Source organism: Pseudoalteromonas luteoviolacea S2607, assembly GCF_001625575.1.
GTDB lineage: Bacteria > Pseudomonadota > Gammaproteobacteria > Enterobacterales > Alteromonadaceae > Pseudoalteromonas > Pseudoalteromonas luteoviolacea_E.
On record NZ_AUXV01000026.1, the window covers coordinates 57672 to 146594 of the forward strand.

General features: G+C 42.6%; 93 protein-coding genes, 2 tRNA genes and 1 riboswitch (1 of these 96 cut by a window edge). Of the genes, 65 read left to right on the forward strand and 30 right to left on the reverse strand.

Translation table 11 applies throughout. The features are described 5' to 3' along the window. The 3 genes in view from N480_RS14000 to N480_RS14010 are tightly spaced (at most 12 nt apart) and all read left to right on the forward strand, a layout consistent with a single transcriptional unit that may run on beyond the window. Nucleotides 1-2275, forward strand: partial view of a YdbH domain-containing protein gene (locus N480_RS14000; RefSeq protein WP_063373108.1) — the 3' portion only. Its footprint begins 278 nt before the window's first position; only the last 2275 of its 2553 coding nucleotides appear in the window; the start codon falls outside the window, past its left edge; it ends in the stop codon at nt 2273-2275. Between the two features lie 12 nt (nt 2276-2287). After that, nucleotides 2288-2467 (forward strand): YnbE family lipoprotein, encoded by a 180-nt coding sequence (locus N480_RS14005; protein ID WP_063359409.1) that lies wholly within the window; start codon nt 2288-2290, stop codon nt 2465-2467. 12 nt (nt 2468-2479) lie between these two features. Continuing rightward, nucleotides 2480-2800 carry a YdbL family protein gene (locus tag N480_RS14010; RefSeq protein ID WP_063373109.1) on the forward strand — a complete coding sequence of 107 codons (321 nt, stop codon included), beginning with the start codon at nt 2480-2482 and terminating at the stop codon, nt 2798-2800. A 51-nt stretch (nt 2801-2851) separates the two neighbouring features. Here N480_RS14010 and N480_RS14015 read toward each other — a convergent pair whose 3' ends face one another. Together N480_RS14015 and waaA are read right to left on the reverse strand one after the other, a co-directional pair. Then, nucleotides 2852-3397, reverse strand: coding sequence for a DUF1415 domain-containing protein (locus N480_RS14015; protein ID WP_063373110.1), 546 nt, complete (start codon nt 3395-3397; stop codon nt 2852-2854). After that, the gene (gene waaA / locus N480_RS14020) at nt 3398-4660 is read right to left on the reverse strand and encodes a lipid IV(A) 3-deoxy-D-manno-octulosonic acid transferase (RefSeq protein ID WP_063373111.1); all 1263 of its coding nucleotides are present in this window, start codon (nt 4658-4660) and stop codon (nt 3398-3400) included. A gap of 205 nt (nt 4661-4865) precedes the next feature. Between waaA and N480_RS14025 the strand changes: the two genes are divergently transcribed. From N480_RS14025 to hldE, 3 genes are all read left to right on the forward strand, one after another. Then, nucleotides 4866-6263: a capsule assembly Wzi family protein gene (locus tag N480_RS14025; RefSeq protein WP_231102264.1), complete on the forward strand. Its 1398-nt coding sequence runs from the start codon at nt 4866-4868 to the stop codon at nt 6261-6263. A gap of 62 nt (nt 6264-6325) precedes the next feature. Beyond that, nucleotides 6326-6919, forward strand: coding sequence for a D-sedoheptulose-7-phosphate isomerase (locus N480_RS14030; protein WP_063373113.1), 594 nt, complete (start codon nt 6326-6328; stop codon nt 6917-6919). Beyond that, nucleotides 6916-8364 (forward strand): bifunctional D-glycero-beta-D-manno-heptose-7-phosphate kinase/D-glycero-beta-D-manno-heptose 1-phosphate adenylyltransferase HldE, encoded by a 1449-nt coding sequence (hldE, locus tag N480_RS14035; RefSeq protein WP_063373114.1) that lies wholly within the window; start codon nt 6916-6918, stop codon nt 8362-8364. Before N480_RS14030 ends, hldE begins: the two co-directional genes overlap by 4 nt. Here hldE and N480_RS14040 read toward each other — a convergent pair. Further along, a complete protein-coding gene (locus tag N480_RS14040; protein WP_063373115.1) occupies nt 8361-9089 on the reverse strand; it encodes a 3-deoxy-D-manno-octulosonic acid kinase in 729 nt (242 codons plus the stop codon). The two genes, hldE and N480_RS14040, sit on opposite strands and share 4 nt — an antisense overlap. 129 nt (nt 9090-9218) lie before the next feature. Between N480_RS14040 and N480_RS14045 the strand changes: the two genes are divergently transcribed. The 6 genes from N480_RS14045 (at nt 9219) to glpG (ending at nt 14647) form a co-directional block, all read left to right on the forward strand. Continuing rightward, complete coding sequence (locus tag N480_RS14045) at nt 9219-10262, forward strand: glycosyltransferase family 9 protein (protein WP_063373116.1); 1044 nt, start codon at nt 9219-9221, stop codon at nt 10260-10262. After that, nucleotides 10259-10816, forward strand: coding sequence for a D-glycero-beta-D-manno-heptose 1,7-bisphosphate 7-phosphatase (gene gmhB / locus N480_RS14050; RefSeq protein ID WP_063373117.1), 558 nt, complete (start codon nt 10259-10261; stop codon nt 10814-10816). Before N480_RS14045 ends, gmhB begins: the two co-directional genes overlap by 4 nt. A gap of 305 nt (nt 10817-11121) precedes the next feature. Beyond that, nucleotides 11122-12318 (forward strand): glycine C-acetyltransferase, encoded by a 1197-nt coding sequence (locus N480_RS14055; protein WP_063373118.1) that lies wholly within the window; start codon nt 11122-11124, stop codon nt 12316-12318. 45 nt (nt 12319-12363) lie between these two features. Continuing rightward, nucleotides 12364-13392, forward strand: a complete 1029-nt coding sequence (gene tdh, locus N480_RS14060) for an L-threonine 3-dehydrogenase (RefSeq protein ID WP_063373119.1) — start codon at nt 12364-12366, stop codon at nt 13390-13392. Nucleotides 13393-13508: 116 nt separating this feature from the next. After that, on the forward strand, nt 13509-13826 hold the full coding sequence (glpE, locus tag N480_RS14065) for a thiosulfate sulfurtransferase GlpE (protein WP_063373120.1): 318 nt from the start codon (nt 13509-13511) through the stop codon (nt 13824-13826). Continuing rightward, nucleotides 13823-14647 (forward strand): rhomboid family intramembrane serine protease GlpG, encoded by an 825-nt coding sequence (glpG, locus tag N480_RS14070; protein WP_063373121.1) that lies wholly within the window; start codon nt 13823-13825, stop codon nt 14645-14647. The genes glpE and glpG overlap by 4 nt, the downstream gene beginning before the upstream one ends. On the opposite strand, the gene N480_RS14075 is transcribed toward glpG, so the two are convergent. Then, entirely contained in the window at nt 14625-15020 is a 396-nt protein-coding gene (locus tag N480_RS14075; protein WP_063373122.1) for a flagellar basal body-associated protein FliL, read from the reverse strand. The two genes, glpG and N480_RS14075, sit on opposite strands and share 23 nt — an antisense overlap. 154 nt (nt 15021-15174) lie before the next feature. On the opposite strand from N480_RS14075, the gene N480_RS14080 reads away from it, so the two are divergent. Both N480_RS14080 and ubiA read left to right on the forward strand, forming a co-directional pair. Next, on the forward strand, nt 15175-15708 hold the full coding sequence (locus N480_RS14080; protein WP_196761497.1) for a chorismate--pyruvate lyase family protein: 534 nt from the start codon (nt 15175-15177) through the stop codon (nt 15706-15708). Beyond that, nucleotides 15709-16572 (forward strand): 4-hydroxybenzoate octaprenyltransferase, encoded by an 864-nt coding sequence (gene ubiA, locus N480_RS14085; RefSeq protein ID WP_063373123.1) that lies wholly within the window; start codon nt 15709-15711, stop codon nt 16570-16572. 56 nt (nt 16573-16628) lie between these two features. On the opposite strand, the gene N480_RS14090 is transcribed toward ubiA, so the two are convergent. From N480_RS14090 to N480_RS14100, 3 genes are all read right to left on the reverse strand, one after another. Then, on the reverse strand, nt 16629-17537 hold the full coding sequence (locus N480_RS14090) for a LysR family transcriptional regulator (protein ID WP_063373124.1): 909 nt from the start codon (nt 17535-17537) through the stop codon (nt 16629-16631). A gap of 110 nt (nt 17538-17647) precedes the next feature. After that, on the reverse strand, nt 17648-19174 hold the full coding sequence (locus N480_RS14095; protein ID WP_063373125.1) for a DUF3369 domain-containing protein: 1527 nt from the start codon (nt 19172-19174) through the stop codon (nt 17648-17650). A gap of 57 nt (nt 19175-19231) precedes the next feature. Next, entirely contained in the window at nt 19232-19630 is a 399-nt protein-coding gene (locus tag N480_RS14100; RefSeq protein ID WP_063373126.1) for a DUF2721 domain-containing protein, read from the reverse strand. Nucleotides 19631-19665: 35 nt separating this feature from the next. Between N480_RS14100 and N480_RS14105 the strand changes: the two genes are divergently transcribed. The 3 genes from N480_RS14105 to tsaD are packed head-to-tail and all read left to right on the forward strand — an operon-like array spanning nt 19666 to nt 21658. Next, the gene (locus tag N480_RS14105) at nt 19666-20025 is read left to right on the forward strand and encodes a putative signal transducing protein (protein ID WP_231101554.1); all 360 of its coding nucleotides are present in this window, start codon (nt 19666-19668) and stop codon (nt 20023-20025) included. Continuing rightward, nucleotides 20009-20608: a YjaG family protein gene (locus N480_RS14110; protein WP_063373127.1), complete on the forward strand. Its 600-nt coding sequence runs from the start codon at nt 20009-20011 to the stop codon at nt 20606-20608. Before N480_RS14105 ends, N480_RS14110 begins: the two co-directional genes overlap by 17 nt. Nucleotides 20609-20641: 33 nt before the next feature. Further along, nucleotides 20642-21658, forward strand: coding sequence for a tRNA (adenosine(37)-N6)-threonylcarbamoyltransferase complex transferase subunit TsaD (gene tsaD / locus N480_RS14115; protein ID WP_063373128.1), 1017 nt, complete (start codon nt 20642-20644; stop codon nt 21656-21658). Here tsaD and plsY read toward each other — a convergent pair. Next, entirely contained in the window at nt 21655-22254 is a 600-nt protein-coding gene (gene plsY, locus N480_RS14120) for a glycerol-3-phosphate 1-O-acyltransferase PlsY (protein WP_155732855.1), read from the reverse strand. The genes tsaD and plsY overlap by 4 nt on opposite strands. A gap of 103 nt (nt 22255-22357) precedes the next feature. Here plsY and folB point away from each other — a divergent pair, with 103 nt between their 5' ends. Genes folB through N480_RS14135 form a run of 3 tightly spaced genes read left to right on the forward strand, consistent with a single transcriptional unit; the run spans nt 22358 to nt 24000 of the window. Continuing rightward, nucleotides 22358-22711: a dihydroneopterin aldolase gene (folB, locus tag N480_RS14125; protein ID WP_063373130.1), complete on the forward strand. Its 354-nt coding sequence runs from the start codon at nt 22358-22360 to the stop codon at nt 22709-22711. After that, the gene (folK, locus tag N480_RS14130) at nt 22711-23190 is read left to right on the forward strand and encodes a 2-amino-4-hydroxy-6-hydroxymethyldihydropteridine diphosphokinase (protein WP_063373131.1); all 480 of its coding nucleotides are present in this window, start codon (nt 22711-22713) and stop codon (nt 23188-23190) included. Before folB ends, folK begins: the two co-directional genes overlap by 1 nt. A 6-nt stretch (nt 23191-23196) precedes the next feature. Then, nucleotides 23197-24000 (forward strand): undecaprenyl-diphosphate phosphatase, encoded by an 804-nt coding sequence (locus N480_RS14135; protein ID WP_063373132.1) that lies wholly within the window; start codon nt 23197-23199, stop codon nt 23998-24000. Nucleotides 24001-24042: 42 nt separating this feature from the next. Here the strand turns inward: N480_RS14135 and N480_RS14140 are convergent, their stop codons facing one another. Next, nucleotides 24043-24579, reverse strand: a complete 537-nt coding sequence (locus N480_RS14140; protein ID WP_063373133.1) for a GNAT family N-acetyltransferase — start codon at nt 24577-24579, stop codon at nt 24043-24045. 68 nt (nt 24580-24647) lie between these two features. On the opposite strand from N480_RS14140, the gene N480_RS14145 reads away from it, so the two are divergent. Beyond that, nucleotides 24648-25319 (forward strand): tRNA-uridine aminocarboxypropyltransferase, encoded by a 672-nt coding sequence (locus tag N480_RS14145; protein ID WP_063373134.1) that lies wholly within the window; start codon nt 24648-24650, stop codon nt 25317-25319. Nucleotides 25320-25388: 69 nt separating this feature from the next. On the opposite strand, the gene N480_RS25380 is transcribed toward N480_RS14145, so the two are convergent. Next, the gene (locus N480_RS25380) at nt 25389-25529 is read right to left on the reverse strand and encodes a hypothetical protein (RefSeq protein WP_155732856.1); all 141 of its coding nucleotides are present in this window, start codon (nt 25527-25529) and stop codon (nt 25389-25391) included. A 500-nt stretch (nt 25530-26029) separates the two neighbouring features. On the opposite strand from N480_RS25380, the gene N480_RS14150 reads away from it, so the two are divergent. Genes N480_RS14150 through N480_RS14165 form a run of 4 tightly spaced genes read left to right on the forward strand, consistent with a single transcriptional unit; the run spans nt 26030 to nt 30649 of the window. Further along, complete coding sequence (locus N480_RS14150; protein ID WP_063373135.1) at nt 26030-27034, forward strand: Fe(3+) ABC transporter substrate-binding protein; 1005 nt, start codon at nt 26030-26032, stop codon at nt 27032-27034. After that, nucleotides 27034-28665 carry an ABC transporter permease gene (locus N480_RS14155; protein ID WP_063373136.1) on the forward strand — a complete coding sequence of 544 codons (1632 nt, stop codon included), beginning with the start codon at nt 27034-27036 and terminating at the stop codon, nt 28663-28665. Before N480_RS14150 ends, N480_RS14155 begins: the two co-directional genes overlap by 1 nt. Beyond that, nucleotides 28665-29696 carry an ABC transporter ATP-binding protein gene (locus N480_RS14160; RefSeq protein WP_063373137.1) on the forward strand — a complete coding sequence of 344 codons (1032 nt, stop codon included), beginning with the start codon at nt 28665-28667 and terminating at the stop codon, nt 29694-29696. Before N480_RS14155 ends, N480_RS14160 begins: the two co-directional genes overlap by 1 nt. Before the next feature lie 26 nt (nt 29697-29722). Further along, the gene (locus tag N480_RS14165) at nt 29723-30649 is read left to right on the forward strand and encodes a Dyp-type peroxidase (RefSeq protein ID WP_063373138.1); all 927 of its coding nucleotides are present in this window, start codon (nt 29723-29725) and stop codon (nt 30647-30649) included. Between the two features lie 2 nt (nt 30650-30651). Here N480_RS14165 and argR read toward each other — a convergent pair whose 3' ends face one another. Next, nucleotides 30652-31119, reverse strand: coding sequence for a transcriptional regulator ArgR (argR, locus tag N480_RS14170; protein WP_063373139.1), 468 nt, complete (start codon nt 31117-31119; stop codon nt 30652-30654). Between the two features lie 242 nt (nt 31120-31361). Between argR and mdh the strand changes: the two genes are divergently transcribed. Further along, complete coding sequence (gene mdh, locus N480_RS14175; RefSeq protein WP_063373140.1) at nt 31362-32297, forward strand: malate dehydrogenase; 936 nt, start codon at nt 31362-31364, stop codon at nt 32295-32297. A 126-nt stretch (nt 32298-32423) separates the two neighbouring features. Here mdh and serA read toward each other — a convergent pair whose 3' ends face one another. The 5 genes from serA to N480_RS14200 all read right to left on the reverse strand — a co-directional run bounded on the left by serA (nt 32424) and on the right by N480_RS14200 (nt 37375). Continuing rightward, nucleotides 32424-33653 (reverse strand): phosphoglycerate dehydrogenase, encoded by a 1230-nt coding sequence (gene serA, locus N480_RS14180; RefSeq protein ID WP_063373141.1) that lies wholly within the window; start codon nt 33651-33653, stop codon nt 32424-32426. A 12-nt stretch (nt 33654-33665) separates the two neighbouring features. After that, on the reverse strand, nt 33666-34319 hold the full coding sequence (gene rpiA / locus N480_RS14185; RefSeq protein WP_063373142.1) for a ribose-5-phosphate isomerase RpiA: 654 nt from the start codon (nt 34317-34319) through the stop codon (nt 33666-33668). A gap of 98 nt (nt 34320-34417) precedes the next feature. Then, complete coding sequence (locus tag N480_RS14190) at nt 34418-35050, reverse strand: 5-formyltetrahydrofolate cyclo-ligase (protein ID WP_063373143.1); 633 nt, start codon at nt 35048-35050, stop codon at nt 34418-34420. Next, nucleotides 35050-35586: a hypothetical protein gene (locus tag N480_RS14195; RefSeq protein WP_063373144.1), complete on the reverse strand. Its 537-nt coding sequence runs from the start codon at nt 35584-35586 to the stop codon at nt 35050-35052. The genes N480_RS14190 and N480_RS14195 overlap by 1 nt, the downstream gene beginning before the upstream one ends. A 265-nt stretch (nt 35587-35851) precedes the next feature. Continuing rightward, nucleotides 35852-37375: a S10 family peptidase gene (locus tag N480_RS14200; protein ID WP_063373145.1), complete on the reverse strand. Its 1524-nt coding sequence runs from the start codon at nt 37373-37375 to the stop codon at nt 35852-35854. Nucleotides 37376-37622: 247 nt separating this feature from the next. Between N480_RS14200 and N480_RS14205 the strand changes: the two genes are divergently transcribed. The 4 genes from N480_RS14205 to mrcB all read left to right on the forward strand — a co-directional run bounded on the left by N480_RS14205 (nt 37623) and on the right by mrcB (nt 43042). Next, nucleotides 37623-38891 carry a response regulator gene (locus tag N480_RS14205; RefSeq protein ID WP_063373146.1) on the forward strand — a complete coding sequence of 423 codons (1269 nt, stop codon included), beginning with the start codon at nt 37623-37625 and terminating at the stop codon, nt 38889-38891. Between the two features lie 131 nt (nt 38892-39022). Beyond that, complete coding sequence (locus N480_RS14210) at nt 39023-39361, forward strand: P-II family nitrogen regulator (protein ID WP_063359370.1); 339 nt, start codon at nt 39023-39025, stop codon at nt 39359-39361. Between the two features lie 11 nt (nt 39362-39372). Beyond that, nucleotides 39373-40602, forward strand: a complete 1230-nt coding sequence (locus tag N480_RS14215) for an ammonium transporter (RefSeq protein WP_063373147.1) — start codon at nt 39373-39375, stop codon at nt 40600-40602. Between the two features lie 109 nt (nt 40603-40711). After that, the gene (gene mrcB, locus N480_RS14220; protein WP_063373148.1) at nt 40712-43042 is read left to right on the forward strand and encodes a penicillin-binding protein 1B; all 2331 of its coding nucleotides are present in this window, start codon (nt 40712-40714) and stop codon (nt 43040-43042) included. On the opposite strand, the gene N480_RS14225 is transcribed toward mrcB, so the two are convergent. The 5 genes from N480_RS14225 to N480_RS14245 all read right to left on the reverse strand — a co-directional run bounded on the left by N480_RS14225 (nt 43043) and on the right by N480_RS14245 (nt 49642). Continuing rightward, nucleotides 43043-44884: a methyl-accepting chemotaxis protein gene (locus N480_RS14225; RefSeq protein WP_063373149.1), complete on the reverse strand. Its 1842-nt coding sequence runs from the start codon at nt 44882-44884 to the stop codon at nt 43043-43045. Between the two features lie 150 nt (nt 44885-45034). Beyond that, nucleotides 45035-46321: a glutamate-1-semialdehyde 2,1-aminomutase gene (gene hemL / locus N480_RS14230; RefSeq protein WP_063373195.1), complete on the reverse strand. Its 1287-nt coding sequence runs from the start codon at nt 46319-46321 to the stop codon at nt 45035-45037. 16 nt (nt 46322-46337) lie between these two features. Continuing rightward, nucleotides 46338-47354 carry an aspartate carbamoyltransferase gene (locus tag N480_RS14235; RefSeq protein ID WP_063373150.1) on the reverse strand — a complete coding sequence of 339 codons (1017 nt, stop codon included), beginning with the start codon at nt 47352-47354 and terminating at the stop codon, nt 46338-46340. Between the two features lie 151 nt (nt 47355-47505). Next, nucleotides 47506-47940, reverse strand: coding sequence for a CopD family protein (locus tag N480_RS14240; RefSeq protein ID WP_063373151.1), 435 nt, complete (start codon nt 47938-47940; stop codon nt 47506-47508). A gap of 19 nt (nt 47941-47959) precedes the next feature. Beyond that, complete coding sequence (locus N480_RS14245; RefSeq protein WP_063373152.1) at nt 47960-49642, reverse strand: chloride channel protein; 1683 nt, start codon at nt 49640-49642, stop codon at nt 47960-47962. 210 nt (nt 49643-49852) lie between these two features. On the opposite strand from N480_RS14245, the gene erpA reads away from it, so the two are divergent. Then, nucleotides 49853-50191 carry an iron-sulfur cluster insertion protein ErpA gene (gene erpA / locus N480_RS14250; RefSeq protein ID WP_063373153.1) on the forward strand — a complete coding sequence of 113 codons (339 nt, stop codon included), beginning with the start codon at nt 49853-49855 and terminating at the stop codon, nt 50189-50191. Between the two features lie 579 nt (nt 50192-50770). After that, on the forward strand, nt 50771-51016 hold the full coding sequence (locus N480_RS14255; protein ID WP_023399554.1) for a helix-turn-helix domain-containing protein: 246 nt from the start codon (nt 50771-50773) through the stop codon (nt 51014-51016). A gap of 45 nt (nt 51017-51061) precedes the next feature. Here N480_RS14255 and N480_RS14260 read toward each other — a convergent pair whose 3' ends face one another. From N480_RS14260 to N480_RS14275, 4 genes are read right to left on the reverse strand one after another with little or no spacing between them, the layout of a single operon-like run. Continuing rightward, nucleotides 51062-52441 (reverse strand): AmpG family muropeptide MFS transporter, encoded by a 1380-nt coding sequence (locus N480_RS14260; protein WP_063373154.1) that lies wholly within the window; start codon nt 52439-52441, stop codon nt 51062-51064. A gap of 8 nt (nt 52442-52449) precedes the next feature. Then, nucleotides 52450-53073 (reverse strand): peptidylprolyl isomerase, encoded by a 624-nt coding sequence (locus N480_RS14265; protein ID WP_063373155.1) that lies wholly within the window; start codon nt 53071-53073, stop codon nt 52450-52452. 16 nt (nt 53074-53089) lie between these two features. Then, nucleotides 53090-53653, reverse strand: coding sequence for a YajG family lipoprotein (locus N480_RS14270; RefSeq protein WP_063373156.1), 564 nt, complete (start codon nt 53651-53653; stop codon nt 53090-53092). 3 nt (nt 53654-53656) lie between these two features. Further along, nucleotides 53657-54811 (reverse strand): methyltransferase, encoded by a 1155-nt coding sequence (locus N480_RS14275; RefSeq protein WP_063373157.1) that lies wholly within the window; start codon nt 54809-54811, stop codon nt 53657-53659. A 39-nt stretch (nt 54812-54850) separates the two neighbouring features. Here N480_RS14275 and N480_RS14280 point away from each other — a divergent pair, with 39 nt between their 5' ends. The 21 genes from N480_RS14280 (at nt 54851) to ung (ending at nt 73437) form a co-directional block, all read left to right on the forward strand. Further along, entirely contained in the window at nt 54851-55432 is a 582-nt protein-coding gene (locus N480_RS14280; protein ID WP_063373158.1) for an alpha-ketoglutarate-dependent dioxygenase AlkB family protein, read from the forward strand. Between the two features lie 64 nt (nt 55433-55496). Further along, complete coding sequence (locus N480_RS14285) at nt 55497-55811, forward strand: BolA family protein (protein ID WP_063373159.1); 315 nt, start codon at nt 55497-55499, stop codon at nt 55809-55811. Between the two features lie 140 nt (nt 55812-55951). After that, complete coding sequence (fabV, locus tag N480_RS14290) at nt 55952-57142, forward strand: enoyl-ACP reductase FabV (protein ID WP_063373160.1); 1191 nt, start codon at nt 55952-55954, stop codon at nt 57140-57142. Nucleotides 57143-57511: 369 nt separating this feature from the next. Then, nucleotides 57512-58855 carry a Na(+)-translocating NADH-quinone reductase subunit A gene (locus tag N480_RS14295; RefSeq protein WP_063373196.1) on the forward strand — a complete coding sequence of 448 codons (1344 nt, stop codon included), beginning with the start codon at nt 57512-57514 and terminating at the stop codon, nt 58853-58855. A gap of 2 nt (nt 58856-58857) precedes the next feature. Then, the gene (locus tag N480_RS14300; protein WP_063373161.1) at nt 58858-60057 is read left to right on the forward strand and encodes an NADH:ubiquinone reductase (Na(+)-transporting) subunit B; all 1200 of its coding nucleotides are present in this window, start codon (nt 58858-58860) and stop codon (nt 60055-60057) included. Continuing rightward, the gene (locus tag N480_RS14305; protein ID WP_063359355.1) at nt 60050-60796 is read left to right on the forward strand and encodes a Na(+)-translocating NADH-quinone reductase subunit C; all 747 of its coding nucleotides are present in this window, start codon (nt 60050-60052) and stop codon (nt 60794-60796) included. The genes N480_RS14300 and N480_RS14305 overlap by 8 nt, the downstream gene beginning before the upstream one ends. After that, nucleotides 60796-61428, forward strand: coding sequence for an NADH:ubiquinone reductase (Na(+)-transporting) subunit D (locus tag N480_RS14310; protein ID WP_063359354.1), 633 nt, complete (start codon nt 60796-60798; stop codon nt 61426-61428). Before N480_RS14305 ends, N480_RS14310 begins: the two co-directional genes overlap by 1 nt. Nucleotides 61429-61438: 10 nt before the next feature. Continuing rightward, entirely contained in the window at nt 61439-62047 is a 609-nt protein-coding gene (gene nqrE, locus N480_RS14315; RefSeq protein WP_063359353.1) for an NADH:ubiquinone reductase (Na(+)-transporting) subunit E, read from the forward strand. A 19-nt stretch (nt 62048-62066) separates the two neighbouring features. Then, a complete protein-coding gene (gene nqrF, locus N480_RS14320; RefSeq protein WP_063373162.1) occupies nt 62067-63293 on the forward strand; it encodes an NADH:ubiquinone reductase (Na(+)-transporting) subunit F in 1227 nt (408 codons plus the stop codon). A 98-nt stretch (nt 63294-63391) separates the two neighbouring features. After that, nucleotides 63392-64420 (forward strand): FAD:protein FMN transferase, encoded by a 1029-nt coding sequence (locus N480_RS14325; protein WP_063373163.1) that lies wholly within the window; start codon nt 63392-63394, stop codon nt 64418-64420. Between the two features lie 134 nt (nt 64421-64554). Beyond that, nucleotides 64555-64767, forward strand: a complete 213-nt coding sequence (nqrM, locus tag N480_RS14330; protein WP_023399569.1) for a (Na+)-NQR maturation NqrM — start codon at nt 64555-64557, stop codon at nt 64765-64767. Between the two features lie 54 nt (nt 64768-64821). Beyond that, nucleotides 64822-65421, forward strand: coding sequence for a histidine phosphatase family protein (locus tag N480_RS14335; protein ID WP_063373197.1), 600 nt, complete (start codon nt 64822-64824; stop codon nt 65419-65421). Then, a riboswitch (cobalamin riboswitch) is annotated at nt 65412-65564 on the forward strand. Its footprint overlaps the gene before it by 10 nt. Before the next feature lie 86 nt (nt 65565-65650). Beyond that, a complete protein-coding gene (locus tag N480_RS14340; RefSeq protein WP_063373164.1) occupies nt 65651-66484 on the forward strand; it encodes an ABC transporter ATP-binding protein in 834 nt (277 codons plus the stop codon). Beyond that, nucleotides 66475-67467, forward strand: coding sequence for a FecCD family ABC transporter permease (locus N480_RS14345; RefSeq protein ID WP_063373165.1), 993 nt, complete (start codon nt 66475-66477; stop codon nt 67465-67467). The genes N480_RS14340 and N480_RS14345 overlap by 10 nt, the downstream gene beginning before the upstream one ends. Nucleotides 67468-67479: 12 nt before the next feature. Continuing rightward, nucleotides 67480-68535: a nicotinate-nucleotide--dimethylbenzimidazole phosphoribosyltransferase gene (cobT, locus tag N480_RS14350; RefSeq protein ID WP_063373166.1), complete on the forward strand. Its 1056-nt coding sequence runs from the start codon at nt 67480-67482 to the stop codon at nt 68533-68535. Between the two features lies 1 nt (nt 68536). Next, the gene (locus tag N480_RS14355; protein ID WP_063373167.1) at nt 68537-69313 is read left to right on the forward strand and encodes an adenosylcobinamide-GDP ribazoletransferase; all 777 of its coding nucleotides are present in this window, start codon (nt 68537-68539) and stop codon (nt 69311-69313) included. After that, complete coding sequence (cobU, locus tag N480_RS14360) at nt 69310-69852, forward strand: bifunctional adenosylcobinamide kinase/adenosylcobinamide-phosphate guanylyltransferase (protein WP_063373168.1); 543 nt, start codon at nt 69310-69312, stop codon at nt 69850-69852. The genes N480_RS14355 and cobU overlap by 4 nt, the downstream gene beginning before the upstream one ends. Next, nucleotides 69849-71318, forward strand: a complete 1470-nt coding sequence (locus tag N480_RS14365; protein ID WP_063373169.1) for a cobyric acid synthase — start codon at nt 69849-69851, stop codon at nt 71316-71318. Before cobU ends, N480_RS14365 begins: the two co-directional genes overlap by 4 nt. Before the next feature lie 9 nt (nt 71319-71327). Next, nucleotides 71328-71927 (forward strand): cob(I)yrinic acid a,c-diamide adenosyltransferase, encoded by a 600-nt coding sequence (cobO, locus tag N480_RS14370; RefSeq protein ID WP_063373170.1) that lies wholly within the window; start codon nt 71328-71330, stop codon nt 71925-71927. Continuing rightward, complete coding sequence (locus N480_RS14375) at nt 71927-72781, forward strand: cobalamin-binding protein (protein WP_063373171.1); 855 nt, start codon at nt 71927-71929, stop codon at nt 72779-72781. The genes cobO and N480_RS14375 overlap by 1 nt, the downstream gene beginning before the upstream one ends. Beyond that, the gene (ung, locus tag N480_RS14380) at nt 72778-73437 is read left to right on the forward strand and encodes a uracil-DNA glycosylase (RefSeq protein WP_063373172.1); all 660 of its coding nucleotides are present in this window, start codon (nt 72778-72780) and stop codon (nt 73435-73437) included. Before N480_RS14375 ends, ung begins: the two co-directional genes overlap by 4 nt. An 81-nt stretch (nt 73438-73518) precedes the next feature. On the opposite strand, the gene N480_RS14385 is transcribed toward ung, so the two are convergent. Beyond that, a complete protein-coding gene (locus tag N480_RS14385) occupies nt 73519-73710 on the reverse strand; it encodes a DUF3545 family protein (RefSeq protein WP_063373173.1) in 192 nt (63 codons plus the stop codon). Between the two features lie 463 nt (nt 73711-74173). After that, nucleotides 74174-75124, reverse strand: a complete 951-nt coding sequence (gene tal, locus N480_RS14390) for a transaldolase (RefSeq protein WP_063373174.1) — start codon at nt 75122-75124, stop codon at nt 74174-74176. Nucleotides 75125-75413: 289 nt separating this feature from the next. Between tal and yaaA the strand changes: the two genes are divergently transcribed. Further along, nucleotides 75414-76193, forward strand: a complete 780-nt coding sequence (gene yaaA, locus N480_RS14395; RefSeq protein WP_063373175.1) for a peroxide stress protein YaaA — start codon at nt 75414-75416, stop codon at nt 76191-76193. A 257-nt stretch (nt 76194-76450) separates the two neighbouring features. Further along, on the forward strand, nt 76451-77626 hold the full coding sequence (locus N480_RS14400; protein ID WP_063373176.1) for an MFS transporter: 1176 nt from the start codon (nt 76451-76453) through the stop codon (nt 77624-77626). Here the strand turns inward: N480_RS14400 and N480_RS14405 are convergent. Continuing rightward, nucleotides 77583-78377 (reverse strand): hypothetical protein, encoded by a 795-nt coding sequence (locus N480_RS14405; protein ID WP_231102265.1) that lies wholly within the window; start codon nt 78375-78377, stop codon nt 77583-77585. The genes N480_RS14400 and N480_RS14405 overlap by 44 nt on opposite strands. Before the next feature lie 125 nt (nt 78378-78502). Beyond that, nucleotides 78503-79735, reverse strand: coding sequence for an ATP-dependent RNA helicase SrmB (srmB, locus tag N480_RS14410; protein WP_063373177.1), 1233 nt, complete (start codon nt 79733-79735; stop codon nt 78503-78505). A gap of 67 nt (nt 79736-79802) precedes the next feature. Here srmB and N480_RS14415 point away from each other — a divergent pair, with 67 nt between their 5' ends. Both N480_RS14415 and N480_RS14420 read left to right on the forward strand, forming a co-directional pair. Continuing rightward, on the forward strand, nt 79803-80501 hold the full coding sequence (locus tag N480_RS14415) for a tRNA1(Val) (adenine(37)-N6)-methyltransferase (protein ID WP_063373178.1): 699 nt from the start codon (nt 79803-79805) through the stop codon (nt 80499-80501). Between the two features lie 52 nt (nt 80502-80553). Then, nucleotides 80554-81063, forward strand: coding sequence for a hypothetical protein (locus tag N480_RS14420; protein WP_063373179.1), 510 nt, complete (start codon nt 80554-80556; stop codon nt 81061-81063). A 63-nt stretch (nt 81064-81126) separates the two neighbouring features. Here the strand turns inward: N480_RS14420 and fldB are convergent, their stop codons facing one another. After that, nucleotides 81127-81648 carry a flavodoxin FldB gene (fldB, locus tag N480_RS14425; protein ID WP_063373180.1) on the reverse strand — a complete coding sequence of 174 codons (522 nt, stop codon included), beginning with the start codon at nt 81646-81648 and terminating at the stop codon, nt 81127-81129. 77 nt (nt 81649-81725) lie between these two features. On the opposite strand from fldB, the gene xerD reads away from it, so the two are divergent. The 8 genes from xerD to N480_RS14465 all read left to right on the forward strand — a co-directional run bounded on the left by xerD (nt 81726) and on the right by N480_RS14465 (nt 88909). Continuing rightward, complete coding sequence (gene xerD / locus N480_RS14430) at nt 81726-82652, forward strand: site-specific tyrosine recombinase XerD (protein WP_063373181.1); 927 nt, start codon at nt 81726-81728, stop codon at nt 82650-82652. A 64-nt stretch (nt 82653-82716) separates the two neighbouring features. Continuing rightward, a complete protein-coding gene (gene dsbC, locus N480_RS14435; protein WP_063373182.1) occupies nt 82717-83448 on the forward strand; it encodes a bifunctional protein-disulfide isomerase/oxidoreductase DsbC in 732 nt (243 codons plus the stop codon). Nucleotides 83449-83577: 129 nt separating this feature from the next. Next, nucleotides 83578-85311, forward strand: a complete 1734-nt coding sequence (gene recJ / locus N480_RS14440) for a single-stranded-DNA-specific exonuclease RecJ (RefSeq protein ID WP_063373183.1) — start codon at nt 83578-83580, stop codon at nt 85309-85311. Between the two features lie 201 nt (nt 85312-85512). Further along, nucleotides 85513-86611 (forward strand): peptide chain release factor 2 gene (gene prfB / locus N480_RS14445; RefSeq protein ID WP_141685386.1). Its coding sequence is split into 2 segments (ribosomal slippage): nt 85513-85587 and nt 85589-86611, totalling 1098 coding nucleotides; the frame shifts between segments, so codons are not numbered across the junction. Between the two features lie 27 nt (nt 86612-86638). Then, entirely contained in the window at nt 86639-88180 is a 1542-nt protein-coding gene (lysS, locus tag N480_RS14450) for a lysine--tRNA ligase (RefSeq protein ID WP_063373185.1), read from the forward strand. 249 nt (nt 88181-88429) lie between these two features. Then, a complete protein-coding gene (locus tag N480_RS14455; protein ID WP_063373186.1) occupies nt 88430-88609 on the forward strand; it encodes a hypothetical protein in 180 nt (59 codons plus the stop codon). Nucleotides 88610-88729: 120 nt separating this feature from the next. After that, nucleotides 88730-88822, forward strand: a tRNA-Ser gene (locus tag N480_RS14460). A gap of 10 nt (nt 88823-88832) precedes the next feature. After that, nucleotides 88833-88909: transfer RNA gene (locus tag N480_RS14465), tRNA-Arg, on the forward strand. Nucleotides 88910-88923 lie beyond the last annotated feature (14 nt).

Genomic DNA, 88923 nt, shown 5'->3' on the forward strand with positions numbered 1-88923 from the left:
AGATGCACAAGAAAGTGCAATGCAAACGCTAAACTTGCCACTTCCAGAACGCCGACCTCTGGTTAATGTCGTTCATCTAGATATTAACTCCCCGTTGTTGAAGCGACCTTTGCAGTTGTCGGTTAAAGAAACTCAGTTGAACCGATTTGAGGTAGCGGGAGAGCTCTTGGCGGGCATAGAAATCTCTCCTCAACGAGTGAAAGCTCAGTTTGAACTGCACAGTGCGGCCATTGCACATTACTTACCAGAACAAGTTAATCAGCTGGCAGGTACTTTCAACTTATCGACGGATGGTGTGATGGTTAAGTATGAAACTGAAGTTGAGCTGAGTGCTCACTATCAAAAAGACAAACAATGCCAAGTTGATGTTGTGAGTAAAGGTCAACTATCGGGGAGTTGGCACCTAAATGACACACAAGGTGGAATCGATGCGTCTAGGCTACCTTTACAGCTTGACGCTTCCCGCTGTGCCGATTTTATCAATGCGCAGTCGCATGTGCCTAATGGTACGTTCAGTAGCCAGTGGGTTGCAGCTTTTGATTCAAATCTCGAAATTAGCCAAGCAGAGGTATTGATTCCTCAACTAACTTTGTCTGATTCGAACAGTGATTCTGAGGTTCAAGTTCACGCTTTTACTTTCAATTATAACAACCTAGCTGCAAAAGGCCGTTTGGATGTTAACCATCACTCTGAGGTTTTTGGTTTGGTTGCATTACAATCCTCTTTTTTATATGAACCTCTATCGACACACATATCTGGTGATTGGATAGTAAGCAATGCATTTCTTGTAATACCAAGTAACCTAAAGCTTACTGACTTAGTTAGCCAAGGGGCATTTACATTAGCTGGTGACCCTTCACAGGCTCTTAACTTAGAAGTGAATGCGCAGTTTACTGCCAGTGAGGTTAATGTTCAGGATATACAGCTGGACAATACTGAATTAAACATTGATAGCGCATCAGTGATACACCTAACTCGTCTTAGCATGCAACATGCTCTTCCGATACAGATAAATGAAATAAACACCCAACTCAGTGCACAGAAATATAAACTACAGACACTATCGGGTAAGCATGTGCTCTTACAGACGCATGCAGAGCTCAGCGAATCAGGAGATCTTTTAGCTAATACTGAGCTAGACATAGGCTCGTTTAAAATGAGGGAGATAAGAGGAAAAGATATTAATCAAACGTCAATAATTTCGGGCAAAGTCACAAGTCAAAAGATTAATGCCAGTATCGATGGCGAGATGCATTTGGGGCTAATAGCAAATCCAAATCTGTCGTTTCGCGACGCCGTATTGACGACTTCCGGCAGTATTCAAGATGCTGTAAAACTCAAGCATATAGCTCATTTAGAAGATTTTGAGTTTAGCATTGACCACATTTTGGATGGAGAGCTGAACCAAGTGTTGTTAAATGTACCCGAGCAGAGCTTTATGACACTGCAACCTTTCGTTAGTCAGCTAGCACCTCAATTACAGCTGAGTGAAGGCTTTATATCTGCTGAGGTTGCTGGAGATTTGGCGACTCAAAGCTATCAGTTTAAAGCCGACTTGAAAGGTGGTGGGGTTTTGTATGACTCCCACTATCTGCATGGTATTAACTTACCTGTTATGGGAAAGTTCAATAATGGGCAGTTGGCACTTTCTGAGACTGTGCTCGATATAGAGGAAGTTCGTTCAGGTGCTGTCCTTACAGATGTGTCAGCAAAACTGTCATCAATGAATAACACGCTGATCCTAAGCGATGCTAGAGCGACAATTTTTGATGGCGAAATCACTGCACAAAAATTTAATTTATCTAAGGGTGATCAACGCTTTTTAATCGAGGCGCACAATTGGGACCTTGCACTTATATCAGAAGCCGGAAAAAACGCGGGTGTTGAGCTTCGCGGGCGTGTCTCAGGCAAGCTACCCGTTTCTATTGAGCAAAGCGCGTTTGAGATTACAAATGGTAAGTTAACTAACATTGATGTGGGCTTTCTAAGTATCGAAAATAATGAGTCAGTTGAAGCATTAAAGTCGCACCAAGCGGGTATAGATACCGCATTTAGTTTGTTAGAAAATCTAGAAATAGAAAAGTTATCGAGCGATGTTGCTTTGTCACCTGATGGTTGGCTAGATTTAGCTGTAGAAATTGTAGGTGTTAATGAGCAGGCACAGCAACCGATAAACTTTAATTACACACATAGTGAGAATATTTTTCAATTGTTTAGAGCATTGCGTTTAAGTGATGAGATAACGAATGAAGTAGAGAAAGCATTAAATAAATAGGAGCAAGAGAGCATGAAATGGATGCTAACCTTGATGCTGGTTGTGTTGACGTCAGCATGCACGCATAAAGTGCAAGTAGAGACGAAAGAGCCAATCACTATCAATTTAAATGTTAAAGTGGATCACGAAATCCGCGTAAAAGTAGATAAAGAGCTAGATGATCTGTTTAGCGAAGACAGTGAATTATTCTAAGGGAGCCTAAACATGAAAGCTAAAATGATTTTGACAACAATTGCGGCAGCCTGCTTGAGCTTTTCAGTGATGGCAATGACCATCAATGAAGCGAAAACGCAGGGCTTTGTGGGTGAGAACTCAGCAGGCTATTTAGGTGTGATCAAGGGTTCTGCTAGTGTGAAAAAACTTGTTGCGGACATAAATAAAAAGCGCAAAGCGAAATATCAACAACTCGCGAAGAAAAATAAAATTAGCTTGGCACAAGTTGAAAAGCTTGCTGCGGAAAAAACCTATAAAAAAACCTCATCAGGCCACTTTATTCAAGTCAATGGCAAGTGGGTCAAGAAATAAGCATACTGCAGCGCCCATGGGCGCTGTTTCTTTTTAAAGTTTGAAATACAGTTATTTGTGAGCGGTGCACTGCGATAGCAGCTGCTGCCAAAAAGCTTCACCTTTACGCCTTGCGAGTCGTATATTATTGTCGGGAATAGACTCAGGATCATCATATTGTTCTAAGGCCATGGCCATACTGTCTTCACGAATAAGGTGAAGTGTTGGATAGGGCGCACGATTGGTATAGTTGGCCGGATCGGCCTCATCGCTGTCAGCAAAGACATAATCAGGGTGAAAGTTAGCTATTTGATACTTACCTTCAAAACCTTGCGCACAGAGCATTGCATTGGCAAGATCAACAAGGTCTAAAAAGTCATCAAACAAGGTAAACCCCTCTGAAAATATTAACAGTGTAGTTTCTCGTTCAGGGAGAGTGTTTAGTTCAAAGCACTCTTGCAGCATTTCCATTACGGCATCCTCATGTGAGACCGCTGAACTCACTTGATAGTGAATGGATTGCTGTTCCACTTCCTTTTTTGCAAACGGGCAAAAGTTATACTTTACAATCACTTTACTTACCCAGTTTTGCATAGAATTAATAACGTGCTGAGACATTTACTGCTCCAAAAGTGCGTTGATAACTTTAAGGGTTCGGTTAATTGCCCCCTGGTTTTTTGCCAAACACGTAAACGCATTTTGGCCTAGTGTTTGAGCGGATTGAACATCGCCTAGATAAGAGGTGACCTGTGTTGCAAGCTCTTTTTCATTTTGGCACAGGATAGCGCCATTCATGGCCATCAGTTCCGGATAGATATGCGAAAAATTATAAGTGCTTGGTCCACTGATAACCCCAATTGCACTAGCTGCGGCTTCAAGCGGATTGTGGCCGCCGCGTTCAATTAAACTGCCGCCGATAAATGCAACCGATGCGCCACCATAAAGAAACTTGAGTTCACCTAGTGTATCGGCGAGCATAACTTGGCAGTCTTTTTCATACGAAGAACTGCGGCGGCTGTACTTAATGTTTTCGCTCGACAGAATATGAGCTACGGGGTCAAACTGCTCAGGGTGACGTGGCGCAATAATCAGTAAGGCGTTAGGATGCTTTTGCAGGATTAATTGATGAGCTGCAATGACTTGTTCATGTTCATTAGGATGTGTAGAGCCCGCTATCCAAACCGGTCTGTCACCAATTTGTGTTTTTAACGCATTTAGTTTGAGTTTGTCTGCATCGTCGATGTGAATATCAAACTTGATCGAACCTGTGAGCTGCACTCGACTAGCATCAAGCCCCAGAGCAATAAAACGGCGACTATCTTCTTCGTTATGACTGGCTAATACATCTATGTGTTTCATTAACTGGCGGCTCAAGGAGGCAAAGCGTTTATAACCTTGGTATGACTTTTCGGATAGGCGCGCATTTACCACGGTTACGGGGCATTGATTTTGCTTAGCGTAATAAAATAAATTAGGCCACAGCTCAGTTTCCAGAACAATAAGCAGTTTGGGCTTAACCATTTTAATGAACTTTCTTGCTGCGAACGCGATATCAAGAGGCAAATAGCACATATCAACCGTGTCGCCAAATTGCTTTTGGATCTCAGCTCTACCTGTTGGCGTATTGCAGGTGATCAGTAATCGCTCGTTTGGATGAGCATGTTGGATGCGCTTAATAAGTGGTGAGGCTGCAAGTACTTCCCCAACAGAAGCGCAATGCATGACAATTGAATTCTTTGTGGTTTTATTTTTTACACGGCCAAACCTTTCGCCAAAGTGCGCCCTATAACCGGTGTTTTTTTTTCCTCTTACTTGATACAGGTAAAAGGCAATAAATGGGCTGAGCAATAGCAACAGCAAGGAGTATAGGTATCTGGTCATAGCGATAGGTAAAAAATAAAAGAGTATTCTAACCCGCTAACGGGATAATGGAAATTGCTATAACAATTTTACACATAACCGCGCGTGCTCAAAAGCTGTAAATTTGCTAGTATTCGGGCCCTGTTGTGATTTCAAATGAATTAAAATGTTGTCAACTTATAAAAGAGTATTATTTGCTGTTTCTTTTTTAGGGCTTAGCTCGACAATGGCACTAGCAATGCCAACTGCTTATCTACCGATTGGCAAAGATAAGATACTTGAGTATCAAATTGAAAAAATGTTTACCATGACTGCTATTACCCCAATGAGCAAGCCATATCGCATTACAGAAATAAACCAACATATCGCTAAGCTTGGCAAGATTGATCCTGCGCTGCAAGCGAGTATTCGTGCTCGTATTGCACCTTATCTTGAAAGAGATGCCATTACCCGACGCGGCGTTAAATTACGTATCGATTCTGGCGAAGAACAAAAACTTGCCAATGATAGAGGTAACCACTCAAGTGAATATGCTGAACTCTCTCTAGATGGCATATATAGAGGAAGTGATAACTCTTTGATGCAGTTAGGTGCAGAGTATAGAGTCGAATCTGGCAAGCTCGTACCTTATAATACGTTTTACGCTGTGGGCGGGGAAAATCTACAACTTAACCTTGGATATAAGGAACATTGGTTTTCTCCATTCAAACATTCTGCAACCATACACTCTAATAATGCACAAGCGCCGCTATCAGCTTCTATTGGCTTGAATTCACCACTTAGAAATTGGTGGAACTTTGACTTTGAAGTATTTTACTCTGAGTTAGAGCATGTAGAAGATGGCATTCTATATCAAAAAGAAATGCATGATGGCACGCCTCGATTAGCCGGAACACATATTAGTATTGAGCCAATGCAGAATTGGAAGGTAGCTATTAATCGAGTGATGCAATTCGGTGGTGGGCCCAGAAAGGTTGGCTTTAAAGACGTAGTAAAGGCATATTTTGACCCTGCGGGCAATGACAACAGTGGGGTAACCGGTAGTAAAGATAATGAACTTGGCGACCAGTGGGCCAGTGTAACGACCTCATTTAAAACGAGTTGGTTGACAACGGTTGAGTGGTACCTTGAACATGGTGGCGAAGATACTCGAGAGCATAAAAACTATTTATTTGGTAATAACGTAACTAGCTTCGGTGTCTATCTACCAAGCCTTACCGACGACTTCTCTTTCAGATTCGAGCATACTAATCTGCACAGTCTATGGTATGTAAACGAAATTTATGCCAAAACAGGGAACAGTATCAATGGTTTTGTTATCGGAAATTCCTTGGCAAACAACAGAACATTTAATGATGGGGTACCTTCAACGAGCAATGTGCTAGAGGTAACCTATTCAGAGAGCTTAGATTCAATGTGGAATCTAAAGTTAACAAGTGTTCAAAATAAGAGTGGATATAAAAATGAGTTGGGTGGCGTAAGCGATAATTACGAGAATATGCGTGAACTCAAATTATCAAACTCGAGAAAAATTGACAGCTACCAAGTAGAAACAAGCCTGACTTTAGGTAAAGATGTGTATGGTGATAATTACACATGGCTTTCAGTCAATGTATACTGGTAAAACACGGGTAATCAAAGAAGTTAGGCCCAGTATTTGGGCTAATAACAATATTAAGGATCACTATGTCAGTTAATGACCAAATAGCAAATAGCTACTTAGACAGCTTGAACCGCCATATGGCACTGTTTACGAATATGGCAAACTACCATGAAGAGTCGGTGGAGTTGCTTAAACAATGTCAGAAAACATTGCAAGCTGGCGGGAAAGTCATTTGGTTTGGTAATGGCGGAAGTGCGGCTGATGCGCAACATTTGGCTGCAGAGTTTGTGGTACGTTATAAATTAGAGCGTGGGCCGCTGGCCTCAATTGCATTGACAACAGATACCTCTATCTTAACCGCGCACAGTAATGACTATCATTTCAACACTGTTTTTGAAAGACAAGTACAAGCACTTTGCAAGCCTGAAGACTTAGTGATTGGTCTAACAACCTCGGGCACAAGTGAAAATATTAATTTAGCTTTAGCTGCTGCTAATGAGATAGGCGCATACACAGTCGCATTGACTGGTCGTGAAGGTGGTGTTGTAAAAGATATTGCTAAGTTACCTATCATTATAAACTTCGATGAAACAGCGAGGATCCAAGAAGCGCACATGTTTATTGGACATTGGTTATGTGAAGCTGTTGACTTACTGATTGCGGAGCAAAGCAAATGAACCTAAGTGCCTTACAAAACCTTAACAATGCAAATGTATTAGTTGTTGGTGATGTGATGCTTGATCGGTATTGGCATGGTGATACGGGACGGATTTCTCCTGAAGCACCTGTGCCTGTGGTCAAGGTTAGTAGCTTAGAAGATAAAGCTGGTGGTGCTGCAAACGTTGCAAAAAATATCGCTCATTTAGATGGAAAAGTAGGCCTGTTAGGCCTCATCGGTAAAGATGACAACGGTGCTAAACTAAATGAAATCCTTCAATCTCAAAAGATTGACTCGCAGTTGGTTGTGATTGATGAGCTGCCAACCATTGCCAAAATGCGCGTTATTAGTCGACATCAGCAAGTTGTGCGCTTGGATCTTGAAGAGCCGTTTGAAGTTGAGCATAGTCAACTGTTAACCAAGCAGTTAGCGTCGGTGATAGAAAATTACGACTTTGTCTTGTTTTCTGACTACAACAAAGGTGCACTTGCTAACATTCAGGAAATGATCCAAATTGCTAAAAATGCAGGTAAGACCGTACTCGTAGACCCTAAAATGAGTGATTTGTCTTATTATAGAGGCGCTGACTTCATTACCCCTAACTTAAATGAATTTAAGTTAGTTGGTGGTGATGCAACGACCGAACAAACGTTAACAGACAGTGCTCGAAAGCTTATTTCAGAATCAGGCATCAAGGCGATGTTACTAACGCGCTCGGAGCAGGGGATGTCATTGATCACAGAAACTGAGAAGCACGACTTTGCGGCTCAAGTACTGGAAGTGAGTGACGTAACAGGCGCTGGCGACACAGTCATCGCGACTTTAACAACGATGTTAGGCGCTGGCATGAATGCCAAAGATGCGGTTGAGATGGCTAATCTAGCAGCAGGTATTGTGGTTGGTAAATTAGGGGCTGCTACCGTATCGCCTGAAGAGCTAAGTGCTAAGCTAGGGCAATATTTAAAAGATACTGGTGAGCACTACCAAACACCTTTCGAAGATGTGTTACAGCATATTGAGTTTGCTAAGCAAAATGGCGAAACAATCGTCTTTACTAACGGTTGTTTCGATATTTTGCATGCAGGTCACGTGAGATACCTTGCACAAGCAAAAGCGATGGGTGATAGGCTAGTTGTTGGCCTTAACAATGATGATTCTATAGCACGATTGAAGGGCGCAGACCGTCCAATAAACCCTCTAAATGAACGAGCGATGGTATTGTCAGCGTTGGCCTCTGTTGACTGGGTCATTCCATTTGGCAAGGTTGAAGAAAATGATACACCAGCCAAGCTTATCGCTTCTATCAGTCCTGACATTTTAGTGAAGGGCGGAGACTACAAGGTCGAGGAGATTGCAGGCGCCGACCACGTCTTGGGCCAAGGTGGTAAAGTAGAAGTGTTGTCTTTTTTGGACGGTTGTTCCACTTCTAATGTAATTCAAAAAGCGCGCTTAACTAAAAACTAGTGAGTCTCTAATGCAGTCTGGTAGGCTTTTATTAAAGTCTGCCAATCTGCATCTGTAAAAAAGAAGGTCGGCCATTTTCCTGCTTCTTTTTTAAAAGAACGATGTAGCCTGTCTATGTTAGCTTGTTGCCACTGCTTATCCAGCTCTCGTATTGCGCCTTTATCAAAATCGATTAGATAAACTTGACCTGTTTGATCAAAAAGGATGTTGTTGATGTTTAAGTCATCATGATAGACACCTTCGCGATGGAATTGTGCGATTGTGCGTCCAACAGAGGTTAAAACGTGTTCAGAGGGCGCTTGCTGTCGTAACATCTCACATAAGCTCTGCGCGCCGTGCACGGCTTCTGTAATAATATCTGCGCGATAAATGCCTAACTTTACTTCGACATATGCCGCGATGGGTGTTGGTACTGGTAAGTGTAGTGCATGTAGCTCTGACAACAGCAGGAACTCTTGATAAACGCGAGTATTCTCCAACCCCGTATAAAGGTACTGATCTGACAACAGCTTGCCGATTAAACCGCCGCGCCAATAGTGTTTTAATACAGCTATCTTGTCTTTGTGATAGTTGATAAACCATGCGGCTGCTCTGCCTTGCTTACTCGTAACAATTGCATTTTGGTTGCGCCAATATTGAGCTTTAAACCACTCAGAGTGGATATTTAGCGTGGAGTGTTCTGGCAAGAGCAAGTACTGGTTATTCGTTTTTTCTACCTTGAGCATGATTTATTTAACAACAGGAAATATGCGGCAAGTTTAGCGACTTTTTGCCCAGAGTAAAATGGACAAGTGTTGCAAATCAGGATGATTAATTTAAGATCAGGCGTTCATTCATTTATTTGGTAGGGCTGCGTGTCTAATTCAATCTCTTCTATTTGTATTCTAAGGTTATCAGCAATAGGCGATGTTTGCCATGCTGTCTCTGCCGTACAGGCAATTCAAAGAGCTCACCCGCAAGCAAAAATTACCTGGGTAATAGGTAAAGTGGAGGCGATGCTTTTGGCTGACTTACCTGGCGTTGAGTTTGTAATATTTGATAAAAAACGTGGCAAGGCCGCTTTTAAAGATTTAAAAGCGCACTTTAAAGGGCGTAAATTTGATGTACTGTTGCATATGCAGGTGGCATTTAGAGCTAATGTCGCTGCATTGCAAATTCCTGCAAAGGTAAAGGTGGGCTTTGATAAAGGCCGCTCAAAAGAATTGCATTCTTTATTTATAAATCAGCGTATCGCGCCTCAAAAAGAACCCCATGTGCTGGAAGGTTTTCACAATTTTGCGCGCGCAATAGGCGTGAGTGATGACCAAATTAGCTGGGATATGCCATATTCTGATGAAGATGAAGCTCGGGCTAAAGCGCTGTTAGGTGATCTAGAGAAGGTCTTTGTAATTTCGCCTGCCGCTAGTAAAAAAGAACGAAATTGGTTACCTGAGCGTTATGCAGCGCTGGCTGACTATGCGTCAGAACAGGGGTTCAGTGTTGTGATTACAGGCGGTCCAACAGAGATGGAGCAGTCTTTGAGTCGCGAAATTATTGAGCATGCAAACTGTGATATAGTTGACCTTGTAGGTAAAACGCAGCTAAAAGAACTACTTTGTGTGTTAAAACAAGCCAAACTAGTATTAGCGCCAGATACGGGACCTGCCCACATGGCTGTGACAGTAGGCACTCCGGTCATTGGCTTGTATGCCCACTCGAACCCAAAACGCACAGGCCCCTATCTTTATCAACACTATGTTGTCGAGGTTTATCATCAGAACCTACTTGCCCAAAAAGGCAAGTCAGCCAATGAATTACCTTGGGGAACGCGCGTTAAAGGCGCTGATTTAATGGCACAAATAGATGTTGAGCAGGTGAAGTCCATGTTTGACAAAGCAGTAAAGCAAGAGCAGTTATGAAGTGTAAAGCCGTCTTTTTAGACCGTGACGGGGTGATCAATCATGATCATGCCTATGTACATAAAATTGAAGAGTTTGAGTTTATTGATGGTGTATTCGAGGCGTGTCAGCGTTTTACCGAGCAAGGCTATAAAATAGTGGTGGTGACAAACCAGTCGGGAATTGGTCGAGGTTACTATGACGAAGCACAGTTTCAGACCTTAACGGATTGGATGTGTGCGCAGTTTTTAGCAAATAACGTTGAAATAAATGGGGTATATTTTTGCCCACATCATCCGAAAAAAGCACAACCTGAATACTTGAAGGAATGTAATTGCCGTAAACCACATCCCGGCATGCTGCTACAGGCAATCGAAGAGCACGATATTGATCCTGCCCAAAGCATTATGGTTGGTGATAAAGGGTCAGATATGAAAGCCGCTAAAGCTGCTGGTGTGACGACTAAAGTCTTAGTGAGATCAGGGCAAACATTTGACGAAAAAGACATGTTAGCTGCTGATTTAGTGTGTGAATCCCTTTCGGGTGTGCCAGATCTTGTACTCAAAGATGCTTGATTATTTACAGTTGAACAAAACAAGCTAATTACAATTCGTGCATTTAGCTTGCGAACCTTTTAAAATATACTCAAGTTATGTAATGCATTCATACAAAACTAAGCAACACGCTTGGGTATGACTTTTCATTTGGTGTGTATCCGTTTTTTGTTGATTTACTTTCAACCCTTGCGTCTAACGAGTTTTTGATTAAATTCGAGCGGATAGCTTATTAGCTAGCGACGATAAGACGAGTTATTTTTGAGGGTGTCAGTGTTACGACAATCAGATGTTTACACACTCCGTGCAACCAATGGAGACTCTACATGAGAGCAGCGGCATTTTACAGCCAACTTCAACAACAAATAGAAGAAGTAAAAGCTGAAGGTTTATATAAAAAAGAACGTATTATCACTTCACAACAGCAAGCTGAAATTGCGGTTTCAACAGGTGAAAGTGTAATCAATTTTTGTGCAAACAATTATTTAGGTTTAGCTAATCATCCAGAGCTGATTGAAGCTGCGCAACAGGGGCTTTCTGATCACGGTTTTGGCGTTGCCTCAGTACGTTTCATTTGTGGTACACAAGATATCCATAAAACGTTAGAAGAAAAAATCAGCAGCTTCTTAAAAACAGAAGATACGATTCTTTATTCTTCTTGCTTTGATGCCAATGCAGGTTTATTTGAGACGATTTTAGGCCCAGAAGATGCCATCATCTCTGACTCACTAAACCATGCGTCAATCATTGATGGTGTACGTTTGTGTAAAGCGAAACGTTTCCGCTACGCGAACAACGACATGGCTGACCTAGAACAACAGCTAATCGCTGCGACTGAAGCAGGCGCGAAAACCAAGCTAATTGCGACAGATGGTGTGTTTTCAATGGACGGTGTGATCTGTAACTTGAAAGCGGTGTGTGATCTTGCTGACAAGTATGATGCACTGGTAATGGTCGATGACTCACACGCAGTTGGCTTCGTTGGTGAAAATGGCGCTGGTACGCCTGAGTACTGTGGTGTAATGGACCGTGTTGATATTATCACCGGTACTTTAGGTAAGGCGCTTGGTGGTGCATCAGGTGGTTATACCTCAGGTAAGAAAGAAATCGTTGAGTGGTTGCGTCAGCGTTCACGCCCATACTTATTCTCAAACTCATTGGCCCCGTCTATTGTAACAGCGTCTATCAGAGTATTAGATATGCTCAAAGATGGTAAAGCGTTGCGTGAAAAGCTGTGGGAAAACGCGGCATATTTCCGCAATGAGATGGAAGCTGCTGGCTTCACTTGCGCAGGTAAAGACCATGCAATTATTCCTGTAATGTTGGGTGACGCTAAAGTTGCGGCAGAAATGTCGGACAGATTACTCGCTGAAGGCATTTACGTGATTGGTTTTTCTTTCCCTGTTGTGCCAAAAGGTCAAGCACGTATTCGTACACAGATCTCGGCTGCCCATACTAAAGAGCAACTAGATAAAGCGATTGCTGCGTTTATCCGCATTGGTAAAGATTTAGGTGTGATTTAATAGTTTGGTGCCACTTTGGCACCTACTTTCTAACGAGTGAGTATTATGAAAGCATTATCCAAGTTGAAAGCTGAAGAAGGGATCTGGATGACCGATGTGCCAAAACCAGAAATGGGGCACAATGATCTGCTTATCAAGATCCGTAAAACAGCGATCTGTGGTACGGATGTCCATATTTACAAATGGGATGAGTGGTCGCAAAACACCATTCCAACACCTATGGTAGTAGGCCACGAATATGTGGGTGAAATCGTTGATATGGGGCAAGAAGTACGTGGATTTTCGATAGGTGACCGTGTATCTGGTGAAGGCCATATTACTTGTGGACATTGCCGTAACTGTCGTGGCGGACGTGTTCATTTATGCCGTAACACAATTGGTGTTGGCGTGAACAGAGAAGGTTCATTTGCTGAGTACCTAGTGATCCCTGCATATAATGCATTTAAAATCCCCGATAATATCTCTGATGAATTAGCATCTATTTTTGACCCATTTGGTAACGCAGTTCACACTGCGCTGTCTTTCGATCTGGTAGGTGAAGATGTGCTAATTACAGGTGCAGGACCTATTGGCATTATGGCAGCAGCGGTTGCTAAACATGTTGGTGCACGTCATGTCGTAATAACTGATGTGAACGAGTATCGCCTAGATCTTGCAAGAAAAATGGGGGCAACAAAAGCGGTTAATGTTGCAAACGAAAAGCTGGAAGATGTCATGCAAGAACTCGGCATGACAGAAGGCTTTGATGTTGGTTTAGAGATGTCTGGTGTGCCAGTTGCTTTCAACAGTATGCTCAATAACATGAACCATGGTGGAAAAATCGCCATGCTAGGCATTCCGCCAAGTGATATGGCGGTTGATTGGAATCAGGTTATTTTTAAAGGTCTTGTAATCAAAGGCATCTATGGACGAGAGATGTTTGAGACTTGGTATAAAATGGCGAGCTTAATCCAGTCTGGCCTAAACCTAGAGCCAATCATTACGCATCAATTCCATGTTGATGACTTCCAAGAGGGTTTTGATACCATGATCTCTGGTCAATCTGGAAAAGTAATTTTAAACTGGGCAGAATAAGCCTAGGGCTAAGCCTAGGGCTAAGCCTAGGGCATTGAACACCAAGCGTGTGTTGTTGCGGCTAATAGAAAACATATTGGCCGCATTTCTGAAGGTCGTTTTTTAAAGAGAGTAAGATGTCTTTTAAACATATCACCATTGAACAAACCCATGAAATGATGTCTCGCGAGAATGTTGTAATAGCAGACATACGAGATCCAAACTCTTATGCAGCGGGCCATATTCCGGGATCTGAGCACTTGTCCAACGAGAATCTTGCGCACTTTATGCAGGAAAAAGAGTTTGAGCAACCGATCATCATAGTGTGTTATCACGGCATCAGTTCGCAAAGTGCAGCCAATTACTTGGTTGAACAAGGTTTTGAAGATGTATATAGCATGGATGGCGGATTTACCCAGTGGGAGCAATCTCAGCCAAATAGTATCGAAAAATGAAATGTTTAGGCTCCTTTTCTGATCCCAGAGCGGTTCAAGGAGCTGCTGACTACCTTCGCACACAGGGGATCCATTGCCAACTACATAGTGAAGACGGCACTGTGGTCACTGTGTGGATAAAGGAACAGGACTATGCTGTGGCCGAACAGTATTGGCGTGAGTTTCTTTCAGACCCTTATAGCGATAAGTATAGCCAAGCGTCATGGCAGGTCGGGTCGACGCAAAACCCATTAAAGTACGAAGGCACGCAATTAAACCTCTTCTCACGCTTTATGGGCCTCAACTGGCTACTTCAGTCAGTCGCTATCATCAGCGTTTTACTTTTTGCAAGCTTCTTTGTGTATGATGCCAATAGCATTTTTAATGCACTGAAATTCAATATAGACAAGCCAATTACTTGGTTAACTCCAGCGGTTGTGCACTTTGGTATTATCCATCTGTTATTTAACCTGAGTTGGTGGCTTTATCTGGGTGATCAAATAGTCACGAGGACGAATTTCTATACGCTAGCCGTATTATTCATTGCCAGTGCAGTTATTAGTAACTGGGCGCAATTCCTTTTCGTAGATGCAGAATTCGGTGGACTCAGTGGCGTGGTGTATGCGCAGCTAGGGTTTTGCTGGGTTTACTCTTCGCTAAATAGCAGCGAGACCCCAATATTGTCCAAGCCAATCGTTGGTTTCATGTTAATTTGGATGGTTCTTGGGTTTGCTGACGTGCTGTTTATCAGTATGGCGAATTGGGCTCACTTGTTTGGGTTATTGTCAGGTATTGTAGTGGCCTTTTTACATGCCAAAATTAGTGGTAAAGGTATTTTGTAAACAGGACTTCTCGGATTATCTCTTGTCCGGTCTCATCTTTTAGCAGAGACTTCAATTTTGCCGCACATCTTTGTCTTATCTCTTCTCGGCCAGTTAACGATTTGATTGACTCTTCAGGCTCTTTACTTAAGATTTGTACGATTGCATCTCTCAATAAGGGGGTATGATGCTCTACGACAGCGATGTTGGAAATATCGTCTAGCATAAGGTCAATAGTGACCCTGACATAGCCCAATTTTTTGTTGGATTGGCCAATATAATTAGTGATGATATCTGGCTCAAAGCCATAATAGCCAACAGTAGACTCTGCTTTAAGCTTAAAACTTAATGTGCTGACCAATAGCGCTACTAACAATAAATGAACACGAACCATAATTGCCTAAAAAAAGTAACCAAATATCAATAATAAGCTTAGTTTATACTTAAATCTAAAACATGAACAGCGGGCAATAAGATAATCACAAACTTTTTTGCATTGCTAAGCTTTGGTATCATGGCGGCGATTTGGTCCTTATTGAATAATTGAATTGTTAAAAAATCCTATTTCCTTAGATTATCAGTGGTGTGGCATAAACCAACTGAATGAAAAAGCCCCCTCTTGGTTGTATGATAGATTAGTAGAGCAGGGCTCCTTAACGGCGTTACTTAAGAGTCAGTGTGTCGATTTTAGTGTGCAAGTATTAAATGAGTCGTTGATGAAGCCACCAGCGAATATAGCCAAACTATTAGGTGACAGCGTTAATCAAAGCTTATGTAGAGAAGTACTATTGCTATGTGACGGTGCGCCACATGTTTATGCACAAAGTTGGATTACTATAGAAGCGAATGAGTTGGGGTTAAGCAACATGGGTAACAAACCACTGGGAGAAAGGTTGTTTCAGGAGTCCGACTGGCAACGTGGCGATCTAGAAGTGAGCCATATTCAATGTGCGCAAAGCTGTAAACAATTAGCTGAATTGTTTGCGGCCTCAGTTATGCCTTTCTTTGCTAGACGAAGTATATTTACAAATCAAAATGCGAAAGTTTTGGTATGCGAAATATTCAACAATGGAATTAAGTAAATGAAAAGTGCTGTTTTACAGTTATCACACTACCCAGAATACAAGCAACTTATGCGTTTGGATAAACCCATAGGCACGTTTTTACTATTGTGGCCGACCATGTGGAGTTTATGGCTAGCGTCAGATGGCTCGCCTAGTTTATTGCATATATTTGTATTTTCGCTGGGGACATTTTTAATGCGAAGTGCGGGTTGCGTGATTAACGACTTTGCAGATCGTAAGGTAGATGGCGCTGTAAAACGAACCGCGATGAGGCCATTGGCACGAGGGGCCGTCTCTTCAAAAGAAGCACTATACTTGTTTTTTGTCTTGGTGCTTGCAGCTTTTGCGCTAGTGTTATTACTAAATTGGCAAACAATTGCACTGTCCGTTGGGGGCGTCATTTTGGCTGCTATGTATCCGTTTATGAAAAGGTACACACATTTGCCACAAGTGGTACTTGGGGCTGCTTTTAGCTGGGGGATCCCAATGTCTTTCATGGCGGCTTCAGGTGAGGTGCCTATGGTGGCTTGGTACCTATTTGTGGCTAATCTGGTATGGACTGTCGCCTACGATACAATGTATGCCATGGTCGATAGGGATGATGACCTGAAAATTGGTATTAAGTCTACAGCAATTTTATTTGGTAGGTGGGACAGGCACATTATTGCACTTTTGAACCTTGGGTTTATGTTAATAATGGCCTATGTTGCAATGAGTTATAACTTAGGAGTCGGTTTTTGGGCGGCCTTTGGCTTAGCATGTATTGCGTTAGGCTATTTACAAAAAGAAATCACAACACGTGACAGAGACGCCTGCTTCAGGGCATTTTTAAATAATAATTATGTTGGATTGATATTGTTTGTGGGCGTGTTGTTAGGTTAAACGCTTGCCCACATCAAAAAGAGGATGTGGGCTACGTGCGTCAAGTAGAAGAGAAATTAAGAATGCACTGGCGCACTATTCATTTGTAATTGACTTGCCGTCTTTTCAATCAGCTTGAGCAAGCTGCTGACATGGGTATTACCACTAATTTGATGGTTAGTATTAATAACTAACTGCTCGTGACTATCATCTTTATTAGTCTTTAACAGCGCTAATTCAGGATCTTGCGCAATCGTTTTTGAGTGCTCAATGCTTGCAATAGCAAAGCTTTGGCTACACTTCAAACCATCAATAACTTGCGTGATGTTGCCTATCTTAACACTGGTTGACTTGTTCAGACCTTCAACAGCTTCATTAAGCATGCTCTGCACCTGTTTAGATTGAGAGAAACAACCATACATAGGGTACTGAGAAAGCTCTGATCTGCGAATGCAATCCTGAGAAGCCAGCGGGTGCATTTTAGAAACGAACAGAATAAGCTGATCTGGCAAATGAATATCACTTATTAAGCTTGTCGCAGAAGAAAGATATACACTAATGTCAACTTCACCGAGTTGTACTTTTCTCGTCAATTCATGTTCGTCTAGAAGCTGCATCTCAATTTTTACATTAGGATAATCAGCTAGGAACTTACCGCAAGACATTGGCACAATTTCACTTGCTTTAGCCGTATAGCCTACGATTAGTTTTTGTTGATCTCTACCAAATAAGCTTTGCTTAATCGTATTCTTAGTCACGTCAAGTTCACTTAATGTGGTTTTGCAATAGTTTAAAAACAGCTCTCCTTGTTCAGTTAATTTCACTGATCGTGTAGAGCGTTTTACGAGCTCACACCCAATTTCATCTTCCAGAGTTTGTATGCTTCTGGTCAACGCAGAAGTACTGATCTGGGTTTGTTCGGCAGCTTGTCTGAAATGACGAAGGTTGCCAAGAGCAACAAATTGCTCAAGTTGTTCAAATCTCATTTGAAATTCCTTTTATTTCAACAAAAATGCAATCATAACGTTGATTTCCTAATACTAATACAGATTAAGGAAACATCCAAGTGAATTTTTTACATTTCGCTTACAAAATTTTAGTCGGGATGGTTATCCCTAATTAAAGTGAATTGTTCCAGATTATTTATAAACAAATCAACTAATTTGGGATCAAATTGCTTGGATTTTTGAGATTTAATCTCAGAAATCACTTTTTCAAGTGGCCAAGCCGTTTTGTAGCATCTTTTACTGCCGAGCGCGTCAAAAACATCGGCCAAGGCAGTTATTCTGCCTACTATGTCAATATTCTCGCCGCTTAAACCCTGTGGGTAGCCACTGCCATCCCACCTTTCATGATGTTGATGGGCAATTGTTGCGCCACATTGCAAAATTTCATTCGTAGAATTTTTCAATATCTCATAGCCTAACTGGGCATGAGTTTGCATTATTTCCCACTCTTCACTGGTAAGCTTCCCCGGCTTGTTAAGAATGACATCTGGAATGCCAATTTTGCCAATATCATGAAGTGGTGACGCCATTTTAATAATTTCAGCTTGATAGCTATTAATACCCGAAAGTTCAGCAAGCAATTTGCTGTACATCGCGACGCGCTTAACATGAGAGCCTGTTTCTTTTGAACGTTTTTCTACGGCTTCGCCCAATATATAAGACAGTTCTCGTTGAGATTCTTTTACTGTTTCTCTGAGCTTTATATTATCGTGCGCAAGTGCAATATTGTTGGCAAAGAACTCTAGAAGCTGGCAGTCTGTACTCCGTAAAGAGCTTTTTTTACTGACATAAAGCATCGTTTCTAGGCCGCCTTTTGAGGTGAAATAGCCCACATATTCATTGCAAGACTTGCAAGAAGTTTTTCTGTTATGTGTTTCAATAAAAAGGTTTTTGACGTTTGTGGGTATTTTTTCTGAGCTTGGCTCAACGCCTTCGCCCGATGCGGCCAACAGCTTAAATTGTGAACCTGAGTCGGTTTGTCGGTTTGTCGCCGCTGCACAATAAATTTCAGAGTCTGATAAGCCTAAAACCTGAGAAACATGGTCAAGTATAGTAGAGGCGAAGTCTTGTACATTATCACACTCTAAAAAGCTTGAAGAGGCAGCGATAATACGCTCTAGTCCTTTTTTATGCAGTTCGATGGTTTGTAAATCTCGATGAGAGCGCAGGGCAGAGTAAAGCAGTGTTTTTAGCTTCACGGCGGTTAGCTCTGTCTTGTTTTTGTAATCATTGATGTCATAGTCCCGTATGACAGATTCTTCAGGGGCTTCTCCTGGCTGCCCCGTTCTCAAAATTAATCGAATATCATGATTGGCGATATCGTTACGAATAAATTTGATTAAGTCTAATCCGGCATGGTTATTTTCCATAACAACATCAATCAAGCCAACTGAAATTGAGTTTTCGCCCTCTAAAATTTCCATGGCTTGCTGTGCCGAATAAGCATGATGAAATCGCAACGACTTTTCTTCAAACCTGAAGTCAGAAAGAACGAGTTTGGTTACCTGATGGATGTCTTCCTCATCGTCTACGACTAGCACTTCCCAGAAGGCATCCTCTTTTGGGGCACTCGCTTCTTCTCTTAGTTGTTCATTTGAAAAAAGAAAACCACTCACACACGGCCCGCCTTTTACTGTTGTTAATGTCAGTATAGTCAGGCCAAGGCGAGATGCTTACTCTTGCATTGGCTTTTTTTCAATATTATTGAGTTCAATTTCGATTGCGTCGCACGAAATATGGATTTCGTACAGCGAAAGCATCAGCGATGCGATTAGGCAGCATAAACTGGCCCCAAACAAAACAATACCAAGCAAATTTACCTCAATGAACAAGGCAAACATGGATAGGGTACAAAGTAAAAATGAAAATACGCCCCAGACTTGCATCAGTCTGATTAACTTGATGCGCTTTTTTAAATTATTGATTTGCTGCACAACAAGGGAGCGCAAGGTGTCTCCCTCTCGTGCGTTTAACTCCCTAATTAGTTGGGCTAATACTAAAAACCGATTGGTATACGCAAGTAATAATAAAGAAATGGCAGGAAAAAGTAATCCCGGTGTTGTGAGAGTCATAGAGCTCTTCCAATTTACACACTACAATATTGTTTATGATAGCAAAATTAGATTTGGACGCTATGGTAAACGAATTAGATACTTGGTGTTGTTTGTTCAGTACTGATAATGTAATTGAAGCACATCTGGTCAATGGCTTGCTTAACCAAGCAAGAATAACGACTAAAATTCAAGGGGAGGCGCTGAGCTCTTCCTTGGGGGAGTTGCCCTTTGCGAATAATGCAATAAAGATCCTTGTGCCTGCGATAAAATTGCCCCTTGGCGAAGAAATATTGGTAAACTACCGCCAGTCAAAATCAAATGAAGATTGGCAGTGTCCAAATTGTAATGAGCAAAATGGTGCGGCATTTCAATGTTGTTGGCATTGCGGAAGTGAATATGAACAAAGCAAATAACTTTCAGCGGATCAGAGAACTTAATTATCTACAAAAAGCCGTTCTTGCGGCTGCTATTTTGGAACGTATGACACCAAACTACGGGCTTTTTAGTGAAGCGACAGGGTTTGGTGATGAGCAAGTGTTCAAAAACGCATTAAATTTATGCTGGGAAAAGCTTCTTCTGCCAAAAAGTAAAATTAGCCTTGAAAAGCAAATAGAGAAAATTGAGCCAAACGTACCTGAACTATCAGACTTTGATATGTTTGGAACTTACCCTGCAATTGACGTATCAACAGCATTACTTGGGTTTATCCAAGGGTTAATGACGAAAGATGACTCAGAGTTTGTCAACGTGGCAAAAATTTCGCAAGCGACTGTTGCTAGGTACATAGAGTTTTTATTGATGTCGGAAGACATTACACCGGATAATAAGTTAGTGCGAGAGCACCCCTTAATGCAGTACGAGATTGACGTGCTTTCAGAATTAATTGACTTTGTAGAAGGGATGGGGAGAATCACTTCGGAATCAATTAAGCAGCTGAAAGCGCAGGCGGTTAGTGATGGGCAGACCAATATTGGCTTGGCTATTGAGTCAGCGTAAGTAGAAGATAAAGTAAAGTAGTGGAGAACAAGGTTGCGTATTTTAGGTATTGAATCTTCCTGTGATGAAACCGGCATAGCCATTTATGACGATGAACAAGGTTTATTGGCCCATCAACTGTATAGTCAGGTAAAAGTGCATGCTGACTATGGTGGTGTAGTACCTGAACTTGCGTCTCGAGATCATGTAAGAAAAACAATTCCATTAATTGAAGCGGCATTTGAACAAGCTAATTGTGGCCCTGAGTCATTAGATGGTATTGCTTATACAGCGGGCCCTGGGTTGGTAGGGGCGTTGCTTGTAGGGACCTCAATTGGCCGCTCACTGGCGTTTGGTTGGAATATTCCTGCTGTAGCAGTTCATCATATGGAAGGTCATTTACTGGCTCCTATGCTTGAAGAGGATAAACCAGAGTTTCCGTTTGTTGCTTTGCTTGTATCTGGTGGGCATACCATGATGGTAAAAGTTGCCGGTATTGGCGAATATGAAATTTTGGGCGAATCTGTGGATGATGCAGCAGGTGAAGCATTTGATAAGACAGCTAAATTATTGGGGTTAGACTATCCAGGCGGTCCTTTACTTGCAAAGCTAGCAACACAAGGTGTACCTGATAGGTTTGTTTTCCCGAGACCGATGACAGACCGTCCAGGACTTGATTTTAGCTTCAGTGGCCTAAAAACAGCCGCCGCAAATACGATAAAAAATGAAGGTAGCGACGAGCAAACTAAAGCAGATATCGCGCATGCTTTTCAAACGGCCGTCATTGATACATTGGCCATTAAGTGTAAGCGCGCCTTAAAACAAACGGGTATTAAGCGTTTGGTAATTGCAGGTGGTGTGAGTGCAAATATTGAATTAAGAGGAAAACTAGAGCGCATGATGCAGGGGATGCAAGGTCGCGTTTATTATCCTCGGACTGAGTTTTGTACAGACAATGGCGCGATGATCGCGTTTGCTGGGATGCAGCGTCTTAAAGCTGGACAGGTTGCTCCACTTGACATGAAAACGCAACCGCGTTGGCCATTAGACAACTTACCACCTGTGTCTTAATCGGGTTTATCTGCGCTTTTCTTACCGACTCTAGGTTCTTTGCCCTGCAAGAGCCTAGAGATATTCGCTCTGTGTCGAAATATTATCAAGATAGTTAAAAAGCCTACGGGCAATGTATATTGAGGCTTGATAAGCCAAGTATATAAAGGTGCTGCTGCAACCGTGACTATTGCTGCAAGAGATGAGAAGCGAAAGGCCCACAAAATCACCAGCCAGGTCAAAATTAATAACCCAGCCAAAGGTAGCCCAATTGGTAGTAGTGCACCAAATGCGGTGGCCACAGCCTTTCCACCATTAAAGTGAAAAAATATTGGATAAATATGTCCAAGGCAAGCACTCACCGCGACGGCACCCAGCCATATTGGCTCAATATTTAGAAAGTAAGCTCCCCAAACGGGGATCGTGCCCTTTAGCACATCGAATACGAGTACGAGCGCTGCTGGAAGCTTACCGCCAAGCCTCAAAACATTAGTTGCACCTGGATTGTTTGAGCCTGAAAATCGCGGATCTGGCAAAGAAAACAGCCGAGAGATTAAAATCGCGGACGAAATTGAACCAAATAAATAAGCACAAACACACATTAAAATGACTAACACAAGCTTCCTTATTTTTTCTTGCTTTAATTTGGGCTATGATCGCGATTCTTTTATACGGCTATAAGTATTGAGCCGACCTGTTTTAGTCATGCTAGGAGTATACATGGACAAGGTCTATATCTCGCAATTGCACGTCGAGACCATAATAGGAGTTTACGACTTTGAGAAAGAAAGTAAACAAAGCCTTTATTTTGATATTGAAATGTCTACAGATATTACTCAAGCGGCCAAGACGGATGACATTAATCTCGCTGTAGATTATGCCAAAGTGAGCGAGCGAGTAATCGAGCTATCAACTTCTTGCCAAGTAGAATTGTTAGAAACTTTACTAGAACGTTTGGCCGATGCAATTCTAGCCGAGTTTTCTGTCAGTGATGTTAAAATAAGAGTGAGCAAACCCGCAGCGGTTGCACAAGCCCAAACAGTGGGGATTGAGATCTTACGGACAAAAAACTAATGGCAGAAATTTACATCAGTATTGGTTCTAATGTGGACCGAGAGCGACATTTTAAAAATGGATTGGCCGCTTTAATTGAGCACTTTCCAGACTATTCACATTCCAATGTATATGAGAGCGAGCCAGTTGGGTTTAGCGGAAGAAATTTCTTCAACTCCGTATTTGCTGCAAAAACAACAATTAGCGTTGAACAAGTTTGTCTCATATTAAAACAAATCGAACAAGATAATGGTCGTACGAGAGGTGATAAAAAGTTTAGCCCTCGAACTCTAGACCTCGATCTATTGATGTACGACGACATGATTTGTGAAGAACCTGCACAATTACCAAGAGATGAAATTACCAAAAATGCGTTTGTACTCTTGCCATTGTCTGAAGTGGCTGCTGAGGTTACACACCCGGTTGCAGGTCAAAAAATAAAAACGATTTGGCAAAACTATCACAACCCTTCTCAAAAGCTATGGAAAGTGGAGCTGTAAAATAAAATGAGTATTATCGAAATAATAGTATTGGCCCTAATTCAAGGGTTAACCGAGTTTTTACCAATCTCTAGCTCAGCACACCTGATCCTTCCTTCACAAGTACTTGGTTGGCAAGATCAAGGCTTAGCCTTTGACGTAGCAGTACATGTAGGTACTTTGTTTGCTGTTGTGATTTATTTTCGTAAAGAAGTCAGCGAGATATTAACTGCGTGGTTCAAGTCGTTTGGAAATCAGGGGGCCACCGATGATAGTAAGCTTGGTTGGTTTATTTTATTGGCTACATTACCTTCCCTTATCATTGGCTACTTTGCAAAAGACTTTGTAGAAGAGTACTCGCGAAATGCATGGATCATCGCTGCCACCACAATTGGCTTTGGTTTATTACTGTGGTACGCGGACAAGACCGCCAAACAAGTTAAAACCATCTACCAGGTGAATTGGTTTATGGCGTTGTGCATCGGTTTATCTCAAGTTATTGCTATGGTTCTACCAGGCACTTCGCGTTCAGGGATTACTATGACGATTGGCTTAATGATGGGGTTGAATAAGCAAAGTGCTGCTAGGTTCTCATTTTTGATGTCAATTCCAGTTATTGCGGCGGCAGGCAGTTATCTAACTTATAAGTTAATCTCTGAAGGCACAGAGTTTAATGCCACAGATATCATTACCGGTGCAGTGCTTTCATTTTTTGCGGCTTATGCCTGTATCCACTTTTTCTTAAAAGTAATAGAAAGAATGGGTATGTTACCGTTTGTTATTTATCGTCTGGCACTAGGCGGCTTCTTAGTGATTTTCTTGTCTATGTAACACGTATTTAGCGGAGAGTCAGGACTCTCCGCTAATGGCTTATTAAAGGTGGCGCTCATACAAAACAACCTCTGTATCTCCTAGCGGGTCATGGTGAAGTTTGGATTCTTTATAAGTGAGTCCGAGTTTTTCCATTATTTTGATTGAGCCTGCATTATCAGGTAAGGCGATTGCTGTTAGTGTGTCACAGACTTGGTGTTGCATAAGTGAATTGCTCACTGCAAGTGCAGCTTCAGAGGCAAAACCTTGACCCCAGTGAGACTGCATAAATCGCCAACCTATCTCAAGATTATTATCTGCCCTTTGATCAGTAAAAAAATCCATCGGGCGAACCAATACCCAGCCGATAAACTTATTTTGGGGCTTCAAAAAACAGCCCCACAGCCCCCAACCTTGTTGCTCGTTAGTAAATCGGCGTAGGCGCGGTATAAACACGTTGTCGATGTCATCTAGGGTATTAGGCATGCCACCGTTAATGTATCGCATAACCTCAGGGTCTTGATCTAGTGCAAATAGCAAATCACGATCTAAGGGTGTAAGTAGGCGGTAGGTTAACCGCGAAGAAGCGCTAATTTTCATGGTATTCCATTTATCCTTTTAGAGTGAGACTTGGTACAATACCCCGTCGTTTTTTATCGGAGGTTATTTTGAACAACTCTGTATTGGCTCTTCGTGCGCAGCAAATTGCTGAATCTAAAAGAGAGTTTAAAGCCCGAGGGTCTAAACTCGCCCGTTGTGAAACTTGCCTACTGGCTGAGCCTCTATGTATTTGTGACGGAGTGACGCAGGCTGATTGTGACAGCGCAGTGTGCCTAATAATGTACCACAATGAAAGTTTTAAGCCATCTAACACTGGTCGACTTATTGCTGACATTGTGCCAAACAATTACGCTTTCAGGTGGGACAGAACAGATCCTGATAAAGCATTGCTAGCGTTGTTGTCCAACGAACAATATCAACCTATTATTGTTTTTCCTGAAGAAAATGTTGAACCGCACAGAGTAATCAAAAAAGTAACCCGTGAACTTGGGAAAACGCCGTTATACATTTTTTTAGATGGTACATGGCGTGAAGCAAAAAAAATGTTTAGAAAAAGCCCATATCTGGATGCGTTACCTGTATTGTCAATCTCACCTCAGAGTTTGTCTAATTACAAGCTGCGAGTTGCACCCCATGAGCACCAACTTGGTACTGCAGAAGTCGCTTGTGTCGTGTTGGCAGAAAATGGTGAAGCGGAAGCCGCAGCTTGCTTAACACAACACTTTATTGATTTTAGAGATGCTTATCTGAAAGGGAAAAGAAGTAAACTAAACAATTGAGAGCCCTTCAACGAAGATAGCGCGACTCTTTCGAGCCGCGCTTGACGGAATCTTCTAAATAGCATCCTGCTATGTTGATTTGATCAACTCCTTAAACATTTCCATACAACTTGCTTGGTGTTTTGATTCTGCAAGTTCACGTGCATCCTGCACTTTTCCACTTGGGTCGTCCAAACCCCATCCATTTGCCTCAGCTTTTCCATAAGCCAATGTCCTTTGCTTAGATCCTTATTTGGGTATTCCATAACCCTTCCTAAATCCCTCACATCCTCACTTCCTGTGTATTAACTTCCTTACTTTAATGTTTGCATCCTACAAACACATCATAATCCAAGTTCCATACTCCATGCGGGGACCTAGTTCCTTTTTTCGCCGTTCACATCCCTTTTCCTTGCTTAAGCCTCTCCCCTAGAGACAAATTAAGTATATGCCCTGTCGTTGGTATTGAACATTAAGTTGCAGTTCATAAAAAACAGACTATGTTCTATTGTGATATTAAAAATGATTAAATAACAAAGAGTTTCCAGAAAGCAGGTGATAAAATCAGCGCTATCTTCATAGATAACTACTCACAGAGTGAGAGATATCGCACATAAAAATTGTCTTAAAGCGACATTAATCGCTTTGGCAAGCGAATTAGTGGGCTGTAATTTATTCACAATCGCGTTAGAATTACCTGAGAATAATAATTGTTTGGATTTGGAGTCCCCATGAAACGAGCTATTGCCACATTATTGACTGCCGTGACTTGCCTACCGGCATTTGCTGCAGATGAAGTTAATATTTATTCATTCCGCCAGCCTTTTTTAATTCAACCAATTTTGGATGACTTCACTAAGCAGACAGGTATTAAAACAAAAGTCGTGTTTGCTAAAAAAGGCCTGATTGAGCGTGTCAAAAGAGAAGGCAAACACTCACGTGCAGATCTGGTTCTGACTTCAAATTTCAGTGCAATGATCCAGTTAGAAGACCTCGGGTTGACACAAAAAATTGATAGCAAAACCGTTGAGTCGAATATTCCTTCTGCATTTAGAGATCCAGAGGGACAGTGGGTTGCTTTAACTAAGCGTGTGCGCAATGTGTACTCATCTAAGGCTCGCTTAGGCAAGCTCGACTCTTTAAGTTATGAAGAGCTGGCTGATCCTAAGTTTAAAGGGAAAATTTGTACTCGCTCAGGCAAACACCCATACAACCTCGGCTTAGTGGCTTCGATGATTGCACATCATGGTGAAGCAGAAACAAAAGAGTGGTTGGTTGGTGTTAAAAACAATTTAGCACGTAAGCCCCAAGGCAACGACCGTGCGCAAGTAAAAGCTGTGAAAGAAGGTTTGTGCGACGTGGCATTAGGCAATAGTTATTATTTCGGTAAGATGATGACTGATGCCAAACAAAAGTCTTGGGCGGAGTCTGTGTTTATTAATTTCCCTAATCAGAAGAACCGTGGTTCACACTTAAACGTTTCAGGTGTGGTATTAACAAAGTATGCAAAAAATAAAGAAAATGCCTTGAAACTCATAGAGTTTATGACGGACAATAAGGCGCAAAATATGTATGCTTCGACGAATATGGAGTACCCAGTTAAGCCGGGCGTCGAATTATCTAAAATGGTAGCTTCTTGGGGAGCGTTTAAGGAAGACAGCTTGCCACTTGCTGAGATTAGTAAATACCGTCCTTTAGCGTTAAAGCTAATTGATGAGGTAAAATTTGACCTTTAATGCAACTAAAAAATAATCTGTCTCACTGGCAGCTAATCGCGTGGGTGATAGGTATCTGCCTATCGACCCCGCTCGCATTTCTTATATTTGAGTCTTTGCAGGGAGAATCTGAAGTATTCTCCCATCTCTGGAATACCGTCCTATGGGACTACATCAGTAATACGGTCTGGTTAATAGTGGGCGTTTTACTACTCAGTGCTTTAATTGCACTGCCACTTGGCTGGCTTACCGCTTATTGTCACTTTCCTGGTAAACGTGTATTTGAGTGGGCACTAATGCTTCCCTTGGCAATGCCGACCTATATTATTGCTTACGTTTATACTGACCTGCTGGATTATGCTGGCCCGGTACAAATCCAATTACGAACGTGGTTCAATTGGTCCAGCCCCGATGATTACTGGTTTTTTGACATACGTACTCTACCCGGTGCCATCGTAATGATAGCGCTCGTTCTGTATCCATATCTTTATTTAATATTCAAAACGGCTTTGAGAGAGCAGTCCTTTAAGTTAGTTCAAGCTAGTCAGCTAATGGGGCTTTCTCCATTTCAGAGCTTTTTGAGAGTAAGCCTTCCTTTGTCGCGAGGTGCAATAGTCGCGGCTTTAGCACTGATCAGCATGGAAACGATGGCCGACTTTGCAACGGTTCATTACTTTGCAGTTAGCACGTTAACTACAGCAGTGTACGATACTTGGTTAGGGTATTACTCATTGACGGCTGCCGCTAAAATTTCCGGTATTATGCTGCTATTTTTATTTGTCGCACTCTCTTTAGAAAAAATGAGCCGTAAGAGCCAAGTTGTGCATGAACGCCAAAGTGGTGTGAACGATACTTGCTTGTATGAGCTCAATGGTCGAACTGGGTGGTTAGCAACACTATTTTGCTGTTTAGTGCTCACTGTGGCATTTTTTATCCCTGTGGGAATACTGTTTAGCTACGCGATAGATTATTTTGATCAAGCGTGGAACGATGAGTTCTTTACCTATGCTTGGCAAAGCTTAAAAATCAGTTTTTATGTGAGCGTTATCGCTATTTTGTTTAGTATTTTAGTGGTGTTCTATCAGCGTATTGGGGAGCAAAAATCAAAAAGTTTACCTGGTAAAGTATCTAGTATGGGTTATGCCTTACCTGGTACAGTTTTGGCGATAGCCGTTCTGTTGCCACTGACATTATTTGATGACTATCTTAATCGCTGGTTCAGTGGAACGGGTTTTGAGCCGGGTTTGCTACTCAGCGGTACTATTTTTGCGATGGTTTTTGCTTACGTTGTGCGCTTTTATGCAATTGCGCACGGTGCGGTGGAAGCGAGTTTTGTTAGGATCAGTCCAAGTATTGATATGGCGAGTGCCTCTTTAGGTAAAAACCACTTACAAACTTTAGGTCGTGTGCATGTTCCTCTACTTAAACGTGGGATTTTAACTGCGGGGCTGTTAGTGTTTATAGAGTGTATGAAGGAATTACCTGCGGCATTATTACTTCGCCCATTTAATTTTGAGACCTTGGCAACGCATGTTTTTCAGTTTGTGAGTGATGAGCAATTAGAACTTGCTTCCATCTCAGCCCTGTTCATCGTATTAGTAGGGTTAATTCCCTTGTATTTAGTCAATCGCTCTATGGAACAGCAGAAATAATGTACAGTTTATCTATTGAATCCCTGCAATATAGTTACGATGGCCATGTCGTCATAGATGATTTAGACCTACAAGTTAAAGAAAATGAAATCGTTTGCTTGTTAGGTTCGAGTGGTTGCGGGAAAACGACCACCTTAAAAGCAATTGCTGGGCTCCTAAAGCCTCAAAGTGGTGCAATTCATATCGGCTCCAAATGTGTAAACAGTAAAGGGGTATGTGAGCCACCTCAAAATCGAAACGTCGGTATGATGTTTCAAGATTATGCTTTGTTTCCGCATTTGACGGTGACGCAAAATATTGCCTTTGGTCTGGGGAAGTTAAGCCGTGCCGAAAGGCAAGCACGCGTTGATGAAATGCTTGAATTGGTTCTGCTTAGTGATTTTGGCAAGCGTTACCCTCATGAATTGTCAGGTGGCCAGCAGCAACGTGTTGCGATCGCCAGAGCATTGGCTTACAGGCCAAACTTATTGTTGTTAGATGAGCCTTTTTCAAATATTGATGCACAAGTGCGTTTTCAATTGATAAGTGATATTCGCAGTATTATCAAAGATCAAAAAGTGTCGGCGATTTTCGTCAGTCACTCTAAGGACGAAGCCTTTGCCTTTTCCGACCGCTTGGCCATTATGCACAAAGGTAAAATTGAGCAATTGGGGTGTCCAACTGAGCTGTTTCAAACACCAAAAAGTAAAGTCGTTGCAGAATTTTTAGGGCAGGGTATATATTTAGATGCAAAGCCGTCTGGCAATGATAGTTTTCAGACTAAGTTTGGAGTAGTGAATTCATTAACTGAGCAGTCTAAATCCCAAGATAACGGTAAAATTTTTGTTCGCCCCAGTAACATAGAGTTATTTAATACAGATGCGGGTGATATAAAGGTGAATCAGGAACGTTTTGTTGGCACAGAGTACCTTTATGCGGTAGAGCTACAGGGGCAACAACTCGAAATAGCCAAGCCAGCAGACAAACCATTGGATTTGTCTAAACCTATCTCTTTAAAAATTAAGCCTCATGCGGTAAATTTCTTTTCTTAAGAGTGAATAGTAAATAGGGAAAGGCGATGGCTCAGCCTCAATCTGGCGTGTGTGCAGAAGCAAATTTGCATGGTTTACACTTGTTCTTCAACGTACTTGAAGGACAAGATGAGGCTGTTAGGGCTACGTTAGCGCAGGTTGGACGGCTTCAAGACGAGCTTAGCGATCGTTTTTCAGAGTCGATGTTAAGCAGCTTTGTCGCAGTGGGCGCACAATATTGGCCACATATATATCCTGAATTTATTCCCCCAGAATTAAAAAGCTTCCCGCATATTAAGTCATCCGATCATCTAATTCACAGTCAACCATTTGATCTATTGTATGTGATTCGCTCAGATCGTGAAGATGTGAACCATCTATTTGCACAAAGTGTGATTCATATGCTTTCTGGATATGTAGAACTAGTAGCCCATGTGCGCGGCTTTCGCTTTTTGGATGGGCGTAACTTTAACGGCTTTATATATGGCAGTGAGACTCCTCATGGTCGCTTTAAAAGGCAAGTTGCGTTAGTAGATAACCCACAAGGGCTTGATCATCAGGGCAGTTATATTCACATTCAACGTGTAAAGTTTGATTTGGCGCGCTGGCAGCAATTACCGGTTTCAGAGCAAGAAACGCTTATGGGTCGAACAAGGCTAGACAATCATCTGATCGAGCCAAAAGTTGCCTTTAGTCATGCAAGCAGAGTAGAGATCAAAGATGCAAATGGGTTAGTTTTATTGCTCGATCAGAGTATGCCGTTTGGGGATGTATTTGAGCAGGGAAGTATTAGTTTAAGTTGCTCAGCACACGGGAATGCCTTTGAAACGGTACTGATGAGCCGTTTTGGTTTACTGTCGGGCCAAGACTGCTATGACCCTTTGCTAGACTATTCGGAAGCTGATATGGGCGCCGCATTTTTTGCGCCATCACTCCAGTTTTTAAGTCAGATGGCGCAGAATATAGACGATTAATGCTACACGTTGTCAAATAACGTTTTAACTTTTTCAAGTGTGGCATCAATTTCTGAAACTTTAGCTGGCGCAATAAAAATTGTGTCATCTCCTGCAATAGTACCCAATACGCCATCAGCACTACCCAGTGAATCAAGCAGTCTCGCGATAAGTTGTGCAGCCCCTGGGCTGGTACGGATGATAATCATCATTTCATTGTGCATGATATCGATAACCAGTTGTCTCAATGGGCTTTTAGCTGTAGGAACCCCCATTTCTGCAGGGAGGCAATAAACCATCTCTTGCTTTGCATTGCGAGTACGAACAGCGCCAAACTTACTTAACATACGAGAAACTTTACTTTGGCTAATATTATCAAAGCCTTGATCTTTGAGTGCATCAACGATTTCGCCTTGAGAACCAAAATTTTCTTCTCTTAATAAGGCTTTAAAGGCTCTAACTAAAGCTTCTTGTTTCTCTTGCGCTTGCATATACATCTCTTCTTTCTTGTTTGGTTACCCGATTTTACACAAATCGACACCGTTACCCAAATTTTCACGCCAGAGTAATTTTCATGCTGTATCGTAAAGTGAATTTGCTTAACAGTTTTCCGTTGTTTACAACTATAGTCGAAAAAATCTCGAAAATAACGCGGATAAATTTGTCTTTACTCGCGCTTTTCATTATCTTTACAGCACACAAAATTCCTACCTTCAATTTATGGAGAATTATAATGAAAGTTGCTGTATTAGGTGCCGCTGGTGGTATCGGTCAAGCGTTATCACTTTTGCTTAAAAACGGTTTACCTGCGGGCTCTGAGCTAGCACTATATGATGTTGCACCTGTTGTTCCTGGTGTTGCAGTGGATCTTTCTCACATCCCAACTGCTGTTAAAGTAGCTGGTTACGGTAAAGACGATTTAGACCCTGCTCTAGCGGGTGCTGACATTGTATTGATCCCTGCTGGTATGCCACGTAAGCCTGGTATGGACCGTGCGGATCTATTCAATGTAAATGCGAGCATTGTTAGAACGCTAGCTGAAGGTATCGTTAGAAACTGTCCTAAGGCGTTTGTTGGTATCATCACAAACCCTGTAAACGGCACTGTTCCAATCGTTCGCGAAGTATTCAAAAAAGCAGGTACTTATGACGCTGCTCGCGTATTCGGTGTAACAACTCTTGACGTTATTCGTGCTGAGACTTTCATTGCAGAGCTTAAAGGTCTTGATGTTTCAGAAGTGAAGATTCCAGTTATTGGTGGTCACTCTGGTACAACTATTCTACCTCTACTTTCACAAGTTGAAGGTGTTGAGTTTACTGACGAAGAAGTTGCTTCTCTTACTAAGCGTATTCAAAACGCTGGTACCGAAGTGGTTGAAGCAAAAGCGGGTGGCGGTTCAGCTACACTTTCAATGGGTGCAGCGGCAGCACGTTTCTGCTTCTCTCTAGTTAAAGGTCTTCAAGGTGAAGAGAATGTACTAGAGTATGCATACGTTGAAGGTAACACTGGTGATGCAGAGTTTTTCGCGCAGCCAATTCGCCTAGGTAAAAATGGTGTTGAAGAGCTTCTACCTTACGGTGAGCTAAGTGCGTTTGAGCAAAAAGCAAAAGATGACATGCTTGCAACACTTGAAAAAGACATCAAAGAAGGCGTTGATTTCATGGCTTAATGCCTGAATAACACCTGAGATTGTAAAAGCAGCTTATAAAGCTGCTTTTTTATTACTGGGTCTCGCCCAGTACAAAAAAACCGGCATATGGCCGGTTTTTCAATATTGATGCTTACTACGCTTCAATTAGTGTAGAATTCTAGCCCTGATTGTACCTTCAACGGCGCTTAATTCTTTGAGCGCAACTTCGGAGTGATCGCTGTCTACGTCAATCACAACGTAACCAATACAATCGTCAGTTTGCAGATACTGGGCAGCAATATTAATACCATGTTGGGCAAATGCTTGGTTAATTTGGGTAAGTACACCAGGTCTATTTTCGTGTACATGAAGTAGTCGGCTGCGGTTTGATAACTCAGGCAACGAAACTTCTGGGAAGTTTACAGCTGTGACTGTTGAACCATTATCAGAGTATTTAGCGAGCTTTCCTGCGACCTCGATACCGATGTTTTCTTGCGCTTCCTGGGTAGAGCCACCCACATGAGGCGTTAAAATGACGTTATCAAATTCTCTTAATGGAGAAACAAACTCTTCATCATTAGATTTTGGCTCAACAGGAAAAACATCAATCGCAGCGCCGGCCAGTTTTTCGTGTTGTAAAGCTTCTGCGAGCGCATCGATATCGACAACGGTGCCTCTTGATGCATTTATTAAGATTGCACCTTGTTTCATAACCTCAATTTCGGCCATGCCTATGAGGTTTTTAGTTTGGGGTGTTTCTGGAACATGAAGACTGATAACATCTGCGCGTTGAAGCAGTTGCGTAAGGTTTTGAACTTGTTGGGCGTTACCAAGTGTTAACTTATCTTCGATATCATAAAACTCTACCTTCATACCAATGTTTTCAGCCATGATACCAAGCTGGGTACCGATATGTCCGTAACCTATAATACCTAACGTTTTGCCCCTTGCTTCATACGAGCCTATTGCTGATTTGAACCATTCGCCTCGGTGCGCCATTGCATTTCGTTTCGGAATACCACGAAATAACAGTAAAATCTCGCCGAGTACCAGCTCCGCAACCGAGCGAGTATTTGAAAAAGGCGCGTTAAAAACAGCAATGCCTTTACGCTTTGCTGAGTCTAAATCAACTTGATTTGTACCTATGCAGAAGCAGCCTATCGCCACTAATTTTTCTGCTGCGTTTAGAACATTCTCGGAGAGATGAGTACGAGAGCGGATCCCGATGAAATGGACTTGACGGATCCGCTCAATAAGTTCATTTTCAGGTAGCGATGTCTTGAGGTATTCAATATTGCTATACCCATTACGCTTTAGCGTTTCAACGGCGCTTTGGTGTACGCCCTCTAACAATAAAATTCTAATTTTATCTTTTGACAAAGATACCTTACTCATGACTCATTCCTGTTACCTAGTTTGTGGACCTTGCGGAGTCCCAGTAATAACAGTGTTGGCACCACGGTGAGCAAACAGTCCGTTGGTAACAACACCTACGATTTGATTTATTTGTTCTTCTAGTGCTTCTGGATCAGCAATACTTAATCCATGTACATCTAAAATGACGTTACCGTTGTCGGTAATTACACCTTGCCGATAAACCGGATCACCACCAAGCTTTAGCAGTTCACGCGCAACATAACTGCGTGCCATAGGAATTACTTCCACTGGCAGTGGGAAAGTACCTAATGTCTCAACATGTTTACTTTCATCGACAATACAGACAAATTTTTCTGCTACAGCAGCAACGATTTTTTCTCGAGTTAATGCTGCACCACCACCCTTTATCATATGGCCTTGTGCATTGATTTCATCTGCACCATCTACATAAACGTCTAACTGGGCAACATCATTTAATTCATATACTTCAATACCAAGTGCTTTCAGCTTTTCTGTTGATGCTTCAGAACTAGAAACTGCACCTTTGATGTCATCTTTAATACTGCCAAGCGCATCAATAAAATGATTTACAGTTGAGCCAGTACCGACTCCAACTATTGTATTTTCGTTGACGTGCTCCAGTGCAGCCCATGCTGCCGCTTTTTTCATTTCATCTTGTGTCATAACGTAATCACTTTTTTGTTCTCAATTAAGAGGGGATTATACGCTTAAACACTTAAATTGCATGTCAATAAAGGTCGAAACTATGTACTATTTTTTAGTCATTTTTGATGGCATGGCCATTGATAGAAGTTTGTTGGTGTTAGAATGGCAGGCAATGGTACATCCCAAGCTTCAATGGGGAGCTCATTTACTTTTTGGCAGTCATGAGCAAGCCCGATTAATTTTGGTTTTGACCAGCTTTGAGCATAATAAGTCGCCAACGTTCTATCATAGTAACCTCCCCCCATTCCGAGCCGATTGCCTTTACCATCAAAAGCCACGAGTGGCATAAGTAAGATATCGAGCTGCGCAATTGGGCAGATTTCACTGCAATTCAATTTAGGTTCTAAGATAGCATAGCGATTCTCTTCCATGGTTGAGTTTTTCTCATATTTTTGAAAGAGCAAATGAGTGCCGCTAAATGGGTGTATTACAGGTAGGTAAACATGGTGTTTTTCATGCCAAAGCCTTTGAATTAAAAGGTTTGTTCTTACTTCTCCATCGTTGGGTAAATAGATGCCAATAGCCGCGTTTTCTGGCAGTTCTACTTGTTGAATAAAATTCATGCATAGTTCAGTTTCGGCTTGGGTTTGAAAATTTTCATTTAGGTGATTTCTACATTTTCTGACTTCAATACGAATTTCTTTACGAACTTGAGCTTTTTTTGATTGTGAACTTGAATTTTCTTTCATTAGAATTGGACCATTTCTGGAAAAGCTAAGCTAAACCCTAAAACAATGAGTAAGACAAACAAGATAGATAGCAGGGTGTATAGTAGCTTTTTGGATTTAGGTTTAGGCTCTGAGTCTAAATCCAATTCATCAAAAAGATCATCGCTTTGCCACTGTTCTTCTTCTTTGTCGTCATCCGTTTTTTGTTGGCCATCTATACGCTGTTCTAACTCTTCAAGCTTTTCTTCTATTCGGATCAAACTGCTAGTGATGTAGTCTAACGCTTCAAACACCCGTTCGTTGGCGGCATTATTGTTTGCAGTATTAGAGTTTGATGGTATTTCTTGAATTTTGCTTTGAAAGCCGTAAATAGCTAGCAGCTTAGCTTGCTTTAGACATTTACTTTTATCCGAAATGCCAAAAAGAGATTTGCCTTGGGTAAAAGCTTCTACCTTTTGTTTAGGTACGCCAAGCTTCATAGCAAGTCTTTCAATGGCATTTTGTCCATCCGTATCAGCGTCAAACCCAACAAAGGTTACACGATATTGATCACTCATATTGATCCCTTACTTATTCTAATATGTTGAGTATACCCAAAAAATCATGACAAGCATTGATTAAATCTAGGAATGGCGTGTGCAACGACATTGACGCAGAAGATACCAGGTTAAGCGGTGGTTGGTCTTGTTAAATCAAGGAAGGATTCGACTTTATGAGGGATTAAGACAGAGATAGATATAGGTTGTTTTTCCATTTACAAATTGAGTAATAATAAAGCCAGACTCGGGGTGTCTGGCTCTATATGGTTGGAACTCTTTACATTTAGTATTTTGCGGCATGACCTGATGCTGGCAACGCATTCTTTATGAAGGCGCGTAGGTCATTATTTGAGAGCTTTAAGTCCTCGTAGCGCAAGTACATCATGTGCCCAGAGCGGTATCCTTTAAAGCTCAATCTATCTTTCATTTTTCCACTAGGATCTAGGTGCCATAAATTGTATTTACCATCAAAGTAGTTTGTTGCACCGTCATAGTAGCCCGACTGAACCATGACATGTAAATAGGGATTTTGCGCCATTGCCAAGCGTAATTGCTCACCAACATTGTTATTGGTTCTATCCCAAGGGTGAACAGGGCCGAACATATTGTATTTTATGTCAGTCTTGTAATTTAATTCATGGCGAAAATAGTGATTTATTGCGGGTGTAAATGAGTGCAACCACGAAGTTAGCTCTGGCCAGTAGTCAGGTTTTTCGCCTGCTGATCGTTTATCAATGCCCAGATAGCGTGAATCTAGCCTTCCCACTGTGAGTTCTTGATCTCGGAGCAGTTCTTTCCAAAATGCAGATGTCGGAATATCTAAATTATTTTGTGCTACGAACTTTTCTGACAAACCGCTGTATTTCGCGACGTTCTTAATAACAGCCTGTTTTTCAGCTGTACTTATCATTGCCCCTTTAGCGAGTGCCGGTAAGTACTTGTCTAACGTATATTGCTCAACTTCTTCAAGTAGTTCCAATAGGTCCTTGTTTTGTAAATCAGTTGAGAGCGCTTTGTGATACCACGCTGTAGCAGCGAAGTAAGGGAGCCGATTTGCAACATCTACAGGGCCTTGGCGCTTGATGCCAATGTTGGTTGGTGAGACGAGTATTACGCCATTAAGATACATCCATTGATTATTTTGCAGCTCGTGCGCTAGACCCGAAACACGGGTTGTACCATAACTTTCACCAATCAGAAATTTGGGCGAAAGGGCTCGGCCATGTCGATTGATAAAGGTGTTCAGCCACTGTGCTAAATACTTGATATCGGCATTGACACCAAAAAAGCGTTCTTGCTGGCTTTTTTTACTTGGCATTTTACCTTCTTGGTTTGGTAGCACGCGAGAGTACCCGGTGTTAACCGGGTTAACAAACACGATGTCAGTGGTATCGAGCACGGAATAAGGGTTGTCTTTAAGGCCATAAGGCTGAAGAGGATAGCCCTCATCATCAATTTTTAGTACTCGCGGGCCGGTATATGCAATATGCATCCATACTGACGCAGAACCCGGACCACCGTTAAAAGAGATCAATAAAGGTCTTTTGGCAATATCTTTGACTTTGTCTTTTTTGTAATAAGTATAGTGAAGAGACGCAAGCGGATTTCCTTCATTATCCCATAAAGGTTGCATCCCAGTTGAGACGGTATAGTTTAATCTTTCCCCGTTTATGGTTGCTTTATGCTTTGTCACAACAGAGTGATCAATGTCGAAACTTAGTTTTTCTGGTTTTAGATTGTTAGCGACACTTGTTGCACTGATGCAAAGTAGCAGCAAACCTGATATGATTTTGGGTACAGCAGTCATGAGAATCCTCAATATTCACTTTGAGCATTTATTTAAGGCTTTTCTCGTTTTTTTTTCAAAGTTAATGAGACTAAATCGCAATATTTGTAGTTCATTACAATTTGTTCACGAATTAACGCCACTGCTTGTTTTTTTTGTCATAAAATTCGCGTATATTTCATCCTTATGTCTGTAGTATGAAAGTATTTAGCTCTGTTAAATTCTTGTTTAGCTGCTTACCCAGTTGTAGTCATTAGAGATTTTTTCCATGCAAAGAGTATTAATTGTCGAAGATAGTAAGGTCGTTCAACAGATCTTGCGCCATTTGGCAGCACAACACTTAAACGTCGAATTAGATTTTGCTTGGTCTCTCAAGGAAAGTAAGGCGCTACTTAAAAACACTCGTTACACTTTGGCCTTGGTGGATCTCACTTTACCGGATGCCATGGATGCTGAAGTTGTTCAACTCACTCTGAGCCACAATGTTCCCACAGTTGTATTAACATCGAAGATTGATGAATATAGCCGCCAACAGATGCTTGAAATGGGTGTGGTTGACTATGTTATTAAAGATAATCGAGACTCCTATTTATATGCCATAAAACTGGTGTCGCGGTTGCTGCGAAATCAAGGGTGCAAGGCGCTTATTGCTGATGACTCCATGATTAGTCGTGCGGTTATGCGCCAGATGCTAGAGAAACAGCTTTTCACTGTTTTTGAAGCGCAAGATGGTGAGCAAGCACTCACTATGCTCAAGTCTGATCACGATATCAAACTGTTATTGACGGACTACGCTATGCCGACGATGGATGGCTTTGAGCTGGTCAAAGCTGTGCGTAATTTTAGAGGGCGTGATGACCTAGCTATCGTTGGTTTATCAGGCGCTGGCACGCACGGTTTGTCTGCAAAGTTTATAAAGTATGGCGCAAACGATTTCCTTATGAAACCTTTCATGAACGAGGAGTTCCACTGCCGTGTTATGCAGACCATGGAACAACTTAACTTGATTGCTGATATAAAAGATTATGCACACAGAGACTACTTAACGGGGCTTTATAATCGCCGTTATTTTTGTCAACACATGGACAAAGCACTAAAAAATGGTCCACTACCAAGCTGTTTGGCTTTATTAGATCTCGATTTGTTTAAAGAGATTAACGACAAATATGGTCATTTAGGTGGTGATAGTGTGTTAACTCAGGTTGCTGAGTTGCTAAACCAATCATTTGGAGATTGCTTAGTTTCGCGCGTCGGAGGTGAAGAGTTTGCTGTGTTGCTCCCCGGTGAAAGTTTAGAGGAAGCGAGGGCGATTTTTGACAACTTTAGATCTCGTTTTGCGGACAATATCTTTTACATTGAAGGTGAAGCATTGCATTGCACTCTGAGTATCGGTATCGCAAAATGTGAATATGCCACATTAAGTGAAGTAATGAGGCACGCCGATCAAGCTCTTTATCGAGCGAAAGCGCAAGGCCGAAATTGCGCGATGGCAGCCTGCACCAATTCAAATCAATCAATTGAAAAGTGCACCATATAAGTGCACTTTTTCTCCAATTTTAATACCCCTTTATCCTACTTACCTGAAAAGTATAGCTTTATTATTTTGGCATAATCGTTGGATTGATCCTGTCATCATCAACAGGAAAAAGACTCCTTTGGAGGCCAACAATGAAAATGATAAGCGCAATTATCAAACCATTTAAACTGGACGAAGTTAGAGAAGCACTTGGTGATCTTGGTATAGAAGGTATGACTGTGGTCGATGTGAAAGGCTTCGGTCGACAAAGAGGACACACCGAGCTATATCGAGGCGCTGAGTATCAAGTTGACTTCATTCCCAAAATCAAGCTGGAAATAGCTACGCACAGCGAAAACTGTCAGCGAGTTGTGGATACGTTAGCAAAGGCAGCCAACACCGGAAAAATAGGTGATGGTAAAATATTTGTGTATGACCTAGAACAAATCGTTCGGATCCGCACAGGTGAACTAGACGAAGAAGCGATTTAAGGGGATAGACGATGGACAATGCAATAATAGAACTACAATTCTCGCTCAATACATTCTACTTTTTAATTTCTGGCGTTTTAGTGATGTGGATGGCTGCTGGCTTTGCCATGCTAGAGGCTGGCTTGGTTAGGTCAAAGAATACCACTGAGATTTTGACAAAGAACATCGCGTTGTATGCCATTGCATGCACCATGTATTTACTTATCGGTTATAACATAATGTATGTCGGTAATTCAGAGGGTGGGTTTGTCCCTAGTTTTGGTGCGCTCATTGGTGAGGCGGCAACCGATGCTGATCATGCATTGGAATCTGATTTCTTTTTCCAAGTTGTTTTTGTTGCGACTGCAATGTCAATTGTATCGGGAGCAGTTGCAGAGCGGATGAAGCTTTGGGCATTTTTACTTTTTGCTGTGGTGCTGACAGGGGTTATCTATCCAATCGAAGGTTATTGGACCTGGGGAGCTGGGTTTTTATCTGAACTTGGTTTTGTGGACTTTGCAGGCTCAGCAATAGTCCATGGCGCAGGCGCAGCGGCCGCGTTGGCTGGAGTTTTGTTGTTAGGGGCGCGCAAAGGTAAGTACGGAAAGCATGGTGAAATCTACCCAATTCCGGGGTCAAATTTACCTTTGGCAACACTCGGTACATTTATCCTTTGGATGGGTTGGTTTGGCTTTAATGGTGGTTCACAGTTGTTTTTGGCAGATAAAGAAAATGCAGTCGCTGTGAGTCAAATTATGCTTAATACAAATGCCGCTGCGGCAGCGGGGGCCATAGCAGCACTGCTTGTATGCAAAATAATGTGGGGCAAAGCGGATTTAACGATGATTTTAAATGGTGCGCTGGCCGGTTTAGTCACTATTACCGCAGAGCCTGCATCACCCACACCGATGTTGGCGTGTATCTTGGGTGCACTCGGAGGGAGTTTAGTCGTATTTAGTATCGTTGGATTGGATAAATTGAAAATCGATGATCCCGTTGGCGCAATTTCAGTTCATGGTGTATGTGGTTGCCTTGGGGTAATGATGGTTCCTTTCTCAAACAGCGACGCGAGCTTTATGACGCAGTTGATTGGGTTACTGACAATATTAGGTTTTGTCTTTGTTACCTCTTATTTGGTTTGGGCTGCACTCAAAGCCACTATGGGGATCAGAGTAAGCGAGGAAGAAGAGCTGAGTGGTATGGACCAGCACGATTGCGGTGTTGATGCCTACCCGGAGTTTGTGACAATTCGTAATCACTAATCCTCAAAGTGATAGAAAAGCGAGCTTAAGCTCGCTTTTTTAGTTTCAGTGGCGGTTAATCTACGTTAATCTAGCATCATTGAAAATACAGCGAAAATTGTATAGGTACATGTCAGATAAAAAGCGTACTACTGGTGCCAAGCCCAAGCCTAAAAAAGCAACTCGAAAACCTTCTAAATCGAAAACGTCTTCACCTTCTTTAAAACAGCGCCTTAGTCATTTTAAGTCTCAGCTTTTAAAAACTCTATGGTCTTTATTCTGGAAAGGCGGCTTAGCAGTTTGTTGTGCCATTGCCCTGTATGTTATTTATCTCGATGCCAAAGTGAGTAAACAGTTTGAAGGAAATAAATGGCAGTTACCAGTGCAAGTTTACGCGCGAGCAATGACATTTCATCCTGATCAATACTTATCTGAAGATGAAGTTATTTGGGAACTTGAGCGACTTAACTACTCGCGAGTGAACCGTATTAAACGCACCGGCCAATACCTTGTTCAGGGTCGCACTATTACTGTTTATCGGCGCGCATTTGAATTTTATGAAGGTAATGAAGTTGCCACTGAATTCACGCTTAACTTTGCTGGTAAAAAACTGGCGAGTATCGTGGACAAAGGTGGCAGAAGAGTGTCCACCGCTAGACTTGAGCCTGTACAGATTGCACGCATTGGTAATGAAACCAACCAAGACCGAGAGTTTGTACCATTGAGTAAGTTTCCTAATGTTTTGAAAGAAGCTTTGCTAGTCGTTGAAGACCGCAACTTTTACGAGCATCACGGTGTATCTCTGTGGTCAATTATGCGTGCACTTTATAGCAATATCAGGGCCGGGCGTACAGTACAAGGTGGCAGTACACTTACTCAACAATTGGCGAAAAACTTTTACTTAACTCGCGAACGCTCTTTGGTGCGCAAAATCAATGAAGCATTTATCGCGCTGATATTAGATTATCGATACGGCAAAGACGAGATCCTTGAGGCCTATTTAAATGAAGTGTATTTAGGTCAGGCATACAATCAAGGGGTTCATGGTATGGGCCTTGCCTCAGAATTCTACTTTGCCAAGCCAGTTGATGAACTCGAGTTTGACCAAATTGCCCTGCTAGTGGCTATGGTCAAGGGGCCATCGTACTATAATCCGAGGCGCTATGCGGAGCGCACGATGGAGCGTCGAGACCTAGTTCTCAGGCTGATGGCTGAAAATGGAATTATTACTACCACAGAGTATCGCAGTGCACTTGAGCGTAAAATTGAGATCCAGCCATTAAAAGAGAGCTTACTTCAATCCTATCCCGGCTATTTGGAACTGGTGAATCGAGAAGTAAAAAAAATAATTCCGAATGAAGATGTGATTCATGCTGGGATAAGGATATTTACTTATTTCGAGTTACAAAAGCAAAGTGCGATGGAAGAGGCTATAACCTCAGGCTTGCCATACTTGGAGAGACGTTTTAACACTTCAGGGTTAGAAGTGGCTATGTTGTCAGTCAATTCCGAAAAATCAGGGGTTTCGGCTCTGGTTTCAGGAAGGCAAATGCGTTTCTCAGGTTTTAATCGGGTGTTGGACACAAAGCGCAGCGTTGGTTCACTGGTTAAACCTGCTATCTATTTAACAGCGCTACAACAGGACTACAATTTAGGCTCACTGGTAGATGACTCACCGCTACAAGTCACGAATACGGCAGGTAAAACGTGGGCACCTGAAAACTTTGATCATAAATTTAGAGGGCAAGTACCGTTATATCGCGCTTTTAGTGAAAGCTTGAACATCCCAGCGGTTAATTTGGGATTAGATGTTGGTGTCCATGAGGTCGCCAATACGATAACAGAGCTAGGTGTTGCAGGAAATATACCGACTTACCCGTCTATGTTATTGGGTGCAGTAGAGCTCTCTAGTTTTGACGTTGCGCAAATGTATACAACAATGGCAGCAAATGGCCGCTTTAGTGCCTTGACCAGTATCTCCGCTATCACTGATGCTACTGGCAAGATGCTCTATAAACATCAACCCGAAAAAGCGCCTCGGTTCGATCCCGCTTCTGTTTATATGACCAACTATGGCTTAAAAAGGGTAACAAAAAGTGGAACAGGCAAACGATTAAATCAACACTTCCCAGCGATACAATTAGCGGGGAAAACGGGCACCAGTAATGACTTAAGAGACAGTTGGTTTGCGGGGTTTGATCATAATACTGTGACCGTAACATGGATTGGAAGAGACGATAACAAGCCAGCTAAACTGACTGGGGGCAGGGGGGCGCTCGAGCTGTATATCCGATACCTTAAACCGCTTAACCCACAAGCAATTGCAGATGAGAGGCCAGAGGGTATTCGCTGGGCATTCGTCAACAAACAAACAGGCAAACAGGCTGCACCGCACTGCGGACCAACAATCCAGCTCCCGCTAAGAGCCGAATTGTTTGACCCAAAACCAAAATGTAACTAATTAAGTTCTAAATTGGCTCATGGCTGACTTCAAATGAGCAGCCATGTTACTCAGTTGATGGGCATCATCCTGAGTTGCCTCAGCGCTGCCTAGTGTGTGCTCGGCCAGAGAGCTTATTTCACTAGACTCCGACAGTGCTTGTTGCGTAGCTTGGGTTTGCTGTTGAACAAGCTCTCTAATAACATGACCTTGTTGATCAATGTCTGTCATACTTTGCTCTGCTGCACTTAATATGGCGTTGGTTTGCGTTGCAGCAGTTACACCGCGCTCCATTTTTTCAACGCTACTGAGCATTTTTTGCTGCGTATCATTTGATGCGTTTTGCAAAGACTTGATGATGGAGTGGATCTCTTCAGTTTGTTGTTGGGTCCGCTTTGCTAATGTACGCACTTCGTCAGCAACAACCGCAAAACCACGACCTTGTTCACCTGCTCGAGCCGCTTCTATAGCTGCATTCAGGGCTAGTAGGTTAGTTTGCTCCGCAATTTCACTGATCCCTAGGCTAACTTTGCTGATGTTTTGACTATCTTGAGCCAATTTATCGAGCGCTTGCCTGCTTTCTTCAAACTCTTGCTGAAGTACCGTCATATGCTGCGCAAGTTCGGTTGTATTAATGCTACCTTGTTTGACTTGCTCAGCCGCAGTGCTCGCTAATTCAGTGGCATGTTGAGCAGAGCTTTCAACAGCATCAGCGGCATTGGCCATGTCAGATAAGGCAGTATGGATCCCGGTTATTTTTATTTGTTGTTGTTCGACATCATGGCGAGTGTCTTGGCTAATGTGGCTCAGTTTGTCTGTCGCATTGTGCAAGTCACTAGAAGTGTTGTGCACATCTCCCAAAAGTTCAGTAAACGCATCTAGCACACGGTTATACTGGGCTACAATGTCATTCAACTCGTCATCCCCGTGAGACTGTGCTTTCGCGCGTAAATCTCCCTGAGCCGCTTTTTGGGCAGAAACTGAAAACTCCGAAATCGTATCGACGACAGCAAAGTAAAAGCCTAGCATTAAATACAGCGCCACTAATAAGCTAATAATTGAGGCAGTAGCGACCACATTTCGAATCATCTGTTCTTGCTCAAGCTTTTCTTGTAAAAGGCTTTTTAGTGTCGGCAAGGCGACTTCTACGAGTGTACGCGTTTTTCTTTGTACATCTTGATGAGCGCTGGTGAAAGCGGCCGCACTTAATTCAATATCATCGGGCTCGAGGAGTTTAGTGCGAATCGCTAGTTGATAACTATCTAACGCACGGTTCAACGTATCTACCTGATCAGAGAGTTGTGCTTTTACATGGCTATTTTCCAATGTGGCGACTTCGAGTTTATCTAACAGTTGGCCTTTCACTATAGGTAGCGCTTTATTAAGGTTGGACAAGGCGATAAATGAATCCGGGGTAAATCGGCCTCTGGCAATAATCGCGTTTGCCTGTTCAGCAATATTATTGACTTGATATACCAACTTGGGTAACGACTCCACCAAGGAGCGGTTGAGGTAAGAGCGGCTCAGGTCATTGTCTATGGCAAGCTTCGATGCAATTGACACTTGCTCCAAAGGGGTGTTTGACGCTTGACTATTTACCATCAAACCACTGCGAGCCAGTATTTCTTGATTTTCGCTTTGACGGTTATTGATGATATTTTCAAGTAATTGGGGGTACAGGTTTAACCCTTGCTGCTGCTGTTTGCTAACCTCAATAGAATGCGTCAATGTGGAATTTAAGAAAAATAAACTAAGTGCCAGTGGTAAAATAAGAATACCAAAGACTAAGCTGATTTTTGTTTTGTACTTTAACTGCGCCATAAACGCAATGGCGGGGCTACAAACTGATCTGAGTCCTGTCATAATTTAATTCTTTGTTATTGAGTCACGAGATAAAGACCTTGTTAATACAAAGAATAGTTCAAAGAATTAATATTTTTTTTCGTGAGTGAAAAAAAAGCCCTTATAGGGCTTTTATTTGCTCATTTTTAGCTTAATTTAGGAGTTCAGCTGTTAAGCGACCAACTTTGCAAAAGCACGATCTGCGGCTTCAATTGTTGCTTCGATATCTTGCTCGCTGTGCATGGTGCTTACAAAACCTGCCTCAAATGCTGATGGTGCAAGGTAAACACCTTCTTCAAGCATTAAATGGAAGAAGCGTTTGAACTTCTCTAAGTCACATTCTGTAGCTTGCTGATAGCTGTCAACGCGTTCCGCTGAGGTAAAGAAGAACCCGAACATACCACCAGCATAGTTCGTAGTCAGTGGGATATTATGCTTATCGGCTGCAGCTTGGAAGCCTGCACACAGTGCTTTAGACTTTGCCTCAAGTGCTTCATGCAAACCAGGCTCAGCCAGTAGCTCTAGCGCTTTTAGCCCAGCCGCCATTGCAATTGGGTTGCCAGATAAAGTACCCGCTTGATATACAGGCCCAACGGGCGCGATGAAATCCATGATCTCTTGTTTGCCACCAAATGCGCCGACAGGCATACCACCACCAATCACTTTGCCCAAGCATGTCAGGTCTGGTTCGATATTGTAGTATTGCTGCGCACCACCAAGTGCGACTCTAAAGCCAGTCATAACTTCATCAAAAATGAGGACAGATTGATGGTCAGTACACACTGAACGCAAACCTTCCAAGAACCCTTCCACTGGTGGAATACAGTTCATGTTGCCTGCAACCGGTTCAACAATCACACAGGCGATTTGATCTTTATACTGTTCAAAAATCGCTTTGACTTCTTCCAAGTTGTTAAAGGAGACGGTCAGGGTGTGCTTGGCGAAATCTGCAGGGATGCCAGGAGAATTTGGCACGCCCATAGTCAGTGCGCCTGAGCCTGCTTTAACTAGCAGAGAGTCTGCATGACCGTGGTAACAGCCTTCAAATTTAAGAATTTTATCTCTACCAGTGAAACCTCGAGCGAGGCGAATTGCACTCATAGTAGCTTCAGTACCAGAGCTAACCATTCGAACTTTTTCTATTGAAGGTACTAGCTCCTTTACTTTCTCAGCCATTAAAATTTCAGTTTCTGTTGGCGCGCCGTAGCTTAAGCCATTTTCTACTGCAGCTAATACAGCTTGCTTTATTTCAGGGTGATTATGGCCAAGGATCATTGGCCCCCAAGAACCTACGTAATCAATATAGCGATTATTGTCAGCATCAAAAGTAAAAGGGCCTTCAGCTTTTGTGATGAACAAAGGTGTACCACCAACACCATTAAAAGCTCTAACTGGCGAGTTTACACCACCTGGGATAGAAGATTGGGCACGCTCAAATAAATTCTGGCTAATTGTCATAATGTGTCCTTTTTGATTAACTTTGGCGTTTTCTGCTGAACCAAGGTACATTTGTTTCGTATTGTTGCACCTTGTTTTCTACACCTAATGTGAGTGCGAAAAGCGCCATACGGATCAGCACGCCATTTTGTACTTGTCTAAAAATAGCCAAGTTATCATTGGCATTTAAATCGTTGTCTAATTCGTTCGCATCGCTGCGGCTATCACGTGGTAGTGGATGCATTAAAACTGATTCAGGCTTACAGTGCGCTTCATAAATAGCCTGACTAATTCTAAATCCACCGCGGTACTTATTGGCTTCTTCTTGCGACGGGAATCGCTCTTCTTGGATTCGAGTTTGATACACAATATCAGCCGCTAAGTTACCTTCCATTTGTGAGACCAACTCAATTTGATGACCTGCGTTAGTGACTGCGTCAAGGACATAGTCAGGCATTTGCAAGCCGTCTGGCGCGACCATAGAAAACTTAATATTTTTATAGTGGCACAATAACTTAGATAGAGAGTGCACCGTTCGGCCGTATTTTAAGTCACCGACCAAGGCGATGTGCATTCCATCAACGCTGCGACCGTAACGGTCCAACTCGCGATCAATCGTTAAAAGATCCAGTAATGCTTGAGTTGGGTGCTCATTGGGGCCGTCACCGCCGTTAAGTACTGGTACATCGGAGCCAGTAGCAAACTCTGCAACACTGCCTGCATCAGGGTGTCGCATTGCTACAGCATCAGCATAAGCTGAAATAACACGAGCTGTATCGTATAAAGATTCGCCTTTTGCCAGTGCGGAGCTTTGCATACCAGTTGTTTCTCTTACCAGACCACCTAATAGGTTGAAGGCAGTACCAAAGCTGACACGTGTGCGGGTACTTGGTTCAAAAAATAGGTTTGCAAGCACTGCGCCTTCTAGCACTTGTGTACGCTTGTGCTTTTTAGCATAAGGCTCCATGCGCTTGGCGACTTCAAAAATAAGTTCTATTGCTTCTCTATCGAGTTGATTGACAGAAAGGATGTTTTCACCTTGGAAACTTAACATGCGGCGATTCCTAATCACAGATTGACAACAGGAGGCAAGGCTGCGCTCCTAACCGAGATAACCTTGGCAACACTAGGTTACTGGAACGACATAATAGCATAGTTCCTAGCTATCTGGTGAGTATGACGGCACTGTCGCCGCCATATTTACGCTAAAAAAAAGGTTTTAATACTGCTAACAGAATAATTGGCAATAATAAGAAAACGGGGAATTCATTATAGAAGCGATAGAAGCGCGTACTTCGGATGTTCCTATCATGCTTGAAGTCTGCTAATAATTTAAAGCAGTAGCCATGATAAATGTATAAAATAATGACGAAAACCAGTTTGTAATGAAGCCACATGTTGTACTTAAACCACTCTCGCCCGTACTCAACGATGGTAAGGGTACCAAATATACCGGTAAGGATGGCAAAAGGTGTAACGAAATAAAGTAAGCGTCTCTCCATAATTTTAAGCATCGCCTTACATGCTTTTTCCTCGGTCATTGTGTGATAAATAAATAACCTTGGTAAGTAAAAAATACCTGCAAACCAAGCCACCATAAAAAAGATGTGCAAGGCTTTGTAAATCAGCAGTGCGCTCATAATGCCCCTTATGATTCGATTAAAGTAAACTATTTCTCATTGTTAAAATGTGTCGTAATTTATCCCAGCGGACAATTCCCATGATTTGTAGGCTGTCTTTTTGGTTATAAACGTAAACTGCGCCAGATCTTTTGTCTTTTAATAATTCAAACGCTTCTGCAAGTGTCGCTTGTGTGCTTAAGCCCTGAAGAGGGATATATTTGATCGTTGCGCTATCATCTGACACGAGTGTTAAGTCGTATTCGGCTAACTGATACCCTGTTTCTTCGTCATAGACAATGAGTGGCGTTTGGCTTTCTACGGCTGACAAAGTATCTTTGATTTGTTTTTTGTCATTGGAGTATAAAAGCTTAAAGTCCTCTTCCATCTCTTCGACAATGCCCACTTTTTGCAGTGCCTCTTTTGCCGGTGACACCTGATAAGGCAGACCTTGAAAGTCCAGTTGTTGCAAAAATATCGAGCGATTGCCAAACACTTGCAGTGCTGTCACGTAAGCCGTTGAAATAATTAACATAGCAGGTACTACAATTTGTGGGTTAGATGTCAACTCCATCACGGCCGTAAGAGCAGCTAAAGGCGCATGCAGTGTCGCTGCTAGTAATCCAGCCATACCAAGGACACCATACGTACCAGCAACAGCGGTATCTGGTGAAATAAATTGGCCAAAAAAGGCCATGAGAGTACCTAGTATTACCCCAAGCCCGATAACGGGACCAATTAGACCCCCTGGAATACCTAGCCCTATGGCGAACAGGGTGGCCATTAACTTAGCGATGAAAATAGTCGTCAAGAGCTGCAGGTTATCTGGCGTTTCTACCGCAAGTTTAATCGCACTCATACCAGAGCCCATGGCTTCAGGAACCAAGTAGCCGATAAGGCCTGCGATAAGCCCCGCGAGTAGAAGACGAGGGAACATGCTGATAGGCTTAAATGTTTTGATAATCAACATTAGGTTTTGATTAAATGCAAACGCGACCGCGCCAAGTGCAAATCCACAAATAATTAAATAGGGGTAGTGCCAAAAGCTAAGCATCTCTATTTGAATTAGTGAAAGCTCTGACACGTTACCAAATACAAATTGCGTGGCTAAGGCTCCGGTGACGGCAGCGAGCATAATTGGTACGAAAATATGAATTTTATACTCTCTTAAAACAACTTCCATCACAAATATAACCGCTGCCAGCGGAGTATTGAATGAGGCCGCTATACCAGCGGCAACCCCGCAGCCTGCCAATGTACGCGCTGCGTTGTGAGGAAGGTGTAATCGCTCAGTTAAGACACTTGCCCCTGTTGCCCCCATGTGCACAGATGGGCCCTCTCGACCCACTGAAAATCCACATATTAGCGCAATTCCACCACCAAAAAACTGGTTCACTGAATTCCAAATTGGCATATGGCCGTAATGATGTTTGATGCGATTAATCACAAACGGAATACCTAGGCGATAATGTTTAAATCCAGTAAGACTGGCAAACAAGGCTATTACTAAAGCTGCGCCCACCGGCAGCAATAACCTTTGATGCTGTGCTAACGTAGTAAAATCATCGTGATTGTCTAAAAAGGTTGACTGCACCAATTCAATCATCAGGCGAAAAAGTATGATCAGTATTGCAGCGATAAGGCCTGCACACACGCCAAGTACGCACAATTGTGCAGAAGTCTTTGGTTTTGCAAGGCGGCGTCTGACTTGATCAAAGTTCATAATGTTTCGCTGGAGTTGAACAGATACTTGGATTTTATCAAAAGATTAGTGCTAAGTCCCTGACATAAATCTCGCTTTTTAATTAAAAATGTCGGTTCGCCTCGTTTACACTTGGCCATTCATTCAATTACAGGTACAAATGGAGATACTTGATTAAAATAGTCGGGTATTAGATAATTCCGCTAATTAATGTACAAGGGTCGAATGCACATGTCAGAAGAGTTACCTATTAAATTTAGCGATGCTGCAGCTGCTCGCGTAAAAGAGCTAATATCTGAGGAAGAAAATCCGGATTTGAAGCTTCGCGTGTATGTAACTGGTGGAGGATGCTCAGGCTTCCAATATGGATTCACTTTTGATGAAAAAGTAAATCCAGGTGACTTAGAAATTGAAAAAAATGGTGTGGTCATGGTCGTTGACCCTATGAGTATTCAATATCTAGTTGATGGTATTGTGGACTATACAGAGGGACTAGAAGGGGCGCGCTTCTTTGTTAATAACCCTAACGCGACAACGACATGTGGTTGTGGTGCGAGTTTTAGCGTGTAATAGCCTTCAATATTGAGTGAAAAAGCCATGCAATAGCATGGCTTTTTTATGCAGGGTTAGTAACGTGTATCATTAATACGAAAAAGCCCAACACAAATGCTGAAAATGCCAGAATATATATAAACCCCCGCTTACCTTGTTTCAATGGAATGCCATTGACCTTTAAAAAGTAATACCAGCCAAAACAAAGAATCAGTGGTAATAAAAATAAGATCCGAATCATTTTTGCACCCTAATTTTTCAATTAAATTTAAGGTTAGCTCTAAATGGCTAATTTTAAAAGGAAAATAAATTATTTCAAATACTGGTACAAGATATAAAATTTTTGTTAAAGTGTACTTTGTACCCTACATGAAAAAAATGAATATAATTTTTCAAAATTTTATTAGGTTTTAGCGCTAAGATGGTCTATACCTAATTGGGTACACAGGAACAAGGCCTGTTGGCAAAACAGGAAATACGCAAGACCTGTAGGGTCTGTAGCGAGTATTTTTTCTAATATACGATGTGCAGCTGAGTGAGACGGGCAAATTTCACGAAGCTGTTTAAGGTAAATCATCAAGTAGGAGATGTTTATTTATGATGGGTAAAACGGTTTCTTCAGAAGAAAACGGAAAGTTAACAAAATGGTTGAAATCAAAGCGTCATGAGAAAGGCCACACAATGCGTAGTCTGGCTCAGGTTTTAGGTACGCCGCATTCTTTTATCGGTAAAATTGAAAATCAAGAACGTCGTTTAGATGTCATTGAGTTTTTGCGTTATTGTGAGGCACTGGAAGTAGACCCGTACGAAGGCCTCTCACTAATCAATAAAGAAGAGCTATAAATCCTACACAATGGGATTGAAAAGCAAGGTGCAGGGAAATGCACCTTAATTTTGTTGATGATAAGACGCCTCTATTTGATAAAGTTTGTGTCTTATGAAATAAAGAAATATCAGGGAAGGAAGGACCATCAAAGCGGTAATAATAAAGAAAACTGCCCAGTCGCCATCCAGCCAGTCGTCTATCACCACACCACTGTAACTCGATAACAAAGTTCGGCTTAAGCTGCCCAAAGAGGCAAGTAGGGCATAGTGTGTCGCGCTAAATGTTCTATCACATAGCATAGAAATAAATGCAACTAAGGCAACCAGTGACCAGGCTTGAGTAAACCCATCAATGACAATGGCCAATGCATACAGGTGTTCCTTAGGACCTGCAATGGCTATCCATGAAAACATTAGATTAGACGCGGCCATCGCCACACCGCTTATGAATAAACCTTTTACTATGCCGTATTTGTGGTTGAAGATACTACCTAAAAAGGCGAAGACGATGGTGATTAAACCAGTTCCCAATTTTGAGTACTGGGCTATTTGGGTATTGCTAAAACCAATCTCTTTATAAAATACAATGGACATTCGGGCTAAAAACGCTTCGCCAATCTTGAACAAGAAAATAAATGAGAGTAGTGCTAAAGCGGTGCTAACGCCGTTATTTTTGAAAAAGCTAACAAACGGTGCAACGATGGTAACCCCCAGCCATGCCAAGAGTTTATTTACCCTTGAATGGCCATGCGTAGATAGCTTATCTTCGTAGGCTTTTTGAATTTCGGCCTGAGCTGTATCACGATGTGATTCAGGTTCTTTTGCAAGTAATGTTACAACGACTAACAAGCTCATGATGCCAGAGAGCAACAGATACACATCGGGCCACTCAACATTAGGTAAATCGGCAGCAAAAAATGGGATAGCGCCAAGCAGTGCATATCCAGTCCACCATCCTGAAGTGGCCATCGCTGCAGCGGCCGTTGATTTTTCACTTTCAGCTTGAGGTAATATATCGATACGGTAGCCATCTATCGCAATATCATGCGTGGCGGCAAAAAGCGCGATCAGAAAGCACAGTAAAGCAGCTTGAAACAAATGATTCTGTAAATCCACGAAAGCCAAATTTACAGCACATAAGGTGACGACAATTTGACCAAGGAAAATCCAACTACGTCGCTGTCCTAACAAAGTGCCAATGAGAGGCAACTTAAGTCTATCAACAAGCGGAGACCACAAAAAGTTAATGGTATAAGCACCGAATACGACTCCAAACAGCCCTATCAGACTTCTACTTAGCCCTTCATCTTTCAGCCATGCAGACATCACCGAGCCGATCAGTACCCAAGGAAACCCCTGGCTCATACCAAAAGCAAATACAGTCAACAGGCGCTTGTCTTTATAATAACTTAGGTATTTTAAAATACTTGTTGTGGTCGCCATAGTCTTGGTTAGAACTCTTCTGCTGGCAAAATATCAATACTGTAGATGACGACGGCTGTTTTTGGAATAAAGCTATATCCCAGCTTTTTATTGTAGCCAGTTTCAACTTGCATGATTTTATCGAGCGTTTCATATCCATCGGTGACATTACCAAAGACTGCAAAACCCCAACCTCTACCTGGATTCAAATGGTTGTTATCATCCATATTAAAAAAGAATTGCCTTGTACCTGAGTGTGGTTTGTTATCTTGATAAGCCATGGCGACAGAGTACATATCGTTTTTCATGCCATTACCGCTTTCATTAAAGATGGGTTTTCTTTCAAACATGCCATCATAGTCTTTATCGTACCCGCCACCTTGGATAACAAAGTCTTTCTCATTGGCTTCGTCGCGTTCTACACGGTGAAAAACAGATCCTTTGTAGTCATCGTTGACCACATAGGTTAAAAAGTTATTTACAGTTATAGGTGCGCGTGAGCGATCAAGTTCCACAGTAATTTTGCCAAGTGAGGTGTTGATCTGGACTTTCGGAAACAGGTTGTCCTTTTGTACAAATCGTCCTTCTTTATTACCTGCAAAGGCAAGTGCACTGGTAAGTATAGTAATTATGAGTATTGCGCAGCGGATCATCTGTGTTCCTTATACTTTATTGTGAGATGAATTGAATAAGCTCTTGGTCTTTAATCATATGGGTTACAAGCTGTTGGGCAAGTATATTTAGCTGGCCCTCAACTTTTGCCTGATCATGTTTCAGTGAGCCGGTCAATTTTCTGTTACCTGTAAAAGATTTAACAAATGTGCTTTGACCTTTGGTGACGGTAACCATAAATTCTGCTTGTGCGTTACTTTCGTGTTTAGTATAAGTTTCTGAAATGAGTGCTAGAAACTGCTTTATCTGAACGGTTATTTGCACATTCGCGTTGTTTACAATGTTTGCACCATTGGCGCTAAATGCTTCATTTATCAGCGCTGATAAAGTAACAGGCAGGTTTGCATCAGGTAAATATACAGCCGGTTCCTTGTCGAGTACCTTGACAGTGAACTTTGAAGTTCTGAGGTCTTCTACTTTGACAGAGATGGGCTGATTGATCGTCGTGACTTGGCCTGCGGCGTAGCTGGGACTGAGGATCACCGCCTTTGGTGAGCCGGCACACCCTGACAAAAGCGTCACGATACCTACGGCTGCCAGTGATTTAATGATATTCGCCATAGATTAGCTCCTTTTAATTACACTTAACACGGTAAATTTTTTATTATTGCCAAGTACCTTACAGTTCCCAAACAGACGCTGCAACTTGTCTTGGTAGTCTAAATGACGATTGCCGATAATTCTAAGTTCCCCACCATTTCTAAGTGTGTATTTAGCCTGTAAAAACATCTGCCACGCAATGTGGTCTGTGATGGCTTGAGCCTGATGAAATGGGGGATTGCACAGCACTAAATCGGCGCTATTAGGTGCAAAATCAGTGAGGCAATCATTATGCACAAATTGGCAGTCAGCTAAACGTGATGGTAAATTGTGGCTGACATTTTGGTTGGCTGTCGCCACTGCCATCGCTGATTCATCAACAAAGGTCACTTTGCAATTCGGCATACGGTTTAGAGTTTGCAGCCCAATCACACCGTTGCCGCAGCCTAGATCTATGATATTCATCGGCTTTTTTCCAGCTGGAAGGTAGTTCAAGAAAAATCTAGCGCCAATATCAAGAGAGTCTCGAGAGAAGACATTGGCATGGTTAATGAGCGTGAAGTCTGTATTTTCAAGCGGCCAAGATACGGGAAACTTGCTATCTACTGGCTTGGCAGTTGTTTTGGAAAAAATTAAACGGGATTTTTTCACCGCAAGGCTGGTCTTTGGCTCGGATAAAAAATGATTGAACGATTTTAGTGTTGAGGTGTGGATCTCTTTCGCTTTACCCGCGGCGATGACAGGAATGTCCGCAGGTAGATGACTTAAAAGAGAGAGTTGATACTGCAAAAATCCCGCATTTTTGGGGATTTTAATAAGCACTAAATCAATGTCTGTTGGCAAAGTTTCCAAACTGTCTAAAAATGTGACGTGTTCAGCTGATAACTGGTTTTCAGCTAAGTTGTGCTGACATGCAGCCTTGCTTACAAAGGAGTCATTAACAAAGAAAAGGGTTGGCAGCGCCTGCTCTTTACGAAAGACCACACTTGAAGTACAGCACAGAGCACCAAAACTATCGTTGAGTATTAAGATTTTTTGTGCAGTCGGGTACTCTGATACAATATGGTCAAGAAGGTATTCGTCTGCGGCATCCCATGCTTGTAGACTGCGATTTTTTTGTTCAAGAGGAAATCGATGTAATATGAACGGGTGGTTTGCAAGTACCGCTTCGGTTGTCATAGTTCTATATTTTTCACTAAATTGTAGGTGCATAATAACATGTCAAAGCTGAACAAAGAATGTTTGCCCGAAGGCTTTCAGTATTTTCCTCACGGTATTTCATTTGATAAAAGCTTAGCGTTATATGAATACTTGTGTGGGCACTTATCTTGGCAGCAGCCAGAGATACGTGTTTACGGGAAATTGCATCACATTCCGCGCTTACAATGTTTTATTGCAGATCAAAATGTCAATTACGGCTATTCAGGAAAGCAGTTAGATAGTTGTGATTGGTTACCTGTTTTGAGTTCTATCAGAGCACGTTTGCAGCAGCAGTATGGTCAATCATTTAACGCGTTATTGCTTAATTGGTATCGTGATGGGCAGGATACTATGGGTTGGCACAGTGATGATGAGCAAGAGCTGGGTAATGAACCAATGATAGTATCCGTATCTTTGGGGGCCTCTAGGTTATTTAAAATTCGTGACAAAGTGACACGCGAGACCTATTCAATACTGTTAGAAACGGGCAGCTTCTTAATGATGTCTGGACGCAGTCAGCATGATTTTGAACACAGCTTACCCAAGCAAGCTAAAGTGTCCCAAGGTCGTATAAACCTGACATTTAGAACGGTTGGTTAATTCGGTCTATCCGCGTATAGTATAAAGCAATTTCTAAGACCAATCTGAAAAGGGCACTGTATAGATGTCAATGCAGCAACAAATTCATGCAAAGCTTGCCGACGCCATAGCGTGTACGTACCTCGATGTTATTAATGAAAGCCATATGCACAGTCGTGGCACTGACTCACATTTCAAAGTTATCGTTGTCAGCGAAGAGTTTTCTGGATTAAGGCTTTTGCCAAGACATAGGCGTATTAATGAGGTCTTAAAGTCAGAATTGGCCAACGATATTCATGCATTAGCGATTCATGCATACACCCCTGAGGAGTTTGACGAGTCAGAGCACCAAGTGCCTGCGTCACCTAACTGCTTAGGTGGTTCAAAATTTGATAAATAGCTGATCAGACCTGTATTTCGACGATCAGACATTACACTATAGGCAATTTTTGGCACCCTCTTTGACAAGTTTCATGACTTAATGTGGTAGAGATGTGCCTAAATCACTTGAAACATATTCAAAATTTAGTAGGAAACAAAATGGTAATTAAGCCGAAGATCCGTGGTTTTATCTGTACCAATGCTCACCCAGCTGGCTGTGCAGCCCATGTTGAAGAGCAAATTGCATACGTAAAGCAGCAAGGTGAATTACAAAATGGACCAAAAAATGTACTGGTTATCGGTGCGTCTACTGGTTATGGTTTAGCATCACGTATCACTGCTGCATTCGGCTCAGGCGCAAAAACACTGGGTATTTTCTTTGAAAAAGAAGGCACAGAAAAGAAAACTGCTTCAGCAGGCTGGTACAATACTGCTGCTTTCCAAAGTGCCGCAGACAAAGCTGGATTATGGTCTAAAAATATCAATGGCGACGCGTTTTCAAACGAATTAAAAGAAAAAGCGGTTGAAACCATTAAAGCAGAGATGGGTAAAGTAGACTTAGTTATTTATAGTTTGGCATCACCACGTCGTACAGATCCAAAGACGGGTGAAACACATAGCTCTGTGCTTAAACCAATCGGCGAAGCAATTACAACTAAAAACCTAAACACTTCTAAGCGTGTTATTGATGAAGTAAGCGTTGAAGCTGCAAATGAAGACGAAATCGCCAACACTGTAAAAGTAATGGGCGGAGAAGACTGGGAGCTTTGGCTAGACGCTTTGAAAGAAGCAGATGTACTGGCTGACAACTTTAAAACAACGGCATATACCTATATTGGTAAAGAATTGACATGGCCAATTTACGGTCACGCAACAATAGGTAAAGCGAAAGAAGACTTAGACCGTGCAGCTGAAGCGATTAAAACATCAACTGCTGCCTTAAATGGTGAAGCCTATGTTTCGTCTTTGAATGCGGTTGTGACGCAGGCGAGTTCTGCGATTCCGATTATGCCTCTATACATCTCTGCACTATTTAAAGTGACTAAAGAAGATGGCACTTATGAAGGCACGATTGAGCAAATTCATGGTTTGTTCAATGAAAACCTATATGGTGAAACGCCTCGTTTTGACGACGGCGGTCACTTGTTCCAAAACTACAAGGAATTGGAAGAGGGTGTTCAGGCACGTATCCAAAACATTTGGGACACAGTAGATACTGATACGATTGATTCATTGACCGATTACGAAGGTTACCACAATGAATTCCTAAAATTATTTGGCTTTGGTGTAGACGGTGTTGACTATGACGCCGACGTGAATACTATTGCTGAAATCAATGGCTTAGTATAAATTTCATACAGTGGGCGGAGCGTTCAAACTCCGCCTTTTTATATTTATTCCCTTATTCCCGCCACTTCACTTTCTCAATCAATAGCACTTTGGTCTATATTGAATTAATCGCAATTAGCTGTACTGAGCTAAAACCATTGTTAAGTCGTATTAATTTGATAAATGTACTCGCATAGTCAGGGCGATTAATGTTAAAATTGCGGAAATATGTGAGGACTATATATCACGGCGCTTATTTTTGGTTGATTTGGCTTTTGTCAAGTCATAATCATGATTGGCGAGTTCTTTGATACCGAAAACTAGATGAGATAGCTGCCGTGGTAAGTAAAGATTTTTCAATTTCTTTCCGTTAATGTAATGCAAGTGCGTATGATCAACATAAAAAAAGGTCTGGACTTACCCATAGAGGGCGCACCACAGCAAGCTATTCATGATGGCGCAGCCATCAAACGTGTAGCTGTGCTTGGTGAAGAGTTTATCGGTATGCGTCCAACCATGCATGTCCGCGTGGATGACCAAGTCAAAAAAGGCCAAGTTCTTTTTGAAGACAAAAAGAACCCAGGTGTCAAGTTTACTGCGCCAGCCTCTGGTGTAGTTAAAGAAATTAACCGTGGTGCTAAGCGTGTGCTTCAGTCTGTAGTGATTGAAGTACAAGGCAATGAGCAAATCACTTTTGACAAGTTCTCGGCTGCTGATTTAGGCAACCTAGATCGTGAGAAAGTGAAAGAAGTGCTTATTGAATCTGGTCAGTGGCCAGCGCTTCGTGCACGTCCATTTAGCCGTGTAGCAGTGCCTAGTGCAGCTCCGAGCTCAATTTTCGTGACAGCCATCGATACTAACCCATTAGCAGCAGATCCAGCCGTGATCATCGCTGATAACGTGGAAGCGTTTGAAGCCGGTCTAGCCGTTGTGTCTCGTTTAACTGATGGCAAAGTTTTCGTATGTAAGCAGTCAGGTAGTAAAGTACCTAGCTCTTCATTGTCACAAGTTGAAGTTCATGAGTTCGCTGGCGTTCACCCAGCAGGCTTAGTGGGCACTCACATCCACAACTTAGATGCAGTTGGTGCAGACAAGCAGGTTTGGCACTTAGGTTACCAGGACGTTATCGCGTTTGGTAAACTGTTCCTAACTGGCGAGATCTACACTGACCGAGTTGTTTCTTTAGCGGGTCCTCGCGTAAAGAATCCTCGTTTAGTTAAGACTCAAATTGGTGCGTCGCTAACAGATTTAGTATCAGGTGAAGTTGAAGACGGTGATAACCGAGTCATTTCTGGCTCTGTGTTAGCTGGTAAAACAGCAACCGGCCCTCACGCTTTCCTTGGTCGTTATCACGTACAGGTTTCAGTGCTTCTTGAAGGTCGTGAGAAAGAGTTATTTGGCTGGATTGCGCCAGGTAGCAACAAATTCTCAGTAACACGTACTTTCATTTCACACTTAGCTCCTAGCCGTTTGTTCAAGATGACAACGTCTACTGGTGGTTCTAAGCGTGCGATGGTGCCAATCGGCAACTACGAGCGTGTTATGCCTTTAGACATCCTACCAACGCTATTACTTCGTGATCTTATCGCAGGCGATTTAGACAGTGCTATCTCATTAGGTGCACTTGAGCTTGATGAAGAAGATTTAGCATTGTGTACCTTCGTATGTCCAGGCAAGTATGATTATGGCTTAATCCTACGTGATTGCCTGACTACTATTGAGAAGGAAGGTTAAAAATGGCCTTAAAGAAATTTTTAGAAGACATTGAACCTCACTTTGAACCAGGTGGAAAACACGAGAAGTGGTATGCGCTTTATGAAGCAATCGCGACGGTTTTCTATACGCCTGGTTATGTAAACAAAGGCGGCACGCACGTGCGTGACAACATCGACCTAAAACGTATCATGATTTTGGTATGGATGGCGACGTTCCCGGCTATGTTCTTTGGTATGTTCAACATTGGTCACCAAGCTGCAATCGCAATTGGTAACGGTTTTGACATCGCAAACACTTGGCAGGCTGGTATTTTCCAAGCGCTAGGTGGTGAGCTCACAGCTACTTCCGGCTGGGCTGCGAAAATGTTTTACGGTGCGTGTTTCTTCCTACCTATTTACGGAACGGTGTTTATCGTAGGTGGTTTTTGGGAAGTTCTATTCGCATCAGTGCGTAAGCACGAAGTAAACGAAGGTTTCTTCGTAACTTCAGTATTATTTGCATTGATCCTGCCTGCAACAATCCCATTATGGCAAGTTGCACTAGGTATCACATTTGGTGTTGTAGTCGCTAAAGAAGTATTCGGTGGTACTGGCCGTAACTTCCTTAACCCTGCACTAGCTGGCCGTGCGTTCCTTTTCTTCGCATACCCAGGTGATATCTCAGGTGACACAGTATGGACAGCAGTAGATTCATTCTCTGGTGCGACATACTTAGGTCAAGCAGCGATTGGTTCACTAGATTACAACAACATGCAATTGTGGTGGGACGCTTTCTACGGCTTCATCCAAGGTTCGGTGGGTGAAACGTCGACGCTTGCACTTGCAATTGGTGGCTTGTTCTTGATGTATGTTCGCATCGCGTCATGGCGCATCGTACTAGGTACATTCCTAGGTATGGTTGTAATGGCTACGCTGTTGAACATGATCGGTTCTGACACAAACGCGACATTTGCTATGCCTTGGCATTGGCACTTAGTACTGGGTGGTTTTGCATTTGGTATGTTCTTTATGGCGACAGACCCTGTTTCAGCGTCTTTCACTGATAAAGGTAAATGGGCATACGGTGCACTAATTGGTGTTATGGTTGTACTTATCCGTGTTGTTAACCCTGCATACCCAGAAGGTATGATGTTAGCAATTCTATTCGCTAACCTATTCGCACCGCTATTCGACCACTTTGTAGTGCAGTCTAATGTGAAGAGGAGATTGGCACGTGTCTAGTAACAATGAAACTATCGGCAAAACGTTAGGCGTTGTTGTTGGTCTATGTTTAGTGTGTGCAATCGTCGTATCTTTTGCGGCAGTACAGTTACGCCCACTACAGCAAGCTAACAAAATTGAAGACGTTCAACGTAACATTCTAGCTGCGGCTGGTTTTAAAGACGTTGAAAACGTTGCACAAAAGTACAATGAAGTCATTGACGCACGCGTTGTTGACTTCAAGTCTGGTGACTTTGTTGAAACAGACCCTAACTCGTTCGACTTCACGATGACTAAGTTCGACGCAGAGCGCAGCTTTGCACTTCCGAAAGAAGATGACTTAGCTGGCGTACTTCGTATGACGCATGAGTCTCCAGTATACCTAGCTAAGAACAGCAATGGTCAGGTTGAATCAGTTATTCTGCCTATCCAAGGTTACGGCCTATGGGGCATCATGTACGGTTTCATCGCACTAGACCTTGATACGAAAACGATTAAAGCAATCAATTTCTATCAGCACAACGAAACTGCGGGTCTTGGTGGCGAAATCCAGAACCCTAAGTGGACAGCTACTTGGGAAGGCAAGCAACTACCTGTAGATATCGTAAAAGGCACAGCTGGTAGCGATGTAAACAAAGTAGATGGAATATCTGGTGCGACACTAACGTCAAACGGTGTTGAGAACACATTCAAGTTCTGGACAGGCGATAAAGCGTTTGGTCCATTCCTAGCGAAAGTACGTGAAGGGGCATTGAACTAATGGCTAATGCAAAAGAAATGAAGGAAGTCTTGTTAGGACCAGTCTTCGCAAACAACCCGATTGCTCTGCAAGTACTGGGTATTTGTTCTGCGTTAGCGGTTACTTCAAGCCTTAAAAATGCACTTATCATGTCACTTGCTTTGACTGTGGTAACTGCGTTCTCAAGTTTATTTATCTCGTTGATCCGTAACCACATTCCGTCAAGTGTACGTATCATCGTTCAAATGACAATTATTGCATCATTGGTAATCGTTGTTGACCAGACACTTCAAGCATTCGTATATGCAACGGCTAAAGAACTAACGGTATTCGTTGGTCTAATCATTACAAACTGTATCGTAATGGGTCGTGCAGAAGCTTATGCAATGAAGTCACCACCGCTTATGTCTTTCTTAGACGGCATTGGTAACGGTCTTGGTTACTCAGTAGTTCTACTTACAATTGGTTTTGTACGTGAGCTATTCGGTGCAGGTGCACTATTTGGTGTTGAAATCCTTCCGCTAGTTTCTGACGGTGGTTGGTACCAGCCAATGGGTCTATTAATTATGCCATTTAGTTCATTCTTCTTAGTTGGTTTCTTCATTTGGGTACTTCGTACTTATAAGAAAGACCAAGTAGAAGCGAAGGCATAAGGGGAGAAAGATGGAACATTATCTTAGCTTATTTGTAAAAGCGGTTTTCATCGAAAACTTAGCGCTATCTTTCTTCTTAGGTATGTGTACATTCCTTGCGGTATCTAAGAAAGTAACAACCTCGTTCGGTCTTGGTGTTGCAGTAATCTTTGTACTAGGTGTAGCTGTGCCGGTAAACAACATTGTTTATCACGCGGTACTGGCACCGGGTGCACTTGAATGGCTTGGTTTCCCAGAGGCTGACTTAAGCTTCTTGAAATTCTTGACTTTCATCGGTGTAATCGCAGCACTTGTACAGATCCTAGAAATGACATTGGACAAGTTTTTCCCTGCGCTATATAACGCGCTTGGTATTTTCTTGCCACTTATCACAGTAAACTGTGCGATTTTCGGTGCGGTAGCATTCATGGTTGAGCGTAACTATAACCTTGGTGAGTCAGTTGTCTTTGGCATCGGCTCAGGTGTGGGTTGGGCGCTTGCAATCGTATTGCTAGCAGGTCTTCGTGAGAAGATGAAGTATGCTGATATCCCAGATGGTCTTCGTGGTTTAGGTATTACCTTCATCACTGTAGGTCTAATGGGCTTTGGCTTCTTGTCATTCTCTGGTATTTCACTTTAATTAGCGAGGAAACTATACGATGGAAACTATTGTATTAGGTGTAAGTATGTTCATCGCTATCGTTGTGATCTTGGTGCTAGTCATCATCGCAGCGAAATCGAAGCTTGTACCAAGCGGTGACATCACAATCGGCATCAACGGCGATGCGGACAAAGCAATTACATCAGCACCAGGTGGTAAGCTACTAGGCTCACTAGCTGATGCCGGTATCTTCATTTCATCAGCATGTGGTGGTGGTGGTTCTTGTGGCCAGTGTCGCGTACATGTTCATTCTGGTGGTGGTGATATCCTTCCAACTGAGCTTGACCACATCACTAAAGGTGAAGCACGTGAAGGTTGTCGTTTAGCATGTCAGGTTGCGGTTAAGACTGACATGGAAATCGAAGTAGAAGATTCTATCTTCGGCGTTAAGAAGTGGGAATGTACAGTTATCTCTAACGATAACAAAGCGACATTCATCAAAGAGCTTAAGCTTGGTATCCCTGAAGGTGAGGTTGTACCTTTCCGTGCAGGTGGTTACATCCAGATTGAAGCGCCGGCTCACCACGTTAAATACGCTGACTTTGATATTCCTGACGAATATCGTGGTGATTGGGAGCGTTTTGGCTTCTTCAATCTTGAGTCTAAAGTTGACGATGAGACGGTCCGTGCATACTCAATGGCTAACTACCCTGAAGAGTTCGGTATCATCATGTTGAACGTGCGTATTGCAACTCCGCCGCCAAATAACCTAAGCCTACCATGTGGTAAGATGTCTTCGTACATCTGGTCACTTAAAGAAGGTGATAAGGTAACTATCTCTGGTCCATTCGGTGAATTCTTCGCGAAAGAAACGGATGCAGAAATGGTATTCGTAGGTGGTGGTGCAGGTATGGCTCCAATGCGTTCACACATCTTTGACCAACTTAAGCGTCTTAACTCAGACCGTAAGATGTCTTTCTGGTATGGTGCACGTTCTAAGCGTGAGATGTTCTACGTAGAAGACTTCGACGGCCTAGCTGCTGATAACGATAACTTTGAGTGGCACGTAGCACTTTCTGATCCTCAACCAGAGGATAACTGGGAAGGTTACACAGGCTTCATCCACAACGTATTACTAGAGAACTATCTGAAGGACCACGAAGCGCCTGAAGACTGTGAGTTCTACATGTGTGGTCCACCAATGATGAACGCAGCTGTTATCAACATGCTGAAAGATCTTGGTGTTGAAGACGAAAACATCCTACTTGATGACTTCGGTGGTTAATTAGGTACTAAATATGATGTTTAATCGTATTTAAAAAGTTTAAACCCCTAGGGCGTTCCCTAGGGGTTTTTTTATATGGTGTAAGGACTAAAAAATAGATGCAAAAACTTGGTTATTTCTTCTCTGTTATTTTTTTAGTGTTGTTCTTATCTGCGTGTGGTGAGCAAAAAGCGGAACAAAGTCCCGTTGAAATAAACGGTAGGACAATGGGGACTACCTATAATATCAAGGTCTTCCCTGGCCCTGTTAGTTTAGATGCTGAACGTTTTAAAAGTGAAGTAGACGAAGCGCTTATTGCTGTCAACGAGTCTATGTCGACGTATATTCCTGATTCAGAGATTAATCAATTTAATCGGCTTGCCGCTAATACCGTGATGCCGATAAGCGAAGACTTCAGAAAGGTAACAGCAGAGTCTATCCGTTTGGGGCAATCAACGAAGACCCTCGATGTGACCATGGGGCCTTTAATTGATTTATGGGGGTTTGGTCCTGACAAGCGTCCTACTAAGCGTCCGTCACAAAGTGAGATAGAGGCGATGCAAGACAACATAGGCGTGGATAAGTTGACCCTAACAAGCAAAGGCCTGTCTAAATCTCTTAGCCATTTAGAATTATCTTTTTCAGCTACGGCGAAAGGTTATGGTATTGACAAAGTAGCTGAGCTGATTGAGCGCAAAGGCATTGAAAACTACATGGTAGAAATTGGTGGAGAATTGCGCATCTCAGGTAGTAAGCCTGGCGCAACGCCGTGGCGTATTGCCATCGAAAAGCCGGATGCACCAGTTGGCCAGCGTCAAATTCATAGAATTATAGAGCCGGGTAAAAACAGTGTTGCGACCTCGGGTGATTATCGCATTTTCTATGAGATGGATGGTGAGGTATTCACGCACCTCATTGATCCTGCAACAGGCAAACCAGTAAAGCATGACTTGGTATCGGTAACTGTGCTGCACCCATCAGCCATGACCGCGGATGGGTTAGCGACAGCGCTTACTGTTATGGGAACTGAACGTGCTAAGGCTTACGCCGAGCAGCACAAGCTAGCAGTTTATCTGATCAGTAAAACGCAGGATGGTCTGAAGACGTATTCGAGCTCAGCATTTGCGCCTTACTTAAATAAAGATTAAAGGAAGCAAATATCATTGCTTTTTGTGAGGTAAATTCATTCAACTTTGTCGGGATTAGATATATAATATTGTGAATATACCGTCAGTTGCTTGGGATAAACCTAAGTTGGTTCGTTAATTAAGGGGCTTAGCCTATGTCACTTTTTATTCTTACTTTTGGATTACTTGTTTTGATTGCAGCAGCAATGGCTGTGGGCGTAATAGTACAGAAAAAATCAATGGCAAGTAGTTGCGGGGGTTTGGGCTCTATGGGCATTGATAAAATATGTGACTGTGACGACCCATGCGATAAGCGCAAAAAACGCTTAGCGAAAGAGCAGTCATGGCGAGAAAACCAAATTTTATAATTTGGGTTGAATAAAAACGCAGGCCAGCCTGCGTTTTTTTGTGCGTATTATTTAATGCTAAAAACTATTTTCCTTGTCAGACACACTGAGACCGTTAAGATTAATCATTTGATCGGTGCCTCCGATGTGCCACTTCCTCTTGCAAGCCTTGAACGACTGCAAAGTCAGCTGGATGAATGTCCTAATATACAAAAAGTCATTTCTTCTCCCCGTCAAAGGTGCAGCCAAGCAGCACGAATATTTAGCGAAGCCCACCAAGTGCCATTGGAGATTGAGCCAAAAATTCAAGAAATGGACTTTGGTGATTGGGACGGACATTGTTATGAATGGCTATGGCAAAATACAGCCAATCCGAGTATTGGTGATTTTTGGCAAGATCCTTGGTCTCATATCCCGCCAAATGGCGAGCCTATGACGAGTTTTGAGAGGAGAGTTGAGTCGTGGTGGCAAGAGATTGTTTCCTCTCCCAATGATGATGCTATCTTAGTGGTAACACATGGTGGGGTGATAAAGGTACTGCTTGCAATCGTGTTGGCTTTACCACATAAAAGTGCAACCCATTTAAATTGTTTTGAAGTCGGCTATGGCTGTATCGTGCGCCTCTCTGTTTATTACGATAATAACGGAGTTGCTTGGCCTAAAGTTGTCTTTTAGCCATCTAGACTTCATAATACACAGAATCATTTCAGTGCTGCTTGGGAATGGGGTGAAAATCCTCAGCTGTCCCCGCAACTGTATTCGTATGCTTTAATAAAGTGTCGAAGAGCCAGATACCAAGGCTGAAATAAGAACTTAAGCGGGCGCACTTAAGTGATATCACAACACCCTATTGGAGCTGCTAATGCCCATCTTGTGATCTGTGCTGCCCGAAACAAGAGGACATATGGTAGCGGCACAAGTTTCTGTAAATAACCTCAATTTGGTTATTAATAATAAGCACATTTTATCTGACATTTGTTTTTCAGTAGCCTCAGGTCAATTTGTTGGGCTGATTGGTCCTAATGGTGCGGGAAAGTCATCACTATTGCGATGTTTGTATCGTTTTCAAACACCGGTGTCGGGTAGCATTTTGATAGATCAGACCGATATTAATCAATTTGATAGGCTGAGTTATGCAAGAACAGTCGCTGCGGTACTGCAAGAGATCCCCAGCCAGTTTAATTTAGCTGTGTTTGACGTCGTTGCAATGGGGATTACACCACATAAACGCTTGTTTTCAAGCATCTCACTGAGAGATCGCCAGTCGATTCAAGAAGCGCTCCAGAAAGTAGGATTAACCCACAAGCAACAGCAACCATATGAGTCTCTATCTGGGGGAGAGAAGCAACGCGTCATGATAGCCAGAGCAATTGTCCAGCGCCCGAGTTTACTATTGATGGATGAGCCCACGAGTCATTTAGATGTAAAGTACCAGATAGAAATTATGGCTTTGGCTAAGTCATTGGGAGTTACTGTCATTGCATCGTTTCATGATTTAAATCTGGCGTCGGCGCTGTGTGACTCAATTTTAGTGCTTGATCAAGGGGAGTTACTGGCTGATGGGACTCCTCAAAACGTAATGACAACCGAGATGCTGTCTACAGTGTTCGGAGTAAACGCGGAGGTATCATTACAGTCCTCGTCCAATGGCGAGCAAATTCCATATATTCGTTATCAATATCAACTCAGTGAAACAGATTTAGATTTACAAGTTTCAAGGGGGCGAGAGTGCGAGTAGCTGCAAGTAGTATTTTGATTTTAGTCTGCCTCTTTAGCTTTATGAGTGCATTGAGTATAGGTGCTATTCATGTAGATTTTTACGATGTATGGCTAGCGTTATGGTCATATGATGAAACACAACTGGCACAAAAAATAATTGTTGAGCTTAGGCTCCCTCGCACAGTTTTAGCATTTTTGGCCGGCGCAGGCCTCGCGACTGCTGGCTTAATTTTACAAACAGTGACACGTAACCCGTTGGCAGATCCTTATCTTTTCGGTATTTCTTCTGGGGCATCTTTTGGGGTGGTACTTCTTCTAACTATTTTCGGTATTCAAAATGGCTTAGCTATGTCGGGGGCTGCATTACTTGGCAGTGTGTGTGCGATGAGCCTATTGCTATTAATTGCGTACCATAAAGGGACTGCGCAAATTGAAAGCATGTTGCTTGCCGGGGTCGCACTGTCATTTTTATTTAATGCGTTTACTAGCTTGTTATTGTACTGGAGCGATCCGCAAGCCATCACTGCGATTATCTTTTGGAGCTTAGGCAGTTTTAGTCGAGCTGATTGGGCATGGATGTGGCTACCATTTACCGTGGTCCTATTAGGCTTTTTGAGCGTGATTTGTTTTAGGCGTCACCTTAATGCGCTTTTGCTAGGAGATGAAAGTGCAGTAACGTTGGGTGTTAACGTGCATAAGCTGCGTTTGGGCATGCTTTTAGTAAGCTCTTTGCTGACGGCGGTGTTAGTGGCAGCGTGTGGCGGGGTGGGATTTGTTGGCCTAATGATCCCACATATTGTACGTTTTTTTATCTCTCAAGCCAGAGTGCTAGGTATGTTGATGACGGCATTGAGTGGCGGTTTACTCATGTTATGGGTAGATGTGCTTGCACGTAGCTTAATTGAGAATCAAGAGTTACCAATTGGTGTGATCACAGCTGCCATCGGCAGTGTATTTTTCCTTTCTCTATTGATGTTTAAAAAACGCTCAGCAACAATTTAATTGGATAGTTAAATGATTAAACCTCTGGATTTAAAGCACAGTTTAAATGTGCAACAAAAGTTGGATATGAAAACCAAGCCGCTTGGCTCTTTGGGAAAACTAGAATCATTGGCTAAACAACTCATTTTGATTTTCTCACAGGGCATGTCAGAGGATGAACTGGGAGCTGCCGACTTCTCAGTTACTCATCCATGTATTTGTATATTTGCAGGCGACCATGGCATTGCAAGTGAGGGCATATCAATTGCGCCAAGCGAAGTAACAGGTCAGATGGTGACAAATTTTGCTCAAGGTGGCGCTGCGATCTGTGTGTTTGCTCGGCAGCTAGGGTGGCATTTAAACGTAGTCGATTGTGGAATTCTCACACCGCCACACAATAATACCGTGATTGATTGCCGGCTTGGTGCGTCAACGCATTCATTTCATCATCAGGCGGCCATGACCGGTGAGCAACTAGAAATTGGGTTGGCGAATGCCGCTGCATTGGTTGACGAGGAGCTACAGCGTGGGTGCAACTTATTTGCTTTTGGAGAAATGGGCATAGGTAACACGACGTCAGCGGCTGCCATATTCATCGCATTGTCTGGAGTTGCTCCAGAACTAGCCGTTGGAAAAGGGACCGGAGTGGCAGACGATGTGGTTAAGAAAAAGCAGCTTTTAATTGAGCAGGCCTTGCAATTACACCAGTTATCTCCAGAGCAACCTCTGGATATTCTTCAATGTCTTGGTGGCTTTGAAATCGTGCACCTAGTTGGTGCCATGCTTGCGGTTGCCAGCGCCCAAAAAGTTATTGTCGTAGATGGTTTTATAGCAACGGCAGCTGCAATGCTGGCAGTTGCCATTGAACCAAATAGTAAAGCCTATATGGTGTTTGCACATTGCTCGAGTGAACAAGGGCATCAGAAAATGCTCGATTACTTGGCCGTTGAACCTTTGCTGAATTTAGGTATGCGATTGGGTGAGGGTAGTGGTGCTGCGCTCGCACTACCTATTATCGAGAGCGCACTCGCCATTTATAATGACATGGCGAGTTTCGAAGAAGCCGACGTCACTCAGGTTGTTAAATAATATGTCTCAGTTTGCGTTGTTCAAGCTTGCGTTGATTTTCCTGACGCGAGTGCCGGTGAAGTTGAGCGGCAGTGTTAGCGATGAAGAAATTAACTTATCTAGCCGTTACTTCGCTATGGTCGGCTTTTGTATCGGCCTGTTCATGGCTTTTTCGTTGTGGGTCATAGCCTATTGGGTGCCTATGAATGTGGCCATCCTTTTCATATTGGGCTTAGGGCTGCTTGTCACTGGCGCGTTTCATGAAGATGGCTTTGCCGATGTTTGGGATGGTTTCGGCGGCGGATGGAGCCAGCAGCAAAAACTGGACATCATGAAAGACAGCAGAATTGGCACTTATGGTGCGGTCGCGCTCTTCATTTTAATGATGAGTAAGTATCAACTGCTACTGGCACTAAGTGAAGATTTAGTTACGTTGCTGTTCGCTATCGTGATAGCGCAGACTCTTAGTCGTATGACCGCAACGAGTCTTATCGGTAAGCTGCCATACGTGCAATTGGATGCGCAAAGCAAAGTGAAACCTATTGCAAAAGATTTGCAGTCGACCAGCAGGGCAATCTTATACGCCTCTGGGGGGATGGTGCCTTTGCTTGGGTTAGGTTTATCCACATTTTCAATTTGGCATATGTTGGGCTTGTTTGTAACGCTGTGGCTTACTCGGTGGGGGTGCCAACAATGGTTTGCTCGCCAGCTCGGCGGTTATACAGGGGACTGTCTGGGCGCTGCACAGCAGATCTGTGAAGTGGCTATTTACACTTTTTGTGTAGTGAGTGTGTTATGACTGGTCGAGTGGATCTAATCATTGGTGGTGCTCGTTCAGGTAAAAGTACACTGGCGGAAAGACGAGCTGAGCAGTGGTTATCTGCTGGCAGCGTAAAAGAGCTGATCTATATCGCCACGGCACAAAGTAAAGACGATGAAATGGCAGCGCGTATTGCACGTCACCAAGCAACGAGAACAGAACTTTGGCAGGTTCATGAAGCGCCTTGGGAAATAGCAGAACTCATTTCGCAACTAGCGCCTGAGCAATGTGCCCTCGTAGATTGTTTGACGCTTTGGCTAACTTATGGTTTGTGCGAAGTAAGCGAAAAAGAGTTTTATAGCAATAAGCGAAAATTACTGGATGCATTAAAGACAACGCAGGGTCGAGTAATATTGGTAAGCAATGAAGTCGGGCACGGTATTGTACCTCTGGGTGCCTTAAGCCGGCGCTTTGTTGACGAATCAGGTTGGCTCAATCAAGACATTGCTGCTATTGCCAAGCGTGTCGATTTCGTGATGGCAGGTTTGCCCCTTAATTTAAAAAGTGAAAGAAAATGAAGACATTGATGGTGCAGGGCACGACGTCAGATGCTGGTAAAAGCACACTTGTCGCAGGACTGTGTCGTGTTGCTGCGCGTAGAAGTATTAAAGTTGCGCCATTTAAACCGCAAAATATGGCACTAAATAGTGCGGTTACACCATGTGGAGGGGAAATAGGCCGGGCTCAGGCGCTCCAAGCCGTTGCTGCAAATGTTCCCTTAAGTGTGGATTTTAATCCCATTTTATTAAAACCTAATTCCGATACCGGTGCTCAGGTAATAGTGCATGGTAAGGCACTAAGTAACATGGAAGCCGGGAAATATCATGATTATAAAGCAGTTGCAATGGATGCAGTCATTGGATCTCACACTCGCTTAGCTGAACAATTTTCGTTATGCATAGTGGAAGGGGCAGGCAGCCCTGCTGAAATAAACTTGCGAGAAAATGATATCGCAAATATGGGGTTCGCCTGTAAAGTATCTTGCCCCGTTATTATTGTTGCTGATATTGATAAAGGTGGAGTGTTTGCTCATTTAGTTGGCACACTGGCGCTGCTTAGTGAAGAAGAACAGGCCTTGGTAAAAGGGTTTGTTATTAATCGCTTTCGTGGAGATATTAGCTTGCTGCAGTCAGGATTGGATTGGCTAGAAGACTACACGGGCAAGCCTGTTTTGGGCGTACTACCCTATTTACATGACTTAACACTGGATGCAGAGGATGCGGTCACCATTGCTAATCGTACCGAAAATGCCAGCTTAAAGATCGCGGTGTTGTTGTTACCACATATCAGCAACCATACAGACTTTGACAGTTTGCGGCTCAACCCCAAGGTTGACCTGAAATATGTTAGGCATGGTGAAAAGATCGGAAGTGTTGATCTGGTAATCATACCGGGCAGTAAAAATGTGATTAACGACCTGTGTTTTCTAAAGTCTGAAGGGTGGGATATAGAAATTAATCATCACCTTCGATATCAAGGCAAGGTGTTGGGTATTTGTGGTGGCTTACAAATGTTAGGTCAGGCAATTTTTGACCCGCAGCATATTGAATCCCCAGTTGAGCAGGTGACAGCACTTAATCTAGTGCGATTCAGCACTGAGCTGACTGAAACTAAGCATCTCACCAACGTGCATGGTTTGTGTTTATTAAATGATGAGCAGGTGGCGATACGTGGCTACGAAATACATTGTGGAATCAGCTCGGGACCGGCTTTGGAGAAACCATTTCTAACGTTTTCAAAACATCCTCAAGATGCAATCAGGGATGGGTTTATTTCGGATGACAATTTGATAGCAGGCACCTACCTACACGGGCTATTTGATGACCCAAACACTTGCTCCGCAATTTTGAAGTGGGCGAGCCATGGTGAGTTTAGTCATGCAGGGTTTGATTTAGATGCACACAGAGAAAAGCAGTTAGATAAGTTAGCAGACATTTGTGAGCAACATTTAGATATAGAAAAGATTTTTGCACTCGGCGAATAGGAGTCAGATATGACAGAAAAAAATCAAGAAAAGCATAAAGCTAGGCAGCAGAAAGTAAAAGAAAAAGTGGACCAAAAAGTCGCCGAAGCGAATATAGAGCAAGGGATTTTGCAGGTCATCACAGGTAATGGAAAGGGCAAATCAACTTCTGGCTTTGGCACGGTTGCTCGCTGTGTTGGGCACGGAATGCAAGCGGCTGTGGTGCAGTTTATTAAAGGAAACTGGGAGTGTGGAGAGCGTAATTTGCTTGAAAAAGCGGGTGTCCCATTTGCTGTGATGAAAACTGGGTTCACGTGGGAAACACAAAACCGAGAAACCGATACTCAAGCTGCTCAGGCAACGTGGCAAAAAGCAAAGGCATGGTTACAAGATGAAAGCATCGACTTAGTCTTGCTAGATGAACTGACCTATATGGTTAGCTACGATTATTTAGATTTAGAGGAAGTGCTTGAAGCGCTTCAAAACAGACCTAAAATGCAATCAGTGATCATTACAGGGCGAGGCGCACATCGAAGCCTAACAGAACTTGCAGATACGGTAAGTGAAGTTAGAAACGTAAAGCATGCATTTGAAGCTGGAATTAAAGCGCAGAAAGGGTTCGACTTCTAATGGTCATAAATTGGACCTTGGTGGGTGCACTGCTAGTGATGAGCTCATGGGCGAATGCTCAGTCACAGCAGGTACCGCAACGGATCGTTGCTCTAGCCCCGCATATTGTTGAAAACTTGTATGCCATAGGTGCCGGCGAACGCATCGTCGGCACGGTTGAGTATGCCGATTACCCTGAAGCTGCAAAGCAGATCCCAAGGATAGGAGGCTTTCATGGTATTCAGCTTGAAAAGGTGCTTGCACTGCGCCCTGATCTTGTTGTCGTATGGAAAAACGGCAATAAAGAGGCCGATATTGAAAAGTTGAAAGCGCTTGGGATCCCTGTAGCTTATAGTGTCTCCAAAAATATTCACCAAGTTCCTAACGAGCTGATGAAACTGGGCAAATTAACGGGGCTTGAAGCGCAAGCGAAAGTACAAGCTGACAAGTTTATAAGCGAATATCAGCAAATAGTAAATACATATAAAAGCAAAGAAAAGTTGGATGTTTTTTACCAGCTTTGGCCTTCGCCATTGATGACCATTAACGGTAAAACATGGATACACCAGACGCTTACCACCTGTGGGGTACGAAATGTATTTGCTGATGCTACCACTGAGTACCCTCAGATAAGCCTTGAGAATGTTATTGCTAAACACCCCCAAGCAATAGTCATCCCAAATGAAAGAGCGACAAAGGAGCCGCAAAAAGTTGATTGGCAACTTTGGTCAGAAATTCCCGCTGTGAAACATCGACAATATATAGAAGTTGATGCCGACCTAATACATCGCTTTAGCACCAGAATGCTGATTGGTGTGCGGGATATGTGTGATAAACTTCACGCTTCAAGAACTTATTATGGAAAACGGCAATGACAACATGGCGAGACCTGTTAGGGGATGAAAAGCAACAATCATACTTTCAAGATACGATGAATTACGTCGCACAACGCCGTGCTCAAGGGGTGACAGTTTATCCACCAGAAGACAAAGTATTTGAAGCATTCAAAGCAACTGAATTAGAGCAGGTTAAAGTTGTGATTTTAGGCCAAGATCCTTACCACGGCCCAAATCAAGCTCACGGCTTGTGCTTTTCTGTGATGCCGGGTGTTAAATCACCACCTTCTTTGGCAAATATGTATAAAGAGCTAGCACAAGATATTCCAGGCTTCGAAATTCCCAATCATGGATACCTTTTACCTTGGGCTGAGCAGGGAGTGTTGCTGTTAAATACGGTGTTGACCGTTGAACAAGGTCAGGCTCATTCACATAAGCATTTAGGTTGGGAGCACTTTACTGACGTAGTCATTGAAAAAATTAACACCCATTGTGAAGGTGTGATCTTCCTACTCTGGGGCTCGCATGCTCAGAAAAAAGGCAAGTCGATTGACAGCTCGCGGCACCATGTTTTGCGTGCGCGACATCCATCACCGCTCTCTGCACACCGTGGTTTTTTTGGTTGCAAACATTTTTCACAAGCCAATGCAATTTTGCAATCGATGGGAAAACCCCCGATTAATTGGCAAGTCTAACTCTGATATTACTGACATGGCAAACACCATATCAGTAATGAATTGCAGATAAACAAAAAGGCTCCAATAAGAGCCTTTTTGTTATATAAAATCGAGTTCGTCTAGGTCGACACTGTCTGCAAAAATATCAAGTTCTTCTAGTTCTTTTCGAAGGCGTTGTCTGTCTTTTAGCGCTTCAATTTCACGCCATTTTCTTTTTTTCCCCTTCGAAGAGGCTCTTTTCTTTGGTTCAGGACTTTCTACTATTTCAATCATATCGTCTAGGCTATCCATGAATATCTCCTATTGATGTACTAACCTCAAAACATGTGCTTTAGCATTACCCCAATTTGCATGAAAAACACACTTCGAGTAATGCTGGTATATCACAGACAGTAGAAAAATAAAACACTAATATGTATTTAAAGTGAAAACAAAGTGACACTTTAATGACAGTGCAAGATGGTATTGTTGCTTGAATGATGTGACTTATCGCGTCTGAATTGGTGCATTAATGTCGCTTAAAAATGCCAATCTAAAGATATATTATATTGATTTATAAGTGTTTCAGTTAAAGGGAAGGGTAGTCTGGCACTGGGTGTGGTAGCATGGAGAGAGCGTCATATTGTCACTGAAAAAAATCGGAAAATATACTTTGTAAACGAATATAAAAAATCGGTAGAAAATTTCGCTGATGTTGGAAAGTAACACAGAGCCGAAGTAAAAATCGCTGCGGCTCTGTGTGGGTCAAAGCCTTTTAAAGTGACTTCACTTCTGACTCTAAAATTTCCTGAGCATGTGCAAATGCGCGGATACCTTCAGCCAGCTTTTCGGTTGCCATTGCATCTTGATTGTGTAACCAGCGGAACTCACTTTCTGTTAATGGTGCTGGTTTTTGGGCAACTTCGTAGTTATTTTCTAGAAGATAGTCTTCGCTTGCAGGTAATTCGCCAAGCTCTTCAAGAAGCGCAGGACTAATGGTCAACTTGTCACAACCTGTTAATGCAACAATTTCACCTGTGTTGCGGAAGCTTGCACCCATTACAATGGTTTTATAGCCATGTTGTTTGTAGAAGTCGTAGATTGTACGAACTGACTGTACACCAGGATCGTCTAGTGGATCAGTTGGCTTATCTACACCATGTGCTACGTGCCAATCTAAGATACGGCCGACAAATGGTGAAATTAAGAATACATTTGCATCAGCACATGCACGTGCTTGAGCCTGACTGAAAAGCAGTGTTAGATTACATTTTACACCTTGCTTCTCTAGCTCTTCAGCCGCTTTGATACCTTCCCAAGTTGAGGCAATCTTAATTAAGATTTTATCTTTGCTTACGCCTTGCTCTTCATATAGTGCAAGTAGTTGCTGAGCTTTTGCAATCGTTGCCTGCGTGTCGAAAGATAAACGCGCGTCAACCTCAGTCGAAATATAACCTGGTACGATGTTGGCAATTTCTTTACCAATTAATACCGCGAAGTAATCACACGCTAGCTCAATTTGCTTTTGCTCATCTTGCTCTTGTGATTTAGCGTAATCTAAAGCCTGTTTTAGAAACGGCTGATAGGCAGGCGTTTGAGCTGCTTTTAATAAAAGTGACGGATTGGTCGTTGCGTCTTCCGGTTGGTGTTTACGGATCGCTTCGATGTCGCCAGTATCGGCAACAATCGATGAATGCTGTTTTAGCCTATCTAATGCTGAAGTCATGCTGTCCTCATTCCTAATTTTGCAGCTATAAATAAATTACACACCCTATGTTGCAATACCGTGATCAGCTTTTATAGGTCAAATGTCCGCTTGTAACGAGACAAGCAGATATGTCCTAGCCAATTTTGGTCATTGTTATAGTAAGGCGTGTTATGTTTTCCACAGTAATGATGTTGTCTGTTACCTTGCGGCTTAACCGAACGCTATGAGCAGAAGATTTTACGCTTGCGATTCACTGTGGATAGTGTTGAAATTGACATTAATAAATATTTAAGTCAATAGGCTATCAATGATCACGGTTATTTCACCAGCAAAAAATCTCGATTACGACTCTAGCGCACCTACAGAGCGTCACACCCTTCCTGAGTTATTGACGCATTCCGAAGCATTAATTTCAGTCTGTCGTGATTTAAGTCCGCAAGAAATCGGCAGTTTGATGAAGATCAGCGACAAACTAGCTGGGCTAAATGCGGCTAGATTTGCACAGTGGTCTCAACCTTTTACAGCAGACAACGCCAAACAGGCCGTTTTTGCATTTAATGGGGATGTATACGCTGGCCTAGAGGCGACGACATTATCTGAAGACGCGATTGATTATACGCAACAACATTTGCGCATATTATCAGGGTTGTATGGCGTGCTTAAGCCACTAGACCTAATGCAAGCATATCGTCTAGAAATGGGCACCAAACTAGCAAATTCTCGTGGTAAGAATTTATATGAATTTTGGGGCAGTGTGATTGCAGAAAAGCTTAATGAAACTTTAGCCGAAAGTGGCGCAAGTGCATTAATTAATCTCGCGTCTAATGAGTATTTTAAAGCGGTAGATAAAAAGGCATTGAAAGCAGATATCATCACGCCGATATTTAAAGACTGCAAAAATGGTCAGTACAAAGTGATCAGTTTTTACGCGAAAAAAGCGCGTGGCATGATGGCGCGTTACATTATGGAAAATAAAGTACAGGACCTAGAATCACTTAAAGCCTTTGATATTGCTGGCTATTACTTTAGCGAAGAAGCAACAATTAAAGCCAATGAACCGGTATTTTTAAGAGAAGAGCAGTCGTGAAAATACGTATACTAGCGCTATTATTGCTGTTACAAGGCTGCAGCCACTTTTCTTATATGTCGCCCAAAGGAACGCTTTCCTGTCAGCAGACACAGCAAAATTGCACTGGTATGTGTAGAGAAGATCACCCTCAGGGAGATCCACTTATCAGGCAGTGCTTAATGCGCTGCCACGATGAATTGACCATGTGTACTGTGAAGCCAAAGCATAATACGTATTGAGCCTATTACCCTTTCTAAAAAGCAGGGACAGTTAAATTGAATAAGAACGTTTTTTTGTTGTCCTGCTGTCAGGGCTTAATGACAACGGGTAATATCCTGCTGGTGACCATCAGTGCGTTGGTGGGCCAAATGCTGAGCCCTTCTACTTCGTTAACAACTCTACCTATCGCAATGCAAATGCTCGGGTTGCTCTTGACGACAGTACCCGCGTCGCTCGTTATGGCTAAAACTGGTAGAAGGCTTGGGTTTAGTCTTGGCAATGTCATTGGCACACTTGGTGCTGTTATCGGGTTTTTCTCCTTATCCCAAAGTCATTTTTATCTATTTTGTGTTGCGACTTTTCTAATTGGTGTCGGGATTGGTTTTGCGACTTTGTATCGCTTTGCCGCGATTGAAGCCAGTGACAAACCCGCGCGTGCGATTTCGATGATAATGGCAAGTGGTGTCATCGCAGCGATTTTAGGGCCAAATCTAGCAGTTTGGGTGAACCATCACTTCCCTGCACTTAACTATGCTAACTCTTTTTTAGCATTAACTTGTGTATATTTGATTGCTTTATGCCTATTGCAAATGGTTGCGTTTAACGAAGTCTCTGCAAAACAAAGCTCTTTGGCGCCGCGGCCAATTAAAGAAATTATTTCACAGCCACAATTTGTAATTGCCGCACTTATCGGCATGATCAGCTATTCGGTGATGAACCTGTTGATGACAGCAACCCCGTTAGCAATGCACCGCCATGGGTTTGATTTAGCAGAGTCTGCTCTGGTGATTGAATGGCACGTGCTTGGCATGTTTTTACCTTCGTTTTTTACGGGCAAATTAGTGGAACGCTACAGTGCCGTGAATATGACAGTGGTAGGTTGCTTGTTTATGTTGGCATGTGCGCTCATCAATTTACTTGGCGTGACGCACTGGCACTTTATGACGGCACTGTTTTTACTGGGAGTTGGGTGGAATTTTATGTTTATCAGTGCGACATCCCTAGTGAGCCAAACTTATGAACCTTATGAGCGTGCGAAAACACAGGCTGCCAATGAGTTTTTTGTGTTTAGTATGGTTGTGATTTCGTCATTATTTGCTGGCTGGTTAGAGAGTGAGATTGGGTGGCAACCGCTTAACGTGTGGTCAGTGCCAATTGTTTGTATTGCGCTGGGCGCATCTTTGTGGTTTAAAAACTATTCACCCCCTGAGCCAAGTGCAAGTAAGATTTAACGACTTCGTCTCGAAAATACAAGTCTTGATCTTTTTGCTCATTTCGATAGCGTTGGCAAAATTCCTCAGGATCGAGTGAATGCTGTTCTAGTAGCGGGTTTTTAAGGTAGGAATAATGCGCGTACCAACGTTGCTTTAGGGTACTTGGTATGCTTGGTAGCTTTGTTAAGATCCGCTCACTCAGGGTAAATTGTGAATGCCGTGCTAGTGCTATCATATCGTCGTTAGCAGCACCTAGCCAGCATGCACCTTTTTCATTGACACACAGTAACGGTAAAAAAGGAGCCAGTGCTGGGTATATGTCATTTTTATAGATAGACACCTGCCAATATTTTCTCGCGATAAGGCAAAATTGTTCAAAACTTGTAATCGCACTAAATCCACTTTGCTGTAGCTTTAATATTTCAACTCGAGGTTTATTTGGGTTTACAGTGTCGTTCGCTGTATCAATATACCAATCACGCCAAGTAAGTGCATTTTGAAAGTATTCATCTCTGAGAGACCCCCACACAGGCTTAAGTTCACAATTTATAGTCTTATTTGATCGGAGTACTTTCAAAGGTTCAGGGAGGGGAGAGACATTTAACTGTTGTTGCAGCATTTGATGCATGGCATTGCGGATTTCTTTACAACGGCCGAGCGGGTAAGGTTTGTCAGCAAAATATGGGTGTTCAACTGCTAATTTAGCGTCGACATATAGGCGTAACTCGGCTAAGTACATTTCCAATTGTTGCCGTTGTAGTTCGTTCACCGTTGCTTCCCAAATTGCAGCGTCACTTTCAATAGCATAGTGACTTCAACTTGTTATGTGAAGGGGACTTATAGCTTCTCAAGCGTTGAATATAAAAAGCCCCGCTAGAGCGCGGGGCTTTTTATTTACTTTTTCTTTTTAGGTTTAGTTTTTGCGGCTTTTTTCTTCGCTTTTATTTTTGCAGGGTCTTTCTTTTTCTTTGGTGGCTTCGCCTCTTTGTGCTTTGGCGCGAGCCCTTCAAGCGTTCTACGTTTGAGCTTTTGATCCGTATAGCGCTCAACTTTACCCAAAATTTCAACGTCATGGGCTTCGACTAATGAAATAGCCGTTCCTTTTTTACCTGCTCGGCCTGTACGACCAATACGGTGCACATAAATGTCAGCGGTTCGTGGCATATCGAAATTGATGACATGGGTGATATCTGGCACGTCAATACCACGTGCGGCAACGTCAGTAGCAACAAGGATGTTTGTGCGACCACTATGGAAGCTTGCCATGGCAGCCATACGTTTATCTTGTGGCATTTCACCACGTAGCCAAGTCGTTTTTATTTCATTGGCATACAGCTCACCAATTAATTGCTCAAGGCGTTCGCGAGTTTTCACGAAGACGATAGCCTTTTCAACGTCTTCACTTTGTAACAAGTTGGTCAGTATTGCGAGCTTATGTTTGTAATCATCAGCAAGATGAACCCACTGGTGAATTTTGCCTTTTTCTTTACGCGAAGGCTCAGCTTCAAGTAAAGCCGGATCGTTGAGCATACGTTCGGCGAACAGCTCAACGCTATCTCCCTCTAACGTTGCAGAAAACAAGAAACCTTGGCGACGATTTTTGGCTTCATCACAAATGCGCAGCATCTCTTTTTTGAAACCCATATCTAGCATGCGGTCCGCTTCATCTAGGACAAGTAGCTCTACATTATCAGCATGGAAGTTTTCAGTTTCTAAATACTCCATTAATCGCCCTGGTGTTGCGATTAATATGTCGTTATTTTTTTCAAAAATTTCTTTGTGACTACCATAGTTGATACCACCGGTCACCACTCCAATGCGCAAGTGCGTGTTTTCGGCTAGCGCCTGACATTGCTCATGTACTTGATAAGCAAGTTCACGGGTAGGTGTCATTATCAACACACGAGCAAAACCAGGGTCTTTTCTAGGGAAGTCGAGCAAATACTGAATTGCAGGGATCAAGAAAGCGGCAGTTTTACCTGTGCCAGTAGGCGCTGAGGCGAGAATATCTCTGCCTAAAAGCGCTTCAGGAATCGAGAGTTGTTGAATGCTAGTTGCGGTTGTATAACCAATTTTTTTTATGGCAGAAAGTAACTTGCCATCCAGATCGAATTCAGAAAATTGCATAATGCATCACAAATAAAGGACAATAGCGGAATTATACGTGTGCTTGACGCTTTCTAAAAGGTTCAATATGGCAAGCTTTGCATTTAAACAGTTTAAAATTGACCAAAACCGTGCTGCGATGAAGGTTTCAACCGATGGAATTATGTTTGGGGCGTGGATATCGTTGGCAAATGCGCAAAACTTACTAGATATCGGTACAGGTACAGGGTTGTTGAGTTTAATGGCCAAGCAACGAGTACCAGAACTACATGTTCACGCTATCGAAATAGACGAGCAGGCCGCGCTAGATGCGAAAGGTAATTTCAGCGCCTCACCTTGGCCGGAAATTGAATTAGTACAGTTGGCTGTGCAGCAGTTCGAATCAACTCAGCAGTTTGATTTGGTGATCAGCAACCCGCCTTATTTTCAATCAAGCCTTAAGGGAGAAAATGTACGTCGCAATGTGGCTCGGCATACTGACAGTTTGAGCTTTGAAGAGTTGATATCTGCATTTTTGCGTGTTGCAAAGCCAAGTGCACGATTAGCAATCATTTTACCTTATGAAGAGGGAAAGATATTTATTAGCCTAGCGGAGCAAAAAAATCTGTATTTGGCGAGGGTGTGTGAGGTCAAAACAACACCTAATAAAGATGTCTCTCGTTTGATGTTTGAACTGTCGAGCGAGCCTAGTGAAACATACACTGAGGCGTTGTGTATTTATGATCAGCAAGGTAGGTATACCGAAGAATACACTGCTTTATGTAAGGCATTTTACCTGAAAATGTAGCCTGCAAGCATGCTACAGTAAAAGGACTCAATGGCTTGCAAAGGAGCGTGGCATGGCAAATTTAGAGCAAATTAACCGAATACTTGAATTTCTAAGCGAGATCGCTTTACCGTATCAGGTGATACAACTCAATGACACCACGTTTCTGCCAGGCCTTAGGCATAATAAAGGTGTGCTGCAAATAGATGTAGCAAAGGTTCAGTTCCCAGGTGACATATTACATGAAGCTGGTCATTACGCTGTGTGTGAGCCTGCTGAGCGTTACCTATTGGATGGCAATATATACAAAACAGGGTTGCAAAATCACCGCCCTAAACAACAAATGATGGGAGAGGAAATGGCAGCAACCGCATGGTCAGTCGCAGCGGCCCTTTACCTAGGCTTTCCCTTACAGGTTGTATTTCATGAAGCTGGATATAGAGGGGCGAGCGCGAGCTTAATAGAAGCTTTTGAAAATGGCGGTGGAATAGGGCATCCGCTCCTTGGCGCATTTCAAATGACTTGTCCGCAGCAGGGATTTCCAAGTATGTCGACTTGGATCAGAACATTATCATGGGCTTAAGGCAATTGTGTATCAGGACTCGTAATCACAATGCGGGCTGAGGCCGCCCGCCAGAGAGTATGTTTAAAGCGTATTAGCGTATTCCGTCATAATTTGCTCAATCCAAGAAGCGATACGCTCGTCACTTTTGTCGTATTGGCTGTCCTCATCAAGTGCAAGACCCACAAACTGTGATTCATCTTCGGTCAGTGCTTTTGAGGCTTCAAATTCGTACTCATCTGAGTTTGGCCAAAAACCAATAAAATTAACGCCTTGAGGTGCAATTTTATCGTGCAGCATGCCAAGCGCATCTTGGAACCACTGACCATACCCTTGCTGATCTCCCATGCCAAAAAGAGCGATGGTTTTACCTTGTAAATTTACACCGTCAATGTCATCCCAATGAGACTCCCAGTCTTCTTGAAGCTCACCAAAGTCCCATGTAGAAATACCAAAGATCACAAAGTCGAATTGCTCAGCGCCTTTTAACGGCTCATCTTTGATATTGTGCAGTGAGACGACGTCTTTTCCAATAATTTCCTGAATTTTTTCAGCGGCCATTTCTGTATAACAGGTTGTAGAACCATAAAATAACCCGATTTGCATTGTATTCTTCACTTGAATGGCTGTTATTATATGGGGGCAGTCTACCTTAAGGCTTAATTAATTGATACAGGCAGCCCGTGAACGAACAAGAAACATTATCAAATACAGAAGATGAGCAGACAGACCCAATTGAAGTGTTTTTGGATATGCTTTTTCTTGAACAAGGTCTCAGTGACAACACGATTTCAGCCTATAGAAACGACTTGGAAAAGTTTTCACTGTTCGTCTGTGAACAGCTTGGAGATAAGCATTTATTTGCTGTAACAGCATCAGATATTGAGTCGTATCTTGCATATCGTGTCGATCTGGGCTTAAAACCACGCAGTACAGCACGCTCAGTGAGTGCATTAAAAAGATTTTATTTGTATTGGGTTAACCAGAAAAAATTAGCGCAAAGCCCCATGACGAATATTGCACAGCCAAAAACAGTACAGTCTTTGCCCAAGACATTGACAGAGCAAGAAGTTGAAGCCTTATTAGCCGCTCCAGATACTGAAGATGCCATGGGGCTTCGAGATAAAGCGATGTTAGAGTTGCTTTACGCAACGGGTCTTCGTGTTACTGAGCTGGTTGGGTTACGAATGGAACAAATGAATTTACGCCAGGCTGTGGTTTTAGTTCGCGGTAAAGGCGGTAAAGAAAGAATGGTTCCTATGGGTGAAGAATCGTTGCATTGGGTTGAACAATTTTTGAAGGTTGGTCGGCCTCAAATGGTTAAGCATGCCAATGATTTTGTGTTTGTTTCTAAGCGCGGCATTGGTATGACTCGGCAAACTTTTTGGCATCGAATCAAACTCTATGCTATGTTGGCAGACGTTAAGTCTCCGTTATCGCCACATACTTTACGTCATGCATTTGCAACACACTTGCTGAATCATGGAGCAGACTTACGAGTTGTACAAATGATGTTGGGTCACAGTGACCTGTCAACGACACAAATTTATACACATGTTGCTAGCGAACGATTAAAATCGCTGCATCAGCAACATCATCCAAGGGCTTAACGGAATTTATTTGAAGTTTTCCGGTCTTATTGGTTAGTTTAAGAACGAATTTACGAGAACAAAGATGAAAAAGTTATTTTTAGCAGCCGCATTGGCGGTAGGCGCTTCAGCTTATGCAACGGAAGCGACAAAAACTGAGAGCACATTAGCTATTAACCCAATTCAACAGTCGTTGGCAAATCTTGGCCTGTCTGTGAATGACATTACTGATAGCCCAATCGCTGGATTAAAAACTGTGATCACGGATCGCGGTGTCTTTTATTCTAGCCCTGATGGTCGCTACTTGATGCAAGGTGCACTTATTGATGTACCAAATAGAAAAAACCTTACTGAAGACGCATTGAGTGGTGTTCGTAAAGAAGGATTGAAAGACTATCAAGATTCAATGATTGTCTACAAAGCCGAAAATGAGAAGCATCAAGTCACTATCTTTACTGATATCACTTGTGGTTATTGTCGTAAACTACACCGTGAACTAGATGACTACCTTAACGCGGGTATTACCGTTAAATACATGGCGTTTCCGCGTGGTGGTCTACAAAGTCAAGGTTATGAAGACCTAATGAATGTATGGTGTGCAAAAGATGCTGCAACTGCATTAACAGAAGCGAAAGCGGGTAATCCAGTAGAAGACGTTAAAAATTGTAGTGCACCAGTTGCTGAGCATTATCAGTTGGGTCAAAAGTTTGGCATCTCTGGTACTCCGGCAATCATTCTAGAAGATGGCAGCATTATCCCAGGTTATCAGCCAGCAGCTGAGCTTGCTGGTGCATTAGAAAGAAATGCAAAGTCTTAAGCATCGCGTATAATAAGCGCATTGCGAAAAAAGGCCGTAGGGCCTTTTTTTATGCCTGTTAGGCAGGTGCGATAATTACGGTTACTTAAAAAGCATCCAAACAACAATCTCAACAATTCAGAAAGACGTATGCAAACTAAAATCCAGCCAAGAGCGCGTATTGACGACAGTCACCTCCCTGATAACCTTCACCCAGTCATTAAGCAGTTATATGCTGTTCGTGGTGTGCGCTCATCAGAAGAATTAAATAATAGCGCCGCAACCTTACTGGACTTTAAGTTATTTAAAGACATTATTAAAGCGTGTGATATTTTGCATATGGCCCTTAACGCGCAGCAGAAGATTCTTATTGTGGGTGATTTTGATGCCGATGGGGCAACCAGTACAGCTGTTTTGATGGAAGGTTTACCACAGTTTGGCTTTGCATCGGTTGATTACCTTGTACCGGATAGGTTTAGTTTAGGATATGGTTTAAGTCCTGCACTTGCGGAACAAATTGTGCAGCTTAGCCCGGACTTGGTGATCACGGTGGACAACGGTATTTCCTGTATTGCGGGTATCGAGATTGTAAAACAAGCGGGTATCAAAGTAATCGTGACCGATCACCATTTACAAGGTGAACAGTTACCGAACGCTGATGCAATTATTAATCCTAATCAGCATGACTGCCAGTTTCCGTCCAAATCTATAGCTGGTGTTGGTGTCGCATTTTATTTGCTGGTGGCGCTGCGCAACTATTTAAGAGAAGCAGCTTATTTTGAAAAAGCGGGGCACCCAGAGCCTAATTTGGCATCTTTGTTGGATATTGTTGCACTGGGTACCGTGGCTGATGTGGTGGCGCTAGATTCGAATAACCGCACTTTGGTATATCAAGGCCTCGCACGCATTAAAAGTGGTCGAACACGTCCAGGCATTCGTGCTTTGATTGAGGTATCAAACCGCAATATGAATCGGCTGAGCGCGAGTGATTTTGGCTTTTCATTGGCACCTCGTTTAAATGCAGCAGGACGACTTGATGACATGAGCTTAGGTATCGCTTGCTTACTTGCGAAAGATGACTATCAAGCCAAAAAGATTGCCAATGAGCTAGACAGTCTTAATCATGAACGCAGAGAAATTGAGCAGGGCATGCAACAAGAAGCACAGGCGGTGCTAGAGCATTTGAGCAGTAAAACACAAGAAGTTCCCAATGCGGTATGTTTGTACCAAGATGATTGGCATCAAGGTGTTATTGGTATTCTTGCTGGCCGTTTAAAAGAGAAGTACCATCGGCCTGCTGTGATTTTCGCACAGGGGGATGATGGTCAATTGAAGGGCTCTTGCCGCTCTATCGAAGGCATTCATATGCGGGATTTACTAGAGCATATCAATACTGAAAACCCTGAACTAATCTTGAAGTTTGGTGGCCATGCAATGGCTGCTGGGTTAAGTATTCATGAGTCAAGCTTTGCTCAGTTTAAAGTTGCTTTTGAAACTAAAGTCGAAGCCCTATTGAGTGATGAATTAAGACAAAGCGTATTGTTAACAGATGGTGCGTTACCACCTGAGTGTTTTAATATGGAGTTTGCCAACGAACTGCAAGGAGCAGGGCCTTGGGGGCAACAATTTCCTGAGCCTGTATTTAGTGAGCGGTTTGAATTGGTACAGCAACGGCTTGTTGGAGAAAAACACCTTAAGCTGGTGTTAAAACACACGACCGGCAAACTTGTGGATGCAATTGCATTTAATGTGGATTTACGCGCATGGCCAAATACCAGCGCACAGTATGCAGATATGGCATATCAATTAGACATCAATGAGTTTCGGGGCAAGTTTTCACTACAGCTCATTGTACGTGAGATTCAAGCTGTAAAGGCAATTTAACACCTGTTTTCGATAACTAAGACTTGATTTTGGTCTGCTTGTCTTAATATTGGTGAATAAACCCTTAAATTTATCACTTTTGGGGCTAATATCTAGTAGCAAATTTTGTTAGTATTAGCCGTTTATACCGCCTGCATTGTGCTAGAACAATGAAGCGAGAATGCAGGCTAACAGCCAAAGATGTAAATTGGAGTAATGCAGATGTTTGAAGTGAATCCTGTGATTAATCAAATCAAGGAAATTCGCGAACGTACTGAGCTTCTTAGGGGGTATCTTTGACTATGCTCTAAAGCAAGAGCGTTTAGAGGAAGTCAATGCCGAACTTGAAGATCCAGCAGTATGGAATGAGCCTGAAAAGGCACAAGCTTTAGGGCGCGAAAAGTCGTCACTTGAAGTGATTGTTGAAACAATCGATAACTTAGTTGCGGGTGCAGATGATGCCGAGGGTTTGGTTGAATTAGCGGTTGAAGCTGAGGATGAAGATACATTCGTTGAAGCACAGCAAGAAGTTGAAGGCTTGGTTGCACAGTTGGAGAAGCTAGAGTTCCGTCGTATGTTCTCGGGTGAACAAGATGCAAACGATGCTTATATTGATTTACAATCTGGTTCAGGTGGTACGGAAGCACAGGACTGGTGTAACATGCTACTACGTATGTATTTACGCTGGGCTGAAGCAAAAGGGTTTAAAGTTGAAATCGTAGAAGCAACAGATGGCGACGTAGCAGGTATCAAAGGTGCCACAGTACGCGTTTCTGGTGAATACGCTTACGGTTGGTTACGCACAGAAACGGGTGTGCACCGCTTAGTACGTAAAAGTCCATTTGACTCAACTGGCCGCCGTCATACTTCGTTTGCATCTGCATTTATTTACCCTGAAATCGACGAGAATATTGAAATCGATATCAACCCTGCAGATTTACGTATCGATGTATACCGTGCTTCGGGTGCGGGTGGTCAGCACGTTAACCGCACCGAGTCTGCGGTTCGTATTACCCACTTACCAACGAATACTGTTGTACAGTGTCAAAATGACCGTTCACAGCATAAAAACAAAGCGCAAGCAATGAAGCAGTTAAAAGCAAAATTGTTTGAACTTGAAATGAAGAAACAAAATGCTGAAAAGCAGTCGCAAGAAGATGCAAAATCGGATATCGGCTGGGGTAGTCAAATCCGTTCATATGTTCTTGATGATTCAAGAATTAAAGACTTAAGAACCGGCGTCGAGAACCGCAATACACAAGCGGTACTAGACGGCGATTTAGATAAATTTATCGAAGCTAGCCTGAAATCAGGCCTTTAATCAACAAGCTAAACTAAGAGCTAAAAAATGACAGATCAAATCCAAGACGAAAATAAACTCATTGCTGAGCGTCGTGCTAAATTGGATGCAATTCGTGAGAATTGTGATGCCAATGGCCACCCGAACACCTTCCGCCGTGAAGACTATACGGCTGATCTACAGGCTAAGTTTGGTGATAAATCGAAAGAAGAGCTTGTTGAATTAGACCATCAGGTATCAGTTGCAGGTCGTATTCTTGCGAAACGTGGTCCTTTCCTTGTACTGCAAGATATGAAAGGCCGTATTCAAGCTTACGCCTCTAAAGATGTACAAAAAGCACTAAAAGAGAAGTACGGTCAATTAGATATCGGCGACATTATCGGTGTATCTGGACCACTACATAAATCTGGAAAAGGTGACCTGTATGTAGATATGGTTCAGTACGAGCTACTGACTAAATCACTGCGCCCACTTCCAGAAAAGTTCCATGGCCTAACAGACCAAGAAGCGAAATATCGTCAGCGCTATGTTGATTTGATCACAAACATGGATACGCGTGAAACTTTCCGTATTCGTTCCAAGGTCATTGAAGGCATTCGTCGCTTCTTGGCTGAGCGTGACTTTATGGAAGTTGAAACGCCGATGCTACAGGTGATCCCTGGCGGTGCAACTGCACGTCCATTTGTAACACATCATAATGCACTAGATATCGATATGTATCTGCGTATTGCACCTGAGCTGTACCTTAAGCGTTTAGTTGTTGGCGGTTTTGACCGTGTATTTGAAATCAACCGTAACTTCCGTAACGAAGGTCTTTCGACACGCCATAACCCTGAATTCACGATGATTGAGTTCTACCAAGCGTACGCAGATTACAAAGACCTAATGAACTTAACTGAAGACATGTTACGTACTGTTGCACAAGACGTGCTAGGTACAACAACAGTTATCAATACAGTTAAAGATGCTGAAGGGGAAGTGACCGAAACCATCGAATACGATTTTGGTAAGCAATTTGAGCGTTTATCTATGGCAGATGCGATTATCAAATATGGTCCAGATGCAGAAGAAAGTGCGCACATCTTTAAAGACCCTGAAAACCATTTCGATGAGTTAGTTGCTTACGCGAAGAAAGTACACGTTAAGATCCCTGAAAAGTGTGTTTGGGGTGCAGGTAAATTCCTATGTGAAATCTTTGAAGAAACGGCAGAGCATAAGCTAATTCAACCAACTTTCATTACTGAGTACCCGTGGGAAGTATCACCACTTGCTCGTCGTAACGATGAAAACCCGTTCATTACAGACCGCTTTGAATTCTTTGTCGGTGGTCGTGAGCTTGCAAATGGTTTCTCTGAGTTGAATGATGCACAAGATCAGGCGGAGCGTTTTGCACGTCAGGTTGAAGAAAAAGATGCAGGTGATGATGAAGCTATGCATTACGATGCAGACTATATTCAAGCACTTGAATATGGCTTACCTCCAACTGCTGGTGAAGGTATTGGTATCGACCGTTTGGTTATGCTGTTTACAGACTCACCGACAATCAAAGATGTTATTTTATTCCCGCATATGCGTCCTCAAGCGGATTAAATAATGATTAAAGAGAAAAGCGCTTAAAGGCGCTTTTCTTTTATCTATGTGAGATATATCTCAAAAATAATTTTAATTTTCTCAATAAATTTTGTGTTTTTATTCTAAAACAGCGCGTTATCGTTTCTGTTTCCGTAATAAATACGAAAATCTTCGAGTACCATGGTTTGCAATCTCACCTCTCATTTCTATACTGTCGTTGCATTTAGGATGAATCACATATAATAAAACGTCAGAAAACATAGAATTATGCCGGAATTAGATGAAGAACAATTAAAACACGAGGCTGCAAGAAGGGAATATTGTCGCCAGTGCATTGCTGACTTTCAAAAGCTCGGATACTTAGACTCTTATTTAGAAGAAGTCTTTAATCGTAAGCAACGCTTATTGAGTCAGTTTTCTGATCAGCCAACCCCCAGAAATGACTAGCTTTAAACCAAAGTGATAGAAAAAAAGACTGGGTGCTCATTCTGTCACCATATAGTCATGTTTTACAAGAAAAGTGTTTGACTTATTTTTTCTGTTCTATATTATACGCCCCACAAAGACGGAGAGGTGGCCGAGTGGCTGAAGGCGCTCCCCTGCTAAGGGAGTATAGGGTTTGTAGCCCTATCGAGGGTTCGAATCCCTCCTTCTCCGCCATTCTTTGTACGGACGCGTAGCTCAGCTGGATAGAGTACCTGGCTACGAACCAGGCGGTCGGAGGTTCGAATCCTCCCGCGTCCGCCACTTTACTCAAGTGG

What these genes read in the sequence shown, in the direction of transcription:
- N480_RS14005 (WP_063359409.1), top strand. Translation starts at nt 2,288, where the DNA reads ATGAAATGGATGCTAACCTTGATGCTGGTTGTGTTGACGTCAGCATGC.
- N480_RS14010 (WP_063373109.1), top strand. Translation starts at nt 2,480, where the DNA reads ATGAAAGCTAAAATGATTTTGACAACAATTGCGGCAGCCTGCTTGAGC.
- N480_RS14015 (WP_063373110.1), bottom strand. Translation starts at nt 3,397, where the DNA reads ATGTCTCAGCACGTTATTAATTCTATGCAAAACTGGGTAAGTAAAGTG.
- waaA (WP_063373111.1), bottom strand. Translation starts at nt 4,660, where the DNA reads ATGACCAGATACCTATACTCCTTGCTGTTGCTATTGCTCAGCCCATTT.
- N480_RS14025 (WP_231102264.1), top strand. Translation starts at nt 4,866, where the DNA reads ATGGCACTAGCAATGCCAACTGCTTATCTACCGATTGGCAAAGATAAG.
- N480_RS14030 (WP_063373113.1), top strand. Translation starts at nt 6,326, where the DNA reads ATGTCAGTTAATGACCAAATAGCAAATAGCTACTTAGACAGCTTGAAC.
- hldE (WP_063373114.1), top strand. Translation starts at nt 6,916, where the DNA reads ATGAACCTAAGTGCCTTACAAAACCTTAACAATGCAAATGTATTAGTT.
- N480_RS14040 (WP_063373115.1), bottom strand. Translation starts at nt 9,089, where the DNA reads ATGCTCAAGGTAGAAAAAACGAATAACCAGTACTTGCTCTTGCCAGAA.
- gmhB (WP_063373117.1), top strand. Translation starts at nt 10,259, where the DNA reads ATGAAGTGTAAAGCCGTCTTTTTAGACCGTGACGGGGTGATCAATCAT.
- N480_RS14055 (WP_063373118.1), top strand. Translation starts at nt 11,122, where the DNA reads ATGAGAGCAGCGGCATTTTACAGCCAACTTCAACAACAAATAGAAGAA.
- tdh (WP_063373119.1), top strand. Translation starts at nt 12,364, where the DNA reads ATGAAAGCATTATCCAAGTTGAAAGCTGAAGAAGGGATCTGGATGACC.
- glpE (WP_063373120.1), top strand. Translation starts at nt 13,509, where the DNA reads ATGTCTTTTAAACATATCACCATTGAACAAACCCATGAAATGATGTCT.
- glpG (WP_063373121.1), top strand. Translation starts at nt 13,823, where the DNA reads ATGAAATGTTTAGGCTCCTTTTCTGATCCCAGAGCGGTTCAAGGAGCT.
- N480_RS14075 (WP_063373122.1), bottom strand. Translation starts at nt 15,020, where the DNA reads ATGGTTCGTGTTCATTTATTGTTAGTAGCGCTATTGGTCAGCACATTA.
- ubiA (WP_063373123.1), top strand. Translation starts at nt 15,709, where the DNA reads ATGAAAAGTGCTGTTTTACAGTTATCACACTACCCAGAATACAAGCAA.
- N480_RS14090 (WP_063373124.1), bottom strand. Translation starts at nt 17,537, where the DNA reads ATGAGATTTGAACAACTTGAGCAATTTGTTGCTCTTGGCAACCTTCGT.
- N480_RS14100 (WP_063373126.1), bottom strand. Translation starts at nt 19,630, where the DNA reads ATGACTCTCACAACACCGGGATTACTTTTTCCTGCCATTTCTTTATTA.
- N480_RS14105 (WP_231101554.1), top strand. Translation starts at nt 19,666, where the DNA reads ATGATAGCAAAATTAGATTTGGACGCTATGGTAAACGAATTAGATACT.
- N480_RS14110 (WP_063373127.1), top strand. Translation starts at nt 20,009, where the DNA reads ATGAACAAAGCAAATAACTTTCAGCGGATCAGAGAACTTAATTATCTA.
- folB (WP_063373130.1), top strand. Translation starts at nt 22,358, where the DNA reads ATGGACAAGGTCTATATCTCGCAATTGCACGTCGAGACCATAATAGGA.
- folK (WP_063373131.1), top strand. Translation starts at nt 22,711, where the DNA reads ATGGCAGAAATTTACATCAGTATTGGTTCTAATGTGGACCGAGAGCGA.
- N480_RS14135 (WP_063373132.1), top strand. Translation starts at nt 23,197, where the DNA reads ATGAGTATTATCGAAATAATAGTATTGGCCCTAATTCAAGGGTTAACC.
- N480_RS14140 (WP_063373133.1), bottom strand. Translation starts at nt 24,579, where the DNA reads ATGAAAATTAGCGCTTCTTCGCGGTTAACCTACCGCCTACTTACACCC.
- N480_RS14150 (WP_063373135.1), top strand. Translation starts at nt 26,030, where the DNA reads ATGAAACGAGCTATTGCCACATTATTGACTGCCGTGACTTGCCTACCG.
- N480_RS14155 (WP_063373136.1), top strand. Translation starts at nt 27,034, where the DNA reads ATGCAACTAAAAAATAATCTGTCTCACTGGCAGCTAATCGCGTGGGTG.
- N480_RS14160 (WP_063373137.1), top strand. Translation starts at nt 28,665, where the DNA reads ATGTACAGTTTATCTATTGAATCCCTGCAATATAGTTACGATGGCCAT.
- N480_RS14165 (WP_063373138.1), top strand. Translation starts at nt 29,723, where the DNA reads ATGGCTCAGCCTCAATCTGGCGTGTGTGCAGAAGCAAATTTGCATGGT.
- argR (WP_063373139.1), bottom strand. Translation starts at nt 31,119, where the DNA reads ATGCAAGCGCAAGAGAAACAAGAAGCTTTAGTTAGAGCCTTTAAAGCC.
- mdh (WP_063373140.1), top strand. Translation starts at nt 31,362, where the DNA reads ATGAAAGTTGCTGTATTAGGTGCCGCTGGTGGTATCGGTCAAGCGTTA.
- serA (WP_063373141.1), bottom strand. Translation starts at nt 33,653, where the DNA reads ATGAGTAAGGTATCTTTGTCAAAAGATAAAATTAGAATTTTATTGTTA.
- rpiA (WP_063373142.1), bottom strand. Translation starts at nt 34,319, where the DNA reads ATGACACAAGATGAAATGAAAAAAGCGGCAGCATGGGCTGCACTGGAG.
- N480_RS14190 (WP_063373143.1), bottom strand. Translation starts at nt 35,050, where the DNA reads ATGAAAGAAAATTCAAGTTCACAATCAAAAAAAGCTCAAGTTCGTAAA.
- N480_RS14195 (WP_063373144.1), bottom strand. Translation starts at nt 35,586, where the DNA reads ATGAGTGATCAATATCGTGTAACCTTTGTTGGGTTTGACGCTGATACG.
- N480_RS14200 (WP_063373145.1), bottom strand. Translation starts at nt 37,375, where the DNA reads ATGACTGCTGTACCCAAAATCATATCAGGTTTGCTGCTACTTTGCATC.
- N480_RS14205 (WP_063373146.1), top strand. Translation starts at nt 37,623, where the DNA reads ATGCAAAGAGTATTAATTGTCGAAGATAGTAAGGTCGTTCAACAGATC.
- N480_RS14210 (WP_063359370.1), top strand. Translation starts at nt 39,023, where the DNA reads ATGAAAATGATAAGCGCAATTATCAAACCATTTAAACTGGACGAAGTT.
- N480_RS14215 (WP_063373147.1), top strand. Translation starts at nt 39,373, where the DNA reads ATGGACAATGCAATAATAGAACTACAATTCTCGCTCAATACATTCTAC.
- mrcB (WP_063373148.1), top strand. Translation starts at nt 40,712, where the DNA reads ATGTCAGATAAAAAGCGTACTACTGGTGCCAAGCCCAAGCCTAAAAAA.
- N480_RS14225 (WP_063373149.1), bottom strand. Translation starts at nt 44,884, where the DNA reads ATGACAGGACTCAGATCAGTTTGTAGCCCCGCCATTGCGTTTATGGCG.
- hemL (WP_063373195.1), bottom strand. Translation starts at nt 46,321, where the DNA reads ATGACAATTAGCCAGAATTTATTTGAGCGTGCCCAATCTTCTATCCCA.
- N480_RS14235 (WP_063373150.1), bottom strand. Translation starts at nt 47,354, where the DNA reads ATGTTAAGTTTCCAAGGTGAAAACATCCTTTCTGTCAATCAACTCGAT.
- N480_RS14240 (WP_063373151.1), bottom strand. Translation starts at nt 47,940, where the DNA reads ATGAGCGCACTGCTGATTTACAAAGCCTTGCACATCTTTTTTATGGTG.
- N480_RS14245 (WP_063373152.1), bottom strand. Translation starts at nt 49,642, where the DNA reads ATGAACTTTGATCAAGTCAGACGCCGCCTTGCAAAACCAAAGACTTCT.
- erpA (WP_063373153.1), top strand. Translation starts at nt 49,853, where the DNA reads ATGTCAGAAGAGTTACCTATTAAATTTAGCGATGCTGCAGCTGCTCGC.
- N480_RS14255 (WP_023399554.1), top strand. Translation starts at nt 50,771, where the DNA reads ATGATGGGTAAAACGGTTTCTTCAGAAGAAAACGGAAAGTTAACAAAA.
- N480_RS14260 (WP_063373154.1), bottom strand. Translation starts at nt 52,441, where the DNA reads ATGGCGACCACAACAAGTATTTTAAAATACCTAAGTTATTATAAAGAC.
- N480_RS14265 (WP_063373155.1), bottom strand. Translation starts at nt 53,073, where the DNA reads ATGATCCGCTGCGCAATACTCATAATTACTATACTTACCAGTGCACTT.
- N480_RS14270 (WP_063373156.1), bottom strand. Translation starts at nt 53,653, where the DNA reads ATGGCGAATATCATTAAATCACTGGCAGCCGTAGGTATCGTGACGCTT.
- N480_RS14275 (WP_063373157.1), bottom strand. Translation starts at nt 54,811, where the DNA reads ATGACAACCGAAGCGGTACTTGCAAACCACCCGTTCATATTACATCGA.
- N480_RS14280 (WP_063373158.1), top strand. Translation starts at nt 54,851, where the DNA reads ATGTCAAAGCTGAACAAAGAATGTTTGCCCGAAGGCTTTCAGTATTTT.
- N480_RS14285 (WP_063373159.1), top strand. Translation starts at nt 55,497, where the DNA reads ATGTCAATGCAGCAACAAATTCATGCAAAGCTTGCCGACGCCATAGCG.
- fabV (WP_063373160.1), top strand. Translation starts at nt 55,952, where the DNA reads ATGGTAATTAAGCCGAAGATCCGTGGTTTTATCTGTACCAATGCTCAC.
- N480_RS14295 (WP_063373196.1), top strand. Translation starts at nt 57,512, where the DNA reads ATGATCAACATAAAAAAAGGTCTGGACTTACCCATAGAGGGCGCACCA.
- N480_RS14300 (WP_063373161.1), top strand. Translation starts at nt 58,858, where the DNA reads ATGGCCTTAAAGAAATTTTTAGAAGACATTGAACCTCACTTTGAACCA.
- N480_RS14310 (WP_063359354.1), top strand. Translation starts at nt 60,796, where the DNA reads ATGGCTAATGCAAAAGAAATGAAGGAAGTCTTGTTAGGACCAGTCTTC.
- nqrE (WP_063359353.1), top strand. Translation starts at nt 61,439, where the DNA reads ATGGAACATTATCTTAGCTTATTTGTAAAAGCGGTTTTCATCGAAAAC.
- nqrF (WP_063373162.1), top strand. Translation starts at nt 62,067, where the DNA reads ATGGAAACTATTGTATTAGGTGTAAGTATGTTCATCGCTATCGTTGTG.
- N480_RS14325 (WP_063373163.1), top strand. Translation starts at nt 63,392, where the DNA reads ATGCAAAAACTTGGTTATTTCTTCTCTGTTATTTTTTTAGTGTTGTTC.
- nqrM (WP_023399569.1), top strand. Translation starts at nt 64,555, where the DNA reads ATGTCACTTTTTATTCTTACTTTTGGATTACTTGTTTTGATTGCAGCA.
- N480_RS14335 (WP_063373197.1), top strand. Translation starts at nt 64,822, where the DNA reads ATGCTAAAAACTATTTTCCTTGTCAGACACACTGAGACCGTTAAGATT.
- N480_RS14340 (WP_063373164.1), top strand. Translation starts at nt 65,651, where the DNA reads ATGGTAGCGGCACAAGTTTCTGTAAATAACCTCAATTTGGTTATTAAT.
- cobT (WP_063373166.1), top strand. Translation starts at nt 67,480, where the DNA reads ATGATTAAACCTCTGGATTTAAAGCACAGTTTAAATGTGCAACAAAAG.
- N480_RS14355 (WP_063373167.1), top strand. Translation starts at nt 68,537, where the DNA reads ATGTCTCAGTTTGCGTTGTTCAAGCTTGCGTTGATTTTCCTGACGCGA.
- cobU (WP_063373168.1), top strand. Translation starts at nt 69,310, where the DNA reads ATGACTGGTCGAGTGGATCTAATCATTGGTGGTGCTCGTTCAGGTAAA.
- N480_RS14365 (WP_063373169.1), top strand. Translation starts at nt 69,849, where the DNA reads ATGAAGACATTGATGGTGCAGGGCACGACGTCAGATGCTGGTAAAAGC.
- cobO (WP_063373170.1), top strand. Translation starts at nt 71,328, where the DNA reads ATGACAGAAAAAAATCAAGAAAAGCATAAAGCTAGGCAGCAGAAAGTA.
- N480_RS14375 (WP_063373171.1), top strand. Translation starts at nt 71,927, where the DNA reads ATGGTCATAAATTGGACCTTGGTGGGTGCACTGCTAGTGATGAGCTCA.
- ung (WP_063373172.1), top strand. Translation starts at nt 72,778, where the DNA reads ATGACAACATGGCGAGACCTGTTAGGGGATGAAAAGCAACAATCATAC.
- N480_RS14385 (WP_063373173.1), bottom strand. Translation starts at nt 73,710, where the DNA reads ATGGATAGCCTAGACGATATGATTGAAATAGTAGAAAGTCCTGAACCA.
- tal (WP_063373174.1), bottom strand. Translation starts at nt 75,124, where the DNA reads ATGACTTCAGCATTAGATAGGCTAAAACAGCATTCATCGATTGTTGCC.
- yaaA (WP_063373175.1), top strand. Translation starts at nt 75,414, where the DNA reads ATGATCACGGTTATTTCACCAGCAAAAAATCTCGATTACGACTCTAGC.
- srmB (WP_063373177.1), bottom strand. Translation starts at nt 79,735, where the DNA reads ATGCAATTTTCTGAATTCGATCTGGATGGCAAGTTACTTTCTGCCATA.
- N480_RS14415 (WP_063373178.1), top strand. Translation starts at nt 79,803, where the DNA reads ATGGCAAGCTTTGCATTTAAACAGTTTAAAATTGACCAAAACCGTGCT.
- N480_RS14420 (WP_063373179.1), top strand. Translation starts at nt 80,554, where the DNA reads ATGGCAAATTTAGAGCAAATTAACCGAATACTTGAATTTCTAAGCGAG.
- fldB (WP_063373180.1), bottom strand. Translation starts at nt 81,648, where the DNA reads ATGCAAATCGGGTTATTTTATGGTTCTACAACCTGTTATACAGAAATG.
- dsbC (WP_063373182.1), top strand. Translation starts at nt 82,717, where the DNA reads ATGAAAAAGTTATTTTTAGCAGCCGCATTGGCGGTAGGCGCTTCAGCT.
- recJ (WP_063373183.1), top strand. Translation starts at nt 83,578, where the DNA reads ATGCAAACTAAAATCCAGCCAAGAGCGCGTATTGACGACAGTCACCTC.
- lysS (WP_063373185.1), top strand. Translation starts at nt 86,639, where the DNA reads ATGACAGATCAAATCCAAGACGAAAATAAACTCATTGCTGAGCGTCGT.
- N480_RS14455 (WP_063373186.1), top strand. Translation starts at nt 88,430, where the DNA reads ATGCCGGAATTAGATGAAGAACAATTAAAACACGAGGCTGCAAGAAGG.